Origin of the sequence: Bradyrhizobium sp. AUGA SZCCT0222 (genome assembly GCF_018130205.1) — a bacterium.
Taxonomy (GTDB): domain Bacteria; phylum Pseudomonadota; class Alphaproteobacteria; order Rhizobiales; family Xanthobacteraceae; genus Bradyrhizobium.
The window spans coordinates 111,737-227,079 of the sequence record NZ_JAFCLX010000004.1; the positions used below are offsets into that span (position 1 = coordinate 111,737).

86 protein-coding genes, 2 tRNA genes and 4 pseudogenes (2 of these 92 running past the window's edge) are annotated in these 115,343 nt (G+C 63.1%); 44 read left to right on the forward strand and 48 right to left on the reverse strand.

Annotated features, from left to right (window positions below; all coding sequences use genetic code 11):
* Positions 1-504 carry the final stretch of an N-acyl-D-amino-acid deacylase family protein gene (locus JQ629_RS04800; protein ID WP_212411538.1) on the forward strand. It extends 1,239 nt beyond the left edge of the window, so 504 of the gene's 1,743 nt are visible here — the last part of the coding sequence; the start codon falls outside the window, past its left edge; the stop codon is at positions 502-504.
* Between the two features lie 89 nt (positions 505-593).
* Here JQ629_RS04800 and JQ629_RS04805 read toward each other — a convergent pair whose 3' ends face one another.
* Positions 594-785, reverse strand: a complete 192-nt coding sequence (locus JQ629_RS04805) for a hypothetical protein (RefSeq protein ID WP_212411539.1) — start codon at positions 783-785, stop codon at positions 594-596.
* Between the two features lie 198 nt (positions 786-983).
* The gene (locus JQ629_RS04810; RefSeq protein ID WP_212411540.1) at positions 984-2,276 is read right to left on the reverse strand and encodes an enoyl ACP reductase FabMG family protein; all 1,293 of its coding nucleotides are present in this window, start codon (positions 2,274-2,276) and stop codon (positions 984-986) included.
* A 178-nt stretch (positions 2,277-2,454) separates the two neighbouring features.
* Here JQ629_RS04810 and JQ629_RS04815 point away from each other — a divergent pair, with 178 nt between their 5' ends.
* Positions 2,455-3,027, forward strand: a complete 573-nt coding sequence (locus JQ629_RS04815; RefSeq protein ID WP_212411541.1) for an outer membrane protein — start codon at positions 2,455-2,457, stop codon at positions 3,025-3,027.
* A 38-nt stretch (positions 3,028-3,065) separates the two neighbouring features.
* Here JQ629_RS04815 and JQ629_RS04820 read toward each other — a convergent pair whose 3' ends face one another.
* From JQ629_RS04820 to JQ629_RS04840, 5 genes are all read right to left on the reverse strand, one after another.
* Entirely contained in the window at positions 3,066-4,106 is a 1,041-nt protein-coding gene (locus JQ629_RS04820) for an N-acetylmuramoyl-L-alanine amidase family protein (RefSeq protein ID WP_249134824.1), read from the reverse strand.
* A 112-nt stretch (positions 4,107-4,218) separates the two neighbouring features.
* Entirely contained in the window at positions 4,219-5,328 is a 1,110-nt protein-coding gene (locus JQ629_RS04825) for a hypothetical protein (RefSeq protein WP_212411542.1), read from the reverse strand.
* Between the two features lie 19 nt (positions 5,329-5,347).
* A complete protein-coding gene (locus JQ629_RS04830) occupies positions 5,348-6,007 on the reverse strand; it encodes a glutathione S-transferase family protein (protein ID WP_212411543.1) in 660 nt (219 codons plus the stop codon).
* 4 nt (positions 6,008-6,011) lie between these two features.
* The gene (locus JQ629_RS04835; protein ID WP_212267323.1) at positions 6,012-7,283 is read right to left on the reverse strand and encodes an MFS transporter; all 1,272 of its coding nucleotides are present in this window, start codon (positions 7,281-7,283) and stop codon (positions 6,012-6,014) included.
* A 135-nt stretch (positions 7,284-7,418) separates the two neighbouring features.
* A complete protein-coding gene (locus tag JQ629_RS04840; RefSeq protein ID WP_212411545.1) occupies positions 7,419-7,556 on the reverse strand; it encodes a hypothetical protein in 138 nt (45 codons plus the stop codon).
* A gap of 41 nt (positions 7,557-7,597) precedes the next feature.
* Between JQ629_RS04840 and JQ629_RS04845 the strand changes: the two genes are divergently transcribed.
* The 4 genes and pseudogenes from JQ629_RS04845 (at position 7,598) to JQ629_RS04860 (ending at position 12,414) form a co-directional block, all read left to right on the forward strand.
* Positions 7,598-8,272: an ABC transporter ATP-binding protein gene (locus JQ629_RS04845; RefSeq protein ID WP_212390805.1), complete on the forward strand. Its 675-nt coding sequence runs from the start codon at positions 7,598-7,600 to the stop codon at positions 8,270-8,272.
* Positions 8,269-10,731: an ABC transporter permease gene (locus JQ629_RS04850; protein WP_212411547.1), complete on the forward strand. Its 2,463-nt coding sequence runs from the start codon at positions 8,269-8,271 to the stop codon at positions 10,729-10,731. Before JQ629_RS04845 ends, JQ629_RS04850 begins: the two co-directional genes overlap by 4 nt.
* A complete protein-coding gene (locus JQ629_RS04855) occupies positions 10,721-11,806 on the forward strand; it encodes a lipocalin-like domain-containing protein (protein WP_212411549.1) in 1,086 nt (361 codons plus the stop codon). Before JQ629_RS04850 ends, JQ629_RS04855 begins: the two co-directional genes overlap by 11 nt.
* Positions 11,807-12,023: 217 nt before the next feature.
* Positions 12,024-12,414, forward strand: a pseudogene (locus JQ629_RS04860) (MAPEG family protein).
* 163 nt (positions 12,415-12,577) lie between these two features.
* Here the strand turns inward: JQ629_RS04860 and JQ629_RS04865 are convergent.
* The 3 genes from JQ629_RS04865 to JQ629_RS04875 form a co-directional block, all read right to left on the reverse strand.
* Positions 12,578-13,768: an ABC transporter substrate-binding protein gene (locus JQ629_RS04865; RefSeq protein WP_212411552.1), complete on the reverse strand. Its 1,191-nt coding sequence runs from the start codon at positions 13,766-13,768 to the stop codon at positions 12,578-12,580.
* Positions 13,769-14,024: 256 nt separating this feature from the next.
* Positions 14,025-17,180, reverse strand: coding sequence for an efflux RND transporter permease subunit (locus tag JQ629_RS04870; RefSeq protein ID WP_212411554.1), 3,156 nt, complete (start codon positions 17,178-17,180; stop codon positions 14,025-14,027).
* Positions 17,177-18,400: an efflux RND transporter periplasmic adaptor subunit gene (locus JQ629_RS04875; protein ID WP_212411556.1), complete on the reverse strand. Its 1,224-nt coding sequence runs from the start codon at positions 18,398-18,400 to the stop codon at positions 17,177-17,179. Before JQ629_RS04875 ends, JQ629_RS04870 begins: the two co-directional genes overlap by 4 nt.
* Before the next feature lie 701 nt (positions 18,401-19,101).
* Here JQ629_RS04875 and JQ629_RS04880 point away from each other — a divergent pair.
* The 5 genes from JQ629_RS04880 to JQ629_RS04900 all read left to right on the forward strand — a co-directional run bounded on the left by JQ629_RS04880 (position 19,102) and on the right by JQ629_RS04900 (position 29,627).
* Complete coding sequence (locus tag JQ629_RS04880) at positions 19,102-27,396, forward strand: beta strand repeat-containing protein (RefSeq protein WP_212411558.1); 8,295 nt, start codon at positions 19,102-19,104, stop codon at positions 27,394-27,396.
* A 142-nt stretch (positions 27,397-27,538) separates the two neighbouring features.
* On the forward strand, positions 27,539-28,042 hold the full coding sequence (locus JQ629_RS04885) for a phage tail protein (protein ID WP_212411561.1): 504 nt from the start codon (positions 27,539-27,541) through the stop codon (positions 28,040-28,042).
* A gap of 12 nt (positions 28,043-28,054) precedes the next feature.
* Positions 28,055-28,561 carry a phage tail protein gene (locus tag JQ629_RS04890; protein ID WP_212411563.1) on the forward strand — a complete coding sequence of 169 codons (507 nt, stop codon included), beginning with the start codon at positions 28,055-28,057 and terminating at the stop codon, positions 28,559-28,561.
* Positions 28,562-28,570: 9 nt separating this feature from the next.
* Entirely contained in the window at positions 28,571-29,095 is a 525-nt protein-coding gene (locus JQ629_RS04895) for a phage tail protein (RefSeq protein ID WP_212411565.1), read from the forward strand.
* 10 nt (positions 29,096-29,105) lie between these two features.
* Positions 29,106-29,627 (forward strand): GNAT family N-acetyltransferase, encoded by a 522-nt coding sequence (locus JQ629_RS04900; protein WP_212411567.1) that lies wholly within the window; start codon positions 29,106-29,108, stop codon positions 29,625-29,627.
* A 93-nt stretch (positions 29,628-29,720) separates the two neighbouring features.
* Here the strand turns inward: JQ629_RS04900 and JQ629_RS04905 are convergent, their stop codons facing one another.
* Positions 29,721-30,023 carry a DUF6916 family protein gene (locus tag JQ629_RS04905; RefSeq protein WP_212411568.1) on the reverse strand — a complete coding sequence of 101 codons (303 nt, stop codon included), beginning with the start codon at positions 30,021-30,023 and terminating at the stop codon, positions 29,721-29,723.
* Positions 30,024-31,047: 1,024 nt separating this feature from the next.
* On the opposite strand from JQ629_RS04905, the gene JQ629_RS04910 reads away from it, so the two are divergent.
* From JQ629_RS04910 to JQ629_RS04940, 7 genes are all read left to right on the forward strand, one after another.
* Positions 31,048-32,202: an iron-containing alcohol dehydrogenase gene (locus JQ629_RS04910; RefSeq protein ID WP_212411569.1), complete on the forward strand. Its 1,155-nt coding sequence runs from the start codon at positions 31,048-31,050 to the stop codon at positions 32,200-32,202.
* Between the two features lie 74 nt (positions 32,203-32,276).
* Entirely contained in the window at positions 32,277-33,839 is a 1,563-nt protein-coding gene (locus tag JQ629_RS04915; RefSeq protein ID WP_212411570.1) for an AMP-binding protein, read from the forward strand.
* Positions 33,840-34,141: 302 nt separating this feature from the next.
* The gene (locus JQ629_RS04920) at positions 34,142-35,737 is read left to right on the forward strand and encodes an ABC transporter substrate-binding protein (protein WP_212411571.1); all 1,596 of its coding nucleotides are present in this window, start codon (positions 34,142-34,144) and stop codon (positions 35,735-35,737) included.
* A 39-nt stretch (positions 35,738-35,776) separates the two neighbouring features.
* Entirely contained in the window at positions 35,777-36,724 is a 948-nt protein-coding gene (locus JQ629_RS04925) for an ABC transporter permease (protein ID WP_192735579.1), read from the forward strand.
* A 203-nt stretch (positions 36,725-36,927) separates the two neighbouring features.
* On the forward strand, positions 36,928-37,821 hold the full coding sequence (locus JQ629_RS04930; protein WP_212269402.1) for an ABC transporter permease: 894 nt from the start codon (positions 36,928-36,930) through the stop codon (positions 37,819-37,821).
* Positions 37,821-38,834: an ABC transporter ATP-binding protein gene (locus JQ629_RS04935; RefSeq protein ID WP_212411572.1), complete on the forward strand. Its 1,014-nt coding sequence runs from the start codon at positions 37,821-37,823 to the stop codon at positions 38,832-38,834. The genes JQ629_RS04930 and JQ629_RS04935 overlap by 1 nt, the downstream gene beginning before the upstream one ends.
* On the forward strand, positions 38,831-39,823 hold the full coding sequence (locus tag JQ629_RS04940) for an ABC transporter ATP-binding protein (RefSeq protein WP_212411573.1): 993 nt from the start codon (positions 38,831-38,833) through the stop codon (positions 39,821-39,823). Before JQ629_RS04935 ends, JQ629_RS04940 begins: the two co-directional genes overlap by 4 nt.
* Positions 39,824-40,028: 205 nt before the next feature.
* Here the strand turns inward: JQ629_RS04940 and JQ629_RS04945 are convergent, their stop codons facing one another.
* From JQ629_RS04945 to JQ629_RS04975, 7 genes are all read right to left on the reverse strand, one after another.
* Entirely contained in the window at positions 40,029-41,990 is a 1,962-nt protein-coding gene (locus JQ629_RS04945) for an acetyl-CoA carboxylase biotin carboxylase subunit (RefSeq protein WP_212411681.1), read from the reverse strand.
* Positions 41,991-41,995: 5 nt separating this feature from the next.
* Positions 41,996-43,612: an acyl-CoA carboxylase subunit beta gene (locus JQ629_RS04950; RefSeq protein WP_212411575.1), complete on the reverse strand. Its 1,617-nt coding sequence runs from the start codon at positions 43,610-43,612 to the stop codon at positions 41,996-41,998.
* A gap of 99 nt (positions 43,613-43,711) precedes the next feature.
* Positions 43,712-44,578, reverse strand: a complete 867-nt coding sequence (locus JQ629_RS04955; protein ID WP_212411577.1) for a beta-keto acid cleavage family enzyme — start codon at positions 44,576-44,578, stop codon at positions 43,712-43,714.
* 121 nt (positions 44,579-44,699) lie between these two features.
* A complete protein-coding gene (locus JQ629_RS04960; protein ID WP_212411682.1) occupies positions 44,700-45,518 on the reverse strand; it encodes a helix-turn-helix domain-containing protein in 819 nt (272 codons plus the stop codon).
* 180 nt (positions 45,519-45,698) lie between these two features.
* The gene (locus tag JQ629_RS04965) at positions 45,699-46,355 is read right to left on the reverse strand and encodes a glutathione S-transferase family protein (RefSeq protein ID WP_212411579.1); all 657 of its coding nucleotides are present in this window, start codon (positions 46,353-46,355) and stop codon (positions 45,699-45,701) included.
* Positions 46,355-47,518 carry an acyl-CoA dehydrogenase family protein gene (locus JQ629_RS04970; protein ID WP_212411580.1) on the reverse strand — a complete coding sequence of 388 codons (1,164 nt, stop codon included), beginning with the start codon at positions 47,516-47,518 and terminating at the stop codon, positions 46,355-46,357. Before JQ629_RS04970 ends, JQ629_RS04965 begins: the two co-directional genes overlap by 1 nt.
* A 137-nt stretch (positions 47,519-47,655) precedes the next feature.
* Complete coding sequence (locus JQ629_RS04975) at positions 47,656-48,810, reverse strand: acyl-CoA dehydrogenase family protein (protein ID WP_212411581.1); 1,155 nt, start codon at positions 48,808-48,810, stop codon at positions 47,656-47,658.
* Positions 48,811-48,982: 172 nt separating this feature from the next.
* Between JQ629_RS04975 and JQ629_RS04980 the strand changes: the two genes are divergently transcribed.
* Positions 48,983-50,191 carry an ABC transporter substrate-binding protein gene (locus JQ629_RS04980; protein WP_212411582.1) on the forward strand — a complete coding sequence of 403 codons (1,209 nt, stop codon included), beginning with the start codon at positions 48,983-48,985 and terminating at the stop codon, positions 50,189-50,191.
* 87 nt (positions 50,192-50,278) lie between these two features.
* On the opposite strand, the gene JQ629_RS04985 is transcribed toward JQ629_RS04980, so the two are convergent.
* Positions 50,279-51,352, reverse strand: coding sequence for a sensor histidine kinase (locus tag JQ629_RS04985; protein WP_249134825.1), 1,074 nt, complete (start codon positions 51,350-51,352; stop codon positions 50,279-50,281).
* 186 nt (positions 51,353-51,538) lie between these two features.
* Between JQ629_RS04985 and JQ629_RS04990 the strand changes: the two genes are divergently transcribed.
* Together JQ629_RS04990 and JQ629_RS04995 are read left to right on the forward strand one after the other, a co-directional pair.
* On the forward strand, positions 51,539-51,913 hold the full coding sequence (locus JQ629_RS04990) for a response regulator (RefSeq protein ID WP_212411583.1): 375 nt from the start codon (positions 51,539-51,541) through the stop codon (positions 51,911-51,913).
* Positions 51,914-52,348: 435 nt separating this feature from the next.
* Positions 52,349-53,899, forward strand: a complete 1,551-nt coding sequence (locus tag JQ629_RS04995) for an acyl-CoA synthetase (protein WP_212411584.1) — start codon at positions 52,349-52,351, stop codon at positions 53,897-53,899.
* Between the two features lie 119 nt (positions 53,900-54,018).
* Here the strand turns inward: JQ629_RS04995 and JQ629_RS05000 are convergent, their stop codons facing one another.
* Entirely contained in the window at positions 54,019-54,228 is a 210-nt protein-coding gene (locus JQ629_RS05000; RefSeq protein ID WP_192735591.1) for a cold-shock protein, read from the reverse strand.
* Between the two features lie 175 nt (positions 54,229-54,403).
* Entirely contained in the window at positions 54,404-55,168 is a 765-nt protein-coding gene (locus tag JQ629_RS05005; protein ID WP_212411585.1) for a helix-turn-helix domain-containing protein, read from the reverse strand.
* A 245-nt stretch (positions 55,169-55,413) separates the two neighbouring features.
* Between JQ629_RS05005 and JQ629_RS05010 the strand changes: the two genes are divergently transcribed.
* The 3 genes from JQ629_RS05010 to JQ629_RS05020 all read left to right on the forward strand — a co-directional run bounded on the left by JQ629_RS05010 (position 55,414) and on the right by JQ629_RS05020 (position 60,831).
* On the forward strand, positions 55,414-57,627 hold the full coding sequence (locus JQ629_RS05010; RefSeq protein ID WP_249134835.1) for a marine proteobacterial sortase target protein: 2,214 nt from the start codon (positions 55,414-55,416) through the stop codon (positions 57,625-57,627).
* A 215-nt stretch (positions 57,628-57,842) separates the two neighbouring features.
* Positions 57,843-58,409, forward strand: a complete 567-nt coding sequence (locus JQ629_RS05015) for a class GN sortase (protein WP_212411588.1) — start codon at positions 57,843-57,845, stop codon at positions 58,407-58,409.
* 199 nt (positions 58,410-58,608) lie between these two features.
* Complete coding sequence (locus tag JQ629_RS05020; RefSeq protein ID WP_212411590.1) at positions 58,609-60,831, forward strand: acetate--CoA ligase family protein; 2,223 nt, start codon at positions 58,609-58,611, stop codon at positions 60,829-60,831.
* Between the two features lie 98 nt (positions 60,832-60,929).
* Here JQ629_RS05020 and JQ629_RS05025 read toward each other — a convergent pair whose 3' ends face one another.
* Positions 60,930-61,691, reverse strand: a complete 762-nt coding sequence (locus JQ629_RS05025) for a S1 family peptidase (protein WP_212411593.1) — start codon at positions 61,689-61,691, stop codon at positions 60,930-60,932.
* 114 nt (positions 61,692-61,805) lie between these two features.
* On the opposite strand from JQ629_RS05025, the gene JQ629_RS05030 reads away from it, so the two are divergent.
* From JQ629_RS05030 to recQ, 4 genes are all read left to right on the forward strand, one after another.
* Positions 61,806-62,438, forward strand: a complete 633-nt coding sequence (locus JQ629_RS05030) for an HAD-IA family hydrolase (protein ID WP_212411595.1) — start codon at positions 61,806-61,808, stop codon at positions 62,436-62,438.
* Between the two features lie 108 nt (positions 62,439-62,546).
* A complete protein-coding gene (locus JQ629_RS05035) occupies positions 62,547-63,497 on the forward strand; it encodes an AAA family ATPase (RefSeq protein ID WP_212269384.1) in 951 nt (316 codons plus the stop codon).
* Between the two features lie 5 nt (positions 63,498-63,502).
* Positions 63,503-64,876 carry a vWA domain-containing protein gene (locus JQ629_RS05040; RefSeq protein WP_212411597.1) on the forward strand — a complete coding sequence of 458 codons (1,374 nt, stop codon included), beginning with the start codon at positions 63,503-63,505 and terminating at the stop codon, positions 64,874-64,876.
* 82 nt (positions 64,877-64,958) lie between these two features.
* Positions 64,959-66,821, forward strand: coding sequence for a DNA helicase RecQ (gene recQ, locus JQ629_RS05045; protein ID WP_212411599.1), 1,863 nt, complete (start codon positions 64,959-64,961; stop codon positions 66,819-66,821).
* A 10-nt stretch (positions 66,822-66,831) separates the two neighbouring features.
* On the opposite strand, the gene JQ629_RS05050 is transcribed toward recQ, so the two are convergent.
* On the reverse strand, positions 66,832-67,845 hold the full coding sequence (locus tag JQ629_RS05050; RefSeq protein ID WP_212269381.1) for a 1-aminocyclopropane-1-carboxylate deaminase: 1,014 nt from the start codon (positions 67,843-67,845) through the stop codon (positions 66,832-66,834).
* 160 nt (positions 67,846-68,005) lie between these two features.
* Here JQ629_RS05050 and JQ629_RS05055 point away from each other — a divergent pair, with 160 nt between their 5' ends.
* Positions 68,006-68,470 carry an Lrp/AsnC family transcriptional regulator gene (locus JQ629_RS05055; protein WP_212411684.1) on the forward strand — a complete coding sequence of 155 codons (465 nt, stop codon included), beginning with the start codon at positions 68,006-68,008 and terminating at the stop codon, positions 68,468-68,470.
* Positions 68,471-68,482: 12 nt separating this feature from the next.
* On the opposite strand, the gene JQ629_RS05060 is transcribed toward JQ629_RS05055, so the two are convergent.
* From JQ629_RS05060 to JQ629_RS05070, 3 genes are all read right to left on the reverse strand, one after another.
* On the reverse strand, positions 68,483-69,748 hold the full coding sequence (locus JQ629_RS05060) for a S1C family serine protease (RefSeq protein WP_212411601.1): 1,266 nt from the start codon (positions 69,746-69,748) through the stop codon (positions 68,483-68,485).
* 178 nt (positions 69,749-69,926) lie between these two features.
* Positions 69,927-70,919, reverse strand: a complete 993-nt coding sequence (locus JQ629_RS05065) for a Bug family tripartite tricarboxylate transporter substrate binding protein (RefSeq protein WP_212411603.1) — start codon at positions 70,917-70,919, stop codon at positions 69,927-69,929.
* Between the two features lie 156 nt (positions 70,920-71,075).
* Positions 71,076-72,338 (reverse strand): MFS transporter, encoded by a 1,263-nt coding sequence (locus tag JQ629_RS05070; RefSeq protein WP_212411605.1) that lies wholly within the window; start codon positions 72,336-72,338, stop codon positions 71,076-71,078.
* Between the two features lie 189 nt (positions 72,339-72,527).
* Here JQ629_RS05070 and JQ629_RS05075 point away from each other — a divergent pair, with 189 nt between their 5' ends.
* Positions 72,528-73,550 (forward strand): MBL fold metallo-hydrolase, encoded by a 1,023-nt coding sequence (locus JQ629_RS05075; RefSeq protein WP_212411606.1) that lies wholly within the window; start codon positions 72,528-72,530, stop codon positions 73,548-73,550.
* A gap of 6 nt (positions 73,551-73,556) precedes the next feature.
* Entirely contained in the window at positions 73,557-74,945 is a 1,389-nt protein-coding gene (locus tag JQ629_RS05080) for an MFS transporter (RefSeq protein ID WP_212411607.1), read from the forward strand.
* A gap of 271 nt (positions 74,946-75,216) precedes the next feature.
* On the opposite strand, the gene JQ629_RS05085 is transcribed toward JQ629_RS05080, so the two are convergent.
* A tRNA-Ser gene (locus tag JQ629_RS05085) sits at positions 75,217-75,306 on the reverse strand.
* Between the two features lie 195 nt (positions 75,307-75,501).
* Between JQ629_RS05085 and JQ629_RS05090 the strand changes: the two genes are divergently transcribed.
* A complete protein-coding gene (locus JQ629_RS05090; protein ID WP_212268999.1) occupies positions 75,502-75,846 on the forward strand; it encodes a hypothetical protein in 345 nt (114 codons plus the stop codon).
* Between the two features lie 17 nt (positions 75,847-75,863).
* Here JQ629_RS05090 and JQ629_RS05095 read toward each other — a convergent pair whose 3' ends face one another.
* The 3 genes from JQ629_RS05095 to JQ629_RS05105 form a co-directional block, all read right to left on the reverse strand.
* Positions 75,864-77,324, reverse strand: a complete 1,461-nt coding sequence (locus JQ629_RS05095) for a trehalose-6-phosphate synthase (RefSeq protein WP_212392406.1) — start codon at positions 77,322-77,324, stop codon at positions 75,864-75,866.
* Between the two features lie 208 nt (positions 77,325-77,532).
* Complete coding sequence (gene otsB, locus JQ629_RS05100; RefSeq protein WP_212411608.1) at positions 77,533-78,369, reverse strand: trehalose-phosphatase; 837 nt, start codon at positions 78,367-78,369, stop codon at positions 77,533-77,535.
* Between the two features lie 6 nt (positions 78,370-78,375).
* Positions 78,376-79,869: an MFS transporter gene (locus JQ629_RS05105; protein ID WP_212411609.1), complete on the reverse strand. Its 1,494-nt coding sequence runs from the start codon at positions 79,867-79,869 to the stop codon at positions 78,376-78,378.
* Between the two features lie 496 nt (positions 79,870-80,365).
* Here JQ629_RS05105 and JQ629_RS05110 point away from each other — a divergent pair, with 496 nt between their 5' ends.
* Complete coding sequence (locus JQ629_RS05110) at positions 80,366-81,346, forward strand: IS110 family RNA-guided transposase (protein ID WP_212411610.1); 981 nt, start codon at positions 80,366-80,368, stop codon at positions 81,344-81,346.
* Positions 81,347-81,387: 41 nt separating this feature from the next.
* Here the strand turns inward: JQ629_RS05110 and JQ629_RS05115 are convergent, their stop codons facing one another.
* Entirely contained in the window at positions 81,388-82,401 is a 1,014-nt protein-coding gene (locus tag JQ629_RS05115; RefSeq protein WP_212411611.1) for a KpsF/GutQ family sugar-phosphate isomerase, read from the reverse strand.
* Between the two features lie 193 nt (positions 82,402-82,594).
* On the opposite strand from JQ629_RS05115, the gene JQ629_RS05120 reads away from it, so the two are divergent.
* Together JQ629_RS05120 and JQ629_RS05125 are read left to right on the forward strand one after the other, a co-directional pair.
* Positions 82,595-84,304, forward strand: a complete 1,710-nt coding sequence (locus JQ629_RS05120; RefSeq protein WP_212411685.1) for an outer membrane beta-barrel protein — start codon at positions 82,595-82,597, stop codon at positions 84,302-84,304.
* A gap of 250 nt (positions 84,305-84,554) precedes the next feature.
* Positions 84,555-84,788 carry a hypothetical protein gene (locus JQ629_RS05125; protein ID WP_212411612.1) on the forward strand — a complete coding sequence of 78 codons (234 nt, stop codon included), beginning with the start codon at positions 84,555-84,557 and terminating at the stop codon, positions 84,786-84,788.
* A gap of 98 nt (positions 84,789-84,886) precedes the next feature.
* Here the strand turns inward: JQ629_RS05125 and JQ629_RS05130 are convergent, their stop codons facing one another.
* Together JQ629_RS05130 and gltB are read right to left on the reverse strand one after the other, a co-directional pair.
* Complete coding sequence (locus tag JQ629_RS05130) at positions 84,887-86,344, reverse strand: glutamate synthase subunit beta (protein WP_212411613.1); 1,458 nt, start codon at positions 86,342-86,344, stop codon at positions 84,887-84,889.
* Positions 86,345-86,504: 160 nt separating this feature from the next.
* Positions 86,505-91,256, reverse strand: a complete 4,752-nt coding sequence (gltB, locus tag JQ629_RS05135; RefSeq protein ID WP_212411614.1) for a glutamate synthase large subunit — start codon at positions 91,254-91,256, stop codon at positions 86,505-86,507.
* A gap of 483 nt (positions 91,257-91,739) precedes the next feature.
* On the opposite strand from gltB, the gene JQ629_RS05140 reads away from it, so the two are divergent.
* Entirely contained in the window at positions 91,740-92,525 is a 786-nt protein-coding gene (locus JQ629_RS05140) for a hypothetical protein (protein WP_349631209.1), read from the forward strand.
* A gap of 140 nt (positions 92,526-92,665) precedes the next feature.
* Here the strand turns inward: JQ629_RS05140 and JQ629_RS05145 are convergent.
* Both JQ629_RS05145 and JQ629_RS05150 read right to left on the reverse strand, forming a co-directional pair.
* Positions 92,666-93,438, reverse strand: a pseudogene (locus tag JQ629_RS05145) (alpha/beta fold hydrolase).
* Between the two features lie 285 nt (positions 93,439-93,723).
* Positions 93,724-94,194 (reverse strand): Hsp20 family protein, encoded by a 471-nt coding sequence (locus JQ629_RS05150; RefSeq protein ID WP_212211474.1) that lies wholly within the window; start codon positions 94,192-94,194, stop codon positions 93,724-93,726.
* 246 nt (positions 94,195-94,440) lie between these two features.
* Here JQ629_RS05150 and JQ629_RS05155 point away from each other — a divergent pair, with 246 nt between their 5' ends.
* Together JQ629_RS05155 and JQ629_RS05160 are read left to right on the forward strand one after the other, a co-directional pair.
* Positions 94,441-95,388: an alpha/beta fold hydrolase gene (locus JQ629_RS05155; RefSeq protein WP_212411615.1), complete on the forward strand. Its 948-nt coding sequence runs from the start codon at positions 94,441-94,443 to the stop codon at positions 95,386-95,388.
* Positions 95,389-95,570: 182 nt separating this feature from the next.
* On the forward strand, positions 95,571-96,563 hold the full coding sequence (locus tag JQ629_RS05160) for an NAD-dependent epimerase/dehydratase family protein (RefSeq protein ID WP_212411616.1): 993 nt from the start codon (positions 95,571-95,573) through the stop codon (positions 96,561-96,563).
* Between the two features lie 41 nt (positions 96,564-96,604).
* On the opposite strand, the pseudogene JQ629_RS05165 reads toward JQ629_RS05160, so the two are convergent.
* Together JQ629_RS05165 and JQ629_RS05170 are read right to left on the reverse strand one after the other, a co-directional pair.
* Positions 96,605-97,225, reverse strand: a pseudogene (locus tag JQ629_RS05165) (di-heme-cytochrome C peroxidase); the annotation flags it as partial.
* Between the two features lie 201 nt (positions 97,226-97,426).
* Complete coding sequence (locus tag JQ629_RS05170; RefSeq protein WP_212411618.1) at positions 97,427-99,226, reverse strand: adenylate/guanylate cyclase domain-containing protein; 1,800 nt, start codon at positions 99,224-99,226, stop codon at positions 97,427-97,429.
* A 183-nt stretch (positions 99,227-99,409) separates the two neighbouring features.
* Between JQ629_RS05170 and JQ629_RS05175 the strand changes: the two genes are divergently transcribed.
* The gene (locus JQ629_RS05175; protein ID WP_212411687.1) at positions 99,410-100,045 is read left to right on the forward strand and encodes a LysE family translocator; all 636 of its coding nucleotides are present in this window, start codon (positions 99,410-99,412) and stop codon (positions 100,043-100,045) included.
* A gap of 103 nt (positions 100,046-100,148) precedes the next feature.
* Here JQ629_RS05175 and JQ629_RS05180 read toward each other — a convergent pair whose 3' ends face one another.
* Positions 100,149-100,901, reverse strand: coding sequence for a sulfite exporter TauE/SafE family protein (locus tag JQ629_RS05180; protein WP_212411619.1), 753 nt, complete (start codon positions 100,899-100,901; stop codon positions 100,149-100,151).
* Between the two features lie 92 nt (positions 100,902-100,993).
* Between JQ629_RS05180 and JQ629_RS05185 the strand changes: the two genes are divergently transcribed.
* The 3 genes and pseudogenes from JQ629_RS05185 (at position 100,994) to corA (ending at position 103,659) form a co-directional block, all read left to right on the forward strand.
* A complete protein-coding gene (locus JQ629_RS05185) occupies positions 100,994-101,887 on the forward strand; it encodes a LysR family transcriptional regulator (RefSeq protein ID WP_212411620.1) in 894 nt (297 codons plus the stop codon).
* A gap of 14 nt (positions 101,888-101,901) precedes the next feature.
* Positions 101,902-102,549: a glutathione S-transferase family protein gene (locus JQ629_RS05190; protein WP_212411622.1), complete on the forward strand. Its 648-nt coding sequence runs from the start codon at positions 101,902-101,904 to the stop codon at positions 102,547-102,549.
* 145 nt (positions 102,550-102,694) lie between these two features.
* A pseudogene (gene corA, locus JQ629_RS05195) lies at positions 102,695-103,659 on the forward strand (magnesium/cobalt transporter CorA).
* 78 nt (positions 103,660-103,737) lie between these two features.
* Here the strand turns inward: corA and JQ629_RS05200 are convergent.
* The 5 genes from JQ629_RS05200 to JQ629_RS05220 form a co-directional block, all read right to left on the reverse strand.
* The gene (locus tag JQ629_RS05200; RefSeq protein WP_212411624.1) at positions 103,738-105,441 is read right to left on the reverse strand and encodes a hypothetical protein; all 1,704 of its coding nucleotides are present in this window, start codon (positions 105,439-105,441) and stop codon (positions 103,738-103,740) included.
* 566 nt (positions 105,442-106,007) lie between these two features.
* Positions 106,008-106,976, reverse strand: coding sequence for a Bug family tripartite tricarboxylate transporter substrate binding protein (locus JQ629_RS05205; RefSeq protein ID WP_212411626.1), 969 nt, complete (start codon positions 106,974-106,976; stop codon positions 106,008-106,010).
* Between the two features lie 90 nt (positions 106,977-107,066).
* Complete coding sequence (locus tag JQ629_RS05210) at positions 107,067-107,594, reverse strand: isochorismatase family protein (RefSeq protein ID WP_212411628.1); 528 nt, start codon at positions 107,592-107,594, stop codon at positions 107,067-107,069.
* 169 nt (positions 107,595-107,763) lie between these two features.
* Positions 107,764-108,543, reverse strand: a complete 780-nt coding sequence (gene hisN / locus JQ629_RS05215; protein WP_212036523.1) for a histidinol-phosphatase — start codon at positions 108,541-108,543, stop codon at positions 107,764-107,766.
* Positions 108,544-109,083: 540 nt separating this feature from the next.
* Entirely contained in the window at positions 109,084-109,971 is an 888-nt protein-coding gene (locus JQ629_RS05220; protein ID WP_212411629.1) for an N-formylglutamate amidohydrolase, read from the reverse strand.
* A 340-nt stretch (positions 109,972-110,311) separates the two neighbouring features.
* On the opposite strand from JQ629_RS05220, the gene cpdR reads away from it, so the two are divergent.
* Both cpdR and JQ629_RS05230 read left to right on the forward strand, forming a co-directional pair.
* Positions 110,312-110,671, forward strand: coding sequence for a cell cycle two-component system response regulator CpdR (cpdR, locus tag JQ629_RS05225; RefSeq protein ID WP_079542506.1), 360 nt, complete (start codon positions 110,312-110,314; stop codon positions 110,669-110,671).
* Between the two features lie 194 nt (positions 110,672-110,865).
* Positions 110,866-110,940, forward strand: a tRNA-Val gene (locus JQ629_RS05230).
* Positions 110,941-111,089: 149 nt separating this feature from the next.
* On the opposite strand, the gene JQ629_RS05235 is transcribed toward JQ629_RS05230, so the two are convergent.
* The 5 genes from JQ629_RS05235 to JQ629_RS05255 form a co-directional block, all read right to left on the reverse strand.
* Positions 111,090-111,395, reverse strand: a complete 306-nt coding sequence (locus tag JQ629_RS05235) for an AzlD family protein (RefSeq protein WP_212411630.1) — start codon at positions 111,393-111,395, stop codon at positions 111,090-111,092.
* Positions 111,388-112,104: an AzlC family ABC transporter permease gene (locus JQ629_RS05240; protein WP_212270143.1), complete on the reverse strand. Its 717-nt coding sequence runs from the start codon at positions 112,102-112,104 to the stop codon at positions 111,388-111,390. The genes JQ629_RS05235 and JQ629_RS05240 overlap by 8 nt, the downstream gene beginning before the upstream one ends.
* A gap of 35 nt (positions 112,105-112,139) precedes the next feature.
* Entirely contained in the window at positions 112,140-113,069 is a 930-nt protein-coding gene (locus JQ629_RS05245; protein ID WP_212411631.1) for a glutathione S-transferase family protein, read from the reverse strand.
* Complete coding sequence (locus JQ629_RS05250) at positions 113,066-114,775, reverse strand: FAD-dependent oxidoreductase (RefSeq protein ID WP_212411632.1); 1,710 nt, start codon at positions 114,773-114,775, stop codon at positions 113,066-113,068. The genes JQ629_RS05245 and JQ629_RS05250 overlap by 4 nt, the downstream gene beginning before the upstream one ends.
* A gap of 223 nt (positions 114,776-114,998) precedes the next feature.
* A protein-coding gene (locus tag JQ629_RS05255; protein WP_212270140.1) for a GntR family transcriptional regulator crosses the window boundary here: on the reverse strand, positions 114,999-115,343 show its end. It continues 411 nt past the right edge of the window; the window shows 345 of its 756 coding nt (coding positions 412-756); its start codon lies off the right edge, out of view — the gene reads right to left on this strand; its stop codon occupies positions 114,999-115,001.

Sequence of the window (115,343 nt, forward strand, 5' to 3'; positions counted from 1 at the left end):
TATGTGCCGTTCCTCAATTATTCTGACGGCAATCTCGATGCGACCCGCGAGATGCTGCGCGATCCGCATTCGGTGCCGGGCCTTTCCGACGGCGGCGCGCATTGCGGCATCATCTGTGACGCCAGCTTCCCGACTTATCTGCTGACGCACTGGACCCGTGACCGCACCCGCGGCGAAAAGCTCTCGATCCCGTTCGTGGTCGCGGCCCAGTCGCGCAAGACCGCGCTCTCGGTCGGCCTCTACGATCGCGGCGTGATCGGACCTGGCTTCAAGGCCGACGTCAACGTGATCGACTACGACAAGCTGCATCTGCATCCGCCGAAGGTGCATTACGATCTGCCGGTCGGCGGCCGCCGGCTGATGCAGCAGGTCGACGGCTATGACGCCACCATCGTCTCCGGCGTGGTGACGCAGCGCGGCGGCAAGGCCACCGGCGCACGCCCCGGCAAACTGGTGCGCGGCGCGCAGGGTATCCAGCCGAAGTTTGGCGCGGCGGCGAGCTGACGCAGGTTCGGCTTAGCCGCAATCGAGGTCGATCGCGTTACCGCGCTTCGACACCCAACGCCGCAATGGCTCATGCCGATCGTCGCAGATCAGGCGCCACCAAACTTGGACGGATCATTGTAGCTCGGGGTCTGGTCCATGAGCACGGGCGGAAAGCGTGGGTCCACCGGCTGGACGGGACGGACAATGACCTGTCGTGGCTTGGCGTGATGCACCTTCTTTGCGGCGCTGGCAGAAGCACTAAAGGCGATCAAAACACCTAGGGCCAACACAAAACGCATCGCAAATATCCTTTAATCAGCCACCCCGTTTGATCAGCTACCCCGCTTCCCATGTGTAGGGCAGAACGCAGCGCCGCAATCTGTGACGGCATCAGGATCGCTCAAATCGGGGTGATCACAAGGCACAGGCGCACGCCCGGGCAAACCGCTGCGCGGGGGCGCAGGGGTGTCACAACCGAAGTTTGGCGCCGCGGCGCGTCAGGCCTTGGTCGCAGCCTCAGTCACGAACTGATGACCGACCCACCATACGGATTGGCGGGGATTCAATGCCTCATGCAGCATGGCGTATCCGCAGGCCTTGAACACGATTTCGCTCAGCGCCGCCGTGAGAAGCTTGCGGCCGTCCTTGTGCATGTCGATAATTGCTTTCGACGTGGCGTGCATCAATTCCATCTGCTCGGGGCCATTGTGCTGCGGCCATTGTTCGAACTTGGTCCAGCGCTGAATAATGTCTGACCGGAAATAATTGTCGGTGAGCTCGATCAGTGCCTCAAGGCTGTGTTCGGGTTTCAGCAGGTCGGCACACTCGGCCAGAAGCTTCCTGGTGACCGGATGATCGGGCGCCTCTTTCTTGAAGGCGGCGAGCAGCGGATAGAGCGCCACTTCAACACCCAGAAAGATCGAGCTTGAATTGGTCAGGATCTCCGGCGCATTGAAGACACTCGCTTTCACGCCCTGCTCGGTCGCGCGCCGCGCAATATTTTCGAGTTCGATTTTCGCAAAACCCTGCAGGTAGGGTGAGTAGCTCTGCCAGTGATACTCGCCGGCAATAAGGATCTCGGTGCCATGATAGCCGTAGGCCACGTAAGAAACCTGACCGCCGTTCTTGGCGACGCTGTCGCGCAGCCCGGCACTCAGTTCGATCAGATCCGAAAGGCTATTCGCACTCACATCCATAAAGCTCATTTCGCAGAGCCGGCCGAGGTCGCCTTCCCAAAACTCCTTGGAAGAGGTCGCGGTGCCTTTGAAGACCCGGTTCATGACAGGCATCATGATCTTCGCGCGCGGAACGCCGCCGGCCATGGTGTGAGCGATCAGGACCTTGGCGCCATCGGGAATTTGCTTTTGCAACTCGACCAGATATTGCTGCACGCGCACGCGAAAATTTTCGCGGCCGGCTTTGCGCGACTCTTCCACCTGCGCAAGATCAACCGTGGCCTTGTCCCACTCGCTGAGTTTTAAACCCTTGAGCTGGTCGCATGGGCTGAGACCCTTGCTCGATTTTGCCAGATCGAATCCGCATTCCAGGGGAACGTTGACCAGCGGCTGGTCTTTCTCGGCCAACTCTTCCGCTGTCAAAGGCCGCAACTGCTCATTTTCATCGCGGCGTCCGACCGTGCCATAAATGACAGTCATCCCGGCTTTTTTGGCTTCATCGATCAGGCCGTTGACGTAACCCCGGGCAAAGACCTCGCCGAAAATGACCAAAACGTCGTTTTTGCCGTAGCCTGAAACGGGGTTGACCTGACGAAGCGGCTCGAACTTTTGCACGCGGATATCCTTGGCTGGAGAGGTTCTTCGAATACTAACAAATTGACCGGTACCAAGTACATCGGTTCCATCCCGAACCCAAGTATGAACCCAAGTATCGATAGGCTATCGATACGCGCCGCGCTGGCGTTCCCCATGGCTGGAGGGTATGATTTGGGGAAGCTTGGCGATGGTACGGATGTCGATTTTTGCAGGCAGATTAGGTCTCGCGCTCGTCTTGGCGGCGCTCTGTCTGGGCGGGCGGACGGCCCACGCCCAGGCCGCCCCTGTGCCCTATTGGAGCCCGGGCTGGCCCATCGGCTTTGGTGGGACCCTGCCCTCCGACCAGGATTCCCCGACGCGCTACAATTTCCAGAACGGCATGTTCGTCAGCGGCACCAGCAGCCCCGCGGGTTTGAACTGGAACGGCATCAACCAGGCTGGAGCGTTCGGCAATTTCGGCTCGCTCCGTTACGAGGGTATGCAGACCGGCTACAATTTCGGAAGCGCGGGCGGCCTGCCCGTTTCGCTCTATGCCGGCTTCGAAACCTTGAAATATGATAGCGGCATCGGCGGCCCGTTCGCGCCGTTCGACAAGAAGTCCGGCACACTACCGGGCTATCGCGCGAATGCCGGCATCGAATTTCAGCCGGCGCCGAATCTCAGCCTGTCACTCGGGTTCGGCTACACCCAGCGATCGGGGAGTGTTGCCGTCGACAGCGAAATCAATTCGCTGCCCGGCGCTTCGATTATCCCCAGCGCTCCCCGCTGACTTTGACGCAGGGCTTTTCGGGCCGACCGTCGCCGCCATCAGAGCGGACCGAGGATACCCCATCGATGATCGCAATATTCCTTGATGGCCGCGGCGACACCGCTGCTGATGATGTCCCGGCGTTCGGCTGAGTCCATCTGGAGCTCTTCGTCCCGGTTGATGATCGAGCCCGCCTCCAGCAGCACGGCAGCCATCCTGGTCTTTTTCAGCACGATGAGCTTGTCATAGCTGTAGACACCGGTTTCCTTGTTCAGCAGCGGATGCTGGTAGCGGCCCATGATGGGCTGCGAATATTGCTCGGCATATTTCAGGCCCTGGGCCTTCATTTCCTTCGCCAGCAGTTCGGCGATCGAGAGGCTCGCCTTGTATTCCGGGTTGTTGCTGGAGACGAACACGGAATAGCCGCTGAAGCGGTCGCTGAAACGGCTTTTCCTGCCGCCGAATTCCCAGTCCTCGAGAAATTTCTTGGGCACGGAGTCATGGTGGATCGACAGGAACAGATTCGCGGGCAGATTGTTCGCCGCGGCGACGCGCTTGACCAGACTGGCCCTCGCCTTGCCTTCGGTCAGCAGCAACTTCGTCTCGGTAAAGCCTTCGGCCTTCAGCTTCTCTTCGATCCGCTGCGTCAGCCGCAGATTGTAGACGAACTCGGAAACGTTGCGGGCGCTGATCGCGCCTTCCGATTGGGCGGTATGCCCCACATCCAGAACGATCCGGAACTTTGACGGTTCGCAGGTTGTTGCGACCGTCTTCGAAACCGACGGCTTGGCCGCCGCCTTTGGGGCAACAGCCTTCGCCGTGCGGTGCTTGGGCGCGACGGCAGGCTTCGCTACCCTGGCTGGCTTTGAAGCGGCCGGCTTTGGCGCGGCGGCGCGCTTTGGCGATGGACTCTGCTTTGGCGCCTGACGCTTTGGCGATTGCGCCTGCTTTGACGTGCCCTTGAAGACGTCCGACAGCCAACCGGCATGGCTGACCTCGACCGGCAGAAGCAGCAAGGCGACCATCGCGGCGGCGATGGTGCGGCGGCGGGGCCAACCGCCAAAGCCTGACTGGTCGAATGTTTTCCTTACCGACGGCAATCCCCACTCTCCCCCAGAGTGACCTTCTATGCGCGCTTCATGACCGCATCGGACAGCATCGGCCGGGAGTATGAACCATGAGTTACCGGTTGCAAGGTTCCACCGGCCGGCTTCAAACCTTTTGCCCCGCCTTGATCTCCTTGAACCTGGCAAGCGCCTGTTCGAACTTGGCATTGAACAGCCACATCGCATCGAGGATTTCGCGCATGGTTGCAGACGTCCGCGCCCTGTCGGCCTGTCCAAAGGTGAAAACGCTGTTGTTCCGCAGGAATCTCATGATGACAGGATCGGAAATCCGGTAGTTGAGTAAATTGCCCGACTTGAGCGCGGATTTGGTCGGCGCGGGAATAATCTGGATCAGCTCGAACAGCTTCATCTGATCGATCGGATCCGGCAGCGTTTTCACGATTGCCGGCACCTGCGGAAAAACTTCCGCATGCGCGTTCATCAGGGCATCCCGCACCGAGGTCCAGTGGTTGAACCGGTGATCCATATTGCCGGCCCGCGCCCCCTCCTTGTCGTCGCGCTGGATCAGCGCAGGATCGAAAGCTGCGATCGACGGTTTTATCGCCGTCCACTTCCTGCGGCCGTTCAGATCTTCCGATGTGCCCGTTTGCAGGCTGCCCTTGTATTTGTTCGAGCGCGCATTACCGATGGTTTGATTGCCATTGGTCTCGGCAAAGAACAGCCCGAGGCTGATCCGGCCCGCCGCCTCGGCATTGACAGCATCGAGGCCTTTGGCGCGCGCGATCGCAGTTCCCAGATCGACGACGTCCTTGAACGGGGTATCTGATTTTTGCGCGTTGGCGGGCGGCGCCTGCATCACATCGAATAGCTTCCGGTACTCGTCTAGCAGCGGCTCGGTAGCCACGTTGAAATAGGCCGGCGGGATTTCGTATTTGTTGGGCCCACCGATTTTGGACGGCAGCGCGTCGGTGAGATCCTTGTAGGCGCTCAGCATTTTGTTGCGCGCCAGATAGAGCGCCTGTCCCGGCAGGTTCGGCAGCGGTTGCTTCGCATTGATCTGCGCGCGCCGCTGTACGAGGATCGCCTCGAAGTTCTTTACCGCATCATTGTACGCATTGAGCGCGTCCGATTGTGCCTTCGTGAGCGTACCCTGCGCCAGCGCGGTGCCTGTGAAACCGATGGCCATCGGCAGCGCGCACAACAGCGCGAGCGCAAGCGCTGCCATGGACGCGCCGCCAAAAATTCTGATCCCCATGGCCGTCTCCCAACGACCGCTATGCCGGCCGGTTCATCATCAACCGCAGATCCGATCCCAACGGCATCAGCTCATAAGGCGGCTTCCAGCCCGGCAGCGCCGCAAGGCGCCGGCGCCAGGCATCCAGCGCGGGATAATCCGCCGCGATGTCGAAGCCGGTCTCCTCCGGCGGATAATAGACATACCCGGCCAGCGAGAAATCCACGATGGTCGGGCGGTCGCCCAGCATGAAGGCGCGATCGGCGAGGTGTTTGTCGGCGATTGCAAAACTCGACTCGGTCCGCGCGCGCAGGAACGAAAGGATCGCCGGATGCACCGGCTCCGGCATGAACGATCTCTGAAACCGGTGCATCGCATGGTTGTTGGTGAATTTGTGATTATCGAACATGATCCAGCGCAAGGCCTCGTATCGCTCGTCGGCGGCGGGCGCGAAATGACCGGTGGTTTCCGCAAGCCAGACCAGGATCGCCCCCGATTGCGACATGAACTGCCCATCGACTTCGAGCACGGGCACCTCGCCCATCGCATTGGTGCCGGCGCGCCAGTTCGGATCGCGAGTCGCACCGCCGGCGAAATCGACCCCGACCGGCTCCCAGTCGAGGCCCGCGCAGTTCATGTACAGCGCCAGCTTGTAGGAATTTCCCGAGGCGCCGATGCAATGCAGCTTGTAGCGGGCCATTGGCTCACGCGAACTTCGGTTGTGCGGCCTGGGCCAGCAGCCGCGCCCGCTCGCTATTGGGCCACAGCAGCAGCAGGCCGAGCAGTCCCGACGACACCATCACGACCGCGTTGATGGTGAAGCCGGTCAGATAGCCGTCGAGCGGCGTTGCCGCGTGCTTGATGACGCTACCCATCACCAGCGGCGCGATAATGCCGGCCAGCGTGTAGATCGCGCCGTAGATCGCGATCACGGCGCCGCGCTGCTGCACCGGCGTGAACTCGCCGAGCATCGGCGGACAGACGACATAGATCGAGCCGCTCAACCCGGTACCGACCACGAGCAGTGCAACCATCATCCCGCCCGGCGCGGAATAGGGCATCATCGCGAGAATCAGGCCGCCGATGATCAGCGGCACCGATCCCAGCACGCCGCGCGCGCCGCGGGTGGTAAAGCCCCGCGTCAGCATCACCTGCGAAATCCAGCCTGTGAGCAGCACGATCACCGCGCCGAACACCCAGGGCAGCACCGAAACCCAACCCGCATCCTTTTGCGAGAAGCCGAGCCCCTGCACGATGAAGGGCGTGAACCAGGTGAGGCCGAGCGACAGCGCCCAATACGCCCCGAAGGTCGCGGCACAGCAGCCGATGAAGGTGCGCGAGGTCAGGAGCTGGAAATAGGGAACGCGCGGATCGTTGGCGGCCATCGTTACCGTCTGCACCAGCGGGCCTTCCTTGCCCATGATCAGCCACGCCACCACCCACATCAGGCCGACCACGCCGAGCGCGCCGAACGCATAGTGCCAGCTGTGATTGACGATGATCCAGTTCAGCGCGGGCACCGCGAGGATCACGCCGAAGGCGGAACCCTGCGACAGGATCGCGGTCGGCAGGGTGCGCTTCTCGTCCGGAAACCATTTGTAGATCGCATGCACCGCTACCGCGAACGCCGGGCCCTCGCCGGCGCCGAGAATGATGCGGCAGATCAAGAGCGTGGTGAAGCTGACGGTACCGACCATCGGGAATTGCGCCACCGACCAGATCACCGCCATCGCCAGCAGAACCCAGCGGGTCTGGACGCTATTTACGATGAAGCCGACGACGATCGCCGAGATCGAAAACAGCAGGAAGAACGAGGAGCCGAGTGTGCCGAACTGCTCCGCGTCGAGCTTCAACTCGGTCATGATCGGCACGCCGGCGAGGCCGACCACGATCTTGTCGGCAAAATTGACCAGCATGAACAGAAACAGCAGAAATGTGATTTTCCAGGCGCCCTTGGGCGTCACATGTTCGGTCATGGCTGCTACCCCAAGTTTATCGTTGCCGATTCAGTGACTTCGGTATGCGATGCTAGCCATGGCCTCCCCGGCAAGGCAACTGCGCATTTTGACCGGAAACGTGCCCGGCAACTTTGCGCCGCCTGATGCGCACCGTTACAACCGAATCACGATCCCGTCGCCCCTGATATTGAGGCCGTGATCTGATATCGCGGTCCTGATATGTTGCAGGGCATCACGCCAGGGGAATTTCATGGTCAATTCGATCCATCGCCGCATCGACATTTTGGCCACGCCGGCTTTCCCCACGCGCCGGAAGCTCGCGTGATCAGCGCATGAGCAACGGCGAATCAATCGTGCTCACCGTGAACGGCCTGACCAAGAGCTACCGCGCCGCCGGCGAGGAGGTCGCGGTGCTGCGCGGCGTCAACCTGTCCGTCGCGGCCGGCGAGAGCGTCGCGCTGACCGGCGAATCCGGCAGCGGCAAGAGCACGCTGTTGCACCTAATCGCCGGCCTCGATGCCGCCGATGGCGGCGCGATCAGGCTCGACAACGCGTTGGTCTCCGAACTCTCGGATGCCGGCCGCGCCGAACTGCGCCGCGATCGCCTCGGGCTGGTGTTCCAGCAATTCAACCTGATCCCGAGCCTGACCGTCGAGGACAATCTGGTGTTCCAGTCGCGCATCGCCGGACGCCACGATGATGCCTGGCATCACGAGCTGGTGGAGCGTCTGGGCCTTACGAATCTCCTCAAGCGCTATCCCGAGCAATTGTCCGGCGGTCAGCAGCAGCGGGTCGCGATCGGCCGCGCGCTGGCCACAAAGCCGCTGCTGCTGCTCGCGGACGAGCCAACCGGCAATCTCGATGAAGCCACCGCCGACGAAGTGCTGGCGCTGGCCCGCGATCTCGTGGCGCGCAGCGGCTGCGGCTTCCTGATGGTGACGCACAGCGCGCGGCTCGCCGCCACGCTCGACCGCCAGGTCAATCTGCACGCCGGGGTGATCGCGTGAAACGCGCGCTCTGGACGCTCGCCGTGCTCTTGAGCCATTGGCGGCGGCATCCGATGCAGCTCGCGACCTTGCTGATCGGCCTGATTTCGGCGACCGCGCTATGGAGCGGCGTGCAGGCGCTCAATCAGCAGGCGCGCACCTCCTATGACCGCGCCGCCGCCACATTCGGCGGCACGCGGACCGCGATGCTGGTTGGCCGCGACAGTCCAGCCTTCCCGCAACAACTCTTCGTCGACCTGCGCCGCGCCGGCTGGCCGGTATCGCCGGCGCTCGAAGGCCGCATCCAGATCGGCGGACGCTCGTTCCGCCTGCTCGGCATCGAGCCCGTGACCTTGCCGCGCGAGGTCGGCAGCGCGCCCGGGGTCGAAACCTCCAATCTGCAAGCCTTCATGACGCCGCCCGGGCAAATGCTGGTGGCGCCGGAAACGCTTTCCGATCTCAAGCTCACCGAGGGCGCCACAGCTGTCACCAATGGCGGCGTGACATTGCCGCCGCTGCGCGTGCAGACGCAGCTGGTGCCCGGCGTACTGGTCGTCGACATCGGCATCGCGCAGACGCTCTTGAAGATGCCGGATCAATTGTCCCGCCTGCTGATCGGCAAGGCCAAAGGCAAACACCCCTCGCTGGAAAATGTCGTCGGCGACAAACTGCGTCTGGTTGCACCGGATGCCGAAACCGATCTCGAACGGCTCACCGACAGTTTCCATCTCAACCTCACCGCATTCGGACTGCTGTCGTTCTTCGTCGGCCTGTTCATCGTCAATTCCGCCATCGGTCTTGCCTTCGAGCAGCGCCTGCCCACCTTGCGCACGCTGCGCGCCTGCGGCGTCTCGGCGCGGATGTTGAACAGCGTGATGGTGATCGAACTGGTGTCGCTGGCGCTGCTCGCAGGCCTGATCGGGCTCGTCTGCGGCTATCTGATCGCGGCGACATTGCTGCCCGACGTCGCCGCATCCCTGCGCGGGCTATACGGCGCGCAGATCCCGGGACAGTTGACGCTGAAGGGCGAATGGTGGCTCGCCGGCATCGCCATCAGCATTCTGGGCGCGCTCGCCGCCGCGGCGACCAGCCTGACCAAGGCGCTTCGTTTGCCGCTGCTCGCCACCGCGCAGCCCTATGCGTGGCAACAGGCGCAGCGCCGCTGGCTGATGTTCCAGAGCGCGGTGGCGCTCAGCGTATTCGCCGCTGCCGGCGCGTTCTTGCTGTTCGGCGACTCCCTGGTGTCGGGCTTTGCCGTGCTCGCGGCCCTGCTGCTGGGCGCGGCGCTGATCCTGCCGATGCTGCTGGAAGTCGTGCTCGCGTTCGGCCAGCGGCATGCGCGCGGCCCACTCAGCACCTGGTTCTGGGCCGACAGCCGCCAGCAGCTTTCGGGATTGTCGCTGGCGCTGATGGCGTTGCTGCTCGCGCTCGCGGTCAATGTCGGCGTCGGCACCATGGTCGGCAGCTTCAATCGCACGTTCCTGGTCTGGCTCGACGGAAGGCTGGCGGCGGATGTCTATATCAGCGCGTCCAGCAATGCCCAGGCGACCGAGATCAGGAATTGGCTGCGCGAACGGCCCGAGGTCGAAGCGATCCTGCCCGGCGGCCGCGCCGACACCCAATTGGCAGGGGCGCCGCTCGAAGTGCTGGGCCTGCCCGATCACACCACCTATCGCGACAGCTGGCCGCTATTAGAGTCGGCGCCGAACGCCTGGACCAGACTTCGTCCCGGCACGACCTGCCTCGTCAGCGAACAATTGGCGCGACGCCTGAAGCTTTCGATTGGCGATCGCATCGACATTCCGGCGCCGGGCGGCAACTGGACGCTGGAAATCGTCGGCATCTATGCCGACTACGGCAATCCGAAGAGCCAGATCGCGGTCAACTATGCCGCGCTGACGCGACGTTTTCCGGAGGTCCCGCTGACACGGATGGGTTTGCGCGTCGCACCCGGCCAGATTCCGGCGCTGATCACGGCTTTGCAGGAAAAATTCGGGCTCGACGATCGCAACGTCGCCGATCAGGCGACGATGAAGGCGGAATCGAAACGCATCTTCAACCGCACCTTCTCGGTGACTGCGGCGCTCAACGCCTTCACGCTCGGCGTCGCCGGCATCGCGCTACTCACCAGCCTGCTGACGCTGAGCAATTCGCGGCTGCCGCAGCTGGCCCCGTTATGGGCGATCGGCATTACCAGGCGCAGGCTGGCCGCGATCGAGCTTCTCAAGACGATGTCGGTCGCGTTGATCACGGCGCTGTTCGCGCTGCCGCTGGGCCTCCTGGTGGCATGGTGCCTGCTCGCGATCGTGAACGTAAAGGCCTTTGGCTGGCGGCTGCCGTTCCACGTCTTCCCGGCGCAATTGCTGTGGCTGGTCGGCGTCGCGATGGCGGCGGCCTTTTGTGCGGCAGCGCTTCCGGTCATGCGACTGGCGCGGATGCAGCCGGCCAGCCTGATCAGGATCTTTGCCAATGAGCGGTAGCGGCCTGACGTCCCGCCGCAGCTTTGTGAGCGGTATCCTTCTCGCCTCGTTCAACGGCAAGGCGCTGGCGCAGGGCTTTGCGGGCTTAGGCGAAAGCGCCAGTGGTTATGCCGCCGTCATCCCCGGCCGGGCATTTTCATTTCCCGCCGATCATGGCCCGCATCCGGAATTCCGGATCGAGTGGTGGTACGTGACCGCCAATCTCGCCGATGCCAATGGCACCGCCTATGGCGCGCAGTGGACCTTGTTCCGGCAGGCAACAAAGCCGGGGGCGCAACAGGAAGGCTGGGCCAATCAGCAGCTCTGGATGGGCCATGCCGCGGTGACGCGCGCCGACACCCATCGCACCAGCGAAACCTTTGCCCGCGGGGGCGTCGGCCAGGCCGGCGCTGACGCCCATCCATTTCTCGCCTGGATCGATTCCTGGGAAATGCGCGGGCTTGGCCCCATCGACGCGGCGAACATGGCGCCGCTCGAACTCAAGGCCTCAGGCGCCGATTTCAACTATGCGCTGCGCCTCGACGCCGACCGGCCGCTGGTGCTGCAGGGCGAGGCCGGCTACAGCCGCAAATCGCTGCGCGAACAGGCCTCCTACTACTACAGCCAGCCACACTTCTCGGCGAAAGGCAGCATCACCATCGACGACAAAACTGTCGATGTCACCGGACAGGCCTGGCTCGACCGCGAATGGAGCAGCCAGCCGCTGGCCTCCGACCAGAGCGGCTGGGACTGGCTGTCGCTGCATTTCAAGACCGGCGAAAAGCTGATGCTGTACCGGATGCGCCAGACCGACGGCCAGCATTACGGCTCGGGCAATTGGGTCGCCCGCGACGGCAATACTGAGCCGCTCGCTTCAGCAGATATCAGCTTCACGCCCCAGGCTTACACGGAGATAGCGAACCGCAAGATCCCGACCTCATGGCGCATCGCGATTCCCAAACTCGCTGTCACGATCGACTGTACGCCACTCAACCCGAAGAGCTGGATGGGAACGAATTTTCCGTATTGGGAAGGCCCGATCAGCTTTGGCGGCAGCCATAGCGGATTAGGCTATCTGGAGATGACGGGGTACTAGAGGCAATGACATCGGATTGAGCAGAGTACCCACAGCGTCTCTCGTCATCCTGAGGTGCGCGCTCTTGCGCGCCTCGAAGGATGAGTACGCCCGTGACCCATCCTTCGAGGCTCGCCCAGCGGTGCAAGTGCACCGCAAGGCTCGCACCTCAGGATGACGGCTGAGCTGACTGCCCAACCGTCATGCCTTAAAGCAGTGTTCAAAGGGACTTTCCGCAATGTATCACTTCACCGCTCTCGTCACCTGCCTTGCCATCCTGTTCTACTTCTTCACCTCGATTCAGGTCTCGAAAGCGCGCAGCGCGTTCGGCGTCAAGGTACCGGCCACTTCGGGCCATCCGGATTTCGAGCGCGTGTTTCGCGTGCAGATGAACACACTGGAATGGATGCCGATCTTCCTGCCGTCGCTGTGGCTGTTTGCGGCCTATATCAGCGACCCCTTCGCGGCAGGGCTGGGCCTGGTCTGGATCGCCGGCCGCCTCCTACATGTTCGGCTATTCGCAGGCCGCCGCCAAGCGCGGCCGCGGCTTTGGCATCCAGGCGTTAGCTGCGATCGTGCTCTGGGTCGGCGCGTCGGGCGCGATCGTGTGGCGCATCGTGCAGGGGTGAGTGTCACGCAACTCCCTCCCCACGTCGTCCCGGCGAACGCCGGGACCCATACGCCGTGCAGAAGTTTTAAGGCAAGCTGGCAAACACCTTCTGCAAATAATAGCCGCCGGTGGCTATGGGTCCCGGCTCAAGGCCGGGACGACGGTGCCGAGAGATCGTGCCCTCACTTCGTCAACGGGCAACCCGAATCCTTGGCGCTCGGAAACGCCTTGTCGCCGGGCACCACGGCGAGCTGCTTGTAATAGTCCCACGGCTTCTTCGACTCCGACGGCTTCTTGACCTCGAACAGATAGAGGTCATGCACCATGCGGCCGTTTTCGAGCACCTTGCCTTGCGCGAAGAGATCGTCGACCGGGAGCTCCTTCAGCTTCTTGGCGACGGCCTCGGTATCCTTGGTGCCGGCCGCCTTGACCGCTTTCAAATATTGCAGCGTCGCGGAGTAAGTGCCGGCCTGGATCATGTTCGGCATCCGGCCGGTGCGCTTGAAGAAGCGGTTGGCAAGGTCGCGGCTCCTGTCGTCGCGATCCCAGTAATAGCCTTCGGTCAGCACCAGACCTTGCGCCGCTTCCAGTCCGAGGCCGTGGACTTCGGCGAGCGTCAGCAGCAGGCCGGCGAGCTTCTGGCCGCCCCTGACGATGCCGAATTCGGCCGCCTGCTTGATCGAGTTGGTGGTGTCGAGACCGGCATTGGCGAGCCCGATGATTTTCGCCTTCGAACTTTGCGCCTGCAGCAGGAACGACGAAAAATCCGATGAGTTCAGGGGAATGCGGACCGCGCCCAGCACCTTGCCACCCTTTTCCTTGACGAGGTCGCCGGTGTCTTTTTCCAGCGCATGGCCGAAAGCGTAGTCGGCGGTCAGGAAGAACCAGCTGTCGCCGCCGGATTGCACCAGCGCGCCGCCGGTCCCGACAGCCAGCGCGTGGGTGTCATAGGCCCAATGGAACCCGTAGGGCTGGCAGGCGTCGCCGGTGAGGCGCGAGGTCGCCGCGCCGACGACAATGTCGATCTTCTTCATCTGCTTGGACAGATCATGGATCGCGAGCGCGACCGAGGAAGTCGTCAGCTCCGTGATCATGTCGACGTTCTCGACCTCATACCAGCGCCGCGCGATCGCAGTGCCGAGATCGGGCTTGTTCTGGTGATCCGCGGAGACGATCTCGATCTTGTGGCCGAGCACCTCGCCGCCGAAATCCTCGATCGCCATCTTGGCGGCCTCGAACGACCATTTGCCGCCGTAATCGGCATAGACCCCGGACTGATCGTTCAGGATGCCGATCTTGACGCCCTGCGCCGCCGCCGGTGCGGCGAGCAAAAGGCCGCTCAATGCTACGGCTATCAACAAACCCGCCTTCATAATTCTTGCTCCCAGCAGTTTCCGTTCAGGATAAATTCCGCCCGACAATATTTTATAACCCTGCCGCTGCCCATCTATTTCAGATCGGCCGATGGTATGGGGAGATCCGTCACCCTGAGGTGCGCGCTCTTGCGCGCCTCGAAGGGCGACGGCCCGTCTGTGGCCGATTCATCCTTCGAGACGCGCGCAAGAGCGCGCTCCTCCCGAGCGAACGCAAGTGCGTTCGTCCGGGGATGACGGGGATGGAGTCCGCGACTCAAGCCGCGGCGACATCCTTCGGCTTCTTCGGATCTGCCAGCCCACGAACGATCATGTAGAAGATCGGCGTGAAGATCAGGCCGAACACCGTAACGCCGATCATGCCGAAGAACACCGCAACCCCAACCGCCTGGCGCATTTCCGATCCCGAGCCGGACGAGATCACCAGCGGCAGCACACCGAGGATGAAGGCGAACGACGTCATCAGGATCGGCCGCAGCCGCAACCGGCAGGCTTCGATCACCGCCTCCAGCCGCGGCTTGCCTTCAAGCTCGATGTCGCGCGCGAACTCGACGATCAGGATCGCGTTTTTCGCCGCCAGCCCGACCAGCACCACGAAGCCGATCTGAGTCAGGATGTTGACGTCCTGCCCCATGATCCGCACGCCGATGGTGGCGGCGAGCAGGCACATCGGCACGATCAGGATTACCGCGAACGGCAGGCTCCAGCTGCCATATTGCGCCGCCAGCACCAGGAACACGAACAGCACGCAGATCGGGAACACGTAGAGACCCGCATTGCCGCCGGTGACCTGCTGATAGGACAGGTCGGTCCATTCGTAGGCGAAGCCGCTCGGCAGCGTCTCTTCCGCCAGCTTCTTCATGGTGTCGATGGCGGTCGCCGAACTGGTGCCCGGCAGCGTGTCGCCCTGCAGCTCCGACGCCGGATAGAGATTATAGCGCGCGACGCGGTCCGGCCCTGAGATGTCCTTGAAATCCACGACGCTGCCGAGCATCACCATGTCGCCGGCGGCGTTGCGGGTGCGCAGCCGCGCCAGATCGGAGGTTTCCTTCCGGAACGGCAGATCGGCCTGCGCCGTGACGTGATAGGTGCGGCCGAACAGGTTGAAGTCGTTGACGTAGATCGAGCCGAAATAGGACTGGATGGCCTCGGTGACGCTCGAAATCGGCACGCCGAGTTTCTGCGCCTTGACGCGGTCGATGTCGACGAACACCTGCGGCGTGTTGGCGGTGAACGGCGAAAACACCGAGGTCAGGCCGTGCGCCTTGCGCGCCGCGCCGACCAGCTCGTCGGTCGCAGCGGCAAGCATTTCCGGTCCGCGGCCCTGGCGATCCTGAACGCGCATGGCGAAACCACCGCCGGTGCCGATGCCCGGCACCGCGGGCGGCGGGATCACGATGATGAAGGCGTCTTCGATCGCAGCGAGCCGCTTTCGTAGATCGTTGGTGATGACAGTCGCGGTCAGTCCCTTCTTGATCCGATGTTCCGGGTCCTCGAACACCGGGAACAGGGCCGCGGCATTGCCCGCCTGCGTTCGGGTCGCGCCCGAGAAGCCGGCGAAGGCAGCTACCCTGATGATGCCCGGCGTATCGAGCGCGATCTTTTCGATCTCCCGGACCACTTCGGTGGTACGCGCCAGCGACGCCGCGCCCGGCAATTGCACGGATACGATGATGTAGCCGCGATCCTGCGCCGGAATGAAGCCTTGCGGCGTGGTGTAAAGCAGCCATCCGGCGCTGCCGATCAGCGCGGCATACAGCAGCAGCATGACGGCCGAATGCCGGATCACGAAATTGGCCGCGCTGGCGTAACCATGCGCCAGCCGGTCGAAGGTGCGATTGAACACCCCGGTGAAGGCGTCCCAGCCGCGCCCGATGAAATTCCAACTGGCCGGCGGCTTCTTTTCCGCGTGCGGCACCAGGATCAACGAGGCCAGCGCGGGCGACAGTGTCAGCGAGCAGAAACAGGAGATCGCGGTTGCCACCGCGATGGTGACGGCGAATTGCTGGAAGAACTGCCCGGAAATGCCGCCGAGGAACGCGGTCGGCACGAACACCGCGCACAGTACCAGCGCGATCGAGACCAGGGCTGCACCCACCTCTTCCATCGTCTTCAGCGCCGCGTCGCGCCGGCTCATGCCGTGTTCGAGATGCCGCTCGACGTTTTCGACCACGACGATCGCGTCATCGACCACGATGCCGACCGCGAGCACAAGCCCGAACAAGGTGAGGTTGTTGATCGAGAATCCCAGCGCCGCCATCACGGCGAAAGTGCCGACCAGCGACACCGGGATCGCGATGATGGGAATGATCGCCGGACGCCAGCCCTGCAGGAACACCAGCACCACGATGACGACGAGGATCATCGCCTCGTAGATCGTCTTGATCAGCTCGCTGACGGATTGCGCGATGAACTCGGTCGGATTGTAGCCGATATTGTAGTCGAGGCCCTTGGGAAAGTCGGCCTTCAGCTTCGTCATCGTATCGGAGATGTTCTTGGCGGTGGCGAGCGCATTCGAGCCGGGCCGCTGGGTCACCAGCAGTGCGACGGCCGATTTCCGCAGCAGGAAGCTGTTGGTCGTATAGGACAAGGCCCCCAGTTCGACCCTTGCCACGTCGCGCAATCGCACCGTGCGGCCGTCGGCGCCGGATCTGACGACGATGTCCTCGAATTGCTTGATATCCTTCAGCCGGCCGGTGAAGGTAAGATTGGGCTGGAAAGCCCGGTCGGCGATCGGCGGCTCCGCGATCTGCCCGCCCGTGATCTGCAGGTTTTGCGCACGGATCGCCGCCAGCACTTCGCCGGCGGTCATGCCGAGCGTGGCGATCCGGTCCGGATCGAGCCACAGCCGCATCGAGTAGTCGCGCGCGCCGAACATCTGGATGTCGCCGATGCCGTCGACGCGAAGCAACTGATCGCGCACCTGCAGCAGCGCATAGTTGCTGATATAGAGCTGGTCGAAGCTGTCGTCGGGCGACAGCATGAACACGACCATCAGGATGTCGGGGCTGTTCTTGCGCGTGACGACGCCGTTGCGCTGCACCTCTTCCGGCAACCTCGGCTGGGCGATGGCGACGCGGTTCTGGACCAGCACCTGGGCCTTGTCCAGATCAGTACCGAGCTTGAACGTCACCGTGATCGTCAACTGCCCGCTCGAGGTGGCCTGGCTGTAGAGATACAGCATGTCCTCGACGCCGTTGATCTCCTGCTCGATGGGGGCTGCGACCGTATCGGAGACGGTCTGCGCGGTGGCGCCGGGATATTGCGTGGTGACCACCACGGTCGGCGGCACCACTTGCGGATATTCCGACACCGGCAGCGTGGTGTAGGCGATCGCGCCGATAATCAGCAGCACGATCGACAGCACCATCGCCAGGATGGGCTGATTGATGGAGAGCCGGCCGAGGTTCATTTCTTGTCACCGGCAGGCGCTGGAGTGGGAGCGGGATTCGGCGTGACTTTCGCGCCGACGCGGGCGCGCTGCAGGCCGGCGACGATCACGCGATCTTCGGCCTTGAGGCCTTCGCGGATTACGCGCAGGCCTTCGTCGAGCGGGCCGAGGGTTACCGGCTTCGCCTCGACGGTGTTGTCGTCCTTGACGACGAAAACGATTTTTCGCGATTGATCGGTGGCGATCGCGGTATCCGGCAGCAGCAGCGCTTCATACGGCGCACTGCCGATCAGCCGCACGCGGCCGAACTGCCCGGGCAGGATCGACATGTCCTTGTTCGGAATCACGGCGCGGCTGCGCAACGTACCGGTCGAGACGTCGAGGCGGTTATCGATGAAATCCATCTTGCCGTCATGCGACGGCTTGGTCTCCCCGGTCAGCGTCACCTGCACCGGGTTCGGCGTATCGCGCGAACTCGGCCGCCGGCCCTCAAACCACAGGCGGTTGTTCCTCAAATAGGTCGTCTCGTCGACGTCGAAATAGATGTAGATCGGATCGAGCGAGACGATCGAGGTGAGCAGGGTCGAGGTGCCATCGCTGCCCTGCACCAGATTGCCGGGGGTCACGAGATGACGGCTGACGCGGCCCGCGATCGGCGCCATCACATGGGCGAATTCGATGTTGAGCCTGGCTGCCTTGAGCGCGCCTTCGGCCTGCATCTCGGCCGCACGTGCCGCCTGCAGGGTCTGCCGGCGCTGATCGACGATGGAATCGGAGACCGCCTGGGTCAGGTTCAGGGTCAAGGCGCGATCGAGTTCGCGCTTGGCAAGTTCGCCCTTGGCGCGCGCATCGGAAAGCTGGCCGTCGGCCTGGTCTGCGACCGCTTCAAAGGGGCGGGCATCGATTACATAGAGAAGATCGCCAGCCTTGACGAAGGCGCCGTCGCGGAACTCGACGCTGTTCACGAAGCCGCCTACGCGGGCGCGAACCTGGACTTCCTGGACCGCCTCGAACCGCCCGGTGAATTCGTCCCAATCCGTGACGGTGCGCTTCACCGGCTGCGCGACCGTGACCGGCGGCGCCGCGGCCGCGGCTGGCTGCGGGGGCTTGTCACCACATCCGGACAGCGCCAGCGCGGACACCAGGATCAGCGGCGAGAGGCTGCGAAGCGAAGGGAAGAAGACGTGACGGCCTTCCGGTTGAACCGGACAATCCCGTTTTTCAGTCGCGCTCAATTCCATCTGGTCGATCTCCCCTGGCACTTCCCGACATCTCGATCGATGGAGGCGGCTGCCGCTCCCCGGCGGAGGTCACAGATGTGACTGGTTCCCAGTCTGTTCAAGAAGGCGATGGGATCAAGCACAATCGTTATGCATGGCGGACGATCACGCCTTGCGCCGCCGCGGGTACCGGGCTGGCACGAATGGGTCAAAAGTGCTGGCCTGAAGGAAAATCGCCGGATTGCGCCATCGCGGCCACCGCGCCGAACATGACGAAAACGTGACATCACACAATTGTCGTCGCGGCGTCGCCCAAAGTTCCATTTAGGAGAAGCGGACGACCGGCAGCACCTCCGCGTCAACGTTACGGCCCACGCCCATATGGTTAATAATTCGAGAACGTTGACTCCAGGTTGTGCGCTCGGCTACGATCATGGTTGCTAAAGTCTTAATTTTTATCCGGCCGCATTTATTGAACATTGATTACCCCCTTTTCGTTGCGGCGTAAGTGAGTGAGGCATTTCGGAGTGACGAGCGAGATTTCTGTCGCTGGTAACAGGTCTCCCCGAATTGCGTTTGCAGTCCTCCGTTCATCGGGCGGACCGGGCTGCTGCAACACCGCGCACACCATCCATCAAAACATTCGACGTGCTCACGCATCGCGCTAGCCGCGCGATTGACTGCGTGACGCGGACAAGAAACTTGCGTTGGGAGTACGAATAATGGCGAACGAATTGCCCCCCGGTTCGATGCCGCCGCCCGCGACCGGCGGCACACCTCCCGGCGTGAACCCGCCGCCTCCGCCGCCCCCACCCGGCCCCGGCACGCCTCCCGGTGGCCCCGTCATTATCGTGGGCCCCGGACCAGCGCCGCCGACAGCCAATACGCCGCCCGCGACCGCGACCGACGTCAACGCCGCGGCCAACAATGTCGTCGAAGGTGCCGCCGTCAATACGCTGGTCGGCGTCACCGTCCGCTCGACGGACGCCGAAGGCCAGACCATTACCTACACGCTGGCGTCGGACAGTTCCGGCGGCGGCTTCAAGATCGACGCGGCCACCGGCGTGGTGACGGTCGCCGATCCCGCCAAGATCAATTTCGAGACCGCGGCGGGCCACGCCTACACCATCACGGTGAATTCGTTCGACGGTTTCTCCACCTCGTCGCAGAGCTTCACCATCAACGTGTCAGACATCGCGCCCTCGACCCCGGTCGACAGCAATGCCGGCGCCAACACCGTGGCGGAAGGCGCCGCCGCCAACACGCTGGTCGGCATCACCGCCTCCTCCACCGACATCAACGGACCAGGCGTCACCTACAGCCTGAGCAACAGCGCCAACGGCGCCTTCAAGATCGATGCGGCCACCGGTGTGGTGTCGGTCGCCGATCCCACCAAGATCGATTTCGAAAGCACCGCGCCCGGGCATGTCCTCAACATCACCGCGGTCGCCAGTGACGGCACGCTGTCGAGTTCGCAGAATTTTGCCATCAACGTGACTGACGTCGCGCTGGCGACGCCGGTCGACAATAACGGCGCCGCCAACAGCGTCGCGGAAGGCGCGGCCAATGGCTCGACCGTCGGCCTCACCGCGTTCGCTGTTGACCCGAACGGCCCGGCGACGACCTATTCGCTGATCGGCGACACGTCCGGCGGCGGCTTCACCATCAACGCCACGACCGGAATCGTCACCGTCGCCGACGGCACCAGGATCGATTTCGAAAGCGCGCCCGGCAACGCCTATTCCGTGACCGTGCAGGCGGCCAATGGCGTATCCACCACGACGCAGAGCTTCACCATCGGCGTGACGGATGTCGCGCCCGCGGCCCCGACCGACAGCGATGCCGCGGCCAACTCGGTGCTGGAGGGTGTCGCGAACGGCACCGCCGTCGGCATCACCGCCGCCTCGAGCGACATCAATGGCGGGCCCGTGACCTTTTCGCTCGTCGGCGATACGTCCGGCGGCGGCTTCACCATCGACGCCGCGACCGGCATCGTCACCGTCGCCGATTCGAGCAGAATCGACTTCGAGACCGCGGCCGGCAACGCCTATACCGTCACCGCGCAAGCCAGCGACGGCACCCTCACCAGTTCGCAGACCTTCACCATCGGCGTGACCAATATCGCACCATCGATCCCCGTCGACACCAATGCCGGCGCCAACTCGGTGATCGAAGGCGCGGCCAATGGTTCAACCGTCGGCATCACCGCTTCCGCGACAGATATCAATGGACCCGGCGTGCTCTGGAGCCTCGCCGACAGCGCCGGCGGCCGTTTCACCATCGATGCCACCACCGGCGTCGTCACCGTCGCCAACTCCAGCGCCATCGACTTTGAGAGCGCGCCGGGCAACCTCTATACAATCGTGGCGCGGGCCACCGACAGCGGCGGATTATTCAGCCAGCAGTCCTTCACCATCGCCGTCACCGACGCGGCGCCTTCGACGCCCGTCGACGGCAACGCAGCCGCCAACACGATCGCGGAAGGCGCGGCCAACGGCTCGACCGTCGGCGTCACCGCGTCTTCGACCGACGTCAACGGCCCGGGCGTGACTTACTCGCTGGTCGGCGACACCTCGGGCGGCGGCTTCACCATCAATACCGCGACCGGCGTCGTCACCGTCGCCGATGCCACCAGGATCGATTTCGAAACCTCGGGCGCCAGCTATACCGTCGTTGTGCAGGCCAGCGACGGCACGCTGGCCTCTTCGCAGGCCTTCGTCATCGCCGTATCGGACATCGCCCCCTCGACGCCCGTCGATAGCAATGCCGCGGCCAACCAGGTCGCCGTCGGCGCCGCGGCCGGCGCCACTGTCGGCGTCACCGCGTCTTCCACCGACGTCAACGGCCCGGCCGTCACCTATTCGCTGGTCAACGACACCTCAAACGGCGGCTTCACCATCAATGCCGCGACCGGTGTCGTCACCGTCGCCGATCCGAGCAAGATCCTGCTCGCCGATCCCAGCTACGACATCACCGTCGATTCCAGCGACGGCACGCTGCACAGCCAGCAAACGTTCACGGTCAATGTCGTCGTGGATATCGCGCCGACCGTCGCCGCCGGCGATACGCTCAATTACACCGAGAACGCGACCAGCATCGTCGACCCGACCATCACCATCACCGATCCCGACAACGCCACCATGGCCGGCGCCAGGGTCGCGATAACAGGCGGGTTTAACAACACCCAGGATGTGCTGAGCTTCACGCCCGTCGGCTTCATCACCGGCACCTATGACCCCGTCACCGGCGTGCTGACATTGACGGGCACCGATACGCAGGCCAATTACGAACTCGCGCTGGAGTCGGTCACCTACCAAAACACCAGCGACAATCCCACGACCGCGCCGCGCACCTTGAGCTACACCGTCAGTGACGGCACGCTCGACAGCGCTGCGGCGACCGCGACCATCAACGTCGCGGCGGTCAACGATGTGCCGGTTGTCACGCCGACCGGCGGCTCCACCGCCTATACCGAGAACGCGGCCGCCGTCGTCATCGACGGGGCGCTCACCGTCACCGATCCCGACAGCCAGATCGCGTCCGCCCAGGTCCGCCTCTCGGTCGGCTTCCAGAACGGCGACCAGCTCAACTTCACCGACCAGAACGGCATTACCGGCATCTACAATTCCGGTACCGGCGTGCTTGCGCTGAGCGGCACCGCCTCGGTCGCCGACTATCAGGCGGCGCTGCGCTCGATCACCTTCAACAGCACCAACGACGATCCCGGTGTCAGCAAGACCATCGAATTCAAGGTCAATGATACCGTCGTCGACAGCAACCTCGCGACCAGGACGCTGGCGATCACGCCGGTCAACGATGAGCCGACGCTGACGACATCAGGGCTCAACCCCGGCTTCACCGAAAACGGCGCGGCGGTCGACCTGTTCTCGACGCCCGTGGTCGCCTCGGCGATCGAGGCCGCCCAGAACCTCAACAGCCTCGTCGTCACCGTCAGCAACGTCGCCGGCACCGGCGCCAGCGAAAGCCTGACCATCGACGGCACCACCGTCGAACTCAACAATGGCAACTCGGAAACCACCGCGACCAACGGCATGACCGCCTCGGTGGCCCTCGCCGGCGGCACCGCGACGGTCACGATCTCGAAGGTCGGCGGCGTCTCCGCCGCGATCATGCAGTCCATCGTCGATGGTCTCGCCTACGGCAATATCAGCGAAGATCCGGGTGCGGCCACCCGCGTGGTCACCCTCACCTCGCTGAGCGACACCGGCCCGACCGGCGGCGCCAACGACAATACCGCAGCGCCCGGCATTGCATCGTCGGTTGCCGTCACCCCCGTCAACGACGCACCGGTGATCGACCTCGTCGCCGGCGGCGGCGTCGACAACACGGCCACGACAGCGACCTTCAGCGAAGGCGCCGGCCCGCCGTCCACGACCGTCTTCGTCATGCCGAACCTCGATCTAAACGACGTGGACAGCGGCAATCTGACCGGCGCCACCGTCACCGTCACCGATTTCGTCGGCGGGCAGGATGTGCTGACCGTTTCGGGCAGCACCAGCGGCTCGGTCGGCGGCGTCGGCTTTTCCGTCTCCGGCAACGTGATCACCTTCAGCGGCACCGCCTCGGTTGCCGCCTACGAGGCCGCCATCCAGGCGGTGCAGTACAACAATTCGAGCGAGAACCCGGCGCCGGGCACGCGGCATTTCAACGTCCAGGTCACCGACGGCGCCAACGCCAGCACGACCGCGACCGCGACGCTGAACGTCGCCGCGCAGGACGACGCGCCGGTCAACACCATTCCGACCGACGCCGCCGTACCGACCGCGTTCTCCAACACCGACACCGCGATCTCAGGCCTCTCGATCACCGACGTCGATGCCGGCGCTGGCCTCGTCACGACGCAGCTTTCGGTGACCAACGGCACCGTCGCTGTCACACTGGCAGGCGCGGCGACCATCAGCGGCGGCGCCAACGGCTCCGCGACGCTGACGCTGTCCGGAACGGTGGCCGACATCAACGCCACGCTGGCCAACAACGTCAATTTCCACAGCACCGACGGCTTCACCGGTCAGGCCAACCTCACCGTGGTGACCCATGACGGCGGCAACACCGGGGCCGGCGGCCCGCTGACCGACACCGACACCGTGCACATCGGCGTCGTGCCGCAGGTCTGGTTCATCGACAACACCAATTTCGCGGCCAACGGCGCCGGCGGCACCGGCACGGCAGCCGATCCGTTCCGCTCGATCTCCGACTTCAACGGCTCGGCAGGCCCGGGCGCCAACGATTACGTGGTGATCAAGACCGGCACCGGCACCTATACCGGCGACGGCATCAATCTGCAGAACGGCCAGCAGCTCTATGGCGCCGGCGAAACGCTCAGCTTCACCAATCCGGTGAACGGCAACGTCGTCCAGATCCTCGACGGCACCGGCACCCGGCCGACCATCAACGTCACCACGGGCGGCGACCAGGGCATCGACCTTGCCTCGGGCAACACCATTCACGGGGTGAACATCACCACCGCCGCCGGCACCACCGGTCTCGACGACGGCAACAACAGCGTCGGCACCCTCACCATCGACCACATGTCGATAACAGGCGCGGGCCAGGCGGTCGACATCGACCAGGGCGGCAACCTCAACGTCGCGCTTGAATCGGTCAGTTCGACCGGCGGCACCTTCGGCGTGCAACTGGCTGGCACCGGTGCTGCGTTGACCGGCTCGTTCAGCGCCACTGGTGGTGCGATCTCGGGATCGAGCAGTTCGGGCTTCCTCGTCGGCGACGGCGCCGGTGGCGCCAGCACCGGCGGCACGGCGGCGATCTCCTATGGCGGCACGATCAGCGCCGCGAACGCGGCTTCCGTCGTCAACATCCAGGACCATTCGACCGGCGCCGTTACGCTGTCCGGCAACCTGACCCACACCGGCGCCGGGGCCGGTATCGTCCTCGACGACAATTCGAGCAACTTCACCTTCTCCGGCGCGACCCTCAACCTCAATACCGGCAGCTCGACCGCCATCAACATCACCGACCAGACCAACAGCACCGTTCTCTTCAGCGGCGCCACGGTTAACATCGACACCACGACCGGCGCTGGCATCAACATCGGCGGCACCAACAACAACGGCAATTTCAACATCACCGGCGGCACTCTCACCATCGACGCCACCGGCGCCGGCAACGGTTTTGCTGCCACCGGCGGCGGCACGGTGAACATCACCGGTGCAAATAACCATATTGCGACCGTCGGCGGCACGGCGCTCAACATCACCAGCACCACAATCGGCGCCAGCAACGTGACGTTCCACGACATCTCCGCCAATGGCGGAACCAACGGCATCGTGCTGAACAACACCGGCAGCAGCGGCGGCCTGACCGTCACCGGCACGGGATCGACCGATGGGACCGGCGGCACCATTCAGAACACCACCGGACGCGGCGCGAGCTTCATCAACACCAGCAACGTCTCGCTGAGCAATATGAACCTGACCAACGCGGGAACGTCTGATCTCGACGCCGACAATTCAGGGCTGTCGACCGGCGACAACCTTGCAACCAACGCGGCGATTCACCTGCAGACCGTGACGAACGCCACCATTGACAACGTCAACATCAGCGGCGGCGCCGAGCAGGGTATCAACGGCAATACCGTTGCCAATTTCAACCTCAGCAACAGCTCGATCTCGAACGTCGGCAACGCGGCGGACGAAGACGGCATCCATTTCTTCAATATGTCGGGCACCAGCGCGATCACCAACACCACGATCACCGGCAGCTTCGACGACCATCTCAACCTGCAGACACAGTCGGGCAATCTCGACCTTACCATCAGCGGCGGCAGCGTGAGCGCGAGCACCCAAGGTAGCGGCTACCTGTTTGGCATTCGCGGAACGACGGTGGCCAACATCAACATCGACGGGGCCTCGTCCACCAACAACTTCAGCGGTGGCATTGTCGCGGATGCGTTCGATAGCTCGACGATGAATTTGCGCGTCAACAACAGCACGTCGAGCGGCAACAACGACCAGCTTTCGGTCAGCGCCGGAGACAGCAGCAGCGTTGACCTGGAGGCGACCGGCAACACGCTGAGCAGCGTCGCGGCGGGTGATTTCGTGGTTATCGGCCTGCTCGGGTCCGCGTTCGACACCGGCTACGTTTTCGACGCCCGCATCCACAACAATACGATCAGCGTCGCCGATGAACTGGCGGCCGACGGCGTCTTCGTCTTCAACGCCGGCGGCGGCGTGATTAACGCCGCGATCACCGACAATACGATCAACTATGCCGGAGGACAGCGCGCGATCATCGTCCAGCAAGGTCAGGACGGTGCCGCCACGACGCGGGCGACGATCACTGGAAACAACATCGATCTTCTGCTCAACGGGGGCAACAATGCCGACAATGCCATCGTTGGAACATCAGGCGTCGCGGACCCGTCGGGCGCCGGGTCGTTCCTCGATCTGAACATCGGCGGCGCCGGCGCGCTTGCCAACGACATTACCCATTCGCTGGGCGGCACGGTTGGTGCGGGCGGCGATATCCGCGTGAGGCAGCGCTTTGCCGACAACATCAACCTTGACGGCTATGCAGGAGGTTCAACCGACACCGCTGCCGTCATCGCCTATCTGAATTCTCGAAATAATGAGGTTGACACGGCGAGCGCCACCGTCGACGGCGGTTCGTACAGCGGAAATGCGTCGCCGGCCTTCATCTCGGTCTCCGTTTCGACGCCTTCGGTCCTCGAAGACGGCGGAACGAACCTTGTCTACACGCTTACCCGCAGTGGCAGCACGGCCTCGTCGCTAGTGGCCAACTTTGCCATCACCGGTACCGCGAGTGCGACATCCGATTACGCTGTCACCGGTGCCACCACTTTCACGGCCGGTACCGGACTCGGTACCGTCACCTTTGCAGCCGGCAGTGCGACGGCCGTCATTACAGTCAATCCCACCGCCGACGCCGACGCGACCGAATCCAACGAATCGGTCGTGCTGGACGTCGGAAACAGCGGTACGGCGAACGGCAGCTTTGCGCGGGGCGTCATAACCGACGACGCACCTCTCCTCGCCGCTGCGGGGGGCGTACAGTCTTCCACGCCCACGCCGGGCGAAACCCACCTGACGCAGGCGCAGTTGAATTCCGTCATTGCGGCAGCGATCGCGCAGTGGGCGCATGCCGGCGCCACGCCGGCGCAACTGGCGGCGCTGGCGGCGATCACCTTCACCGTCGCTGACCTCGCCGGCAACGCCGTCGGCCTGCACACCGGCGGCGACATCCTCATCGACGCCAATGCCGCGGGCCATGGCTGGTTCGTCGATTCGACGCCATCGGACAGTTTCGAGTTCACCCACGCGGAGAATGCCGGCGGCACCGACCTGTCCGCCGATCCGTCCAGCGCCGCGGCCGGCCATATCGATCTGCTCACCGCCGTCATGCACGAGATGGGCCACGAACTCGGGCTATCCGACCTGACTGCCGCAGCCGACGCCCACAATTTGATGTACAGCAACCTCGTCGACGGCGAACGGCGGCTACCCGACGCGATCGACGTCGCGCTGGCGCCGACCACGACCCTGACGCCGACCATTTCGCTCGGACCAGTGACAACCACGGCGTCAAGTGCGGCCGCCGCAAATGCCGGCAACGACACCATCGACGCCGGCCATGGCGGCGGCTTCCTGTTCGGCGGCGGCGGCGCGGACACTTTCGCGTTCGCCAATGTCGACGTCCACGCGGCGACGGCGCCGCCGGTCACGCATGTCGTGGATTACAGCTACGCCGAAGGCGACCGGTTCGACTTCTCCGCGCTGACCTCGCAATTCCACGCGAGCGGCTTCAGCGACGGGATGATCGTGCGCGCGGTCGAGGATGGCAGCGGCCAGTTCGCGACGCTGCAGGTCAACGCGAACGACCCCTACGGTCCGCCGGCCGCGGCCAACTGGGTGAGCGTCGCGCAGATCGACGGCGCGCATTCCGGCGATGCCCTGAACGTGCTGATCGACAGCCATTCGGGCGTTCATCTCACCCAACTCCATGTCGGCTTGCTGACCTGACCCTTGTCCGGTTCTGATCGAATCAGAACCGGGCTCCGGTTTTTGTTTTTCCGCTCAGCAAATAATCCTGCGCAGATTTGTCTCGACTAAACGGTTTAACCTGTCGTATCGTAAAACGTCAGGTTGAATGTCCGGAGGATGCATGGCCGAGCCGTTTCTGTCGGAAATCAGGATGATGTCGTTCGGTTTCGCACCGCAGGGCTGGGCGCTGTGCAACGGACAGACCCTGCCGATCAACCAGAATCAGGCACTGTTCTCGCTGCTCGGCACCACCTATGGCGGCAATGGGCAGACCACCTTCCAGTTGCCCAATCTGCAGGGACGGGTGCCGAACCACACCGGCGGCATTGGCCATTTTCTCGGCCAGATCGGCGGCGAGCAGTCGCATACATTATCGATCGCTGAGTTGCCTTCACATACGCATTTTGCTCAGGCAAGTGGAAATGCCGGCAATTCGCAAGACGGTGCGAACAATGTGCTCGGTGTCGTTCCGGGCCGCCTCTATGCGGACCTGCCAGGCCAAACGACACTAAGTCCTACGACCATATCCACCGTTGGTGGTTCTCAGGCGCATACCAATATGCAGCCGTTCCTGACCGTCAGCTTCTGTATCGCCCTTCAGGGCATCTTTCCTTCGCAGAACTGAGGAAACGCACCCATGGCACAGCCCTATGTTGGCGAAATCCGCATGTTCGCCGGCAACTTCGCGCCGGCCGGCTGGTTTCTCTGCGACGGACAACTGATCTCGATCGCGGAGAACGAAGTCCTGTTTCAGTTGATCGGCACCACCTATGGCGGCGACGGCCAAAGCACTTTTGCGTTGCCCGATCTGCGTGGCCGGCTTCCGCTGCATCAGGGCGGAGGTTTTACGTTGGGCCAGCCCGGCGGCGTGGAGAGCGTCACGTTGACGGTGCAGCAGATGGCGGCGCACACACACCCAATGATCGCGTCCACCAGCCTGGGCCAGGATCCCAATCCGTCGGGCAAGATTGTGGCACAGATCGGCGGTGGGGCGTTGCCGTACATACAGGACGTAACGGACACCAACCTCAATGCGCAAGCCGTGACCACCGTAGGCGGCAGCCTGCCTCACGAGAATATGCAGCCCTATCTCTGCGTCAACTTCATCATTTCACAATTCGGGATCTTCCCGCCCCCGAGCTAAGAGGACGCCATGGCCGATCCGTTCGTCGCCGAAATCCGCATCTTCCCGTTCAATTTCGCGCCCAGGGGCTGGGCCTTTTGCGACGGACAAACCCTGCCGATCTCGCAGAATACCGCGCTGTTCTCGCTGCTCGGCACCACCTATGGCGGCAATGGCGCGAGCAACTTCAACCTGCCGGACATGCAGGGCAACGCGCCGATGCACCCCGGACAGGGCCCCGGCCTGTCGGATCGCTTTCTCGGCGAAACGGGCGGCGTCGAGACGGTAGTGTTGCTGCAAAGCGAAATTCCTGCCCACCCGCATTCGATGCGAGACCACGACATCGATGCGGGTGAACTCAATGCTCCTGCAGCTAACCGATCGCTCGCGAAGTCAAGCAACGCAACGATCTACACGGGCGCCGCTAATCTGGTGACGATGGCCCCTCAGGCCCTGACGATCGCCGGCAATAGCGCGCCGCACAACAACATGATGCCGTATCTCACCTTGAAATTCTGCATCGCGATGCAGGGCGTGTTCCCGCCGCGGGGATGAGCGATCTGCCATGCAGGCGTCGGCGGTCGTTCCGTTCGGCTGGGCGCGTGCCGCGGAAGCGGGATGCCGGTTTCGCCGCGCGGCCGATGTCGATTTGCCGTTTCTCGGCCGCGTCTACGCCTCGACGCGATCGGACGAACTCTCGATCGCGCCCTGGAGCGACGCCGAGAAGGCTGACTTCCTGGACCGGCAATTCCGCGCGCAGCACGCGCATTACCAGAAATACTATCCGAACGCCGACTGGCTGGTGATCGAACACCTCTGCCATGACATCGGCCGCCTCTACATCGAGCGCTGGCCCACGCAACATCGCATCATCGACATCGCTTTCCTCCCCGAACATCGCGGCAAGGGACTTGGCGAAGCCCTGCTGCGCGACCTCCTGGACGAAGCCGCCGCTGTGGCTAAGGATGCGTCGATCCATGTCGAGAAACTTAACCCGGCGATGCGGCTTTACCGGCGTCTCGGTTTTGTGACCGAGGAAGACAAGGGCGTTTACGATTTGATGCGGTGGAAGGCGGGGGCGTCCTGAAACTCGTCATGCCCGGCCTTGTGCCGGGCATCCACGTCTTGCGGCCAAAAGAAAGGCGTGGATGGCCGGGTCAAGCCCGGCCATGACGGGGGCTCACGCAAATATCGCCTGATACCCGCTGCCGCCTTGCAGCGGTCCGATCGGCACCAGAAATATTTCCATCACCCCAAGCTCCGGATGCCTCACCGGATAGATCGCCTGCGGCAGCGACGTGCCGCTGGGGGCAGTGAACAGCAGCGAGAACGCCCCGCCTTCCCTCCCGCTCGCGCCAGTCGGATCGGCCTTCACCAGCTTCAGCGGCAGCACGCCGCCGGTCGTCTCCATCTCGAAGTCAGCATCGAGATGGGCTGCGAAATCGTCGAGCTTGAGCGTCGCAAGGTCCGGCGATGAAGCCATCAACTATCCCCTTCGGTTGTGCCAAGCCTCTAACATATCGCGGCACGATGCGCCCGGATTTTTGTGCTCAGCTTGATTTGGACGCCGTCCCGCCTTGTGCCGTCGTCCCGGCGAAGGCCGGGACCCATAACCACAGGATTGGGTTTTGGGCACCATCGTCGAAGAGCGTCTTTTCACAACACCCGCCGCGGCGTATGGGTCCCGGCCTTCGCCGGGACGACATAGAAACTGCGACAAAACAACACGACGGGCAAATCATTCCGATTTACGGAAATCATGTCAAGTCCTAAATTTCCGAAAATCAAAAATATTTCTCTTTCCTTCCACCCCAAATCACCTGCACATCAATAGCCATCCCGTCCCACTCAGAGGGGCGTCGGCCGTCGTCATGACGAGGGACGGGGATGCGGTGGACGTTGACGTTGCGATTGACGGTCGCGGCTGAAGCGTACGGCGAAAGCGTGTGGTCCTGGCGCCCGTAACGGCGTCAAGTCCTGCGGGAGCTAACACTTCCGAGGGACGACGGTGGCAATAGAGACCGTCTCACCGGGGAGAGCGCGTTATAAGCCGTAAAGCCACTGCGCAGGGAATGTCGGATGCTCTCCGCTGCCCTGTATGCTCGTGTGCAGCTTTCTTTGCACTATTCGCACACGAGACCGCGGGTGCAGCGCGCATCCGGCATTCCCTGCGCCCTCTGGATTGGGGGGCGGATGAATTCGAACAACCCGGGCGAAACCTGCCGCGGGAATGCGAAGGTGTATCCGCGTGTCGTCCCGGCGAAGGCCGGGACCCATAACCCCAGGGAGTAGTTTTGCGAATGGTCTCTCGTACCTGAGCTTCAACGAGAGATCACGCGGTATGGGTCCCGGCCTTCGCCGGGACGACGCATGGAGGGACCTTCGCCGGGACGACTGGTGGAGAGGCGCCCCCGCCCACCCCTCCGCATCATCTTCGGGCATGACGTCCGGAATTTCCTCCGCTAACCTCCCTGCCAACAAGACCAAAATGTCCGGGGAGGACAAGCGTGCATAGAGGGCGTGTGGTATTCGGCGCCATGGATGAGGTCGTGTTCGGGCGGCCGGCATCCGAGGTGATCGTCGAGCAGATGGAACGGCTCGGCGCGGTCAGGGCGTTCCTGATGGTCAGCGGCACGCTCAACCGCGAGACCGACGTGATCAGGAACATCCGCGACATGCTGGGGCCGCGTTGCGTCGGAACCTTCGACGCGATGCCCGCCCATACGCCGCGGGCGGCTGTGATAGCGGCGACCGAACAGGCTCGTGTCGCCAAGGCGGACCTCATCGTCACCATCGGCGGCGGCTCGATCACCGACGGCGCCAAGGCGGTGCAGCTTTGCCTCGCCAATGACATTACGACCGTCGAAGACATCGACAAAATAAGGGCCGTTGCCGGCGCGCCGCCGCCGATGAACCCGCCATTGGTGCGGCAGATCAGCGTGCCGACGACGATCGCCGGCGGCGAGTTCACCGCGAACGCCGGCGTTACCAACGAGCGCACCAAGGTCAAGGAAGCGCTGCGCCATCGGCTGGTGATGCCGTGCGCCGTGATCCTCGACCCCGCGATCGGCCTGCACACGCCGGAATGGCTGTGGCTGTCGACCGGCATCCGCGCCGTCGACCATTGCGTCGAGGGCATTTGTGCGCGCGAGGCGCATCCCTATGCCGACGCCCAGGCGCTGAAGGGGCTTGCGCTGCTGGCGCAGGCGCTGCCGCGGGTGAAGGCCGATGGCGCCGATCTCGACGCGCGGATGGATTGCCAGATCGGCACTTGGCTTTCGACCGGGCCGCTGGCCGCGGGCGTGCCGATGGGCGCCAGCCACGGCATCGGCTACGTGCTCGGCGCCGAGTTCGGCGTGCCGCACGGCCACACCTCCTGCGTGATGCTCCCCTTCGTCATGCGCTGGAACAAGCCTGTGAATGCCGAGCGCCAGGCGCTGGTATCAGCCGCGATGGGGCATCCGGGCAAGGATGCCGGCGACGTGCTCGACGATTTCATTCGCGGCCTCGGCATGCCGCGCAGCCTGCGCGAGGTCAAAGTCGGGCCTGAGCATTTCGACCGCATCGCACAGCAGGCGATGGCGACGCCGTGGGTGCCCCGCAACCCGCGCAAGATCGAGGGACCTGCACAGGTGCGCGAGATTCTCGAACTGGCTGCCTAGAGCATGATCCGGAAAAGTGGGCACCGGTTTTCCGAGAAGATCATGCTCAAAACAAAGGGATAGACGGAACGTAAATGTACACCGGCAAGCATGTAAAACTTCGTCCGCTGCAGCCCGCCTTCATCATGGCCGGCACCGGCGAGACCGTCACCTATCGCGAACTCGACGCGCGCTCCAACCGGCTGGCGCATCTGTTCCGTCAACGCGGCCTGAAGCGGCTCGACCATTATTCGGTCTTCATGGAGAACAACAGCCGCTATCTCGAAGCCTGCGGCGCCGGCGAACGCTCGGGCCTCTATTACACCTGCGTGAACTCGTACCTCACCGCGAGCGAACTCGCCTACATCCTGACCAACAGCCAGTCGCGCATCCTGATCACCTCTCGGGAAAAACTCGATGTCGCGCGCGAGGCGTTGCAGGAATGCCCGCACGTGGAGCTTTGCATCGTCGCCGATGGCCAAGGAGAAAGTTGGCCCGAAAGCGATCGCATCGTTGGCCTGCAAGCAGTGACGGCGGATATGCCGCACACGCCGATAGCAGATGAATGCGTTGGCACCGCGATGCTGTATTCCTCCGGCACCACCGGCCGGCCGAAGGGTATTCTGCGCCCGCTACCGGAACTGCCGGCCGATCAGCAATTGCCGCTGTTCGATTTCCTGGTGAAGATCTGGCAGTACCGCGAGGGCATGATCTATCTGTCGCCAGCGCCGCTCTACCATTCGGCGCCGCAGGCCGCCGTCAACCTCACGATCAAGATGGGCGGCACCGCCATCATCATGGAACGGTTCGATCCCGAGCATTATCTCTCGCTGATCCCGAAATGGGGCATCACGCACACCCAGCTGGTGCCGACGATGTTCTCGCGGATGCTGAAGCTGCCGGAGGACGTGCGCACGCGATACGACCTTTCCTCGCTCGAGATCGCGATCCATGCCGCCGCGCCCTGCCCGGCGGCGGTCAAGGACGACATCATCAAATGGTGGGGCCCGATCATCCACGAATATTACGGCGCCACCGAAGGGCTCGGCTTTACCTCCTGCAACAGCGAGGAGTGGCTGGCCCATCGCGGCACCGTGGGCCGGGTGCTGCTCGGCGATCTGCATATTCTCGACGATAACATGCAGGCCGTTCCCGTCGGCACGCCGGGCACGGTGTGGTTCAAGACCGCCACCCCGTTCGAATATTTCGGCGATCCGGCCAAGACCAAGGAAGCCCGCTCGGCGGACGGCAGCATGAGCACGGTGGGCGATGTCGGCTATGTCGACAATGACGGCTATCTCTATCTCACCGACCGCGCGACGTTCATGATCATCTCCGGCGGCGTCAACATCTACCCGCAGGAATGCGAGAATCTGCTGATCACGCATCCCAAGATCGCCGATGCCGCAGTGTTCGGCGTGCCCAATCCGGATCTGGGCGAGGAAGTGAAGGCGGTGGTGCAGCCGATGCCCGGCGTTTCGCCAGGAGCGGATCTCGCGGAGGAATTGATCGCGTTCTGCAGCCAGTCGCTGTCGCGCCAGAAAGTGCCGCGCTCGATCGATTTCGAGAAGGAACTGCCGCGGCTGCCCACCGGCAAACTCTACAAGCGCCTGTTGCGCGACCGCTATTGGGGCAACAAGACCTCGCGGATCGTGTGAGGAGCCCAGGATTGGCAAACGCGCGACCGCGTTGATACGAAATATGCCGGAACGTGACGGCGTGAGCGCTCGGGTGAGGCATTATGGCGCGATCATCTTGTGTGCGTCGCAACGACGGCGCCAATTGCTCAGCCATATCCGTGCAAACGGCCGCGAAAGTCAGGCCGGTTCCGCCATACGGAGTTTCATTCGTCCGAATTGCCAACCTCCGCACGGCCCTGGCCGGTTGCCCGGCAGGATGGTCATGCTATCGTCGGCGGTAATCGGCCATTTGAGACCGAACATTCTCGGGAGGGGACACCATGCGGAGCGTGCGAACGCTTGCCGTCGCGGCGTTGTTATTGCTGCCGGCCTACCATGTTGCATCGGCGGGCGAGCCCAAGCAGGGCGGCATCCTCAAGGTCTATCACCGCGACAGCCCGGCCAGCGCCTCGATCCACGAGGAGGCGACCTATTCGGTCAACATTCCCTTCATGCCTGTTTTCAACAACCTCGTGATCTACAAGCAGGACGTCCCGCAGAACTCCATGGAGTCGATCGTCCCGGACCTCGCGGAGAGCTGGGCCTGGAGCGACGACAAGAAGAAGCTCACCTTCAAGCTGCGGCAGGGCGTCAAATGGCACGACGGCAAGCCGTTCACCTCCGCCGACGTCAAATGCACCTTCGACATGCTGATGGGCAAGTCGCAGCAGAAGTTCCGCAAGAACCCGCGCAAGTCCTGGTATGACGAGGTCGTCGACGTCACCACGTCAGGCGATTTCGAGGCGTCGTTCAATCTGAAGCGGCCACAGCCCGCGCTGCTGGCGCTGCTCGCCTCCGGCTATACACCGGTCTATCCATGCCACGTCTCGCCCGGCGACATGCGCACCAAGCCGACCGGCACCGGTCCGTTCAAGTTCGTCGAGTTCAAGGCCAACGAATCGATCAAGCTGACGCGCAACCCCGATTACTGGAAGAAGGGCCTGCCGTATCTCGACGGCATGGAATTCACCATCATCACCAACCGGTCGACGGCCATTCTCGGCTTTATTTCCGGACAGTTCGACATGACCTTCCCCACCGAAGTGTCGATCCCGCTGCTCAAGGACGTCAAGAAGCAGTCGCCGAACGCCGTGTGCGTCGTGGAGCCGATCAACGTCTCGACCAATATCATCGTCAACTCGTCCTCGCCGCCGTTTGACAGCCTGGATATCCGCCGCGCGATGGCGCTGGCGATCGACCGCAAGGCGTTCATATCGATCCTGTTCGAAGGACAGGCGGATATCGGCGGCACCATGCTTCCCGCGCCGGGCGGGTTGTGGGCGATGCCGAAGGAGATGCTGGAGACGATCCCGGGCTACGGCCCCGACATCAACGCCAATCGGGAAGAAGCGCGCAAGCTGATGCAGAAGGCGGGCTTTGGGCCGGACAAGCGGCTCGCGGTCAAGGTCGCAACGCGCAACATTCCGATCTATCGCGACCCCGCCATCATCCTGATCGATCAGCTCAAGAGCATCTATATCGACGGCGAGCTTGACGTGGTCGAGACGGCGAACTGGTTCTCGAAAGTCGCGCGCAAGGATTATGCGCTCGGCCTCAATCTGACCGGCAATGCCGTCGACGATCCCGACCAGTCGTTCTACGAGAACTATTCCTGCGGCTCGGAGCGCAACTACACCAACTACTGCAACAAGGACATCGAAAAGCTGTTCGGCGAGCAGTCCCAGGAAACCGACGTCGCCAAGCGCAAGAAGATCGTCTGGGAAATCGACAAGAAGCTGCAGGAGGACGTCGCCCGCCCAATCATCTACCACGGCCGCTCGGGTTCCTGCTGGCAGCCCTACGTCAAGGGCATCACCATCATGGTGAACAGCTCCTATAACGGCTATCGTTACGAGGATGTATGGATGGACAAGTAACGTCCGCCATTACGTCGGCCGGCCAGGGAGAATAGCCAGGTGTTTGCTTATATCGTGCGACGCCTCGCCTTGATGTTCGTGACCCTGATCGGGATCTCGATCATCATCTTCGTGCTGCTGCGCGTCGTTCCCGGCAATATCGTCGACATCCTGTTCGACGCGGCCGGCTTCGTCGATCCCGCCGACAAGGCCAATCTGGAAAAGGAACTCGGCCTCAGCGACCCGATCGTGGTGCAGTATTTCCGCTGGATCGGCGGGTTGCTGCATGGCGATCTCGGCTATTCCTATGTCTCGGAAAAACCGGCTCTGCAGGAGATCCTGCCGCGAATTCCGATCACCGCAAAGCTGGCGGGGCTGGCGCTGCTGTTCTCCGCATCGATCGGCATTCCCCTCGGCGTCATCAGCGCCGTTCACCAGGGCACAAGGCTCGATTATGCCTTGCGTATCGTCAGCCTGAGCGGGCTGTCGCTGCCCTCGTTCTGGCTCGGACTGTTGATCCTGATGGCGTCGGTTTCCATGTTCGGAACCATGCCGATCTTCAATCCCAATCCGAAGACCTGGACCGAAGCGATCGCCATCTACTGCGTGCCGGCGATGGCGGTCGGCTTTCGCAGCGCCGCGCTGACGATGCGCATCACACGCTCCTCGATGCTCGAAATCCTGCGCCAGGATTTCATCCGCACCGCGCGCGCCAAAGGCGCCTCGGAAAATTCGGTCAATTATCGCCACGCGCTGAAAAACGCCATCCTGCCCGTCATCACCGTGATCGGCATCGAGGCCGCTTTCCTGATCGGCGGGCTGATCGTCACCGAAACCGTGTTCAATATCCCGGGCATCGCCCGCTTCCTGGTCGAGGCGCTGCGCTGGCGCGACTACCCGATCGTGCAGAACCTCGTGATGCTGATCGCGGTCGTCGTGGTGTTTGCCAACTTCACCGTCGACCTGCTGTATGCCGCGATCGATCCGCGCATCCGCTACGGGGATTAGGGCATGATGACTTTGAGCAAAATCGGTGCCGGCGTTCGTCTTACCTCGCCCCGCTTGCGGGGAGAGGTCGGATTGCGAAGCAATCCGGGTGAGGGGGTACAGGTCCATCGATTGACACCGGCGCTTGCGGATAGAGCCCCTCACCCCAACCCTCTCCCCGCAAGAGCGGGGAGAGGGAGCACGAACAGTTAGGAGTTATCCGTTTGGCCGTGGTCAATTACGATAGCGAACTGAAGCGCGCCGGCGCCCATTCGACGCATGGCTGGCGTCGGCTGACGTTTCTCGCGCAACGCTACATGCTCGGCACCATCGGCCTTTTCATCATGGTGATGTTCGTCTGGGTGGCGATATCGGCCGATCTGATCTGCCGCTTCAGTCCGCTCAGCGTCGATTCCACGCACCGGCTGGCGGCGCCGGACGCCGTGCATTGGCTGGGTACCGATTCATTCGGTCGCGATGTCTGGAGCCGGATCGTCCATGGTGCCCGGATTTCGCTGGCCGTCGGCATCGGCGCCACGGTGCTGGGCTCGACGCTCGGCGTCATCGTCGGCCTCGTTTCCGGCTATCTCTCGGGCTGGGTCGATTTGCTGTTCCAGCGCGTGACCGACATTTTGCAGGCCCTGCCGCTGCTGGTGCTGGCACTGGTCATGACGGCGGCCCTGGGGCCGTCGCTGCCGAACGTCATCATCGCGATCGCGATCCCGCTGATTCCAACGGTGGCCCGCGTGATCCGCGCCAACACGCTGGCTTTGCGCGAACTTCCGTTCGTCGAGGCCGCCAAGTCGATCGGCATGAGCGAAACGCGCATCGCTATACGCCACGTGCTGCCGAACACGCTGGCGCCGCTGATCGTGCTGGCCACCGCGCAGCTCGGCTCCACCATTCTCACCGAAGCCTCGCTGTCGTTCCTCGGCCTCGGCATTCCCGAGCCCTATCCGTCATGGGGCCGCATGCTGTCGGAATCGGCGGCGGAATATGTCCGCACCGCACCCTGGCTGGTGATCTTCCCCGGCGTCGCGATCAGCCTTGCGGTGTTCGGCACCAATCTGTTCGGCGACGCGCTGCGCGACATCCTCGACCCGAGGCAGCGCGGCTGATGACGCTGGCACGGGCGGATGAGACGGTTCTCGATGTGAAGAACCTGCAGACGGTGTTCTTCACCAATTCGGGCCTGTTCCGGGCAGTCGATGACGTATCGTTTCACGTCCGCCGCGGCGAGACGCTGGCGATCGTCGGCGAATCCGGCTGCGGCAAGAGCGTCAGCGCGCTGTCGATCATGCGGCTGGTGCCGGACCCGCCGGGGCGAATCGTCGGCGGCTCGGTGACGCTCGAAGGCACCGACCTGCTCGGCATCGGCGAAGCGGACATGCGCAAGATCCGTGGCAACCGGATGTCGATGATCTTCCAGGAACCGATGACCTCGCTCAATCCGGTGATGCGGATCGGCGACCAGATCACCGAGGTGGTGCGGCTGCACCAGGACATGACGGCGAAGGAAGCGTGGGCGAAAGCCGTCGAAATGCTGCGCCTCGTCCGGATTCCCGAGCCGGAGCGGCGCGCGCATGAATATCCGCATCAGCTTTCCGGCGGCATGCGCCAGCGCGCGATGATCGCGATGGCGTTGGCGTGCCGCCCGGCCCTGTTGATCGCGGACGAGCCGACCACCGCGCTCGATGTCACGATCCAGGCACAAATCCTGGCGCTGATCGTCGACCTGCAAAAGACCCTCGGCACCGGCCTGATCCTGATCACCCATGATCTCGGCGTGGTGGCGCAGACCGCACAGCGCGTCATCGTGATGTATGCGGGCAAGAAGGTCGAGGAAGCCACCGTCGAGGCGCTGTTCGAGAATCCACGGCATCCCTACACCCGCGGCCTGATGGCCTCGATGCCGGCGGTGATTTCGCTCGGCGCGAAAGAGGACGTCAGGCTGAACGAAATTCCCGGCATGGTGCCATCGCTGACCAATTTGCCGCCGGGCTGCGCCTTTGCGCCGCGCTGTCCGTTCGCGATCGACCGCTGCCGCGTCGAATATCCGCCGCTACTGGATTTCGGCGACAATCATTTTGCGGCGTGCTGGCGCGCCGCGGAAATGGTGGCCGCGCCATGAGCGACGCGACGCCCCTCTTGGAGGTTACCGACCTCGTCAAGCATTACCCGGTGCGCGGCGGCATCCTGCGCCGGCGCATCGGCACCGTGCATTCGGTCGACGGCGTCAGCTTCTCGGTCGGCAAGGGCGAGACGCTGGGACTGGTCGGAGAATCCGGCTGCGGCAAGTCGACGGTCGCGCGCAGCGTGCTGCGGCTGGTGGAACCGACCAGCGGCGCGATCAAGCTCAACGGCACTGACATCACCAACCTCAGCAAGACGGATCTGCGGCCGCATCGGCGCTCGATGCAGATCGTGTTCCAGGATCCGTTCGCTTCACTCAATCCGCGCATGACCGCCGGCGAGATCGTCGGCGAACCGCTCGGCGTCCACGGCCTTGCCACCGGACGCGCGCAGCAGGAACGGGTCGCCGAACTGTTCGCCCAGGTCGGCCTGCGCGCGGACCAGATGAAGAACTATCCGCATCAGTTCTCCGGCGGACAGCGGCAGCGCATCTGCATCGCGCGAGCGTTATCATTGGGGCCAAGCTTGATCGTCTGCGACGAGCCGGTATCCGCGCTCGACGTCTCGATCCAGGCGCAGGTGATCAATCTGTTGATCGACCTGCAGCGCAAGAACAATTTTTCATATCTGTTCATCGCCCATGATCTCGCCGTGGTCGCCCATATCAGCCACCGCGTCGCCGTGATGTATCTCGGGCGCATTGTCGAGATCGCCGACAAGACTGAGCTGTTCGCCAACCCGCGCCACCCCTATACGCAGGCGCTTTTGGCTTCGGTGCCCGTCGCCAACCCGAAGGCGAAGAAGCTCGCGCCCATGATCGACGGCGACGTCCCAAGCCCGATCAACCCGCCGTCGGGCTGCGCCTTCCACACCCGCTGCCGCTACGTGATGGACCGCTGCAAGGTCGAACGGCCGTCGCTGCTTGATGCCGGCGCGCGGCATCAGGTCGCGTGTTGGCTCAATGAGGGCACCGGGCGGGCGGAGTGACATCCATCGTCGTCCCGGCGAACGCGGGTGGAGTAAACTCTATCGTCGTCCCGATTTCCATTGTCGTCCCGGCGAAGGCCGGGACCCATAACCCCGGTCATCTGTTGTTGGAAGAAGCCGTCGACCATTGTGCTCAACAATAACCGCCGCGGCGTATGGGTCCCGGATCGCGCTTCGCTTGTCCGGGACGACATATGGTTTGCTGCTATACCGCCGCCTCGATCTCGACCACGATCTTCCCCGTCGTCACCTGCTCACCCTCGGCGACATCGATCGCCGCGACCTTTCCCGCAACACCCGCCGTATGCACGTGCTCCATCTTCATCGCTTCCAGCGTCATGACTGGCTGGCCGGCCGAGACCTGCTCGCCCGGCTTGACCAGCACGGCGACGACGCGGCCATTCATCGCCGCGCGCACCTTGCCGTCGCCGCCGCTGGCCGCGGCCGACACCGGTGCCGCCAGCGTCAGGTCGCGAACCGCAATCGTGGTGCCGCGGTGCAGGAAATAGAGCCGATCCCGGTCGCGCAGGAATTTGACGGACTCCGCAAGACCGTCGCGGCTGAAGCGGATGGTGTCGCCGTCGACGGCATGAACTTCGATCCGGTAGAGCGTGTTGTTGAGCCCGCGATAGCTGCCGTCACGCTCGCGCACGATCTCGATCTCATGGACCGCGCCGCCGATCTCGACGCGAACAGGAACCGGGAACGTCGCCGCCAGCGAGCGTCCGGGCTTCCACTTCGGTGTCGAAGGATCGGTGACATAAAGCAGCAACGCCGCAAGCTCGGCTTCCGAAGCTGCATCCTTGCGCGGCGCCAGCAATTCATCGCGGTGGCTGCCGATGAAGGAGGTGGTCGCCTCACCCGCGGCAAAAACGGGATGGCGCAGGCATGAAATCAGAAAGCCCTGATTGGTGGTGACACCGAATGCAGCTACCTGCTCCAGACCGACGATCAGCTTGCCCCGCGCCTCATCGCGGGTGGCGCCACGGCTGATGATCTTGGCGATCATCGAATCATAGAACGGCGGAATCTCGGAACCCGATTGCAGCGCATGTTCGACCCGGATACCGTCAGGCATCTGCCACAACGCCATCGTGCCGGATTGCGGCATGAAATCGTGGCCTGCGTCTTCCGAACACAGCCGCACCTCGATGGCATGGCCGGAGAATTTGATGTCTTCCTGCACCAACCCGAGCGCTTCGCCGCTGGCGACGCGCAGTTGCAGTTCGACGAGATCGAGGCCCGTGATCGCCTCGGTGACGGGATGCTCGACCTGCAGCCGCGTGTTCATTTCCATGAAGTAGAATTCGCCGCTGCTATCGAGCAGGAATTCCAGCGTGCCGGCGCCCTCATAACCGATCGCCTTGACGGCTGACACCGCAACCGCGCCCATCCGCGCCCGCAGCCTCGGCGACACCGCCGGCGACGGCGCCTCCTCGATCAGCTTCTGGTGCCGCCGCTGCACCGAGCAATCGCGCTCGCCGAGATGGACGGCGTTACGGTAACGATCGCCGAACACCTGGATTTCGATATGGCGGGGACTAACGATGGCGCGTTCCAAAATGACCGTGGGGTCGCCGAACGCACCCTGCGCCTCCGATCGCGCACTGCGCAGCGCATCCGGAAACGTCGCGGCATCCGCGACCAGCCGCATACCGCGCCCGCCGCCACCCGCGACCGCCTTGATCATCACGGGAAAGCCGATCTTCCTGGCTTCCGCCACCATCACAGCGTCGCTCTGGTCGGCGCCCTGATAGCCGGGCACGCAGGGTACGCCGGCCTTTTCCATGATCTCCTTGGCGCCGGCCTTGTTGCCCATCGCCCGGATCGCCTCCGGCGACGGTCCGATGAAGACCAGCCCCGCATCGCGGCAGGCCTGCGCGAAATCTTCGTTCTCGGCGAGGAAGCCGTAGCCGGGATGGACCGCCGTGGCGCCGCTGGCCTTGGCCGCTGCAATGATCGCCTCGATCCGCAAATAGGATTGTGCCGGCAGCGCCTCGCCGATCCGCACCGCCTGGTCGGCTTCGCGGACATGCAGCGCGTCGCGGTCGGCATCGGAATAGACCGCGACCACGCCACAGCCGAGACGGCGCGCGGTGCGCATGATGCGCAGCGCGATCTCGCCGCGGTTGGCGATCAATATCTTGAAGAACGGCGTCGACTTCATCATCGTCATGGCCGCGCGACCGAGAATTGCATGGGCTGCGGCGTCCGTGCCTCGGCCTCGCGGCAGATTGCCAGCACCTCGGATAGTACGCTGCGGGTATCGCGCGGATCGATCACGCCGTCATCGAGCACACGTGCCGAGGTCGAGAACACGTCCATCTGGCCGTCGAACACGCCTGTTATCTGCGCCTTCATCGCGTCAAGCTTTTCCTTCTCGATCGGTTTGCCGCGACGCGCGGCGGCAGCTTCCGTCACGATCGCCATTGTCTCCGCCGCCTGCTCACCGCCCATCACGGCGGTCTTGGCGTTGGGCCAGGAGAAGCAGAAGCGCGGATGGAAGCCGCGCCCGCACATGCCGTAATTGCCGGCGCCGAACGATGCGCCGCAATAGATGGTGATCTGCGGCACGGTCGCCGAGGTCACCGCCTGGATCATCTTGGAGCCGTGCTTGATCATGCCGGCTTCCTCATAGGCCTTGCCGACCATGTAGCCGGTCGTGTTGTTCATATACAAAAGCGGCGTGCGCGACTGGCAGCAGGCCTGGATGAAATGCGTCGCCTTGTTGGCGCCGGGCACATCGAGCGGACCGTTGTTGGTGATGATACCGATCGCCTGTCCCTCGATGCGGGCGTGGCCGCAGATGGTGGCGGGGCCGTAATTGCTGCCGAACTCGGTAAAATCGGAATCGTCGATAAAGCGCGCGATGGCCTGCCGCATGTCGACCGGACGCTTGTGATCCATCGGCATGATGCCAAGCAGTTCCTCCGCGTCATAGCGCGGAGGCCGATACGAGGTTTCAGCAGGTATTGGCCGGTCCCACTGCATATTGGTCATGATGTCGCGCGCGATCCGCAGCGCGTCACGGTCGTCCTCGGCGAGATAATCGCCGAGGCCGGAGATCGAGGTGTGCATCTCGGCCCCACCGAGCTCTTCCTCGGTCGCGATCTCGCCCGTCGCGGCCTTGAGCAGCGGCGGTCCGGCGAGGAAGGCGCGGGTGCGGCCGCGCACCATCACGATGTAGTCGGAGAGCCCGGTCTGGTAGGCGCCGCCTGCGGTCGACGAACCGTGCGTCACCGTGACAACAGGCAAGCCCGCCGCCGACAGTCTGGCCAGGTTGCGAAAGATATTGCCGCCGCGAATAAAATCCTCGACGCGGTAGCGCAGCAGGTTTGCGCCGGCGCTTTCAACCAGTTGCACGTAGGGCAGCTTGTTCTCCAGCGCCAGTTCCTGCACGCGCAAGGTCTTGTCGAGGCCGTAAGGCTGCAACGCGCCGGCGTCGATGCCGGAATCATTGGCGCTGATCATGCAACGGATGCCGGAGACGAACCCGATGCCGGCGATCGCCCCGCCGCCCGGGATGCTCTTGTCGGCATCCGGCACGTCGAACATGTAGCCCGCCAGCGTCATCAATTCGATGAAGGGCGATCCGGGATCGAGCACCAGCGCGACGCGCTCGCGCGGCAATAATTGGCCGCGCTTGTGAAAGCGGTCCTTGGCAGCAGCGGAGGCGGCGCGCGTCCGCTCCTCAAGTCCGCGCATCCGCGCGATCAGCGCCAGCATGCCGTCGCGGTTGGCCTTGTAGCCGGCGCTGCTTGGGGCGATGGTCGAGTCGATGATGGCCATTATTTCTCCTACTCGTCATTGCGAGGAGCGAAGCGACGAAGCAATCCATACTTTCTTTGACGCGCTATGGATTGCTTCGCTTCGCTCGCAATGACGGCACTAATGCCTCGTCCCAAATATCTGCCTTGCCTCGGCGGGGCTGGCGATCTCTCTGCCAGCACGGCGGGCGCAGGCGGCGATGGCTTCGATCAATTGGCCATTGGAGGTCACCTTGGTGCCGTCGGCGAGATAGAACGTATCTTCCAGACCAGTGCGCAAGTGACCGCCGAGGTCGGCGCAGCGCTGGTGCAGCGGCCAGATTTCGGCGCGGCCGATCGCGGTGACCTGCCAGTGCGCTTCGGGCAATTTGAGCTTGAGCAGGATCGGCAGCAGATCCGGATCCGCCGGCATGCCGGATGCAACGCCCATCACGAAATTATACTCCAGCGGCCCTGAATACATGCCAGTCTGCCGGTACATGCCGACGCAGCGCACGATGCCGACATCAAAACATTCGAACTCCGGAATCGTGCCCGCCACCTTCATCACGTCGAGATAATCCTGCACCTTCTCGACCGCGTTATCGAACATCATCGGCGGCCAGGCCCAGGTGTTGTCGGATTTCACCTTGAGGTAATTCAGCGAGCCGGCATTGCAGGCCGCGATTTCGGGTTTTGTCTCGCGCACGCAATCGAGCGCGCCGCTATAATTGGGACCCGAGGTGCCGGTGGTGTGGTTGATGATGACGCCGGGGCAGGCCTCGCGCACCGCCTGCTGAATCTCTTTGCTGACGCTGACTTCCCAGGACGGCAGATGGCCCTTGCCCGGTTCCTGCTGGCGCAGATGGATATGCATGATGCTGGCGCCGGCGTTGAAGGCGGCCTTGGCCTCGCGCGCCATCTGTTCGGGCGTGACAGGTACGTTGTGCTGTTTCGGGTCGGTCAGCACGCCGTTCAGCGCGCAGGTAATGACGGCCTTGTCGCTCATGAATCAGCCTTTGGATCAGCCTTCGGAAATGGGCGGAAATCGCCCTTGTTTTGCGCATGATCTTTTCGAAAAACCGCTTCACACTTTTCCGGATCATGCGCTGGCGATCATGCGGCCCGCATCAGCCCGCTTCTTGCGTCCACCCGCTATTGGCGCCGCCGGTGCGATTGCTACGGTAGATTGCCAGATCGCGCGAGCCGGAAAAGATCGCGCGCGGCTTCAAGCCGTAGAAGCGGCGGATCGAGTGGCTGAAATGCGTGGAGTCGGGATAGCCGATGTCCTGCGCGAGATGCGCAAGGTTGATGTCCTGGTTGGCGAAATGTAAGAGGTGCCGTGCCCGCTTCCAGGCGCGGAACGAGCGGAACGAGATTCCGGTCTCTTCCTTGAACAAATGCAGGAAGCGCGACGGCGAGAGGCCTGCTTCCGCGGCGCAGCTTGCGGCTGTCACCGGTTCGCCGCAGAATCGTCCGATCTGCAGTATCGCGCGCGCCACACGTGGATCGAGCACGCGTTGCGGGAGAGCTTCGCCAAGGCACAGAAAGTCGAATTCGGTGCTGGAGAAATCCTCGCCCGCATGATGCTCGCGCAAGGCGAGATAGGCGGCGCGGATGCGGTCGGCAAAGGCTTTGCCTTCAGGCCCCGACAACCGCGCGGCGAGGTCCTCGAGCACGCCGGGACAAACGCTTTCCGGCTCGATCACGACGCTCAGCACCGAACGATAGTCGCTGGCGATGGTATGCCCAGTGTTCGGCAGCACAGCGAACATTTCGGCATGGCTGTTCCGGCCATCGGCTGTAAGCCGCAACCCGCCTTCGATCGCGACATAGATGTTGAACGCACCCGAGCAGCGTTCCCGCGGCCGACCGAGCAGGCCCGCGTAGAACACGCGTTCCGGAGTGATCAGCATCAGATGGCCCGATTTGCGGCCCATGTCGTCCAAGGCGTCGTCCATGGTGCATCCTCCTCGCGCGGCTCTTGGGCCACTGCGATAGGGGCAACCATAGCGGAAAATGGGGGGCTGTCACCGACAGAACCGCTGTCATTCCGGGATGGTCCGAAGGACCAGACCCGGAATCTCGAGATTCCGGGTTCGCTTCGCGCCCCGGAATGACGGGGAGCGTCAGCCCCGCACCCGCGGCGCCACGTTCTGCTCGACGCCGGCCTTTTGCTCGGCGGCCACCGCCCGCTTATAACCGTCACGCGCCTGCAACCGGGCCCAATAGGCCGCGACATTGGGCCCGAAATCCTTGGCCAGGCCGATATTTCCGGCCAGCCGCAACGCATAGCCGTTGGCGATATCGGCGGCGGTAAAGCGGTCGGCGCACAGCGTTTCCGCCGTTGCGGTGGCGGCTTCCACGGCCCGCAGCCGGCCGAGGAACCATTTGGCATAGTCCCCCGCAACCTGCGGATTGCGGCGCTCCTCGGGCTCGAGCTGGCTGTATCTCAGCACCAGCGTTTGCGGAAAGGTCAGCGTGGCGTCGGAAAAATACATCCAGTTCAGGAACGCGCCATAGGCGGGCTCGTCGGGCCCGACGATCAGCGGCGTCGGGCCGTATCTGGTGCCGATGTAGTGGCAGATGCCCGACGATTCCGTCATTTTGGTCTCGCCATCGACCATGAAGGGAATGGTGCCGAGCGGATTGATCGCGAGGTATTCCTTGGCGAACACCCGCGGCGGAAACGGCAGCATCTTGAGCTCATAGGGCAGCCCGAGCTCTTCCAGCATCCAGAGCGGACGGAACGAACGTGCCCCGTCGCAGTGATATAGCGTGATCATCAGGCGTTCCCTTTGGTTCCCGGCAGCGTGCCCATCATCTTGCACAATACCGTCAGCATCACCTCATCGGCGCCGCCGCCGATCGAGGTCAGGCGGCTGTCGCGATAGGCGCGGCTGACGTGTGTCTCGTTCATAAAACCCATGCCGCCCCAGAATTGCAAACAGGCATCGGTGAGTTCGCGGCCGAGGCGGCCAGCCTTGAGTTTTGCCATTGTCGCGAGCCGCGTGACGTCCTCGCCCGCGATCAGCGCCTCGGCGGCGCGGTAGATCAGCGCGCGAAGCAGCTCGACTTCGGTCTGCATCTCCGCGAGCTTGAAATGGACCACCTGGTTGTCGAGGATGGTCTTGCCGAACGCTTTTCGGTTGCGCGTGTATTCGATGGTCTCGGCGATAATATATTCATGCGCCTTCAGGCACGCCGCGGCGCCCCACAGCCGCTCCTCCTGGAACTGCACCATCTGATACGTAAAACCCATGCCCTCCTCGCCGATGCGATTGCGCTTCGGCACCCGGACATTGTCGAAGAAAATCTGCGCGGTGTCGGAGGAGCGCATGCCCATCTTGTCGAGTTTTCGCGCGACCTCGACGCCCTTGGTTTTCATCGGCACGCAGATCAGAGACTTGTTGCGATGCACCTGCCCGTCGCTGGTATTGGCGAGCAGGCAGATCCAGTCCGCCTTTACGCCATTGGTGATCCACATCTTGCCGCCATTGATGACGTAATCATCGCCATCTGAGCGGGCATTGGTCTTGATCGAGGCGACGTCGGAGCCGGCGCCCGGCTCCGACACGCCGATGCAGGCCACCGCATCGCCCGCGATCGCGGGCGCCAGAAATTCGCGGCGCACTTCATCGGAGCCGAACCGCGCCAGCGCCGGGGTGGCCATGTCAGTCTGCACCCCGATCGCCATCGGCACGCCGCCGCAATGGATGGCGCCGAGTTCTTCGGCCATCATCAGCGCGTAACTGTAATCGAGCCCCTGCCCGCCGAATTCGACGGGCTTGTTGAGGCCGAGAAAGCCGAGATCGCCGAGCTTCTTGAACAGCGCGTGCGAGGGAAACTGTTCCGCCTTCTCCCATTCGTCGACGAACGGGTTGATCTCGGCGGCGATGAACTTTTGCAAGGCCCGGCGTGGTTCGTCGTGGTCGGTGGTAAAAAGCATGATTCAGTCTATCCTCGTCGTCATTCCGGGATGCGCCCACTTGGGCGCAGGCCCGGAATCCATAACCACGATCGTGAGTATGGATTCCGGGCTCGTGCTTCGCACGCCCCGGAATGACGCAAAATTGGTGGACATCCTCACAGCCCCATCTGCCTGCTTGCCAGATCCTTCATGATCTCCTCCGTCCCGCCGCCGATCGCGTTGACCTTTACCTCGCGGTAGATGCGCTCGACCTTGATGCCGCGCATGAAGCCGGCGCCGCCGAAAATCTGCACGGCTTCGCTGGCGCAGAACGCCATGGTCTGCGTGGCCTGGTTCTTCATCATGCAGATTTCGGCAACCGGGCTTTCGCCCTGGCCAAGCCGCCATGCCAGCATCTCCAGCATCGCCTGCGAGGCCGCGACCTTCTGCGCCATGTCGACCAGCTTGTGACGGATCACCTGGTGCTGCGCGATCGGTTTACCAAAGGTCTGGCGCTCCTTGGCGTAAGCGATCGCGTCCTCGACGCAGACGCGCGCGTAAGCCGTGCAGCTCGCCGCCATGCCCATCCGCTCGCTGTTGAAATTGTGCATGATCAGCTTGAAGCCCTGGCCTTCCTCGCCGAGCAGGTTTTCGACCGGAACACGGCATTCGTCGAAATGCAGCGTTGCGGTATCCGACGCCCACCAGCCCATCTTCTTGAGTTTGGTGCGCGAAAGCCCCGGCGTATCGCCCTCGATCAGGAGCAGGCTGACGCCGCCGGCGCCCTCGCCGCCGGTGCGCACGGCGACCGTGAGATAATCGGCGCGCATGCCCGAGGTGATGAATGTCTTCTCGCCGCTGACGACATAATGATCGCCGTCACGGCGCGCCTTGGTGCGGAGATTGGCGACATCGGAGCCGCCGCTCGGTTCGGTGATCGCCAATGCAGATATCTTCTGGCCCGACAGCACCTCGGGGAGCACCCGCGCCTTGATCTCGGGGCGGGCGGCGCGCGCGATCGGCGGCGAGCCGATGGTGTGGCTCATCAGGCTGGAGCTGACACCGCCGGCGCCGGCACGCGCGAGTTCCTGCGAGGCCACGATTTTCATGAACTGGTCGGCAGCGACGCCGCCATATTCCTCGGGGAAACCGAGCCCCAGCAAGCCGATCTCGGCGGCCTTGGCGTACAGCGCGCGCGGAAACTCGCCGGCTTCGTCCCATTCATGGGCATAGGGCTCGATCTCGCGCGTCACAAAGCGCCGCATCACGTCGCGAAACGCTTCGTGATCCGCGTTGTAAAACGGGCTGTTCGCCTTTGTCCGCTCCAGCATGCTGTCCTCCCGACGGAATCACGATGCCCTGAATCGGCCGGCCTAAACTTGCGTTGAGCGGCTGACGGGCCCCTCGCCAGCAACTCAACGCAAGACCGGTTCCCCGGCCATGCCCTAACCTTCTGCAAAAAAGCAATAACACAAAATCGGCAAAACGCCGGGGAGATGAAGCATGATCCGATGGAGCCAATCTGTCCCGGCCATTTTCCTCGCGCTGTCCCTCGCCGCTTCGTCAGCTGCCTTCGCGCAACAGCCCGGCATCACGCCTACCGAAATAAAGTTCGGCAACATCATGCCGTATAGCGGCCCGGCCTCGGCGCTCAGCGTCGTCGGCAAGGCCTTTGCCGGCTATTTCGACTTGATCAACGAAAAGGGCGGCGTCAACGGACGCAAGCTAAACATGGTCTCGCTTGACGACGGCTTCTCGCCGCCGAAGACGGTCGAGGCGACGCGGCGGCTTGTCGAAAGCGACAACGTCGCCTTCATGTTCGGCACCATGGGCACCGCGCCGAGCTCGGCGACCGCGAAATACCTCAACAGCGCCAAGGTGCCGCATCTGTTCCTGATCTCGTCCGCGTCGAAGTGGAACGATCCGGTCAACCAGCCCTGGCTGATGGCGCTGCCCTGGGCGCCGAATTATGTCGAGGAAGCCGGCATCGACGTGCGCTATGCGCGCGCCAAAAATCCCAATGCACGCTTTGCGATCCTTTACCAGAACGACGACGCCGGGAAGGATTACCTGCGCGGCGTGAAAGAGGCGCTTGGGGCCGACGCCGACAAGGCGATCGCGCTGGCATCGAGCTTCGAAGTCGCCGATCCCAGTGTGGATTCGCAGATCCTGACGCTCGCCAATACCAAGGCCGACGTTTTCCTGATCTACAGCGTGACGCCGCGTGCCTGCGCGCAGGCGATCCGCAAGGCCTATGAGACCGGCTGGCGGCCGATGCGCTTCATCTCCTCGGGCTGCGCCAACAAGGAAACCGTGATGGTGCCGGCGGGCTTAGAGGCCGCGAGCGGCATCATGTCGATCGGATCGCTGAAGCCCTATTCGGCCGACTCCAAAGATCCTGACCTGGTCGCCTACCGCGAATTCATGAAGGCGCGGGTACCGAACGTCGATCCGGCGAATTTCGCCGCCGGCTATGGCTACATGGTCGCCCAGGCGCTGGTGGTGGTGCTGGAGCAGTGCAAGAACGATCTGAGCCGCGAGAACATCATGGCGCAGGCCGCCAACCTCAGGGATGTGCAACTCCCGCTGCTGATGCCGGGCGTCAAGCTCAACACCTCACCGAAAGACTATCGGCCCATCAAGGACGGCTACATGGTCGAGTTTCGCGACGGCCAGTTCAACGTGATCAGCGAACTGCTGCGGGGTTCGTGAGTTCGAGACGCGGACCAAATGTGCGGCGACCCGAACGGCGACAGCCGTCAGATCTCCTGGAGGGTAACGGGCCGGGGCCGAACGCCTCTACCTTGTCAGGCGGTCTTTGATCATGTGAAGCGTGACGATGACGCCCTCCGCACTCCAATCGCACGAAATCGAGCCGCCAAGCTGGATCGTCATGCTGCGATTGAGCAGCTTGCTTCCATACCCGCTTTCACCAGTCGGCGCCGCGACCGGCGGGCCACCGCGCTCCGTCCATACGACGACCACTTCCGTATCGTGGGTGGCGCAGGATATATCCAGCGTACCGGTCGGGGAGGATAACGCGCCATACTTGAGTGAATTGGTGGCTAGTTCATGGATAACGAGCGCTAGCGTTGTAGCTGCTTGCTCGCCGACGCCCATGCGGGGAACTGAGACGCGGACGCGACCGCTAAATGCTCCCAGATCATCATAAGGCGCCAGCAGTACTGTCAAAAGGTCCCCCAAGAGCGCAGCTTTTCCACCCTGCCCCGGAAGCGGACGGACAAGATCATGGGCGCGGCCTAGCGCCGCCAGCCGAAGCGTAAGTTCCTTCGCCATGTCGGCAGTCGTCTTGGCGGACCGCGAGGTGATGGCTGTGAGACCGGATGCAATCGCTAACAGGTTCTTCACCCGGTGGCTCATTTCGCCTGCCAGCAACTCATGGCCTTCCTCGGCTTGCTTGCGTCCCGTCACGTCGATGAAAATTCCGTGCATGATGCGACCAACAATGCCCGCATCATTTCCCTGGCCGCGGGCCGAAACCCACCTGACCTCCTCGCCAACCATGATGCGGAAATCAATTTCATACGGACCGATGATCGCACGCGTGGCGGCAAACGCAGCTTTTACGCGATCGCGGTCGGCCGGATGAATATGTGACGACAGATCATCGAACGACACGTATTCATTCAACGGCACGCCCCAAAGATCGAACGCTCGCTCATCCATCGTAAATCGATTGGTGTCGACGTTCCACGACCAGAGCGCGACCCCCGCCGCCGAAATAGCCAGACGCAGCTGTTCCGCATCCCAAACTGGCGGGCCCGCCTTCTCTGCCGGGTCTGCGGAAAGCTTCGGGACAGGCACCGATTCTGCGACGCCAACACCTTGCGCTTCCATGTTTTTGCTCAGCATTGGTGAACCTTATCTGGCGCAGTCGATTAGATCAGCAACAACGCCAGGCAGAAACATGCCGTCAGAAACCTTGGATGGAGACCTGCGAATTGCAGCTATGGATACCAACTCCATGGGCCCTGAAAGGTTCAAGTCGGTTCCAAGGGCTTGCGACGCCAATACTCAGTTAGTTGAAGAGATTGACCGATGATTTCAGTAGCGAAACGAGCGGTCATCCTTGTTGTTGAAGATGACGTGTTGATCCGGATGGACGCGGCTGAAATGATTGCGGCAGGCGAGTTCGATGTGATCGAAGCAGCGAATGCGGATGAAGCCATTGATATTCTCGAAACCCGGTTAGACATCACGGTCGTCTTTACCGACATTCAAATGCCCGGCAGCATGGACGGTCTAAGACTGGCTGCCGCGGTCAGGGATCGCTGGCCTCCGATCAAGATCGTTGCCACTTCCGGCCAGGTCACAATCGGTCGTGACGATCTGCCCGACGGCGGGTGCTTTTTGCCGAAGCCCTACAGCCCTGCTCAAATCCTGAAAACACTTCGTGGATTGACGGCGCCCTGACTCGGCGCCGACGCGGAGAGAGCTAAGGGCGTCATCCCGCTTGGTTGTCCAATGCATCATGAGTCCCCGCCGGTGCCCACGTTGGCCGTGCTCTGATTTTCAGAATTCTTGGGCATTCCCTGCACCCTCTGTTTGGAGGGTTAAGGAAATTCGATAGCAAGCCTCGGTCGCTTCGCGACGCGACATCGCGAAGGTGTGTCTTCCGTGATTGCGAGCGAAGCGAAGCAATCCGTTCTTCCTTTGCGCGGCGAGATGGATTGCTTCGTCGCTACGCTCCTCGCAATGACGGTGGATGGAGCCCGTCGCCCGCCCGAATCGCCCCCACCCCAGCCACTCCACGCAAGACAACATCCCCCTATGACCGCTCATCTGCTAAACAGAATGCCATCAAGCAAAACCAGCGGCGCAAGAACCGCGCGACGTCAGGAGGAAACCTTGCCCGTCCGCTATTATGACTGGATCGCCCATTTCGGCCGCCGGACGCCGGATAAAATCGCGGCGATCGACCTCGCCAGCCAGCGCCGGCTTTCCTATGCGGAGTTTGATGCGCGAATCTCGCTGCTCGCCAACCATCTGCGCGACAAACTCAAGATCGCGCGCGGCGACCGGGTCGCGGTGCTGGCGCTGAACACGACCGATACGCTGGAGGTGCAGTTCGCCTGCTTCCGGATCGGCGCCGTGTTCCTGCCGCTCAACACCCGCCTCACCGTTCCCGAGCTGCAGTTCATTGTCGGCGATGCCTCGCCAAAAGTCATGATCCACGACACCGATCTTGCCGAGGTCGCGCTGTCGGTCGCCAAACTCTGCAACGTTTCATCGGCACTGCTGCTCGGTCCTGGTGGCTCCTATGAGGCGGCGATCGCGGCGTCAAAACCACTCGATCGCGCGGAGATGGTCACGCTCGATGACATCTCGACCATCATGTACACCTCGGGCACCACGGGCCAGCCGAAGGGTGCGATCATCACCCACGGCATGACGTTCTGGAATTGCGTCAATCTCGGCGGTCCCGCGTACATCTCGCCGTCGTCGGTGCTGCTCACGGTGCTGCCGCTGTTCCACACCGGCGGGCTGAATTGCTACACCAATCCTGTGCTGCACGCCGGCGGCACCGTGCTGATCATGCGCGCGTTCGATCCTGCGCTCGCGCTGCAATTGATCAGCGATCCCTCCCAAGGCATCAACCAGTTCTTCGGCGTACCTGCGATCTACCAGTTCATGTCGCAGCATCCGTCGTTTGCTGCAGCCGATTTCAGCCGGCTCGTGATCGGCGGTGTCGGCGGCGCGCCGATGCCGGTGCCGCTGTTGAAAATATGGGAAGCCCGCGGCGTCGCCCTGCAGCAGGGTTACGGCATGACCGAGACCAGGCCCGCGGTGCTGACGCTCGACAAGGAGGATGCCGCGCGCAAGGCCGGCTCCTCCGGCAAGCCGGTGCTGCATACGGAAGTCCGGATCGTTCGTCCTGATGGGTCGGACGCCGATGTCGGCGAGCTCGGTGAACTCTGGGTCAAGGGACCGAACGTCACGCCGGGCTACTGGAACAGGCCGGACGCCAACCAATCATCCTTCACCGACGGCTGGCTGCATACCGGCGACGCCACGCGCGTCGACGAAGAGGGTTTCTACTACATCGTCGATCGCTGGAAGGACATGTACATCTCCGGCGGCGAGAACGTCTATCCGGCCGAGGTCGAGAGCGTGCTGCATCAACTCAACGCCATTGCCGAAGCCGCCGTGATCGGCATCCCGAACGAGCAATGGGGCGAAGTCGGCATGGCGATCGTCGCGATCAAGCCGGGCCATACGCTCTCAGCCGACGAGATCCACGCGCATTGCCAGGCCAATCTGGCGCGGTTCAAATGCCCGCGGCTGATCGAGTTCGTCGAGGCCCTGCCGCGCAATGCGACGGGAAAGATTCACAAGCCGACGCTGCGAAAGAATTTCAGCGCGCTGAAGCCGACCGACAAAGAGTCGCTTGCTTCGTAGCCATGCGCGCACAAACGGAAAACGAAAAGCCCGCCGGTTCATCACCGGCGGGCTCTTGTCTCAGAGGCTGATTAAAGGATCCCAGTACATCCGTGGTAATCCGTAATCAGCAACCTTTGTTAGTCGACGCGAAGGTTCTCAGCGCTGGTCTTGCCGCGCATCGGGTCCTTCTTCGCTTCGAACGAAATCTTCTGACCTTCGTTGAGCGAGCTCAGGCCTGCGCGTTCGACAGCCGAGATGTGAACGAACACGTCCGTTCCGCCATCGTCGGGCTGAATGAAGCCAAAACCCTTGGTCGCGTTAAACCACTTAACTGTTCCGGTAGCCATGTAACTATCTCCAAGATGCGCAAATGCGCTTTGCTCACACGACCTCCGCGTGAGCTTGATCCGATTTCAACGATGTCTTGGGGATGGGCCGGTGTCGGCGTAGTCAACAAGGCAAACGACAATTCGAATAGACCGGATATAGGCGACGATTGCGGCAAATACAAGGGCGCAACAGTTAACCGGGTAAAAACATGGCAAACGGCTCGTCGATCGTCCGCCGCAGACGCTCGCGATACAGCGCATAATTGACATTATCGGACGAAATGCGCCCAAAACTCGGGTTTGCGACCATCTTGATCGGCACATAGGCGATCGGAGCAGCAATCGGCGTCAGCATGGAACCGCGCCCCGCCAGCAGCGTGGTGATGATGCCGTACATTTCACCGGATATCGCCACGCGCGCCACCGTGATCAGGCGATGCTGACCGTTCCGGTTGGTGACGAGATAGATGTGGCCGGACTGGTTCGGCACCGCGACTTCGCCGAATTGGGTGTACAGGGCATCCTGCCGCTCGCCTTCGTGGAATACGAGCGATGAGGCCGCATCGCTCCAGACAATCTCGGTGAGGTAGGCGAAGATCGCGTCCTTGTCGCCGAACGACGGCCGTATCGTGACATAAGCGCCTTCGATCCACGCCACCGCGCGGCGCGAATAGGCGCCCAACCCATCCGGCGCGATGTCGCCATTAACCGGTGCGGCCGGCGCCGGCGCGTCAGGGGTCTTGCGCAGGGCTACGCCGAGCGCCTGTTCGAGCCGCACCGTGGTCGCGAGCGTGAACGGACGGCGGCCCCCGAGCACCTTCTCCAGCGTCGAAAGACTGAGTTTTGCAAGCTCGGCCAGCGACTGGCGGGAGATGCGGCGGCGGGCGATCTCTTCCCGAATGGTATCGGCGATCTGCCGGCTTTGTTCGGCGGAAAGCTGCTTGTCCGGCGTCGGCATCGTCACCCCTGTTCGGCCTGTTTGGGCAGTCTACCAGACGCACAATCCATCACAAACCCGCACAAAGCCGCTCCTGCCGTGGCGCACGGCGCTGGCGTCGGGCTGAACAATGCCGATCATTCCGCTCGCGCCAGTCAGCGCGTTACCGGAGATTCCTTCCCACGACGAACACGTCGCACGGAGTGAAGGAAATGACGATTTGCGGTGAAATCCAGCCCGACAGGCGATCGCGCCTGTCGCGCAAAATGCGCGTAATACTGTTCTTCGCCTTTGAAGGCGCCGCCGCACTCCTGATCGGATTTGCGGCCTTATTTTTGAGTTTGCCGGCCTGGTCCGCCGAGCGCACGCAGACCGCCTTCCTGAAGCCGGGCGACGCCCGCTCCGGTTCGCTGCTGCTGAAGACCGAGGACGGCTACGCCGATGCCTCGCGGCTTGGCATCGATGTCGACATCACCGTGTCCGGCCCCACCGTCCGCGCCCGTGTCACGCAGGTTTTCCGCAACCCGACACAAGACTGGGTCGAGGCGGTTTACGTCTATCCGCTGCCATCCGGCGGCGCCGTCGATACGCTGAAGATGGTGGTCGGCGACCGCGTCATCGTCGGGGACATCAAGGAGCGGCAACAGGCCCGCATCATCTATGAGCAGGCGGCACGCAACGGACAGAAGGCCGCGCTGACCGAACAGCAGCGGCCGAACATCTTCACCAACTCGGTCGCCAATATCGGCCCCGGCGAAACCGTGCTGGTGCAGATCGAGTATCAGGAGCAGGTCGCACAGAGCGGCAATGAATTCTCGCTGCGGCTGCCGATGGTGATCGGGCCGCGCTATAATCCCGCACCTGTCGTGCAGAGCGTCGACTTCCGGCCCGGCGGCGGCTGGGGCGCCAACAAATCCGATCCTGTTCCGGACCGCGACCGCATCTCTCCGCACGTGCTCGACCCCGCGACCAACGCGCCGGTCAATCCGACCAGCATCACGGTGCGGCTGCAGGCCGGCTTCCCGCTCGGCGAGATCAAGAGCCATCATCACACCATCAAGACCGAAAGCCCCGACGGCAGCACGCGCATCATCAAACTCGTCGAAGGCGCGGTGCCGGCGGATCGCGATTTCGAGCTGACCTGGAAGCCTGCCGCGGAGAAAGCGCCATCGGTCGGCCTGTTCCGCGAACATGTCGGCGGCAATGATTATCTGCTCGCCTTCGTGACACCGCCTTCGGTCGAGCAGAACGACAAGAAGCCTCTGCCGCGCGAGGTGATCTTCGTGATCGACAATTCCGGCTCGATGGGCGGCGTCTCGATCATCCAGGCCAAGGCCAGCCTCACTTACGCGCTCGGCCGCCTGCAGCCCACCGACCGCTTCAACGTGATCCGCTTCGATCACACCATGGAGATGCTGTTCCCGGCCTCGGTGCCGGCTGACCGCGAGCGTGTCGGTCAGGCCACTTCGTTCGTCGGCGCGCTGCAAGCCAATGGCGGCACCGAAATGGTGCCGGCGATGCGCGCCGCACTCAGCGACACGACCCCCGGCGGCGATACCAACTATGTCCGTCAGGTGGTGTTCCTGACCGACGGCGCGATCGGCAATGAGCAGCAATTGTTCGAGACCATCAACGCGCTGCGCGGCCGCTCGCGCATCTTCATGGTTGGAATCGGCTCCGCGCCAAACACCCATCTGATGACGCGTGCCGCCGAACTCGGCCGCGGCGCCTTCACCCATATCGGCTCGGTGGAGCAGGTCGAGGAGCGCATGCGCGGGCTGTTTTCCAAGCTGGAGAATCCCGCGGTGACCAATCTCACCGCCAAATTCTCCGACGCCACCGCCGACATCACGCCATCGGCGATCCCGGACCTCTACCGCGATGAGCCGCTGATCCTCGCCGCCAGGCTCGACAAGCTCGCCGGCTCGGTCGAGATCAAGGGCCGGATCGGCGACCGTCCGTGGGTGGTGACGCTTCCGCTGGCGAATGCGGCCGAGGGCAAGGGCCTGTCGAAACTATGGGCGCGGCGCAAGATTGCCGATGCCGAGGTTGCGCGCACCACGCGGCAGGAGAGCCCGGAGGATGCCGACAAGACCATCCTCGCGCTCGCACTCGATCATCAACTGGTGACACGGCTGACCAGTCTCGTCGCGGTCGACAAGACACCGAGCCGTCCCGAAGGCGAACCGCTGAAGGTCTCGGAACTACCGATCAACCTGCCGGCCGGTTGGGATTTCGCAAAGGTGTTCGGTGAACGCCCGCTTCTGCCGGTCGCGCCGACGGAACGTCGCGCCGAGGCCGGCGAGGCCAGGGCTCAGGTTGCGGCATTGAAACGCGCGGCCCCCGCCGTCACCGCAGCGCCAGTCCAACTCCCGAAGACGGCGACCGACGCCGAGCTGAAAATGATCCTGGGTGTGATCTTCCTCATATTCAGTCTTGTCCTGTTCGCGTTCAATCGGCGCCAGGCGTTGATCCCCTGACGCCCCCTTGACGGAGGAGGCCCCCCAAGCTCCTCCCGAATGCGCGCGCGGCCCTCCGTCCCCCAGGGTCGCGCGCGCGACTTTTTTCCAAAACAAGCATCGTCGTTCCGGGGCGATGCGAAGCATCGAACCCGGAACCTCGAGATTCCGGGTCTGGTCCTTCGGACCATCCCGGAATGACGGAGGACTTCTCTTCTACAGAATGAAGAATCCAAATGCGCCGCATCCTCCCTCTCCTGCTCGCCGTCACCGGCCTCATCCTGTTCGGCCAGGGCGGCTACATCCACGCCAAGGCGTTGTTCGCGCAAATCCTGCTCGAGCGCGCCTTCACCGAAACCATCGCCACCGGCCGCGAGACAAAACCGTGGTCATGGGCGGATACCTGGCCGGTGGCCCGCATCGAGGTGAGGCGGATCCGTGCCAGCACCATCGCGCTGGCCGGCAGCAGCGGCCAGGCGCTCGCGTTTGGGCCGGGTCATCTCGAGAACACGCCCGATGCGGGCGAACGCGGTGTGGCCGTCTACTCTGCGCACCGAGATACGCACTTCCGCTTCCTGCAAAATGTCGCCATCGGAGACGAGATCGACGTCACGCGCCGCGACGGCAAGAAATTCCGATATCGCGCGGATTCGACCTCGATCGTTCGTTTCGACGCTTCGGGCATCGATCCGTTGCGCGACGGATATGGACTGGTGCTGTCGACCTGCTGGCCGTTCGAGGCGTTGACGCCGGGGCCGGATCGCTATCTCCTGCACGCCACCATGATCGGGCCTGTTCCCTGAGTTCATCCGCCCGTCAATCCCGCGGCGACGATGAATACTCCGCCTGCCGGGATATCGTGCGCTGCGCGAAGGGCGCTATCGGGTCAACGCGTGTTGCCACCCTCCTCAAGTCTCAATAAAAAGAATGAAAACGCATGGCCGAAGCGATCGCACGAGATCGCCGTTTGCCAAAGGAAACAACAAGGTAAGGGCACACTCCATGGAAGCTCGGGTAGTCAACGCGTCGCATTCGGCCGAAACCTGGTCGCCCTCGACCGACGCCAGCGACATCGTCAAGAGCATCCATGCGATGCTGCACCCGCGCAACATCGTGCTGGTCGGCGCGACCGACAAGCCCGGAAACTACGCCGAGCGCATCTGGAACAATCTGGTCAAGTACCAATACAAGGGCAACCTGTTCCCTGTTAACGCCAAGCGCGAAACGATCTGGGGCGTGCCCTGCTACAAGGATTTCGCCAGCCTGCCGGAGAAACCCGACCACGTGCTGGTGCTGGTGCCGGCCCGTTTCGCGGTGCAGGTGATCCGCGACGCCGCAACCGCCGGCGCCCGCTCCGCCACCATCGTCACCTCGGGTTTCAGCGAGTTGCAGGACGCCGAAAGCCAGCGGCTGGCGGTCGAATTGAAAGAGGCGGTGCGTGAAACCGGCCTTGCCGTCACCGGCCCAAATTGCCTCGGCAATCTGAGCGCGGGCGAAAACCTGTTCACCAATATCGATGACCGCATCGTGACCATGGAAGCCGGTCCCGTCGCGATCGCCGGGCAATCCGGCGCGATCGTGATGGCGATCCGCCAGGCGCTGGAAGATCGCGGCGTCGGCGTCGGCTACATGGTCACGACCGGCAACGAGACCGGGCTGGAGACGCCGGACCTGATGGCGTATTTCGCGGCCGATCCTTCGATCCGCGTGATCGTCGTCTATCTCGAAGGGGTACGAAACACCAAGGTGTTCCGCGAGGCCTGCAAGGCCGCGCGCGCCGCCGGCAAGCCGGTGATCGCGCTCAAGCTCGGCGCCTCCGAGGGCGGCCGTGCGGCTGCGATGGCGCATACCGGCGCGCTTGCCGGCTCGATCCAAACCTTCGACGCGATCTCGACCCGCGAAGGCGTGATCCGCGTTCGCGGCCTCGACGAACTGATCGAGACCACCGAATGTTTCGTGCATGCCGAACCGCCAAAGAGCAATCGCCTCGCCGCGGTGTCGCTGTCGGGCGGCAAGCGCGGCCTGCTGATCGACGCGTTCGATTCAGCCGGGCTCAACTTCGCGCCGCTGAGCGCGGACGCGACCGAGAAACTCGCAAAGATGCTCGGACCGGGCAGCATCGTCGGCAATCCGCTCGACGCCGGATTTGCCGCCGTGGTCGATCCCTCCGTCTACATGCAGTCGATCAAGATCATGATCGACGATCCCGACACCGATATCGTGATCATCGACGCCGAACTGCCGAAGGCGCCGCATGAACTGCGCGAGCGCAATCTGCGCATCGTCAACGACATGGCGGGCGCCGCCAGCAAGCCCGTGGTCTACATCAGCGCGATGTCGATCGGCTTTACCGAGTTCACCAAGGGCCTGCGCAAGTCGCTGCCGAACATCGCGGTCATGCAGGGCCTTGACCGCGCGGTGGGCGCGATCAAGTCGCTGATCGAATATGCGAGCTTGCGCAAAGTGGTACCGGAGATCGCGTCGAGTTCGAAGGCTTCCGCCCGGGCGGTGCTGGAGAAGACGCTAAAGAGCGCCAACGGCGCCGCGGCGCTCGACGAAGTCGCCTCGAAAAAACTGCTGAAGGCCTACGGCATTCCGGTCTCAAAGGAAGAAATCGCGCAGACCGCGGCGGACGCGGTGAAGATCGCCAAGAAGATCGGCTTCCCCGTGGTCGCCAAGGTGGTCAGCGCCGAGATCCTGCACAAGTCGGACATCGGCGGTGTGGTCCTGAACATCAACAATGCCGCCGAGGTGAAGAAGGCGTTCAACGACATCACCGCGCGGGTCAGGAAGCTGAAGAACAAGCCGAAGCTCGAAGGCATTCTGATCGCGCAGCAGGTCAAGTCGGACCTCGAACTCGTGGTCGGCGCCTCGCTCGATGCGGAGATGGGCCCTGTGGTGCTGTTCGGCACCGGCGGCGTCGATATCGAACTGATGAAGGACGTCGCGCTTGCCGGCGCGCCGCTCGATGCCGACGAGGCGAAGCAGCTGATCGGCAAGACCAAGGCCGGCGTCAAGATGAAAGGCTATCGCGGCAAGCCCGCGTTGCACGAAGCTTCCGCGGTGAAGGCGCTGGTCGGGCTATCCAATCTGATGGCGGACGCGGGAACCCGCATTGCGTCGATCGACGTCAATCCGTTCCTGATCAACAGCAAAGTCGGCGTCGCCGTCGACGGCCTGATCGTGCTCAACAACGCCGCCGCCAACAAGGCGGCGGGGCATTAGTCACTTGTCATGCGCGGGCTTGACCCGCGCATCCATCTAAAAATGATTCATGCAAAGAATGATGGATTGCCGGGTCAAGCCCGGCAATGACGGCCGGATCACAACCCCGCGCCCCATTGCCGCGCAGTCTGCACCAGCCAGTCGCGGTAGAGCGTCAGCGGCGTGACGCCGGTGAGCCCGCCGCAACCGGCCGAGCTATTGGGTCCCGTCGACCAGCTCACGACACCGATGATGGCCGGACCTGATGGCTGGTCCTCGAACACCGGACCGCCAGAGTCTCCCGTGCAGGCGCCGAGCCCGTCGCGCGTGCCCTGGCTCACGGGATCAACCAGCCGAATCTGCAGCGTCCCCGGCTTGCCGGTTGCGACCAATCCGGCGGCGCGAATGGTGCCGCCGCTCTTGCCATCGCCACGCATCGTGACGCCAATGCCGGCGATCGTAAAACGGCTGCCGACAAGAATTGGAATATTGGGCATGCCGAGCGTCGATGGCGTCTTGCCTTTGACGGGTGAACCCAATTGCAGCAGCGCCACATCGGCCGTCGCCCTATGCGCCAGCATCGCCTGCATCTTGAAGCCGGGATGAATGGCGACGCTCTTGACGTCCTGCAACGACGGCTGCTTGTCAGCGCCATATTCGACGATCTTGTAATCGGCACCGGGCTGCACGCAGTGTGCCGCGGTCAGCACGATTTTGGGCGCGATCACCGCGCCGGTGCAGAAATTGCCGCGGGAACCGACAATGGTGACGACCGAACGACCGACGCCGTCGGCGGATGGCGCGCCACCTCCCACGATGGCGTAAGCGGGCGCGACCACTAGCAGCGCAAGACTGGCAATTATTCGAGCGAGCACTTTCATGGCCGCATGCAATACCCCGCCCAACCGACATCGCCAAGCCGCGGATCGGACTGGCCCCGAAGGGCATTCCGTGTTAGCCGCTCCCCCGTCGCGTATTGATATGGCGGGGAAATAATGGTCGAGGCGGTGATCTGGGATTTCGGCGGGGTGCTGACCACTTCGCCGTTCGAGGCATTCTCGCGGTTCGAGACCGAACGCGGGTTGCCCGCCGACATCATCCGGCGCACCAACGCCGCCAATCATCTGGAAAACGCCTGGGCGAAATTCGAGCGCGCCGAAGTCGACATCGAAGCCTTCGATGCGCTGTTCGCCACGGAATCGACGGCGCTGGGCGCCGAGGTCCGCGGCAGGGATGTGTTGCCTCTGCTCTCGGGCGATCTGCGCCCCGAAATGGTCGAGGCGCTCAAACGCGTGAAGGCCAAATTCAAGACCGGCTGCATCACCAACAATCTTCCGGCCAACGCGATCGGGAGCCGCAGCGGCCGGTCGCTCTATGTCGCCGAGGTCATGGTGCTGTTCGATCATGTCATCGAGTCCGCCAAGATCGGCCTGCGCAAGCCCGACCCGCGCATCTACCAGATGATGATCGATACGCTGCAGGTCGATCCCAAAAACTGCGTCTATCTCGACGATCTCGGCGTCAACCTGAAGCCGGCGCGGCAGATGGGCATGACCACGATCAAGGTGCTCAATGCGGCGCAGGCGATCACGGAGCTGGAGGCCGCGACCGGGCTCACATTGCGCTAGGCGGAATTAGCCGAATTTGCCGCCGCCGTATGACCAAACGAGGCTTGTTCTTTGCCGGGAACGCAGGCAGAACACTCTGAAATCCCGTGAATTTCGGAGTTGAAACCCGTGGCTGAAAAAGGGCCGACCGCCTCGATCGAGGCAGTGGAAAGCGGCCTCGCCGCGCAGGGCTATATTGCGAGCCGGCAGATCGCGACCGCGGTCTATCTATCGCAACAAATAGAAAAACCCATCCTGGTCGAAGGTCCCGCCGGCGTCGGCAAGACCGAGCTTGCGAAGGCAATCGCGGCGTGGCGCGGTCTGAAGATGATCCGCCTGCAATGCTACGAGGGCCTGGACGAAGCCAAGGCGCTCTATGAGTGGAAATACGCCAAGCAGCTTCTGTACACGCAGATCCTGAAGGACAAGCTCGGTGAAGTGCTCGGCGGCGCCGAAACGCTGCATGACGCGCTGGCGCAATTGCATGATTTCGGCGACGTGTTCTTCTCCAAGGAATTCGTCGAACCGCGGCCGCTGCTGCAGGCGCTGGAACAGCCGGCCGGCTGCGTGCTCTTGATCGACGAAATCGACAAATCGGATGCTGAGTTCGAATCGCTGCTGCTGGAAATCCTCAGCGACTTCCAGGTCACGATTCCGGAACTTGGCACTGTTACCGCGGTCGCCGCGCCGACCGTGATCCTGACCTCGAACAGCGAACGCGATCTCGGCGACGCGCTGAAGCGGCGCTGCCTCCATTTGCACATCGGCTTCCCCGAACAGAAGCTGGAGGAGCGCATCGTCGAAAGCCGGGTGCCCGGCATCTCGCAGACGCTGCGCAAGCAGATGGTCGGCTTCATCCACGAGGTTCGCTCGCTCGACCTGAAGAAACTGCCGTCGGTGAGCGAGACGATCGATTGGGCACGGGTGCTGGTGCTGCTGCAGGCGCCCGAACTCGGCAGCGAGATCGTCAAGGATACGCTCAACGTGCTGCTGAAGTACGAGGCGGATATCGAGGCCACACTGCCCCAGGTATCCACCTTCATCGCCAAGACATCGCGGCAGAGCGTCGTCTTCGGATAAAGCGGATGAGAGAAAACCTGCATCGCTTCTTTCGTGCGGCGCGGGGCGCAGGCGTCAGGCTCTCGCCGGCCGAAAGCATCGATGCGATGCGCGCGGTTTCCAAGGTCGGCTTCAGCGACCGCACCGTGCTGCGCGACACGTTCCTGCTGACACTCGCGAAAACCCAAGACGAGAAGAAGGCGCTCGGCGACTGTTTTGATCTGTTCTTCGATCAGCCCGAACCGTCGCAGCCGCCCGAAGACAGCGAGACGGACAAATCGGACACGCCGGAGTCCGGTGCGGCATCCGATACGCCAGGCGACGCCGACGGCGGCGACCAGGCGCAGGATCTCGGCCAGCTCGCGCAGATGCTGCTGTCGCAGGACCGCAACGCGATGGCGGCTGCCATCGCCAACGCTTCGAATGCCGCATATCTGTCCGACATCCGCTACTTCACGCAGCGCGGCATCTTCTCGGGCCGCATTCTCGACCAGATGGGCATCCAGCGCCTGCGCGACGACCTCGACGCGCTGACGGCGACCAACCCCGCACTCGCGGAACGGCTGCAGGCAGCACTCGACGGCTTGCGCGACACCGTGCGCGAGACCGTCTCGCAGGCGCTGATGCTGTACGGCCGCGAGGAAGCCGAGAACCTGCGCAACGAGATTTTGCGCAACGCGCCGCTGTCCCGGATCGAGCCGCGTCAGGTCGAGCAGATGCGGCTTCTGATCCGCCAGATCGCTCGCCGCCTGCGCGAGCGTTACAGCAAGCCGCGCAAGCGCCAGCGTCGCGGCCATCTCGACGTGCGCCGGACCATCCGGCGCAACGCCGCCTGGGGCGGCGTGCCGTTCCTCACCGCATGGAAACGACGCCACCGCGACAAGCCAAAAATCATCGCACTCTGCGACGTCTCGGGTTCGGTGGCGCGGGTGTCCGATTTCTTCCTGCTGCTGATCCACAGCCTGCACGAAGTGGTCTCGGACGTCCGCTCGTTCGCCTTTTCCGGACACCTGATCGAGGTCAGCGACATCCTGGAATCCAAATCGCCGGAAGAGGCGATGGCCGAGATCATGTCCAAGGTCGGCTTCGGTTCATCGGATTACGGCAATTCCTTTGCCGATTTCGAGCATGAATGGATGAACGCTATCACGCCGCAGACCACGGTGATCATCCTCGGCGACGCCCGCAGCAACAATCTCGATCCTCGCGCGGATATCCTTCGCCGTATCGGCGAGCGATCGAAGCGGCTGGTGTGGCTTAACCCCGAAGGGCGCATGGCCTGGGGCTGGGGCGACTCGGAAATGCCGCGTTATTTGACCTTCTGCACTGTGGTGCGGCAATGTGCGACCGCGCAACAGCTGGAACGCGCGGTGTCGGATATCGTGGCGAGCTATCAGTAGTTCCACCCCAAGGCGCCTGAATCCTGTATTGTTCGTCTCGCGCACCCCGATTCCCGCCTGTTGACCCCGTTTTGAAGCCGATATGGAAGCAGCCCTTAACCGCAAGCCGGACAAAGCCCCTGACGCGCTGTCCGTGCTGAATTCCGTGTTCGGCCTGCCTGCCTTTCGGGGCGAGCAGGAAAAGATCGTCCGTCACGTCACTGATGGCGGCAACTGCCTGGTGCTGATGCCGACCGGCGGCGGCAAGTCGCTGTGTTACCAGCTGCCGTCATTGCTGCGCGAAGGCTGCGGCATTGTGGTGTCGCCGCTGATCGCATTGATGCGCGACCAGGTCGCCGGCCTGCTCGAGGCCGGCGTCAGGGCAGCGGTGCTGAATTCGACGCTGACGTATGAGGAAGCCAACGCCGTGGAACAGCGGCTGTTGGGCGGCGATCTCGACGTGCTTTATGTCGCGCCAGAGCGGCTGCTGACGCCGCGCTGCCTCGGTTTGCTTGCCCGCGCCAAGATCGCGCTGTTTGCAATCGACGAGGCGCATTGCGTATCGCAATGGGGGCACGACTTCCGCCCCGAGTATATCGGCCTATCCGTCATATCAGAGCGTTTCCCCGACGTGCCGCGTATCGCCCTGACCGCCACCGCCGATGACCTGACGCGCCAGGAGATCGCCGAGCGGCTCAAACTTACCGATGCGCCGCGCTTTGTCGCAAGCTTCGACCGCCCGAATATCCGCTATGAGATCGTCGACAAGCAGAACGCGCCCGCCCAGCTCAAGGCTTTCATCAGCGAGCGACATGCCGGCGACGCCGGCATCGTCTATTGCCTGTCGCGCGCCAAGGTCGAGGATACCGCCGCGGCATTGAACAAGGCCGGCGTGCCGGCGCTGCCGTATCACGCCGGCCTCGACGCCGGTCTGCGTTCCCGCAACCAGGATCGCTTCATCAACGAAGACGGCGTCGTGATCGTCGCCACCATCGCGTTCGGCATGGGCATCGACAAGCCCGACGTGCGCTTCGTGGCGCATCTCGACCTGCCGAAGAGCATCGAGGCGTATTATCAGGAGACCGGGCGCGCGGGCCGCGACGGCAAGCCCTCCAGCGCCTGGATGGCCTATGGCCTGTCCGATATCGTGCAGCAGCGCCGCATGATCGACGAATCCACCGGCTCGGACGCGTTCAAGCGCGTGTCGGTCGGCAAGCTCGATGCGCTGGTCGGCCTCGCCGAGACCGCGGGCTGCCGGCGCAGCCGCCTGCTCGGCTATTTCGGCGAAGCGGTCAGCGCCGGCAATTGCGGCAATTGCGACAATTGTCTTTCACCGCCACAGCTTCTCGACGGCAAGGTGATCGCGCAGAAAATATTGTCCTGCGCCTATCGCACGGGACAGCGCTTCGGCGCCATGCACCTGATTGATGTGCTGGTCGGCCGCATGACCGAGCGCGTCACGCAATTCGGCCATGACAAGATTTCCGTGTTTGGCATCGGCGCCGAACTCAACGAGAAGCAATGGCGCGCCGCGATCCGGCAAGTCGTCGCCATGGGCCACCTCCACGCCGACAGCGAAGCCTTTGGCGCGCTGAAGCTGACAGAAAGCGCGCGCGGCGTCCTGAAAGGCGAGACCGCGGTGATGCTGCGTGAGGCGCCGGAAGGCACCCGCGTTCGCGCGAGCCGTACCAAATCACGGCGCGGAGATCTGGCGCCACGGTCTACCGGAGAAGGTGCGCCCGCCGATGCCGGCCTGCAGGCCGCGCTGCGCGCCTGGCGCTCCGAGATTGCGCGCAAACGCGGCGTGCCGGCCTATGTCGTGCTGCACGATTCGACCATCGACGGCATCGCCGCCTCCCGCCCCGCGACGCTCAACCAGCTCCGCAACATCCCCGGGATCGGCGACAAGAAGCTCGAGCATTACGGCGATGAGTTGATCGCGCTGGTGAAGGACGCCGAGCGCTGAGCACTCCGCACTAGCCATTGCGGAACGTGTAGGCGTACCCGTTGATCGCGGGCGCGCCGCCGAGATGGGCGTACAGCACCTTCGATCCCTTGGGAAAATAGCCCTTGTTCACGAGATCGATCATGCCCTGCATGGATTTTCCCTCGTAGACCGGGTCGGTGATCATGCCTTCGAGTCGCGCGCAAAGCCGGATTGCTTCCTTGGTCTCTTCCGAGGGAACGCCATAGGCGGGATAGGCGTAGTCTTCGATCAGCACAACGTCGTCCTCGACGATCTCCTTGCCCAGTTCAACCAGGGAAGCCGTGTTGCGAGCGATGTCGAGCACCTGGGCCTTGGTCTGATCGGGCGTGAACGAGGCGTCGATGCCGATCACCTTGCGCGCGCGGCCGTCCTTGGCAAATCCGACCAGCATGCCGGCATGGGTCGAGCCGGTGACGGTGCAGACCACGATGTAATCAAAGGCGAAGCCGAGTTCCTTTTCCTGGGCGCGGACTTCTTCGGCGAAACCGACATAGCCGAGCCCACCATATTTGTGCACGGACGCACCGGCCGGGATCGCATATGGCTTGCCGCCCTTCGCCTTCACGTCTGCGATCGCCTCTTCCCAGCTCTGGCGAATGCCGATGTCAAAACCTTCATCCACCAGCTGGACGTCGGCGCCCATCACGCGGCTGAGCAGGATGTTGCCGACGCGGTCGTAGACGGCGTCTTCATGCGGCACCCAGCTTTCCTGCACCAGGCGGCATTTCATACCTATCTTGGCGGCGACTGCGGCGACCATGCGGGTATGATTGGATTGCACGCCGCCGATCGAAACCAGCGTATCGGCGTTGGAAGCGATCGCGTCGGGCACGATGTATTCGAGCTTGCGCAGCTTGTTGCCGCCGAACGCGAGCCCCGAATTGCAGTCCTCGCGCTTGGCGTAGAGTTCGACCTTGCCGCCGAGATGCTGCGTCAACCGCTCCAGCTTCTCGATATGGGTTGGCCCGAAGGTCAGCGGATAGCGTTCGAATTTTTCCAGCATGCGTCATCCCCGTTGATGTCTGATCTTGCGGGAACGCCTATCATCAGACGACGGAAAGGTGCTCTCTAAGTTGTTTCCGAATTTTGAGAGATTGGTTGCCAGAATCGCCACAGATGGTATTTTTCGTCCATTAATTGCCGGTTTTATGAGAGATTCTTCCGTGAGCACCCAACTGGACCGCATCGACCTCAAGATGTTGCGTTTGTTGCAGAATAACGGGCGGCTCAGCAATGCCGAGCTGGCCGAAGCGGTCGGGGTCAGCCCGGCTACCTGTCATCGCCGCACCCAGCGCCTCCTCGACGACGGATTTGTCAGCGCGGTCCGCGCCATGGTGGCGCCGCGCAAGGTCGGCAAGGGCGCGCTGGTCATGGTTGGCGTCGTGCTGGACCGCTCCACGCCGGAAAGTTTTGCGTCGTTCGAGCGGGCGATCGCGAAACTGAAGTTCGTTCTCGACTGCCACCTGGTGGCCGGCGATTTCGATTACTTTCTCAAGATCCGCGTCGGGGACATGGAAGATTTCAACCGCATCCATGGCGAGCAGCTGATCGCGCTGCCCGGCGTGCGCCAGACGCGAACCTTTTTCGTCATGAAGGAAGTCGTCGACAACGCGCCGCTTGATTTTTGAAAGCGCGCGGGATCACTCGCTTGATTTTTTCGCGCTCGCGCTCTGTTCGGTCGCCGTGCAGGAAATCAGCAGCGTGAACGCCCTTGCGTTGCGCGCGATGTCGGACGTCTTCAGCTCGGCCTTTGCCTCGACGGCGGTTTGGTAGGGCACGACGCTGTTGTCCAGAAAGTCCCGCAGCGCGCCAGTCTTGATCGCGAAATTGATGTTCTCGGGGATGTTGCCGGTGGCCCTGGCAACTTTCAACGCATTGAGTTTTGCCGCCACCATCCCGGCGATCGTGCCGCTGGTGTCCAGCAGCGGCCCGCCGCTGTTGCCGGGCTGAACCGCCGCGCTGATCTGCAGGAAGCGGGTATCGTTCATGATGCCGCTCAGGGAACTTACAATCCCGGTGGTGACCGTGAAATCGGAGGACAACAGGCCGTGGAACGGATAGCCGATGGCAACGACGGTGTCGCCCGAATGGATCGCCTTGCCCCGAATTGTCGCCACTTCCTTGAAGGCGCTCGGCGCCTGCAGCAGTGCGAGATCGTTGGTTTCGTCGCTCGAAACGAGACGCAGCTTGAGCGGAGCCTCGCCGGTCAAATTTCCGAGGATGTCGCCAACGCAGCCATTGATCACGTGCTGATTGGTGACAACGTGCCCGGAGGCGCTGACGACGAAGCCGGTACCCGTTTGGTTGACAGACCTGCCCTTCGGCGGCGCTGCGTTCGGTTGTGCCGGCCCGGCCGCCGCGACTTGCTTCGGGGCGACCGCGAACTCGCCGGCGGCAGCAACGCCGCCTTTCTTGACGGTAGCCACGCAATTGGCGAGCGCGGGCAACAATTGCGCGGTCTGATCGAGCTTGAACTGGAAAAGCTGCCCTTGCGTAAAGGCCGTCATCGTCTTGGCCTTGCGGAATTGCGCAATGAGCGCCGAGTTATCCGGCATCGGCACCTGGAGCAGTTTGCCGGAGAGCGGAACGCCATGGACATTGAACGGCGTCTGACCATCAAACGTCAGGACAATCGGAAATGCCTGTCCGTTCGCAAACGCCCATCCATCGTGGGCAAACCCCAGACTCCATCCCGCTTTATTGTCGATCGTGACGGCAAAATAGATGCCGCTGGCGTATTGCGCCCCCGCAGCGCAATGCGTGAAAGCGCCGCTCTGGTCGTGGGTATAGGCTCCGCCCTTCCAGTTACCGACATTGATCGTGCCATAGGGGCCGCGGGCATCCGAGGTTGAAAGCGTCGCAATCAGGCAGAACGCGGCAACAATTGCTTTGATTGCAAATTTCATTTCAATCCACTCAAATGAGCGTCCATCATAAGAGGCGTTGAAATCAAACCGCAAGCACCAGCGCCGCGTCACCGCGACCGGCGCGCGAAGTGAAGCCCAAAGCCCCGCAAGTTCCTATTTTGTTCTTTCAACTCCCGCGTGTCAATCCGGAAATTGGCCGCCTACAAGGCACAGGGCCCTACTTCGCTTCGCTCGCCTTGACGCCAGAGCTTTCAACGAGCTTTGCAACCCGTGGCAGGTCGGCGGCGAACAGGCGCGCATGCGCCTCGGGCGTCAACTCGTTCTCAGGGAATGGCAGGGTGCCGAGCTGCGTCAGCTTCTCTAGCAGGACCGGATCAGCGAGCGCCTTGCGGAGCGCCGCATTCAGCGCGCCGACGGTTTCCTTGGGCGTGCCCTTGGCCACATAGAGGCCATGCCACATCGTGTAGCTGACCTCGGGCATGCCGAGCTCGGCGGTGGTCGGCACGTCTTTCAACTGTTCAAGCCGCTTTGGCGACGTAATGGCGATGCCGTGCAGCGTTCCGGCTTGAATCTGCGGCAGCGCGTTGGTCACCTGATCCCACAGCAGATCGATCTGCCCCGCCAGGAGATCGCCGATCGCCGGCGCCGATCCGCGATAAGCCACGACGGTCGGTTTGAAGCCGAGCACATTGCCCATCATCACTGCGCACAAATGACTGTTGGTGCCGATGCCACCATGCGCGAAGTTCGCCTTGTCGCCCTGCGCCTTGATCCACGCCACGTAATCCTTGGGTCCCGCGCCGGGAATAGACTTGCGGCCGATCAGGACCATCGGTGCGTTGTTGACGAGGCCGACCGCCTCGAATGCGGTTGCCGTGTCGTAGCGCAGATTGATGAACAGGCTGGGCGCCGCCAGCAGCGCGACGTGATTGATCAGGATGGTGGAGCCGTCAGGCGCCGATCTGGCAACACGGTCGTTGGCCAGCGTGCTGCCGCCGCCGACCACGTTCTCGATGATGACGCTCTGGCCGAGTGTGCCCGACATCCGCTCGCCGATGAGACGTGCCACGGTATCGGTGCCGCCGCCTGCCGCATAAGGCACCACCAGCGTGATAGTCTTGGAGGGCGATTGCGCTTGGGCCTGCGTCACAAGCGCGCCAAGCAGGAGGCCAAAGCCCGTAAGCGCGCTTCTAAAATGCCGATTGATCACGACGGCGTCCCTCCCTGGTTTTTCTTGTCATGCCGCATGTTTGCGGTCGTGCACGCGTCCGCGAAATCGCACTGCAGCAACGCAGGCGGTATCGCGTGAGCTCAGATCATGCTGATTGTGCGTCAGCAAATCAAATACAAAGCGATGCGGGAATTCCTAGTGCGCCGGGCTCAATGCCGGACGCTGATAGCGAAGCCATATGACGGCGGCGGCGGCGGCCAGCATCAGCAGCACCGAAAACCAGTTGAGCGGATGCCAGCCCCAGCGATCCTGCAGAAACCCAGCCATGAAGCTCGACGTCGCGGTCGTGCTGAAAACCAGGAGATCGTTGAGCGCCTGGGTCTTGCCGCGCTCGCTCGGGCGGTAGCAGGTCGTCACGACAGTAGTGGCGCCGACGAACAGGAAATTCCAGCCGACGCCGTTGACGGTGAGCGCGATCCGGAAATTCCATTCGCTCAGCCCGGCGAGCGCGGCGGCAACGCCGGCCAGCATCAGCATGACGCCCCAGGCCATCACAGTCGTGGCGCCGTACCGGTTGATCAGATTGCCGGTGAAGAACGACGGCACGAACATGCCGAGCACATGCATGAAGATGACCCAGTGGGCTTCCGCATGCGGAAACCCGCAGCCGACGATGGCTAGCGGCGACGCGCTCATGATGAAGGACATCGTGCCGAACGCAAGCATGCCGGCGATGACAGACGCGATGAAGCGCGGCTGGCTGGCAATCACCCACAACGGACGCGGAGGCGCTGCGACCTCGGCTGCACCCGAGGCAGCAGTCGAAGCAGCGACGGAGGGGAAGGTGATGAAGGACATCACAGCAAAGACGATCACGTGCAGGCAGAGGATGGCTGCATACGTCGCAAGATACAGCGGCATCACCAGATCATGCGTCACGCGCACGAGGCTGGGGCCGATCACCGCAGCGGCGACGCCGCCGGCCGTGACCCACGAAATCGCCTTGGCACGGTAATGGATCGGCACCAATTCCGCCGCGGCAAACCGGTACATCTGCAGGCAGGCTACCGCGTAGCCGAGGATGAGACCGCCGGCACACATGACGGCAAAGTTCGCGGTGTATAGGCCGGTGCACATGATGATGGCGCCGGCCATGCCGAACAGCGAGCCGACGCGAAAGCCGATGCTGCGGCCGACCCGCTGCATCAAGAGCGCCGCCGGGAATACCCAGATCATGACGCCGAGGTGCTGCATCGTGACCGGCAGGTTGGCGAGCTCGGGATGGTGATAGAAGGTGATGACGGACAGCCCCGTCGCCGCAAACATCATGGTGTTGCAGGACTGGCCGACCGCCTGGCAACAGGCCAGCAGCAGGAGATTGCGACGTGCGCGCCGGTCGAGGTCCTGCGCCGGGTCGGCTTCCGGCTTGAGCCCTGATTGGGGGTTCAGTGCGTCCATTATTGTTTCTTGCCCAACTGACCTCGGGGGCGCCGCGCGTGACTGCCCGTCACCTTCTCTAGGAAAAACGACTTCTTCTCAAGGGCCGGGTGGAAGATTTTGCTGCCTGCAGCCGCATGGGAGGCATGAAAATCCCTTCGGCGTTGCTGCCCCCGCGAAATCGCGTAAGCTCCGTGGCAGGGGAAACGAATGTCCGATGATCTGAAATTCACGGTCCAGCGCCCGCCGGCCTATGGCGAATTGACCGATGTGCTGCCCGGATTGTTCTGGGTGCGGCTGCCGATGCCGACTGTCCCCAATCACGTCAATTGCTGGCTGCTCGACAACGGTCCGGGATGGACGCTGGTCGATTGCGGGCTGAACACCGACGACACGTTTGAAATCTGGGACAAGCTCTGGCGCGGGCTGTTGCGCGCCCGTCCGTTGCAGAACCTCACCTTCACGCATGCCCATCTCGATCATTTCGGCCTCGCCGGATATCTGGTGAAGGAAATGAAATGCGCGGTGCGCATGCCGCTCGCCGAATGGCTCAGCGGCTGGAAGATGTGGCATGAGCGCGAAGAGGGTCCGGACGAGCATTTTGCCGCCTTCATGACGCGGAACGGTGCCTCCGACGAGGACGCCGCCAGGATCATCCAGGCGCAGCGCCCATCGAAATATCCTGGCCTGCGGCCGCCGCGCGAATTCATTCGCATCCGGGACGGCGATGTGATCGCCATGGGGCAGCGCGAGTGGCTGACGATCACGGCGGGCGGCCATTCGCCCGAACATGCGATGTTCTATTGCGAGAGCGACAAGCTCCTGATCGCCGGCGACCAGATCCTGTCGCACATGGCGCCGTCGGTGATCGTGCCATCGGCGCAGCCGGAAGCCAACCCGATGAAGGAGTACCTGGAAGCGCTGACGCGGCTCGAGGCGCTGTCACCGGATACGCTGGTGCTGCCGTCGCACGGCCTGCCGTTTCGCGGACTGCATGCCCGGCTCGCCCAGCTGCGCGAACATCACCAGGCGCGGCTCGACGACGTGGCATCCGTCGTGTCAGGCAAGACGAATGCGTTCGCGATTGCGCAGGAAGTGTTTCCGCGGGTGCTGTACGCCAATCCGCGCCAGGCTTTTGGCGAGTCGCTTGCGCATCTGAACATGCTGGCTTCGATTGGCAGATTGACGCGCGATGTCGATGCTAATGGTGCGATCAGCTTCGCACCGGCGTAACACAACGTGCCATCAGCAACCGAGCCGAATCCTTCCAAACCATCAGCCGGCCTGCTCCACTCGAAGGGGTGGCAGATCGCGATGATCGGGCTGGGCACGGCGACGGCGCAGCTCGACACGTCAGTCAATATTGCCTTCCCTGCCATCACCCGCGGCTTCGAACTTTCGATCGGCGACATCCAGTGGGTGGTGATCTGCTACGTCTTGACCTACGCCAGCCTGCTGTTGGCGCTCGGGCGCATCGGCGACACCATCGGCCACGCGGTCGTCTACCGGGCCGGCCTGATCTGCAGCGCGGTGGCGTTGCTTCTGGTCAGCTGTGCGCCCAGCTACGGCGCGATGCTGGTGTTTCGCTGCCTGCAGGGGATCGGCGCGGCACTGGTGATGAGCTGCGGCGTGGCACTGGTGACGTCGCTCTACGGCGAGGAGCGACGCAGCCGGGCGCTCGGTATTTACACGATGATGATGGCATTGGGCTGGATGCTCGGTCCCCTGCTCGGCGGCGCTTTGACGGCGATCTGGGATTGGCCGGCGGTGTTCTGGTTCCGAATTCCGATCGCGATCGCGGCACTGCTGCTGCTCCGCGGCCTGCCCGCGGCCCCGCCGCGCCTGACAAGCGAACGCTTTGACATCCTGAGTGGCATCGCATTGGCGCTGGGCCTGGTGACCATGCTGATGGCGATCAACCGCGTCAGAGAGTTTTCCGCCGTCTGGCTCGGATTGCTATCCGTCATGGCGTTTGCAGGCTTTGCCTTCCGCCAATCCCGCGCGGCGCGACCGATCATCGCGATGGAAGTTCTGAAGCTGCCGGGCTTTGCGCTGCTCAACTTTGTCAGCGTGCTGGCCAATCTCGCAGCCTTTTCGGTCTGGCTGCTGGTGCCCTATTATCTGGCGCGCGTACCGGGCTATACGCTGACGGAGGGCGGCGCCATCCTGGCCGCGGGAGCGGCCGGCGCTGCACTGGCAGCGCCGATCGGCGGTCGCCTCACCGGGCGGCTATTCTCATCGGAGCGGCTGGCCATCGCAGGTGCCGCCATCATTGGCGCCGGGCTTCTGCTGCTGGGCGCATGGACGGCGCAGACCCCGACAGCGCTGCGGGTGACAGGGCTGATCGTGCAGGGTATCGGCCTCGGCCTGTTCCAGCTCGCCTATTCGGACATCGTGACTGCAACACTTCCGCTGACGGAGCGCGGCGTCGCGGGCAGCCTTGCGCTGCTGACGCGAACGCTGGGCACCGTGACCGCGGCGTCGGTTTTCTTTCTGGTGTTCGAAATCCTGCAAGCGACGCATGGCTTCTTTGAAGCCTTCCAGCAGACGTTTCAGCTGGCAGCGGTACTGGCATTTGTCGCGGCGGGGCTGTTGATGCTTGCACCGCGCAAGATCGGCAAGGCGTAGACACGCTCAATCCGGCGACACCAGCAGCCACGCCAAATAGCCGTAGTAGCCGACCGCGCCCAGCGCGATTGCGATCGCAAGGCCGGCGATGATATCGGTCGTGGCAGACTTCGACGCCCTCATCCGCCAATAAGACGAATGCTCCGGCGTTGGTTCCTCGGCATTGCCGGCGCATCGGAAGAATCAGCCCGCCGCTGCTCCGCAGCTATGGCGCGGCACCCACTGTCGCTTGCGCTCATCGGCGGGCATGCCGCGCCGAAGCGAAGGCGAATGGCGGAGAGAGTGGGATTCGAACCCACGGTACGGTTTCCCGCACACACGCTTTCCAAGCGTGCGCCTTAAGCCACTCGGCCATCTCTCCGGAGGCCTTCTCTTGAAGGGGCAGGACACATTTTGCAAGGGACCGCGGGCACGCGCGCTGAAATTTCCCCAATTGTTTGAATTTATTGGATAATTTGTCACTTATGTCCGCTGGGGCAACCGCTTCGCGCTGGGCCTTGAACCGGAATCAGGTTATGGCCGACGACCATGGGGGCAACCATGGGCGGAGAACGGCATGATGATCACGCGAGCGCTTTCATTCGCCACCCTGATAGCGGCGCTCGTCGCAGGCGCCGCGGTCCCCGCCATGGCGCAATCCTGCACCCGCCAGGGCGTCGATGTGAGTTGCGACGACGGAAGGCGCGGCATCCTTTCGGGCGAAGCGATCATCTGGGCCGACGGCACGCGCTCGAGCCTGGCCTCGCCGCATCCGAGCGTCATCATCGGCAACAAATCGTCCGTCATCGTCGGAAAAGGCGTGTTCGTCGGCAAGGGCAACGGCGTGGTGCCGATGGAGAATCCGAGCGATCCGCGCCGGGCACGCTGTCCGGTGCTGGATGGCGTCTCCTATTGCTACTGAGCTGTTCGTGGAAGTCTCTAATGATACCGCGCGCCGTTATTGACGGAGCGTAGCGGCAACCGGGTCGGCGTATCAGCCGTGACAGGTTCCAAAGGGCCACTATCGAGCTGGCTTTCCTGCAGCGCGTCGATGAAATCGGCAAACCATTGCTGGATCGTGCCGCCGCGCAGCTTTTCCATCATCGCCTCCCAGCGCATCCGCCGTTCGGTCAGCGGCATCGAAAGCGCCGTTGAGATGGTGCGGGCCATGCCGTCGATATCGTGCGGGTTCACCAGCAAGGCGGTGTCGAGTTCGTTGGCGGCGCCGGCGAATTTCGACAGCACCAGCACGCCGGGGTCGGCGGGATTTTGGGCGGCGACATATTCCTTGGCGACGAGATTCATGCCGTCCTGCAGCGGCGTCACCACGCCGACCTGCGCGGTGCGGTAAAGCCCCGCGAGCACAGCCTGGCCAAAGCCCTTGTTGAGATAGCGGATCGGCGTCCAGTCGACTTCACCGTGGACACCGTTGACGTCGCTGACGAGTCTCGCGACATCGCTCTGCAGATTGCCATAGGCTTCGATTGCGCCGCGCGACGGGGTCGCGATCTGCAGCAGCGACACGGTGCGCAAGAGCTGCGGATGCAACGCCCACATCCGGTCGAACGCCTTGATGCGGTTGATCAGCCCCTTGGAATAATCCAGCCGGTCGACGCCAATCGCGAGCTTCTCGCCATTCAGGCTGCGCCGCAGCCGCGACACATCCGGATGGGTCGTGGCCTTGGCGGCCTGCTGGGCGAATTTCTGCGGATCGATGCCGATCGGAAATACCGCGGCGCGCGTCCGGCCATGGCGCGAGACGACGACGCCGTCCTGCACGGCGAGCCCGAGATCTGACTGCGCATAAGCCAGGAAATTCTCGCAATCCTCTTCGGTCTGGAAACCGATGAGATCATAGGCCAGCATCGCCTCGATCAGATCGCGATGGTGCGGCACGCCTGATATCACCGAGCGCGTCGGCCACGGCGTATGCAGGAAAAATCCGATCGGCTGTGTCACGCCGAGATCACGCAGCTCGGCGCCGAGCGCGAGAAAATGATAGTCCTGAACCCAGAACGCGGAGTCCGGCTTTTTGAAGCGCAGCAATGCGCGCGCCATGAAGGCGTTCACTTCGCGATAGCTGACGTAATCGTCCTGGGAGGCGCGAATCAGATCGGCGCGGGAATGCAGCGCCGGCCACAGCGCCGAATTCGCAAAGCCCTCGTAATATCCGCCGTAATGCGCCGCCGGCAGATCGAGCATGGCAAGCGCGCCCGCGCCCAATGCTTCAATTTCGGCGAAAGGTTCCTTCAGGTTCCCGTCACGGACGCGACCGCTGGAACCGACCCAAATCGCCCCGGACTTTTCGACAACCGGCAATAAGGCCGCCGCGAGGCCACCGGTCATGGGTTCATTGGGCTTTCCGCGCGCAACGCGGTTCGAGACGACGACGAGGTTCACAGGTCCCCTCCTGTTGCTGCACTCGCGAATTAACAACCATTCATCAATATGGTTCCTGGCCAACCTTTCAACGAATTGAAACCAAATTCGGGCTGGCGCGGACGGAACTCACCTGAACTCACGAAAAAGAAAATTTTTCGCGAGATGATGGTGATGCGTCAGGGAACTGTGTTCTAAAACCGGCGCCATTTGCAAAATCGTGCGCGGATCATGGCAACGCCGCGTCTCTTTCGTCGTCGAGCAGGTGCGCTAGAAACTCTCTAACATCGCTCGGCGAATCGAAATGTCCCTGCACGCCTTGCGCGCGGCGACCGACAGAGAATGCGAGACCATCGTAATCAGGCATGATGCCGAACACCGTTTCGTCGGTGACGTCGTCGCCGATGAAGAGCGGACGGCGGCCCTTGAACGGTTCGCGCGTCATCAGCTCGCGCACGCCGGTCGCCTTGGTGAAACCGGAATGCTTGATCTCGCAGACGCATTTGCCCGGCAGTATCTCGATCGGCGCATTCGGCAAATCGGCGCGGATCAGCGACACCGCTGCATAGATCGCCTTCTCCGCATGCGGCGCCAGGCGATAATGCAACGCCAGTGAATAGCCCTTGTCTTCCAGCAGTATTCCCGGGCTGAGCTTGGCAATCGCCGCCAGACGGCGCTTCAATTCCCTGTCCATCGGCGGCGCATGGGAATCGACCGATTCGTTGTCGGGATCGATGCGCATTTCCGCGCCATGGCCGCCGACGGCCGGGAATTGATCCGGTGCGAAAATCAAGTCGATATCGTTGAGCGAGCGGCCGCTGACGAGCGCCAGCGCACCGTTGGTGCGAGCCAACAGCCGGTTCAGCGTCTTCGACAGCCCCGACGGCACCCAGACCTCGCGCGGCGTCGGCATCAATTCGAGCAGCGTGCCATCGATGTCGAGCAGAATCGCGGTTTCGCTCAAATGCGGTACCAGCGAGCGCGGCACCGGAACGGTTTCCGGCGCACCTTCCTCCTCGCCAACGATCTCATCTTCCAATGGCATTTCCAACAGATCCTCGTTCATCTCATCCTACTCCACAAAGGCTAGCGGTCGTGCAACAGTTTCGAGCGACTTGCGCTCGGCGGCGACGGCGTATCGCCACGCCACGGCTGCCGCAACGACCATCAATGCCGACCCCAACAGGTAGCCGGCGAAAACACTGGTGCGCGATCCCGTATCGATCAATGCACCAAACAAAGCAGGCCCAATTACGCCGCCAATTCCGGTGCCGATCGCATAAAACAGCGCGATCGCCAGTGCGCGCACCTCCAGCGGGAACGTCTCGCTGACGGTGAGATACGCCGCACTCGCCGCGGGCGAGGCAAAGAAGAAGATCACCATCCAGGCGATCGTCTGGGTCTGCGCGGTCAGGGCCCCGATCGAGAACAGATAGCCCGACAGCGCCAGCAGTACACCCGACACGCCATAGGTCAGCGTGATCATCTTGCGGCGGCCCAGCGTGTCGAACAGCCGGCCCAGCAGCAGCGGACCGAGAAAGTTACCCGCCGCGAACGGGAGGATATACCAGCCGACATGATTGGCCGGAATGCCGAAGAAATCGGTCAGGATCAGCGCGAAGGTGAAGAAGATCGCGTTGTAGAAGAACGCCTGCGCGACCATCAGCACGAGGCCAACCATCGAACGCTGGCGATAGACCGTCAACAGGGTGTGCGCGACTTCGCGCAGCGGCGTATGGCTGCGCATACGCAATCTGATCTTCGGCAAGACATCCTTCGTCTCATCCCGTACCTGCCCCGCCGACTTCTCGATTGCATCCACGATCGCGTGCGCCTCATCGGGACGGCCATGGATCATCAGCCAGCGCGGGCTTTCCGGAATCCACATCCGCATCACGAACACGACAAGGCCGAGGACGGCGCCGGTCATATAGGCGAGGCGCCAGCCCATATCGGGGCCGATCCACGCCGGATCGAGCAGCACGATCGCGCAGACCGCGCCGAGCGCAGCTCCGAGCCAGAAGCTGCCGTTGATGACGAGATCGGTCCAGCCGCGATAGCGCGCCGGCACCAGTTCCTGGATCGTCGAATTGATCGCGGTGTATTCGCCGCCGATCCCGGCACCGGTCAGGAATCTAAAGAGCGCATAACTTCCCACGCTCCATGAAAACGCGGTTGCCGCGGTCGCCGTGAGATAGACCGCGAGCGTGATGAAGAACAGTTTCTTGCGGCCGATCCGGTCGGTCAGCCAGCCAAAGCCGAGCGCACCGAGCACGGCGCCGGCGAGATAGGCGCTATTGGCCAGTCCGACATCGAAATTCGAAAACCGAAGCGTCGGGCTTTCCTTCAACGCACCGGACAAGGCGCCGGCCAGCGTGACTTCCAGCCCATCCAGAATCCAGGTGATCCCGAGCGCCAGCACGACGCGGGTATGAAATCCGCTCCAGCTGAGATCATCGAGCCGCGCCGGAATGGAAGTTTCGATGACGCGATCATTATCCTGCCGCACGGCTGCGGCGGCGGGATCATTCGCTGCCGAACGTTTCCCTGTCAGCTGCACACCCATGGGAATTGAACCAATGAAAAAACACCCGGAACGCCCCAGCCCCAAGGTTCTTTGGCCCGAATTAAGGCAGACGTGATGCCCGCCACGGGGAGACAACGTCCGCGTGGTGTCATGGTTCCCGCATTGCGGCAGGGGAGCCGTGCGGATTTAGCGCCGTGGTTCCCCCACGTCATTGCGCTTCTCAGCTCTCTCCACACGTCGTCCCGGCGAACGCCGGGACCCATACTCCGCGGCGTTCATTGTTTTAAGAAGGTATCTGACGCCAGCGCTCTCACGGATAGGCCGCGGCGTATGGGTCGTAAGTCTCGGTGCCTCGATTAAGATGGGGCGATCGAGGCGGGCGTTGCGGGGTTTATGGGAGGTCGTTGGCGGCCGTCGGGATCTCGCACCCCGCCTCGTTTAATTGAAGGGCCGGACACCCGGACGGTAGCAAGTGCTGGCCGCACGTTTGACGATCCAGGCACCGGCCCTGCCTCGTGAACAAGGCAGGAGCAGCATGACACTCTCTCATTTATTGGACAATACATTCGTCGGCATCGATGTCGGTGGTGCGGGCCTGGACGTGGCATGGCATCGGGGCGATAGCGCCCATTACGCAAATCGCCCCGATGCCATTGCCACGTTGGTCGAGCGGTTGCGGGCCGGGCCTCCCTTGACGCGCATCGTGCTGGAACCGACTGGCGGTTATGAGAAGCCGCTGGTGAAGGCGTTGCGTCAGGCGCAGCTGCCGGTTGAGATCATTCATACGACACGCTTCAAGGCCTATCGCCAGTTGGTAGGGGTCAAAGCCAAGTCCGACACCTCGGATGCCCGATTGCTCGCATCCTATGCTGCCGCTCCTGACGAGGTGCGCGGCCGCAAGGCCGGTCACGTCGAGTTGCCGGAAGATGCGATCCGCGAGGCGCTGTCGGAACTCGCGAGCCGCCGGGATCAGCTCAAGCATATGATCCATGCCGAGACCTGCAGGCTCGGCACGGTGCGGATGATCGAACTCCGCCAGGCGATCGAGAACCATCTTGAGACCCTTAAAGCCGAGGACAAGCAGGTCCATCGGATGATGCTGGCCTTGGTTCGTCAGCGTCTCGATTTGCAGCGTGATCAGCGCCTGCTTAAAACCATCAAGGGCATCGGCCCGAAGTCTGCGCTGGCGTTCCTTGCTTCTGTTCCCGAACTCGGCAGGATCGACAACAAGGCAGCGACGGCGCTCATCGGTGTTGCTCCCTTCGTCCGCAACAGCGGTACCATGAACGCACCGGCGCGAATCCACGGCGGGCGAGCAGCCGTGCGCAGTATCCTCTACATGGCTGCCGTCACTGCCAGCAGGCACAATCCGGTGCTGCGCCCCTTCTACGAACGCCTCATCGCCAAAGGAAAACCACCCAAAGTCGCCCTCATCGCCGTGCTTCGACGCCTCGTCGTCTTCGCAAATGCCGTAATCAGGTCCGGCCAGCCTTGGAAAGGTGCTACAGCCTCTTGACAGCTAACACGGTAGATCCCGGCCTTCGCCGGGACGACCAATCAGGCCACGCCCGCGCGCAGCAAATCATGCAGATGCACGATGCCGACCGGCTTGCTGGCATCGGTCACGATCAGCGCGGTGATCTTCGAGGAATTGAGGATCTCCAGCACCTCGCCTGCGAGCAGGTCGCGGCCGATGGTCTTCGGATTCTTCGTCATCACCTCGTCGACGGTGGCGGTCATCAGATCGGGCCGCATGTGGCGGCGCAGATCGCCGTCGGTGACGATGCCGACAATGTGGCCACGGGCATCAGTGATACCAACGCAGCCAAAGCCCTTCGACGACATCTCGACCAGCGCATCCGACATTTTGGTGCCGAGCGGCTTCAGCGGCACGGCGTCGCCTGAATGCATGAGGTCGCGGGTGTATTTCAACAGCGCGCCCAGCTTGCCGCCGGGATGCAGCACGCTGAAATCGACCGAGGTGAAGCCGCGGCCCTCCAACAGCGCGATCGCCAGCGCGTCGCCGAGCGCCAGCATCATCAGCGAGGAGGTGGTCGGCGCCAGATTGTGCGGGCAGGCCTCGCGCGCTTTCGGCAAGGTCAGCGCGACGTCGGCGGCCTTGCTCAGCGTCGATTCCCGGTCCGCGGTCATCGCGATCAGGGGAATGCTGAACCGGGTGGCGTAGGTGATGAGATTCTTCATCTCCGGCTGCTCGCCGGACCATGACAGCGCCAGGATGACGTCGTCGGCGGTGATCATGCCGAGATCGCCGTGGCTGGCCTCCGCGGCATGGACGAAGAATGCCGGCGTGCCGGTGGAGGCAAAGGTCGCCGCGATCTTGCGGCCGATATGGCCCGACTTGCCGAGCCCGGTCACGATCAGCCGCCCCTTGGCGTCGCCGATGCGATCGACGGCCGCCGCGAACGGCGCGCGGAGGTCGGACTGCAGCGCCGCCGTGATGGCGGCGATGCCGCCGGCCTCAACATCGAGCGTGCGCAGGGCCGACTCGATGGCGGCGTTGGCATGATCGGTGCCGGATGATTTTGCCATCAGCGGTTTCGGCTTGGCCATGTCTCAAGTCCAGGGAGGAGGGGCAAAGCCCCCGGACCCCTCCTTAGCATGGCCCAACCGGCGATGCGACGCGGGCCGCCGGCTCTCAACGGGTCATTAACCATAATTGTTTTAACTCCATTAACGACGTTTTCCCCGCGCGCTCGGAGTACGTCGAATAAGTAGCTGACGTTGTTGGAGTATTTTCATCGTGATGGCAGGTCCAGTAAGGGGCCAAAGCAGGCGCGCGACAGCTTTCCGCGCGGTATTGCCATGCCTTGCGCTGATCGTCCTGACCGGCACCATTGCGCAGGCCCAGACCGTCACGCCTGACCTGTTCAGCCCGACCCGCAGCAGCCAGCTGACGCCGGTGGATTCGCCGCTGCGCCGGACCAATGCCGAGGCCAACGACAAGACCAGCGACGACGCCAACGACGCCCGGGTTCGCGACAAGGAGAAGCCCGCGCCGTCGCGCATCGGGGCGATCCCGCGCTATGGCCTGCCTGCCGCCAGCGGCGCCTCCAGCTCCGGTTACGACTCGCTCAACCGCAAGCTTCAGAAGCCGAAATATTATCCGGGACAGGTCCGGCCGAAGCCGCCGCCGGGACCGGGCAGTCGGCCGCCGCTGCTGTCGAACACGCCGCTGCGGCTTTCGATTCCGCCGTCGCAGACCGCGAACAAGGCCCCGATCCCGCCTGCGATGGCCGGCACCGTGGTGGGCCAACCCGCGCGCAAGCGCCTGAAGATCGACGACGACCCGTTCGGCGCGGTCGGCGATTACGCCGGCAGCTTCCTGATCAAATCGGCGCTCGAACTGCGGGGTGGCTACGACACCAATCCCGCCCGAATCGCCGTGCCGCGAGGCTCGCCATTTTATGTAGTCGCGCCCGAATTCCTCGCCGTCTCCGACTGGGAGCGCCACGCGCTGGTGGCCGATCTGAAGGGCTCTTTCACCGGCTACACCAATACGTTCCCGCCGGTGGACGGTGTGGTGTCGTCGGCGCCGACCAATGTCGATCGTCCGAATTTCAACGGCCATGTCGATGGCCGTCTCGATGTCTCGCGCGATACGCGACTGCTCGGGCAAGCCCGGCTACTCGTCGCCACCGACAATCCGGGCAGCCCCAACATTCAAGCGGGCCTCGCCAGGTATCCCGTCTACGCGACGTTCGGAGGGACTTTTGGTGTCGATCAGAACTTCAACCGGCTGCAGCTTTCCGCCGGCGCAGCCGTCGACCGCACCGTCTATCAGAATTCACAGCTGACCGACGGCACATCGACCACCAATGACGACCGCAACTACAATCAGTTCGGCGGTCTCGGGCGTGTCAGCTACGATCTGATGCCGGGCCTGAAACCATTCGGTGAAATCGAAGGTAACGTTCGCTCGCACGATCTGCTGGTGGATCGCAACGGCTATCAGCGCAATTCCAACGGCGGATCGGTGCGGGCCGGCACCACCTTCGAATTCTCACGGATATTGACGGGCGAGCTCGCGGTTGGCTGGGCGGCGCGTACCTACGAGGATCCGCGGTTGCTGCCGCTGCAAGGGCTGCTAACGTCGGCTTCGCTGGTCTGGGTCGCCACGCCGCTGACAACGGCGAAATTTTTTGCCACCACGACGATCAATGAGACCACGGTGCCCGGCGTCTCCGGTGTACTGACGCGTACCTACACCGCGGAGGTCGATCACGATTTTCGACGCTGGCTGACCGGCATCGGCAAATTCACGTGGGGCACGCAGACCTACCAGGGCGATCAGCGCTTCGATCGCTTCTATTCACTTTCCGGCGACCTGATTTACAAGATGAACCGCAATCTGTGGATCACCGGCACACTGCGTCGAGACTGGCTGGATTCCAATCAGCCCGGCAACAGCACCGCCGCCACCATTGTTATGCTCGGCGTGCGCCTGCAGCACTGAAGTTCATCGCCTCGCTTGTGTGCTTAAGGCAAGGGGAGTGAATTGTGACACACCGCTAACGGTTGTGTGACGGTGTCACACCCACTATTGCTTGACCGCGGACCAAAGCGGCCCCAATCTGGTGGTCCTTACAGAAGGAGTTTCAATGGCCCAGGGCAAAACTGCCTCTCGCAGCATTTTATCACGTACTTTGGCTACGATTATTCTCGTTGGCATCTATTGTTTCAGCATCGTCGGTGTGACGGCGCTGATGGTTGGAGGATCGACGACGGCGGCGTACGCGCAGCGCGGTGGTCGTGGCGGCGGAGGCCGTGGTGGCGGCGGTCGCGGCGGCGGACGCGGCCGGGGCGGTGGTCGTGGTGTTGGCCGCGGCGGCGGTTATTACCGCGGTGGCGGACGCGGCTATGGTCGCGGCTACGGTTATGGCGGCGGCTACTACGCGCCTTCCTGCTACTGGGCTGGTCCCGTGCGGATCTGTCCGTAAGTCCAGCGTTCCGCAGGACTGATATCTACAAGAATGGTGCAGTGCGCTCCGGCGCCCTGCACCATTTTTGTTTTGCCGTTCAATTGCGACCGCCCCGCTTACCGCGGCAGCGTGGTCGATCCCATCAGATACTGGTCGATGGCGCGGGCGCAGAGGCGGCCCTCGCGGATCGCCCACACCACCAGCGACTGGCCGCGGCGCATGTCGCCGGCGGAGAACACGTTCGGCACTGACGTCTGGTAGTCGGTCAGGTTGGCGCGAACGTTGCCGCGCTGGTCGAGATCGACGCCGAGCGTCTTCAGCATGCCGTCATGGACCGGATGCACGAAGCCCATCGCCAGCAGCACCAGCTGCGCGTCGAGTTCGAATTCGGTGCCGGCGATCGGCTGGAATTTTTCGTTGACCTGCACGCAATGCAGCTTCTGCACCTTGCCGTCGACGCCGGAGAATTTCTGCGTCAGCACCGCGAATTCGCGGCGGGCGCCTTCGGCCTGGCTCGATGACGTTCGCATCTTCAACGGCCAGTTCGGCCAGGTCAGGCCCTTGTTTTCGTGCTCGGGCGGCGCCGGCATGATTTCGAGCTGGGTCACGGACTTCGCGCCCTGCCGGAACGACGTGCCGATGCAGTCCGAACCGGTGTCGCCGCCGCCGATCACGACGACATGCTTGCCATCAGCGAGGATGTCCGCGGCCGCCCCGAGCGGCTCGGAGGAGACGCGGCGGTTTTGTTGCGGCAGGAAATCCATCGCGAAGTGGATGCCGTCGAGGTCGCGGCCGGGGATCGGCAGATCGCGGCCGGCTTCGGCGCCGCCGGTCAGGGCCACCGCGTCGTATTGCCGGTGCAATTCGCGCGGATCGATCGCGCCCGGCGAAGCTCCGCCGACATTGACACCGTAGTGGAAGGTGACGCCCTCGGCTTCCATCTGCGCCACGCGGCGGTCGATGACGTGCTTTTCCATCTTGAAATCGGGAATGCCGTAGCGGAGCAGGCCGCCGGCCTTGGCGAATTTCTCGTAGACATGGACGTCATGGCCGGCGCGCGCGAGCTGCTGCGCGGCGGCAAGGCCCGCAGGCCCGGAACCGACGATCGCGACCTTCTTGCCGGTCCTGCTGGGGGCGATTTCCGGCTTCAGCCAGCCATTGTCCCAGGCGCGGTCGACGATCGCGCATTCGATGGTCTTGATGGTGACCGGGTTGTCGTCGATGTTGAGCGTGCAGGACGCCTCGCACGGCGCCGGGCAGATGCGGCCGGTGAACTCCGGGAAATTGTTAGTGGAGTGCAGATTGCGCGAGGCTTCTTCCCAATTGTCCTGATAGACGAGGTCGTTGAAATCAGGGATCTGGTTGTTGACCGGGCAGCCCGGCGTACCCGGCTGAACCGAGCCGGTGCCGTGGCAATAGGGAATGCCGCAATTCATGCAGCGCGCGGCCTGGTCGCGGGTGTCTTTCTCGCTCAGCGGAATGACGAATTCGCGATAGTGCTGCAAGCGGTCGGCTACGGGCGCATATTTGCGGTCGTGCCGGTCGATTTCCAGAAAACCTGTGATCTTGCCCATTAAACCCAACGTTCCTGCAACTTAAGCTTCGTCGTCTTCGTCGTGCTCGTCATCCCCAGGGTGCGCGCTCTTGCGCGCCTCGAAGGATGAATTGTCGTCCCAGCCGTCCTTCGAGGCCCGAGCTTCGCTCGGGCACCTCAGGACGACGGCGTCGCCCAGTCTACGCCCCGATCGCGATTTTCGGCTCGGCGTCGGCGTTCGCCTTCAATTCCTTCAGCGCGCGGCGGTATTCCACCGGCATCACCTTACGGAATTTCGGCAGCCAGGTCTTCCAGTCGGCGAGGATCTCTTCGGCCCGCTTCGAACCGGTCAGCTTGGCGTGGCGCGTGATCAGGACGTGCAGCCGCTCGACGTCGGAGTCGAGCAGGTTCTGGAACACGTCGACCCTGCCATGCGCTTCGAGATCGCCGGTGTGGTGATAGGTGTTCTGGTTGATCATTTCTTCCGAGAGCACCGGTTCAAGCTCGACCATCGCCATGTTGCACAGCTTGGCGAAATCGCCGGCCTCGTCCAGCACATAGGCGATGCCGCCGGACATGCCGGCCGCGAAGTTGCGCCCGGTCTTGCCCAGCACCACGACGATGCCGCCGGTCATGTATTCGCAGCAATGGTCGCCGGCGCCTTCGACGACCGCGACCGCGCCGGAGTTGCGCACCGCGAAGCGCTCGCCGGCGATGCCGCGGAAATAGCATTCACCCTCGATCGCGCCGTACATCACGGTGTTGCCGACGATGATGGACTCTTCCGGCACGATGCCGGAATTGCGCGGCGGCTTGACGATGATGCGACCGCCCGACAGGCCCTTGCCGACATAGTCGTTGCCTTCGCCTTCGAGCTCGAAGGTGACGCCGCGCGTCAGCCAGGCGCCGAACGCCTGGCCCGCGGTGCCCTTGAGGCTGACCTGGATGGTGTCGAGCGGCAGGCCGGCATGACCGTAGATCTTGGCCAGCGTGCCCGACAGCATCGCACCGGCCGAGCGGTCGGTGTTGTTGATCTCCTCGTCGATCTTCACCGGCGCGCCCCGGTCGATCGCGGCCTGCGCCTTTTCGATCAGGCGGCGGTCGAGAACGGCTTCCAGATGATGGTCCTGCCTCTCGGCGTGATAGATCTTCTGGCCGGGCTGTTCCTTCTGGCGCACGAACAGTTTTGAGAAGTCGAGGCCCTTGGCCTTCCAGTGCGCCACCAGCGTCGACTGGTCGAGCATCTGGGTCTGGCCGACCATCTCGTTGAAGGTGCGGTAGCCGAGCTGGGCCATGATCTCGCGGACTTCCTCGGCGACGAAGAAGAAGTAGTTGATGACGTGCTCGGGCTGGCCGGTGAAGCGCTTGCGCAGCACCGGATCCTGCGTCGCGACGCCGACCGGGCAGGTGTTGAGATGACACTTGCGCATCATGATGCAGCCGGCCGCGATCAAGGGCGCGGTGGCAAAGCCGAATTCGTCGGCGCCGAGCAGCGCGCCGATCACGACGTCACGTCCGGTGCGGAAGCCGCCGTCGACCTGGACCACGATGCGGCTGCGCAGCCGCTCGCGCACCAGCGTCTGGTGGGTTTCGGCAAGGCCGATTTCCCACGGAGAGCCTGCGTGCTTGATCGAGGTCAGCGGCGATGCGCCGGTGCCGCCCTCAAAACCTGCGATCGTCACATGGTCGGCGCGTGCCTTGGCGACGCCCGCGGCCACGGTGCCGACGCCGATTTCGGAGACCAGCTTGACCGAGACCTGACCGTCCGGATTGACGTTCTTGAGGTCGTAGATCAGCTGCGCCAGATCCTCGATCGAATAGATGTCGTGGTGCGGCGGCGGCGAGATCAGGCCGACCCCCGGCGTCGAATGCCGGACGCGCGCGATCACGGCGTCGACCTTGTGGCCGGGCAACTGGCCGCCTTCGCCGGGCTTGGCGCCCTGCGCCATCTTGATCTGCATCATGTCGGAGTTGACGAGGTACTCCGTCGTCACGCCGAACCGGCCGGAGGCGACCTGCTTGATCGCAGAACGCATCGAATCGCCGTTCGGCATCGGCTTGAAGCGATCAGCCTCTTCGCCGCCTTCGCCGGTGTTGGACTTGCCGCCGATCCGGTTCATCGCGATCGCCAATGTCGTGTGCGCCTCGCGCGAGATCGAGCCGAAGCTCATCGCGCCGGTGGCGAAGCGCTTGACGATGTCCTTGGCGGGCTCGACCTGGTCGAGCTTGATCGGCTTGCGCTTCTCGTCCTCAGCGGACTTGATCCGGAACAGGCCGCGCAGCGTCAATAGCCGCTCGGATTGCTCGTTGAGGATTTTGGCGAACGCCTTGTAGCGCTCCAGTGAATTGCCGCGCGCGGCATGCTGCAGCATCGAGACCGATTCAGCGGTCCAGGCGTGGTCCTCGCCGCGGGTGCGGTAGGCATATTCGCCGCCGACATCGAGCGCGGTCTTGTAGACCTGCGCGTCGCCGAACGCGTCGCTGTGACGGCGGCAGGTCTCCTCGGCGATTTCGGCAAGACCCACGCCTTCGACCCGGGTGTGGGTGCCGGCGAAATACTTGGCGATAAATTCTGCCTTCAGGCCGACGGCGTCGAAAATCTGCGCGCCGCAATAGGACTGGTAGGTCGAGATGCCCATCTTGGACATCACCTTGAGCAGGCCCTTGCCGATCGACTTGATGTAGCGCTTGACGATCTCGTAATCGTCGAGCGAGCCGGGCAGGCGGTCCTTCATCGCGATGATGGTCTCGAACGCCAGATACGGGTTGATCGCTTCGGCGCCGTAGCCGGCGAGGCACGCAAAGTGATGCACTTCGCGCGGTTCACCGGATTCGACCACGAGGCCGACCGAGGTGCGCAGGCCGGTGCGGATCAGATGATGATGCACGGCGGCGCAGGCCAGCAGCGAGGGGATTGGAATCCGGTCCGAGCCCGCCATGCGGTCGGACAGGATGATGATGTTGACGCCTTCGCGCACCGCGCCTTCGGCGCGCGCGCAGAGTTCGTCGAGCACCTGTTCGAGGCCCGCCGCGCCGAAGCCGGCATGGAACGTCGTGTCGAGCGTGCGCGACTTGAAATGGCTGTCGGCAACGCTGGAAATCGAGCGGATCTTTTCCAGATCCGCGTCGGTCAGGATCGGCTGGCGCACTTCGAGACGCTTGGTCGAAGCGAGGCCCTGCAGGTCGAACAGGTTCGGCCGCGGCCCGATGATCGAGACCAGGCTCATCACCAGTTCTTCGCGGATCGGATCGATCGGCGGGTTGGTGACCTGCGCGAAGTTCTGCTTGAAGTAGGTGAACAGCGGCTTCGGCCGGTCCGACAGCGCCGAGATCGGCGTGTCGTTGCCCATCGAGCCCGCGGCCTCTTCGCCGGTCGAAGCCATCGGCGTCATCAGGATGGTGACGTCTTCCTGCGAATAGCCGAACGCCTGCTGCCGGTCGAGCAGCGGCAGGTTGGAGCGCATGCCCTTGCTCGAGGCGTCGGGCAATTCCTCGAGCTGGATCTGGGTGCGATGCAGCCAGTCGCTGTAGGGATGGCTCTTGGCCAGATCAGCCTTGATCTCGTCGTCGGGAATGAGGCGGCCCTGTTCGAGGTCGACCAGCAGCATCTTGCCGGGCTGCAGCCGCCACTTGGTGATGATCTGGTCCTCGGGGATCTTGAGCACGCCCATTTCGGACGCCATCACGATGCGATCGTCCTTGGTAACGAGATAGCGCGCCGGCCGCAGGCCGTTGCGGTCCAGCGTTGCGCCGATCTGGCGGCCGTCGGTGAAGGCGATCGCGGCCGGGCCGTCCCACGGCTCCATCATCGCGGCGTGATATTCGTAGAAGGCGCGGCGCGTCTCATCCATCAGGGGATTGCCGGCCCACGCTTCCGGAATCATCATCATCACGGCGTGCGGCAGCGAGTAGCCGCCCTGCACCAGGAATTCGAGCGCGTTGTCGAAACAGGCGGTGTCGGACTGGCCCTCATAAGAAATCGGCCACAGCCTGGAGATGTCCTTGCCGTACAGTTCCGAATGCACCGAGGCCTGCCGCGCCGCCATCCAGTTGACGTTGCCGCGCAGCGTGTTGATTTCGCCGTTATGGGCGATCATCCGGTAGGGATGCGCCAGCGACCAGGCCGGGAAGGTGTTGGTCGAGAAGCGCTGATGCACCAGCGCCAGCGCGCTCTCGAAATCCGGCTCGTGCAGATCGGGATAATACTTGCCGAGCTGGTCGGCGAGGAACATGCCCTTGTAGATCACGGTCCGGCACGACATCGAGACCGGGTAATAGCCGGCAAGGCCGCGATCGCGGCGCTGATAGATCGCCTGCGAGATCGACTTGCGCAGGATATAGAGCCGGCGCTCGAAATCATCCTCGGTCTTGGTCGCGCCGTTGCGGCCGATGAACACCTGCATGCAGGACGGCTCGGTCGGCTTGACGGTTTCGCCGAGCGAGGAATTGTCGGTCGGCACGTCGCGCCAGCCGAGCAGCTTCAGGCCTTCGTCCTTGATCTGGTCGGCGATGATGCTCTGGATTACTTTGCGCCACGCGGTCTCCTTCGGCAGGAACAGCGCGCCGATGGCGTACTCGCCGGGCTTCGGCAGCTTGAACCCGATCTCGGCCGCCTTGCGCGTGAAGAACGCGTGCGGGATCTGCACGAGGATGCCGGCGCCGTCGCCGGCGCGCGGGTCGGCGCCGACAGCGCCGCGGTGCTCGAGGTTGCAGAGAATGTTGATCGCGTCGTCGACGATCTGATGCGACTTCCGGCCCTTGATGTTGGCGATGAAGCCGACGCCGCAGGAATCTTTTTCGAGGCTCGGATCGTAGAGGCCTTCAGCCGGCGGACGCCAGCTCCACTCGCGCTGAGGCTCGGTATGATACGCGGCGTCGTCCGGTTTCGAGATAGCGGTCGCCGACAGCGTTTCTGTCACGATGTTTTCGCGCTCGAATTCCGACCCGCTCATCTTAGTCCTCTCAATCAGGTCAAGGGCCTTAACTGCACCGGCGCACCTTGGGCGCTTGCGGCACCCACCGGGCCACCGCTCGTCCGCCGCGAGCCGAAATTTCCTAAATTCAGGTTTGGGCGTTCAACGTCCCTGAGGAACGGCCTTGCCTGTACTTGCCTGGAGCTCGAAGCCGCCAGCTTTCGTTGCAATCCCCGTGCCGGGAATGCCCACAATTGAGACAGTGATGCTGTCCTAACTCCCGACCATGCCAAATTTTTCTCTATCACACAAGCGCGTGAAAGTCCCTGCCTGCATGACTGATCCGTGCCTGTAGCCGTCGAAACACACTGCCCCGGCTTGCCGAAACATACTGCCCCGGATTTGGGGCAAACGCGCCGCGATCCGGCCCAAGGACCGCCGAATTTCACAATGAAGTTCGGTTCCGGGACGGCCGGGCAAGAGAGCGAACACGCTCCAGGCAGGGGCTAACAGGAGCAATGGATGATGAAGTTCTTCACAGGATGGGTTTTTGCGGCGGGGACGGTTCTCGCCACAACGGCCGCCCAGGCGCAGGTACCGGCGCCTTACGAGGCCGGACGCTCGCCCTATTATTCGGTATCCGACATTGGCGACCCCTATTATGCGCCGCCCCGTTATGCGTCGCCGCCGGCCTATCCCGGGCCGCGCTACGGCTACGGGCAGGGGCCGATGCTGCTGCCGCCGACCGAGGTCTACACGGTGGTGCGCGAGAGCGGATTTTCGCCGCTCGGCATCCCGCAGCAACGCGGCTTCGTTTACACGATTTCGGTGATCGACCGCGGCGGCGACGACGGCCGCCTGATCATCGACGCCCGCACCGGCCGGATCATCCGCTTCATACCGGCGCACCGGATGGGCGATAATTTCAACGACGATCTGACCATGAATTACGGCCCGCCCGGATCGCTGCCGCCGACCCATGCCAGGGGCGCGCCGCGGCCGCCGAAGCCGGCGCCGCAGGTCGCGAGCCACACTGTGCCGGTGCCGAAGCCGAGCCCGCTCACCGCCAAGCAGGCTATCGCCGAACCGGCCGCCAAAGCCGTGGCGGCCAGGCCGGCCACCGCCGAGCCTGCGGCCAAACCCGCAGCCGCGGCGGAACCGGTGCAGCAATCGGCGGCAGCTCAGCCTAAATCGGCTGAAGCGCAAACAACGCCGGCCGCGGCCGTGACGACAGGAGCGGTCCAGGCCAAGCCGGTACCGCAGATCGCCCCGACCCAGGAGATGCCCAACGTGCAGGGGCTGGAGTAAAGAAGCTGTCATTCCGGGGCGAGGCGAAGCCTCGAGCCCGGAATCCATAACCACGATCGGGAGTATGGATTCCGGGCCTGCGCCAAGAGGCGCACCCCGGAATGACGAAGGAGTCGGGGGAGCGAGAACAGCCCCAGCACCTATTCCTTATGACCCGCTGCCGCGAGGATCAGGTCGGCGATCTCCTTCGGATGCGACACCAGCGACAGGTGACCCGCGTCCAGTTCGACCGTGGTCGCGTTCATGCGCTTGGCCAGGAACCGCTCGAGGTCGGGATTTTGGTCTGGTCCTGCTTGGAGACCGCATACCATGACGGCTTGGAGTGCCAGGCGGCCACGGTGGTGCGTCCCCCAAACAGGGAAACGGCGGTCGGCTCCTGCACCGCGTAGAGCACCTCGGCCTTTTTCGGCGCCACGCCGTTGGCGAAATATTTCAGGAACGAATCCTCCGATAATTTGGTGAAGCCGTCATGTTCCCGGATCCCGGCGCGCACCGGCCCGGCCGGGAATTTTCCGGAGAGCGCGACAAAATCCTCGCCCGCATCGGGGCCGCGCGCGGCGACATAGACCAGCGCCGATACTTTCGGATCCGTTCCGGTCTCGCTGATCACGGTGCCGCCCCACGAATGCGCGACCAGCACGGTCGGCCCGTCCTGCAGTGCCAGCGCGCGGCGGGTCGCGGCGACGGAATCGGCAAGCGACGTCAGCGGATTCTGTACGGCGGTGACCTTCAGCCCCGCGGCCTGCAGATAGGGGATGACTTCCGACCAGCTCGAGCCGTCCGCCCACGCCCCGTGCACCAGCACGACATTGCGCGCCACCGGCGCCGCCGCCTCGGCCTGCGCCGGGAGTGTGCCAAGCGATCCCGCAAATGCCGTGACCGCGAGCGCCGTTACCAGTTGAACCATCTTCATCGAACCTGCTCCGTGATTTTTTCAGCGTGATGCGCTGCCCATGATTGGAGTTTCGATACGCGGGGCGTGACGTTACGGCGTTCACGGCAGTGTGAAATCACGAACATCGCGCACAAAAAAACGCCCCGGTTTCCCGGGGCGTTCTCGCGTTCAGCCAATATCTGCTGAAAGCCTGATCGCGCTCATAGCGTTTTCGAGCGAAGTGGACACCGGTTCGCGTGAAGAAAACGCGTCAAAACGAGAATCTAGAGCTTCGGTTCTGATCCGATCAGAACCGAAAATGCTCTAGGCCGCGACCGCCGAGCTGTCGACGACCCGCGGGGTCTGGGAGCCGTTGCTGATCGGAATGCTGCGCGGCTTCTTGGCCTCGGGAATCTCGCGGACGAGATCGACGTGGAGCAGACCGTGCTCGAGCGAGGCGTTCTTGACCTGCACGAAATCGGCAAGCTGGAAGGCGCGTTCGAAGGCGCGCGCCGCGATGCCGCGGTATAGCACTTCGGATTTGTCCTGGCCGTTCTCGTTGGCTGACTTCTCACCCTTGATCGTCAGCGTGTTTTCCTTGGCGACGATCGAAAGCTCGCCTTGCGAGAAGCCGGAGACCGCAACGCTGATGCGGTAGGCGTTCTCACCGGTGCGCTCGATGTTGTAGGGGGGATAACCGGGGCTGCCGTCTGACGCTGCCTGGTCGAGCAGGGAGAAGAAGCGGTCGAAGCCGACGGTGGAACGATAAAACGGGGCGAGATCGTAGGTACGCATAGGGTAGTCCTCCATTGAGCGACTGTTGCAGTTAACCCGCCCGCCATCGGGCCGGGCTTTCGTCCATGTGCAGCCTCAGATTTCGACTCCGAAACACCGGGGTATTCGGTTCCGAAACACTGGTAGCGGCCTGCACAGAAGTGATATGGGAGAGGCTGAACATCGTTCAAGAGGGGCCAAACCAGGTCCCTTTTTTGATACCCCGCCTTGATTTCCAGCCCGTTTCACCTAGCCGGTTCCCTGTCCATGACGCTCGTCTCGATCCCTGCCAATCCGGTTCCGGAGGATGTCGTCAGCGGCACCATCAAGACGCCTGACGGCGCCGAACTGCGCTTTGCGCGCTGGGCACCGCCGGCGGGCCGCAAGGGTACCGTCTGCGTCTTCACCGGCCGCAGCGAGCAGATCGAGAAATATTTCGAGACGGTGCGCGACCTGCGCGATCGCGGCTTTGCCGTGGCGATGATCGACTGGCGCGGCCAGGGTCATTCCTCGCGGCGCTTGCGCGATCCACGCAAGGGTTATGTCCGCGATTTCTCCGATTTCGAAATCGACGTCGAAACCTTCGTGCAGCAGGTGGTGCTGCCCGATTGCCCGCCGCCATATTTCGCGCTGGCGCATTCGATGGGCGGTGCCGTGATGCTGCGCGTCGCGCATGCGGGAAAACGCTGGTTCGACCGCATGGTGCTGTCGGCGCCGATGATCGATCTGCCGGGAAGCCGGACCTCGTTTGCGGCGCGCGCAATGTTGCGGGTGCTGCGGCTCGCAGGTCAGGGCGGCCGTTACGTGCCTGGAGGCAGCGACGCGCTGACCGGCACCGAATCCTTCATCAACAATCCCTTCACCAGCGATCCCGTGCGCTTTGCGCGCAACGCCGCGATCCTGGAAGAAGACCCGACGCTGGGCATCGGCTCGCCGACGGTGGCCTGGGCCGACACGGCGTTTCGCGCGATGCACGGTTTTCGCGCGTCGAACTACCCTTCCGAAATCCGCCAGCCGATCCTGATGCTGGCCGCCAGCAGCGACACCATCGTCTCGACCGCGGCAATCGAGGAATTCGCCTATCATTTGCGCGCCGGCTCGCATTTGGTGATTGCCGGGTCCAAGCACGAGATCCTGCAGGAGCAGGACCGCTACCGCTCGCAATTCTGGGCCGCGTTCGACGCCTTCGTACCGGGCACGCCGCTGTTCAAGTGATCAAATCCGAATAGACGCGAGTTTGAAAGGTTCTCGATAGCGATGGCATCGAGGATGACCAAATCGGCTCGGTCGAAAGTGCGGTCCCAACTACCAGGTGTGGTAGGCTCAAGTCCCGATTACGTCTCCGTTAAGTCGCGCCGGAGGAATGTGATCGCGTTGGCGATAGGGGAGGCAGCTTCATGCGTCTGTTGATTCTGGGCGGGAGCCAGTTTCTTGGGCGCGCGATTGCGGCTCATGCTTGCGCTGCCGGACATGACGTGACGTGCGCCGCACGGGGGCTTGCGGGTCCGATTGCGCCCGGCGCGAAATTTGTTGCCGTCGACCGCGACGTTTCAAATGGTCTCGAGCCGCTTGCCCGCCAGGAGTTCGATGCTGTCGTGGATGTATCACGTCATCCGGGCCAGGTGCGCCGCGCGGTCGCCGCACTCAAGCAGCAGACCGGGCACTGGACCTTCGTCTCGACAGTAAGCGTTTATGCGGACAATCGCACTCCCGGGCAGCGGGCGGACACCGCCCCACTGCGGGCACCCACCGCCCCGGAGGTCGAGTATAGTAGTGAAGAAATCTATGGTGCTGCGAAAGTCGCATGCGAGCAGGCCGTAGGCGAAAGCGCCTTCATTTGTCGGGCGGGTCTTATTGTCGGGCCGGAGGATCCGACGGGTCGGTTCACTTATTGGCCAGCGCGGCTTGCCCGCGGAGGCGAAGTGCTTGCGCCCGGGAGCCCGGAGGATACCGTTCAGTTCATCGACGTGCGCGACCTTGCCCAATGGATCGTTCATGCCGCGCAAGCCCGCCTGACTGGTGTCTATGACGGAATTGGGCCAACGCGCCCCCGCGGCGAACTGCTGGCCGAGTGCGCGGCGGCACTGGGTTCATCCTGTACGTTTACATGGGTAAATCGTGCCTTCCTGGAGCAGCACGACGTCAGACGTTGGGCGGGCCCTCGATCACTCCCTTTGTGGCTCCCTTTGCCGGACTTTGCCGGCTTTGCTACGCGCGACACGACACCGGCGCGTCATGCCGGCCTCACCTTGCGGCCTCTTTCGGAGACCGCGCGTGACACGCTTGACTGGCTGCGCACCACCAACGGCACAGTCGTCGGCCTAACCGCCGATGAAGAAAGGGAAGTGCTTGCCGCATGGCATGCGAGGGGCCAGCATCCTGGCAACTGACGACGACGTGATCAATTCTATGACTGCACGGCCTGGCCGGCTGGCGCCGGCAGCCGGTCGGTGATGCGCTTGGGCAGCTTGAGTTCGACGAACAAGGTGCGGACGTCGGCGACGCTGAGGTAGCGCGCCTCGCCGTCGCCCTTGCCGAGAATGTCGAGCAGGACCGGCCATTCGCCCTTCATCATGATCGGATAGGTCCAGCGCGCCTTATCGCCGTCGCGCTTCAGGTTGTCCGCCATGAAGGTCTCGATCTGCTTGGCGTTCAGCCCGGGCTCGGTGCCGCCATCGGGATTACGGTATTCCTGGCCGAAGCTCGCGAAGCGTTCGATCTGCTCCAGATTGACCTGTCCATTCACTTCGAGGATGCGAGAGCCGGCGCCATGCTTGTCGAGCGGGCCGTTGCGCAATTCATCGAGAATCGCGCCTGATGTCACGCTCCTCAAGGGGTGGCCGTTTGCGATCATCGCAATTCCGTAGGTGAGCACCTTCGCCCGGATCAAGCCCATTCCCGTTTTGCCGCTCGCCAGCCCGATGTCTTCGGTCAGCGTGCCGAGCGGCACGATGTGGCCGTCAACATAGCCGTTCGCGACCAGCGCGCGCAGGAACGGGCAGGGATTATTCGGAGAGACGGCGATCTGCGTGGCCGGTGCTTGGTCTGGCATGGATCCAATCCTGAAAAGGCAGCGAATATGAAAAAGACAATCGGCGTCAGTCTGAAGGGGAATGGATTCGAAAAGGGAATCCGCCGGTCGTGTACTACTTCAGGGTGCAAACGATTTTCGCCGGATTCGAAGCCGTGTCAACCAGAGGCCGAAGACGTGGCCGGCCGGGATGACAATTCGACGCAAAGGTGCGCGGCCTCTTCAGGTATCGGCGGCAAGCTTCGGCGCGGACTCGACGAGCGTCAATCTGGTGGAGGGGACGCCGGCCTTCAGCAGGCCGTCACGGTAATGGGCGATGTCGTCAGGCCGTTTCCAATGGAAATTGCTCAAATGGCGTTCGACGGTAAAGGTCGGATAATTGTGCAGCAGCACCTCGGTGGCGTTGGCTGCTTCCTCGGCGCGCCCGAGCTGGGCGAGCGAGGCCGCCCGGATCGCGAGCGCCTGAAGATGATTGGGATTGAGATACAGCTGTTCGCGCGCCCAGGACAGCGAGGCGTCATATTGCCCGATAAGGTAATGGCTGAACGCATTCACGCCCGCCCATTGATATCGGGGGTCGGAATTGCCGCGCTGCGCGGCCATTGAAATCAGTTCGATGGCCTTCCGATGTTCGCCCGCGTAAAAATAACAAAAGCCAAGAACGCCGCGGGCGCCCATGTCGTAGGGGTTCAGCCCGACCGCCCGGTTCGCGGCATCCATGGAAACCTCGTGATGTCCTTCCAGGGCGTGCAGATAAGCGACGATCTGGAAGGCAAAGGACGAGCGCGGATCGAGCCTGACGCTGCTCTCGGCGAGATCCATCGCCGTGGTCCACAATTCGCGCGTGCTCTTGATCCATCCGAACTGGATGCTCTGCATCATGATGGTGGCAAGATAGGCGCGGGCGATCGACAGCGTCGGATCGAGTGCGATCGCCTCCCTGAACAGGCCGATCGAGGTTTCGAAATCGGCCTTGGTCTGCAGGTAATAATAGGAAAGCCCTTTGAGGAAGCGGTCCCATGCGGTCAGGTCGTTCGACGACGGCCGGGGAGGGGCGGAAGCCTCGGCCCGGTAGATCTCGGCCGCGATCGCCGCCGACAGGCTGGTGGTGATCTCGTCCTGCATCGCGAACAGGTCGCCCATGTCACGGTCGTAGCGGCCGGTCCATAATTGCTCGCCGTTCTCGGGCGCGATCAGCTCGGCGGTGACGCGGATCTTGCTGGCGGCGCGGCGCACCGAGCCCTGGATCAGGTAACTCGCGTCGATCTCGCGGGCGATCAGGCGGGTGCTCAGGTTCTTGCCCTTGAAGGAGAACGTCGAATTGCGGCTCAGCACCCGGTAGAACGATTGCAGCGACAATGCGTGGATCAGGTCCTCGGTGAGGCCGTCGGAGAAATACTCGTCGGCGCTCTCGCTCAAATTGGCAAACGGCAGCACGCCGACGATCGCGGTCCGGTATTGCGCAGGCAGGTTCGCGGGATCCCTCGCCTCGCGGCTGCGGTGGTCCGCGCCTTCAGGCTCCCAGGTCCAGACGCTGACCGGCTCCTCGATGTTCTTGAAGCGATGCGGACCGGCATCGACCAGGGGAACGCTGAGACGCTTGCCGGCCTCGCCATAGGCCTTGCCCGACACCGCCACGCCGCCCGGGGCGGCCACCGATTCGAGCCGGACGGCGATGTTCACGTCGTCGCCGAACACCTCGTCCTCGTCGGCCATCACGTCACCCATATGGATGCCCATACGGAATTGCATCACGCGGTCGGTGGGCAAATGATGGTTTCGTTCGGCCATCATCATCTGCATCGCGACCGCGGCCTCGATGGCGCCGACGATGCTGGGAAACTCCAGCAGGAAGCCATCGCCGGTGTTCTTCACCAGACGGCCGCCATGATTGAGGATGATCGGGTAGATCGCGGTCCGGTGAGCCTTGAAAGTGGCGTGCGTACCCGCCTCGTCGGCTCCCATCATGCGGGAATAGCCGGCGACATCAGCGCAAACGATGGCGGCTAGCCGTCTTTCCATGTATCCCTAAAACTCCCGCGCTTGCATACCACTATGTGGTCGGCCAAGCGATTCCAATGATTATTAAATACGCTGTATCTGGCGGAAGGCCGATTCAGAAGTGATAGTAACGCAATCCAATTGCGATTGGCATGCGCTGGATCATGGATTGTCACGAGGGAACTGGTCAAAATCATGGGCGAACTGCTCGGCATAAACGAACTCTGGTTGTTCATCCTCTCGGGGGTGCTGCTCAACGTCACGCCGGGGCCTGATACCGCCTACATCATCGGCCGCAGCATCCAGTTGGGGTGGCGCGGCGGGGCGGCGGCTGCGCTCGGCATCAGCTGCGGCTGCCTGGTTCACGTGTTTGGCGCCGCGATCGGGCTGTCGGCGCTGCTGCTGACGTCGGCGGCCGCCTTCACCGTCCTGAAGCTGGTTGGCGCGGCCTACCTGGTGTTCACCGGCATCCAGATGCTGCTGTCGCGCCAGAGTCCGGTCACCGACATAGCCGTGCAGGACGATGCCACCCCGCTACGCCGGGTGTTCTGGCAGGGGGCCTTGACCAACGCGCTCAATCCCAAGGTGGCGCTGTTCTTCCTGGCGTTCCTGCCGCAATTCGTGGCCGCTGATTCGCCGCACAAGACGGCGGCCTTCCTGGCCCTCGGCCTGATCTTCATCTTCAACGGCACGCTGTGGTGCCTCGGTGTAGCGGCGTTCGCGTCGAAGGCCGCCGCCCGCATCCGGCACTCCGGGCGCGTGATCGCCTGGATCAACCGCGTGCTCGGCGGGATGTTCGTCTATCTCGGGTTTCGCGTGGCGATGCTGCAGACCCGCTGATCTGCCGCATTTGGGTGAGGCGTCTTTCAAGCCAGTTCGCGTCAGGAAAACGCGTCAAAGCAAAGGACCTGGAATCTGGTTCTGATCCAGCCAGAACCGGGTTCTAGCCATGAATTTTCAGAAACCCGCCGACGGCGAGATAGAGCCCGAGGAAAATCATCGCGATCAGGAACCAGCGGCGGAACACGTCCGGCTGCATCCGCGTGCGCACCGCCTGGCCGATGAACATGCCGGCAAACGACGCCGCCATCGCCACCGCGCCCGGCAGCGCGGTTGCGGCCGTCAGCAGACCCGCCGCGGTGATGTTGAAGGCGAGCGCTACGGTAGCGACCGTGAAGAACACGCCGAGCGCCTGCACCAGCTCGTCCTTCTGCATGCCGATCGCCTGCATGAACGGCATTGACGGGATGACCTGAACGCCGGTCGCGGCCGAGATCACGCCGGTGACAAGGCCGACGATGCCGCCGATCCACTTCTCGTCGCGGTGCGCGACCTTGAAGCTGAATTTGCACAGGCCCACGATGGCATAGATCACCAGCAGCACGCCGAGGATGACGGTGCCATAGGCCGCATAGGGCCCGGTCAAGAGCCCGCCATTGAGCCAGATGCCGATCACGGTGCCGACCATCAGCGGCCACAGCCGCCGCATGATGTCGCGCAAGTAAGGGCCGCCGAAGGTCTGCCAGATATTGGTGACGATCGCCGGAACGATCACAATCGCGATCGCCTGTCCGGGCGCCATCGTCAGCGCGAGCAGGCCCATCGACACCGTCGGCAAGCCGAGCCCGATGACGCCCTTGATGAAACCGGCGAGCAGGAACGCGGCCGCGATGAGAAGGAGCATGGAATCGATCATGCGGCCACATTGACCGATCGTGCTATCAGGCACAATCTGGAGATTACGGAGACAGCATTCGGCCAGGCCGAAGGCAGATATCGGAATTCGTGATGCGCTTCGATCTGGTCGATCTACAGCTCTTCATCGCCGTGGCCGAGACGCGCAGCATCACCAACGGCGCGAACCGCGTGCATCTGGCGCTGGCCTCGGCCAGCGCGCGCATCAAGGGCCTGGAAGCCGCGCTTGGCGTTTCACTGCTGCAGCGCGGCCGCCGCGGCGTCGAACTGACGCCGGCCGGCGAAAGCCTGCTCGATCATGCCCGCATCATCATGCACAATGTGGACGCGATGCGCGGCGATCTCGCCGCATTCTCGCGCGGCGTCAAGGCCACTGTCCGCTTCCTGGCCAACACCTCCGGCCTGTCCGAATATCTGCCGAAGGCGCTGGCCGCGTTCCTCAGCCAGCACCCGCATATCTCGATCGACGTCGAGGAGCGCGAAAGCGCCGACATCGCCCGCGCCATCGCCAGCGGCGCTGCCGATCTCGGGCTCGCCGCCGAACATGCGCTGCCCGACAGCATCGAGCGGATCCCCTACAGCGAAGACCGGCTGGTGCTGGTCACCGCGCGCCAGGACGAACTGTCGAACCGGCGGCAGGTCGATTTTCGCGAGGTGGTGGAGCGGGATTTCGTCGGCCTGATCACCTCGAGCGCGCTGCATGCCCATGTCACCGGCCACGCCGCGCGGCTCGGCGCGCGCTTGCGGTTCCGCGCCCGGCTCAACAATTTCGATGCGATCGGGCAGATGGTATCTGCCGGCATCGGCGTTGCCGTGATGCCTGAAGTGGCGGCCAGGCGCTGCGCGCGGTCGATGAAGATCAACGTCGTCAGGATCAGGGATCCCTGGGCCAACCGCAGGCTTGCGATCTGCGCCCGCAGTTTCCAGTCGCTGCCGAAGCCGGCGCAGCAATTGGTAGAACATTTGCGCAAGATGGCGCCGAAGTAATTTGGAGAAAGCAAATGCTCAAGGTCTGGGGACGCCGAAGTTCGTTCAACGTCCAGAAAGTCATGTGGCTGATCGGCGAACTCGATCTTGCCCATGAGCATATCGACGCCGGCGGTTCGGCCGGCGGGCTCGATGCGCCGGCATTTCTGGCGATGAATCCGCACGGCCGCATTCCCGTGATCCGGGATGGCGACGCCGTGGTGTGGGAATCGCATGCGATTCTCCGGTATCTGGCCGCGCGCCACGGCGCTGGTCGATTCTGGTCAGATGATCCCGTCGTCCGTGCCGCCGTCGACGGCTGGATGGATTGGTCACAAACCGCGCTGCAACCGGATTTCCTCACCGGGGTGTTTTGGGGGTTCTACCGGACGCCGGCGGACAAGCGGAACTGGCCGGCGATCAACGCGGCGCTGGCGCGATGCGCCAGGGATTTCGAAAAACTCGACCGGTTGCTGGAGGGACGAAGCTTCCTGCTCGGCGAGACCTTGTCGCTCGCGGACATCACGGCCGGGACGTCGCTCTATCGTTACTTCGAACTGGAAATCGACCGCCCGCCATTGCCGCAAGTCGAGCGCTGGTACCGTACGCTGCAAGCGCGCGACGCGTACCGGACCCACATCATGATTCCGTTCGGCGAATTGTTCGGGCGGCTGGATTATTGATGGGCTGTATTCATAAATTTAAAGCTCGGCCCGCAAGCCAAATCCGAGGGCGTGATGCAGGCGCTGCAATGCTGCCACAAGAATTATCCGGGCAATTTATGTGGTAGGGTGTGCACCCGCTCATCATGTTCGGAGGAAGCTCGTTGTGAGCGTTGTGGCAGCCCACCTGTACCGTCATGGCAAGAATGTCAAAGCCGTTTCGCTGGACGAGCCCATCGATTGCAAGGGCAAGTCCGAGTTTGTCTGGATCGGGCTATTCGAGCCTTCGAAACGAGAGCTTGAGCAACTCGAGAAGAACTACGGGCTTCATCCGCTCGCGATCGAGGATGCGTTCAAGGCAAACCAACTGCCGAAAGTCGACGTCTACGGCGACCAGCTGTTTGTCATGACGCGCACGGCTCATCTTGAGCAGGATCACATCGCCCATGGCGAAACAGCGATTTTTGTCGGAAAGAATTTTATCATTACAGTTCGGCATGGCTCGGCTCGGGCGCACAGCGAACTGCGCGCCCAACTCGAAGCGGCTCCCAGCTTGCTGGACCATGGTCCGGATTATGTCTTGCACGCCATCCTCGACTTTATCGTTGATGGATACCTGCCGGTGATCGAGACGATCGAGGAACACGTTCTCAAGATGGAGCAGAGCGCGCTCGACAGCTTCCTCAGTCGCGCAGACGTCAAACGGCTCTTTGGGCTCCGCCAGGAACTGATCCGCTTTCAGCGAATTATCGGCCCCATGATGGGGTCTGCGGCCGGCTCGTACACATTGATACACCGTGTCTTGACGCTAACGCCCGTCCCTATTTCCAGGACGTCCTGGACCACGTGCGGCGCGTCGAAGCGATGGTGAACTCGTTGCGAGACGTGCTGACTTCGGTTTTCGAAGTGAGCAATCTATTGGAGCAGCAGCGTCAGAGCGCGATTACGCGGCAGTTGGCCGCGTGGGCCGCGATCTTGGCCGTGCCCACCGCGATCGCCGGGATCTACGGCATGAATTTCGAAAACATGCCCGAGTTGAAAACGCAATACGGCTACTTTGTCGTCGTCGGCGTTATCGCCCTGCTTTGCGCGGTGCTTTATGTGCGTTTCAAACGCGCTCGATGGCTCTGATACGAGTTCGTGGCTCGCCGAGTCGGTGGCAATTGATCTGCGGCGCCCAACCTGGCGTAGCGAACCTGGCAACCGTCATCACTTCCTGCGCCAGATATCCAGCAGTGCTTCGGCCTTGGTTCGCAGCGGCAACCGTTCGTTGGTCAGCGCATCGAGGAAACCCGCAATGCGCTGCGACTTTGCAAGCGTATAGAGCGTGAGCGCGGCGAAAGCGGCTGCCGTTACGGCTACGTAAATTGCCTTTGCCGCGAGATGATGGTCGGTTGCGGCGATCAGGCTGCTCATGCCGAGGAAGCCGGTCGTGGTGGTGCCGATCAGGCCGATCATGGTCACGACGGTCAGCCTGAGGAAGATGTTCGACTGGCGACGCAGCAGATCGCTGTCGAGATAGGCGCCCATATCCTTCAGCTCTTCCCTGATATCGACGTACAGGCGATCGGTGCCGAGGTGTTTGACCAGGGCGTGGAACACCTCTCGCGTCTGCACGTGCTCCGATACATCGTGAAACCAGTAGCGGTGGGTGAAGCGAAGGAATATTTCGAGCAGGCCCCTGATCTCGGCGCGGAATCGTCGCACGGTTTCCTGCTGCTCGATATTAAGGCGCGTGACAGCGTGCACCAGGCGGTCGGACATCATCAGCAAGGCCGCCTTGTGCATGTGAGCGATCAGCGCCAGCAGAAAGAACTGATGACGGAACTGGCCAAGAACGCCGCGCTCCGCATCCATGAATACGGGCCTCGCGGCGTCGCCGACGATCAGGAACGCGTGATCGCAACACATCACGCGTGTGCGCAGCCGGGCGTCGGATTGCGTTTCGTCATAGTACCTGTCGTAGCAATGGTTTTCTTCGAAGCTCGCCAGATATTTCTCGGAATAGGGCAGCGCATGCCGGTCGCCGGGCGCGTTCGCGTACGCCAGCCGGGCGAAGTCTGCCCGCGTCAGCTGCTCCGGATGTTCGACGGCGAGATAAGCCATCAAAGGCATGCGATAATATTCGAGGTGGCGGAACCGCAGCGCGCCCGCCTGATCGGAGTGATGCGCCGCCATCGGGTTGAGCAGATATTGCCAGTGCGCCGCGAGCGGCGGCGCCCGCTCGCGGCACACCGATGCCAGATACTGCTTTCTGTCCTCGTAGTCCGACACCGCGAGCACGCGCCCGTCTGCCGCCAGCCATTCCACCTTGCGGGGGCAGTTGATGCCGTCTCCCTCTGCGGTCCAGCCCGCAGGATAGGCGCGGCCGAACCGGTGCAAGGTGTCCTGCACCACGTCGAGTGGCAGGTCGGAGCCGGACACTTCGACGGCGAGAATGACAAGGTCGACGTCATAGAAAAAGTAAAGATCGACATGCCGGACATCGAACACAACAGGTGCGACCCGGTCGGGGAAAAGGATCCGCACCGCTGCCACGTCGGTCCGGCGATAAGCCTTTATCGGGGATTCACCGTAGGCGGCCATGGAGCGGCGTTTTGCGCCTTCGCCGTAGAGAAGACGCTGCACATAGGGCAGGAATGTCACGAATTCGCGATAGTGCCGTTCCTGGAAGGCGTCGGGATCGGCGCAGAATTCATCATCCACTTCCTTCCAAACCCCGCCGGCCCCCTTCTCGAGGAGCTCCCAGTGATGATGGATTTGCGAGCCTTCCTTCAGCGGCAGCAGTTGAAGCGGCCAGAGCAGGATCTGGTGGAACGTGCGCACCAGCGGTGTGGATTCGAGCGTGGATTCGATCGGGTCCGATGCCAGGCGCGCCTTGGAGTCCAGCCCGCCGATCGTTTGCGACACCATGGCACGTCCTCGACATTCGGGTTGGAGGCCTCAATGCTGAACCATACCGCAAAAGCACCGGCATTGTCCGCGTTGCTGTCCCACGCTGCAAGCGCGACGCCAATTCCGCATTGCAGCGGGAATGACGCCATGACCAATGGACGACATTCTCGAAAGGAGTAGGCTAGCGAGCGTCTCATGCCTTTCTCAGGAGGTCAGACCATGACACGGCACCTTTTCTTTGCGATCACGCTCATAGGCACCGGAATGCTCCTCAATGCACAGGCTGAAGCACTGACAGCCTCGCGATGTGAGGATCGAGCCGCAAATTGCGTTGGCAGATGTGCCAACCCCACCGGTGGGGGCGGTGACTGGCGAGGGCATCAGAACAAATGCATGCTCTACTGCGACCGGCAGGTGAGCAGCTGTCTGATCCGCGCGCGATACTAGCCGCTACGCCCCGTGTTGGCGGAGGCACCAGGAGGATTTCGTTGCGGCGTCATTTTTGGCCCTCCCGCGCGGAAGCGAAAGGGGCCGCAAGGCGTGAGCACAGTGCCGTTCTTGAAGAGAATTGCGCTTGGAGAGAATTACTTCGCCGTCTCGAGGCCCGCGTCCTTGATCACCTTCGACCACTTCTTGATTTCAGAGTCGATGAAGCCGCGGAAATGCTCCGGGGTATCGCCGGCCACGGTGAGGCCCTGATCGGCGAGTTTTGCCTTGACGCTCGCGTCGGCCATCGCCTCGTTGGCGATGCGGTTCAGCTCAGTGACGATCTTCTCCGGTGTGCCGCCCGGCGCGATCATGCCGTACCAGTTCTCGATCAACAGATCCGGCATGCCGACTTCCGCCGTGGTCGGCACGTCGGGCGCGGTCGGTGCGCGGGTGGGGGAGCCCAGTGCAATTGGCTTCAGGGAGCCCGCCTTGATATGCGGCAGGATCACCGGCAGGTCGAGGAACGTCATCTGCACCTGCTGGCCGAGCAGGTCGTTGATGGCCGGCGCCGCGCCGCGATAGGGCACGTGCACGATGTCGAGTTTTGCGGTCAGCTTGAACAGCTCGCCCGCCAGATGCGGCAGGCCGCCGACGCCGGCGGAGGCAAAATTGAGCTTGCCGGGCTGCGCCTTGGCGAGGGCAATGAGTTCGGCCATGTTGTTGGCGGGAACGTTGCTGGCCACGACCAGCATTTCCGGCACGGTCACGACAAGAGTGACCGGTGCGAGGTCCTTGCGCACGTCGTAGGGCATTTTTTCCAGCGAGGGGTTGATGACGAGCGAACTCGCGCTGGTGATGCCGATGGTGTAGCCGTCGGGCGCGGCCTTCGCGACCGCATCGGTGCCCAGCACCCCGGCCTGTCCGCTGCGATTTTCGATCACGATCGGCTGCCGGGCCAGTTCCGACATGCGCTGGCCGACCACGCGGGCGATGATGTCGTTCGGCCCGCCGGCGGGGAACGGCACGATCAGTTTGATTGGTTTGATCGGAAAATCCTGTGCCGTGCCCGCGGCCGGCCATAGCAGCAGCGACAATCCGGCCGCCAGCGCCCCCCAAATCCTCATGCAAGCCCTCCCTGCGCAGATGTCTAAAGCGTCTGTCGCGTTGCGTGCTTATAGCAGATTTTTGTCCGGCGGGTTACGTTATCGCTGCGGTCAAGGCACGAGTTCGTCGGTGGCCGCGAGGCGGACGGGCTTTTGGGAAATGAGATTGCACCAGACCCAATGATGATGCCGCATGACGCTGACCGCATCGAGGTGGGGGCGGTTGCTCAAGGTGTGGGCATCGGTCACCACGACGACGTTGTGCTGGTTGGAGACGGCGGATCGGACGGTGGCATCGACGCACAGATCGGTGGCCCACCCCGTCACCAGCACGCGGTCCGGCGCGATCCTGCCGAGGCGGGCCTGCAACTCGGCCCCGGCGAAGGGGTCGTTCATGCTCTTCTGAACGACGCCATCGGCGGGATCCCTGATGAGTTCGGGAAGCAGCGCCCAGCCCGGCGATTGCGGTTCGAAATCGTCGCCGGCGTCGCCGCAGTGCTGAATGAAGATGACCATGCCGGACTGCGCGCGCACGCTGGCGGCGAGCCGGTTGATACGGTCGATGACCCCTGGCAGATCGTGCTTGGGATCGCCGCTCCGCAGCCCGACCTGCATGTCCACGATCAGCAGTGCGTCCATGCGGTTACCTCCGTCCGTGTACCGGTCATCCCCGGACGAACGTACTTGCGTTCGCTCGGGAGGTGCGAGCGAAGCGAGCCTCGAAGGATGCATCGGCCACAGGCGGGGCCGTCGTCCTTCGAGTGACGGGAGATAGTTCGAGTTAGCCTCTCAACCTAACTCAAATGCGCTAGCTGTTGAGTAGTTTCATCGCCGCTTCATGCACGCGGGCGTCGCCGGCGGCGATGATGCGGCCGCCGCTGTGGGCGGGCTTGCCGTCCCAGGTGGTAACGATGCCGCCGGCGCCGGTGATGATCGGGATCAGGGCCGCGATGTCATAGGGCTTCAGCTCGGTCTCGACCACGAGGTCGAGATGACCGGCCGCCAGCATGCAGTAGGAATAACAATCGCCGCCATAGCGCGTCAGCTTCACCGCCTCTTCGACCCGGCCGAAGGCGGCCCGGTCGGCGGCGTTCATCAACAGCGGGCTTGTCGTGTAGGAGGTCGCGTCCGCCAGCGAGGCGCAGCGCCGCACGGAAAGCTTCCGTTCGCCCGAGGGGCCGGAATAATGGGCCGAGCCGCTGTCGCCGGAAAAACGCTCGCCGATATAGGGCTGGTGCATCATCCCGAACACCGGCGTGCCCCGGTGCATCAGCGCGATCAGCGTGCCCCAGATCGGAAAACCCGCGATGAAGGATTTGGTGCCGTCGATGGGATCGAGCACCCAGACATATTCGGCGTTTTCCTGCTCGTTGCCGAATTCCTCGCCGACGATGCCGTGCTGGGGAAAGTTGCCCTTGATCAGCCGGCGCATGACAGCCTCGGCGGCGCGGTCGGCCTCGGTGACGGGATCGAAATCCTTGGCGCTCTTGTTGTCGATCGAAAGCGAGGTCCGAAAGAACGGCAGAATGGTTTCGCCGGAGGCGGTTGCAAGGCGGCCGATAAAGGCTGTGAAATCGATGACCGTCACGGCAGTTCCTTGAAAGGGCGGAGGGGTGTTCAAGCGTTCGCGTTCTTGCCTAGCTCAATCCTGCGATGGGCGCACGATTAACGGAATGTTATTCCCATCTCATCCGACTCAGGGCCCCCTTTGGGGTTTCGAATCGGCTTCGTTTAGGCATGCATTTTTGGTGACACGGCTATTCACAACATCGAGATTTGTGAATTGTGGCCGCTCCGTAACACCGGGTTCCCACGGAAATTTCTCCGTAAGACATTGAATATAAAAAGAAAAATAGTATTTAACTGACCTGTTGCATAACGGCCATCCTCGCCGGGATTACGCTGGGAAAGTTTCGAAAGGACTTGCGTTTTGTGCAGCGCGGCCGCATATTGTTGCGGTGCGGTAGGGCCTCGCCCTATCGCTGCCCTCCTTGGGCGTTTCCTCCCTAGACTTGGGCCGCTTGTTCATTCAAGCGGCCCTTTTTTCTTTTTGGAGTTGGTTTCTTACTCCGTGATTTGTGGAGTCATTCCGGGTTCGCTTCGCGCCCCGGAATGACGGAGCGATGGATTACTCCGCCGCGGCCTGGAACGGGCCAAGATCGCCGAGCGGCACCTTGGCCAGCGCGTCGGCCAGAACAGAGAAATCGGCCGCCACCTGCGCAAAGCGCGGTGAGCGCTCGCGGCGGCGTTCATCCATATAGATCGCGCGGTTGAGTTCGAGCTGCACGGTGTGCAATCCGCTTGCCGGGTTGCCGTAATGCTCGGTGATGAATCCGCCGGCATAAGGCTTGTTGCGGCCGATCGAATAGCCGAGCCCGCTCATGACGTCCTCGACGACGTCGGGCAGCAGTGCGGCGCAGCTGGTGCCGTAGCGGTCGCCGATCACGATATCGGGCCGCCGCGGCTCGTCGCGCGACACGCCGATCGACGGCATCGAGTGGCAATCCACCAGGATCACGGTGCCGAACGCCTGATGCGCCTTGTTGATCAGCCGCCGCAATGCGCGGTGGTAGGGCTTGTAGAGCGCCTCGATCCGGCCCAGCGCCTCATCGACATTGAGCCGCTCGCGGTAAATCTCCTGCCCGTCGCCGACCACGCGCGGGATGGTGCCGAGGCCGCCGGCGACCCGCATCGAGCGGGTATTGGCAAAGCTCGGCAGCCGGCCGGTGAACATGCGCGGATCGAGCTCATAGGGCTCGCGGTTCACGTCGACATAGGAGCGCGGAAAATTGACCCGCACCGTCGGAAAACCGCGATCGCTCAAATCGACGATCAGTTCGTCCATGAACGAATCCTCGGAGCGGCGCAATGCTGCCAGATCGATCCGGGAGGCGTTGAGGAATTCCAGCGGATAGACCGAGCCGGAATGCGGGGAATTGAAGATGATCGGCGCCCGCCAGCTGGCCGGCTCCACGATCTCGAACGGAGGCGACAGTTCGCCATCAAACTGGGTCATCGTCGGGCGCCGTCCCTTGGATCCGTGCTTTCCAGGCAGTCGATCAAGACAATCGATCAGGCCTCGCGATAGAGCAACCGATTCTGCCGGAAAACCAGAGATTTTATGAGAACGCATTGTCGGTAATCACAATCATTCTGCCAAGTGAAAAAAGCCGCAATGGTGCTGGAACACATCTCAAATGCGGAAAACGCCTGCCTTGATTGATCTCTGGCGCGTTCCGGTACAGAAATAGCGCCGCTCTACGTGAGCTGCACACTGCTGCCTTTCACCCGATCTTTACCGTCTGTCGGGCTTAGTGTGCGGACTGACCCTCCAAGCCGGATTCGACGACAGCGCCATGCACAAAATCCTCCTCGCCGAAGACGACAACGACATGCGCCGCTTCCTGGTCAAGGCGCTGGAAAACGCCGGATTTCAGGTCTCGCCCCATGATAACGGCCTGTCCGCCTATCAGCGGCTGCGCGAGGAGCCGTTCGAGATGCTGCTGACCGATATCGTGATGCCCGAAATGGACGGCATCGAACTGGCGCGCCGCGCCTCGGAACTCGACCCTGATATCAAGATCATGTTCATCACCGGCTTCGCGGCCGTTGCGCTGAATTCCGATTCGGAAGCCCCGAAAAACGCCAAGGTGCTGTCCAAACCGGTCCATCTTCGCGAATTGGTCAGCGAAGTGAACAAGATGCTGGCGGCCTGATTCGGACTATTCAAAAGCGTTTTCGAGCGAAGTGGGTACCGGTTCGCGTGAAGAAAACGCGTCAAAACAAGAAGTTTTAGCCCGAAATCACACCGGAAATTACCCAGAAGCGTCCTTGCGGGGGCGCTTTGGAGCCGATATACGGACCGCACCCAATACGATCAAAGCTGGAGCGGGATGGTCATCCCAATCTAGGGCGCGTAGCTCAGCGGGAGAGCACTACCTTGACATGGTAGGGGTCACAGGTTCGATCCCTGTCGCGCCCACCACGCTTCGCCCTGACGGGCTACGCGTGGCGCAGCCACGCGGAGACCTTCAGGTCGAAGCGTGTCCGGCGAAGCTTGAACGCAGTGAAAGCGAAGACGGACTGTCTCCGGTTCGGACTCACCGACGCCCTGCCGCCTCCACCACCAACCCCTCACATCCCCAGATTCTTCACCACCGCCGCCACAGCCGCGCCCACCAGCATGGCGCTGAGCGCGCTGCGGGTGACGGCGGCCACGATTGCGGCCGCCGCGACGGCCATCCAGATCCGCGGTGCCGCGGCCAGCGTTGTCGGGACGACGATCGCAATCAGAACCGATACCGCCATGTATTTGAGGAAGGCCTCGATGCGCGGCGTGATTTTGACGTAAGACATGATCCAGACGCCGCCGACCCGCGTCGCCATGGTGATCAATGTGAGCAGCAGGACGGCGGCAACCGCCGCAACCGTATCAACCATGGCGCCAGGTTCCGACGATCCCGCCGGCCAGGGCGCCCGCGATGATGTGCCAGCCCGGCGGCAGAACATAGGTCCCGATCACGGCGACCGCCGCCGCCGCAAGCCACGGATACAGGTCTTTGGCCCCCTTCCATTGGCCGACGACGACGGCCGCGAAATACGTCACCATGACCGCATCGAAGCCGAAGCGCGTCAGATCGCCGAGAAATGAACCCGCAAGGGCGCCGACCGCGGTGCTTGCGATCCATATCAGCCACATCGCGATGCCGCTGCCGAACAGAATGCCGGCGTCGACTTCTCCCCGCTCGCGGGCGGACATGGCGTACGCAAAGCTGCCGTCGCTGAGCCCGATCAGCGCCGCCAGCCGCCCCTTGATCGGGATCTGCAGCAGCCACGGCGCGAGCGCCGCGCCGAGGAGAATGTGCCGCGCGTTGACGGCGAGCACCGTGAGCGCGAGGGTCGCCAGCGGCAACGGCGCATACCACAGATCAAGCAGCGCGAATTGCGAGGCGCCCGCATAGATCGCGATGCTCATCAGGATGCTGACTTCCGGCGCGATGCCCTTCGCGGAAGCGGCGACGCCAAACGCGATTCCGAACGGGATGATGAACACGGCGATAGGTGCGATTTCAACGCAGCCACGCCACACGCCTTTCGCGGTGAAGCGTGGAATTTGTGCCCGGTCGGTTACCGTCGTTTGCTCCGCCATGCGGCTATTTGAAAGCGAAGCGTTGGTTTGGTCAATCACGCATCCGATACGACATACCCGAGCCGTGGAAAGTGAACGACGACCTCGCCGAGATCAGGATCGCGCCTGCGGATGGCGATGTGGTGTACGGAGAGCGAGACGATTTCCCCCTCGATCGGCGTCTTGACCGGCTCATCGGCCGAAACCTTCACGACGTCACCGATCCTCCAGCGTTCGCAATCGCGCGTCGCCTCCGGCGCGCGGGCCTCGGGTGTGGCTTTCGCCGCAATGGTGAGCGCGTCTTGCCCTAAGAGTTCGGTGCGGGTGCCGTGGCCGAGGATGCGGACCTGCTGCTCCCAGTCGCGCAGCCGCGGAAATTCGGCCAGCAGTTCGTCGGCGAGTTCAGGCAGGTTCGAGCGAACGTACCAGATGTTCATGTAGCAGCCGGCATCGGCGAGGCTGAATTCGCCGAGCAGGAACTTCCCGCCATGCGCGAGCTGCGCCTCGATCAGCGCTGCCTGGCTACGAAACTGGTCGCGATGATGCGGCAATGCTGCCGCCATCGCCTTCACGTCGAACGGCGCGCCGCGCAATTTGGTCCGGTCGTCGATGAAATCCTGCGGGACCTTGTCGCCCAGCGAACCGAACACCAGGAACACGGCGCTGCCAAAGAAGATCCGATCGGTCCACAAGCCGGTCATGTCAGGCACGCCGCCATTGCCGCCCGGAAACAGGGTCGGCTCGGGAAAGCGCTTCTCGATCTCGCGCTGGATGATCCGGGTGTCGCAGAAAATGTCGGCGCCGATCTGCATGACCGGCGTGCGGCGATAGCCGCCGGTCAGCGGCACAAGGTTTGGCTTCGGCATGATGCGCGGGATCAGCACCGACTGCCAGGCGATCTGCTTGAAGCCGAAGATCGCGCGGATCTTCTCCGAGAAGGGCGAGGCCTCGAAATGGTGCAAAATCGGCAACCGAGAATCCGTCATGCCGCTTGCCCCGCGATGTGCCGTCCCGCGATATACCCGAACGTCAGCGCCGGTCCCAGCGTGATGCCGGCGCCGGGATAGTTGCCGCCCATGATGCTCGCCATGTCGTTGCCGACGGCATAGAGGCCCGCGATCGGCTGGCCGTCGGCATCGAGGGCTTGCGCATTGGCGTCGGTCCGGATGCCGGCATAGGTACCGAGATCGCCGATCACCATCTTGATCGCATAGAACGGCCCATCCTTGATCGGCGCGATGCAGGGGTTGGGGCCGTGCAGCGCATCGCCCTGGTAGCGGTTATAGGCGCGCGAGCCTTTTCCGAATGCCGGGTCCTGTCCGTCGGCGGCGCTCTTGTTGAACTGCGCGACCGTCGCCTCGAGTCCCTTGGCATCGATGCCGGCCTGCGCCGCGAGCTCGGCCAATGTCGCGCCGCGCTTGAGATAGCCGGTGCGCAAGTGATGGCCGAGCGGCATCGGAAACGGCGGCACGCAGCCGAGGCCGTATTTGCGCAAGGCGCGGTGATCGCACAGCAGGAACGCCGCGATCTCCTCGCCGGGTTTTGCGACCTTCATCATGGCCTGCACAAAATCGTGGTAGGAATTGCCTTCATTGGCAAAGCGGATGCCTTCACGCGTCACCGCGATCACGCCGGGTTTGGCGCGGTCGATGAAATGCGGCATCACGCCCTTGCTGCCGTCCTTGCGCGTGGTGATCGAGACCGGCACCCAGGCCGCGGCGTTGGGCAGCGAATCCTCGGCGCGGCCGCCCGCGGATTCCGCCAGCCGCAAGCCGTCGCCTGTATTGCCGATCGGACCGGGCGAATAATGCTCGTTGCCGGTCGGCGCGTGCGGGAACATCGCCTTGCGCCTCGCCACATCATGCGGAAAGCCGCCGCAGGCGAGGATGACGCCGCGCTTTGCATGAATGCGAATCTTGCGCCCGTCGCGCTCGACGATGGCGCCACGCACCGCGCCGCTGTCGCTGATCAGTTCGCGCACCGGTGACGATAGCCATAATGGGATCTTCAGGTCGAACGCCGATTTGGCGAGGCGTCCGGCCAGCGCATTGCCGTTGGTGAGGTTCATGCCGCGGCCGTGGCGGATCACGTCGACCAGATGCTTCGACAGCCGCTTGGCGACAAACAGCGCCGAGGTCAGCGATTTCGTGGCGCGCATGAAGTGGACGATCTCCTTGCCGGAGCCCAGCATCATGCCGAACACGGTGAGTTCGGGCAGGGGGGCGCCGATATCCTTGAGGTGCTCGCCGAGTTCACGGCCATTGAACGGCCGCGTCACCATCGAGCGGCCGCCCTGCGTGCCGCCGGGCGCCTCGGCGTGATAATCCGGAAAGGTCAACGGCATGTCGAAACGCACCGCGGTCTTGCTGGTGAAGAAATCCACCGCTTCGGGACCGGAGGTCAGAAACGCATCGACCCGTGCGGCATCGAAGGAGTTGCCGGCTTCATGCCGCAGATAGGTCCGCGCCTGATCTGGACTCTCGACGATGCCCCAGTTGCGCGCCAGCGAGGTGCCGGGAATCCACAGCCAGCCGCCGGAACGCGCGGTGGTGCCGCCAAAGCGCAGCTCCTTCTCGACGACCAGTACCTTGAGCCCCTGATGTCCCGCAGTGACCGCCGCCGACAGGCCGGCACAGCCCGAGCCCACCACCAGCACGTCGCATTGATACGTTTCTTGTTCGTTGCCCGCCACGCGATCTCCCCGTGTTCTGTTTTTTGACAGCTAAGCAAGTTTCGGCGCCGCTGTCTTCACCTCGCCCCGCTTGCGGGGAGAGGTCGACGCGCATAGCGCGGCGGGTGAGGGGGTACAGGTCTATCGACAGACCATCGTGGTGGAGAGAGCCCCTCACCCCAACCCTCTAAGAGCGAGCTTCGCTCGTCTTGACCCCGTGAAGAACGGGGAGAGGGAGGAGAGCCTACACCTTTGGCCGCAGCGAGCGCTGCATGTCCATGGTGTAGGTGTAGCGTCCCTCCGGATGCGTGGTGACGGTGACCTCGAACAGTTCCTCGCGCAGGCCGTAGTAACGGCGCACCATCGTCAGCGCGGGTGAACCGGGCTTGACCCCGAGCGCCTTTGCCAGTTTCGCCGGCATGCCGCGCGCGAACACTTCCAGTTGCGCGTATTCGATGGTCTCGCCGAACATCTTTGCGATCTGCTCATGCACCGGGCTGCGGCCATGATCGCGCCGCTTCACGACGCCGGCGAATTTTCGCAGCACATAGATTTCCACCCATCCCAGCGGATCCGCGAATTCATCGGA

Coding starts and splice junctions, on each gene's coding strand:
- JQ629_RS05025 (WP_212411593.1), bottom strand. CDS start 61,691: ATGAAAGTGCTCGCTCGAATAATTGCCAGTCTTGCGCTGCTAGTGGTC.
- JQ629_RS04885 (WP_212411561.1), top strand. CDS start 27,539: ATGGCCGAGCCGTTTCTGTCGGAAATCAGGATGATGTCGTTCGGTTTC.
- JQ629_RS04935 (WP_212411572.1), top strand. CDS start 37,821: ATGACGCTGGCACGGGCGGATGAGACGGTTCTCGATGTGAAGAACCTG.
- JQ629_RS05140 (WP_349631209.1), top strand. CDS start 91,740: ATGATGAAGTTCTTCACAGGATGGGTTTTTGCGGCGGGGACGGTTCTC.
- JQ629_RS04815 (WP_212411541.1), top strand. CDS start 2,455: ATGTCGATTTTTGCAGGCAGATTAGGTCTCGCGCTCGTCTTGGCGGCG.
- JQ629_RS04805 (WP_212411539.1), bottom strand. CDS start 785: ATGCGTTTTGTGTTGGCCCTAGGTGTTTTGATCGCCTTTAGTGCTTCT.
- JQ629_RS04865 (WP_212411552.1), bottom strand. CDS start 13,768: ATGAAGGCGGGTTTGTTGATAGCCGTAGCATTGAGCGGCCTTTTGCTC.
- JQ629_RS04825 (WP_212411542.1), bottom strand. CDS start 5,328: ATGGGGATCAGAATTTTTGGCGGCGCGTCCATGGCAGCGCTTGCGCTC.
- JQ629_RS05000 (WP_192735591.1), bottom strand. CDS start 54,228: ATGGCTACCGGAACAGTTAAGTGGTTTAACGCGACCAAGGGTTTTGGC.
- JQ629_RS04950 (WP_212411575.1), bottom strand. CDS start 43,612: ATGGCCATCATCGACTCGACCATCGCCCCAAGCAGCGCCGGCTACAAG.
- JQ629_RS04970 (WP_212411580.1), bottom strand. CDS start 47,518: ATGCTTTTTACCACCGACCACGACGAACCACGCCGGGCCTTGCAAAAG.
- cpdR (WP_079542506.1), top strand. CDS start 110,312: ATGCACAAAATCCTCCTCGCCGAAGACGACAACGACATGCGCCGCTTC.
- JQ629_RS04965 (WP_212411579.1), bottom strand. CDS start 46,355: ATGATCACGCTATATCACTGCGACGGGGCACGTTCGTTCCGTCCGCTC.
- JQ629_RS05185 (WP_212411620.1), top strand. CDS start 100,994: ATGCGCTTCGATCTGGTCGATCTACAGCTCTTCATCGCCGTGGCCGAG.
- JQ629_RS04980 (WP_212411582.1), top strand. CDS start 48,983: ATGATCCGATGGAGCCAATCTGTCCCGGCCATTTTCCTCGCGCTGTCC.
- JQ629_RS04990 (WP_212411583.1), top strand. CDS start 51,539: ATGATTTCAGTAGCGAAACGAGCGGTCATCCTTGTTGTTGAAGATGAC.
- JQ629_RS05210 (WP_212411628.1), bottom strand. CDS start 107,594: ATGGACGCACTGCTGATCGTGGACATGCAGGTCGGGCTGCGGAGCGGC.
- JQ629_RS05015 (WP_212411588.1), top strand. CDS start 57,843: ATGCGCCGCATCCTCCCTCTCCTGCTCGCCGTCACCGGCCTCATCCTG.
- JQ629_RS04955 (WP_212411577.1), bottom strand. CDS start 44,578: ATGAGCGACAAGGCCGTCATTACCTGCGCGCTGAACGGCGTGCTGACC.
- JQ629_RS05070 (WP_212411605.1), bottom strand. CDS start 72,338: ATGGACGCACTGAACCCCCAATCAGGGCTCAAGCCGGAAGCCGACCCG.
- JQ629_RS05030 (WP_212411595.1), top strand. CDS start 61,806: ATGGTCGAGGCGGTGATCTGGGATTTCGGCGGGGTGCTGACCACTTCG.
- JQ629_RS05130 (WP_212411613.1), bottom strand. CDS start 86,344: ATGGGCAAGATCACAGGTTTTCTGGAAATCGACCGGCACGACCGCAAA.
- JQ629_RS05220 (WP_212411629.1), bottom strand. CDS start 109,971: ATGACCCAGTTTGATGGCGAACTGTCGCCTCCGTTCGAGATCGTGGAG.
- JQ629_RS05060 (WP_212411601.1), bottom strand. CDS start 69,748: ATGAAATTTGCAATCAAAGCAATTGTTGCCGCGTTCTGCCTGATTGCG.
- JQ629_RS05190 (WP_212411622.1), top strand. CDS start 101,902: ATGCTCAAGGTCTGGGGACGCCGAAGTTCGTTCAACGTCCAGAAAGTC.
- JQ629_RS05160 (WP_212411616.1), top strand. CDS start 95,571: ATGCGTCTGTTGATTCTGGGCGGGAGCCAGTTTCTTGGGCGCGCGATT.
- JQ629_RS05090 (WP_212268999.1), top strand. CDS start 75,502: ATGATGATCACGCGAGCGCTTTCATTCGCCACCCTGATAGCGGCGCTC.
- recQ (WP_212411599.1), top strand. CDS start 64,959: ATGGAAGCAGCCCTTAACCGCAAGCCGGACAAAGCCCCTGACGCGCTG.
- JQ629_RS05040 (WP_212411597.1), top strand. CDS start 63,503: ATGAGAGAAAACCTGCATCGCTTCTTTCGTGCGGCGCGGGGCGCAGGC.
- JQ629_RS05235 (WP_212411630.1), bottom strand. CDS start 111,395: ATGGTTGATACGGTTGCGGCGGTTGCCGCCGTCCTGCTGCTCACATTG.
- JQ629_RS05110 (WP_212411610.1), top strand. CDS start 80,366: ATGACACTCTCTCATTTATTGGACAATACATTCGTCGGCATCGATGTC.
- JQ629_RS04900 (WP_212411567.1), top strand. CDS start 29,106: ATGCAGGCGTCGGCGGTCGTTCCGTTCGGCTGGGCGCGTGCCGCGGAA.
- JQ629_RS05170 (WP_212411618.1), bottom strand. CDS start 99,226: ATGGAAAGACGGCTAGCCGCCATCGTTTGCGCTGATGTCGCCGGCTAT.
- JQ629_RS05010 (WP_249134835.1), top strand. CDS start 55,414: ATGCGCGTAATACTGTTCTTCGCCTTTGAAGGCGCCGCCGCACTCCTG.
- JQ629_RS04905 (WP_212411568.1), bottom strand. CDS start 30,023: ATGGCTTCATCGCCGGACCTTGCGACGCTCAAGCTCGACGATTTCGCA.
- JQ629_RS04845 (WP_212390805.1), top strand. CDS start 7,598: ATGAGCAACGGCGAATCAATCGTGCTCACCGTGAACGGCCTGACCAAG.
- JQ629_RS05050 (WP_212269381.1), bottom strand. CDS start 67,845: ATGCTGGAAAAATTCGAACGCTATCCGCTGACCTTCGGGCCAACCCAT.
- JQ629_RS05105 (WP_212411609.1), bottom strand. CDS start 79,869: ATGGGTGTGCAGCTGACAGGGAAACGTTCGGCAGCGAATGATCCCGCC.
- JQ629_RS04915 (WP_212411570.1), top strand. CDS start 32,277: ATGTACACCGGCAAGCATGTAAAACTTCGTCCGCTGCAGCCCGCCTTC.
- JQ629_RS05005 (WP_212411585.1), bottom strand. CDS start 55,168: ATGCCGACGCCGGACAAGCAGCTTTCCGCCGAACAAAGCCGGCAGATC.
- JQ629_RS04985 (WP_249134825.1), bottom strand. CDS start 51,352: ATGCTGAGCAAAAACATGGAAGCGCAAGGTGTTGGCGTCGCAGAATCG.
- JQ629_RS04875 (WP_212411556.1), bottom strand. CDS start 18,400: ATGGAATTGAGCGCGACTGAAAAACGGGATTGTCCGGTTCAACCGGAA.
- JQ629_RS05180 (WP_212411619.1), bottom strand. CDS start 100,901: ATGATCGATTCCATGCTCCTTCTCATCGCGGCCGCGTTCCTGCTCGCC.
- gltB (WP_212411614.1), bottom strand. CDS start 91,256: ATGAGCGGGTCGGAATTCGAGCGCGAAAACATCGTGACAGAAACGCTG.
- JQ629_RS04855 (WP_212411549.1), top strand. CDS start 10,721: ATGAGCGGTAGCGGCCTGACGTCCCGCCGCAGCTTTGTGAGCGGTATC.
- JQ629_RS05240 (WP_212270143.1), bottom strand. CDS start 112,104: ATGGCGGAGCAAACGACGGTAACCGACCGGGCACAAATTCCACGCTTC.
- JQ629_RS05020 (WP_212411590.1), top strand. CDS start 58,609: ATGGAAGCTCGGGTAGTCAACGCGTCGCATTCGGCCGAAACCTGGTCG.
- JQ629_RS04880 (WP_212411558.1), top strand. CDS start 19,102: ATGGCGAACGAATTGCCCCCCGGTTCGATGCCGCCGCCCGCGACCGGC.
- JQ629_RS05115 (WP_212411611.1), bottom strand. CDS start 82,401: ATGGCCAAGCCGAAACCGCTGATGGCAAAATCATCCGGCACCGATCAT.
- JQ629_RS04895 (WP_212411565.1), top strand. CDS start 28,571: ATGGCCGATCCGTTCGTCGCCGAAATCCGCATCTTCCCGTTCAATTTC.
- JQ629_RS05245 (WP_212411631.1), bottom strand. CDS start 113,069: ATGACGGATTCTCGGTTGCCGATTTTGCACCATTTCGAGGCCTCGCCC.
- JQ629_RS05125 (WP_212411612.1), top strand. CDS start 84,555: ATGGTTGGAGGATCGACGACGGCGGCGTACGCGCAGCGCGGTGGTCGT.
- JQ629_RS04920 (WP_212411571.1), top strand. CDS start 34,142: ATGCGGAGCGTGCGAACGCTTGCCGTCGCGGCGTTGTTATTGCTGCCG.
- JQ629_RS05155 (WP_212411615.1), top strand. CDS start 94,441: ATGACGCTCGTCTCGATCCCTGCCAATCCGGTTCCGGAGGATGTCGTC.
- JQ629_RS05075 (WP_212411606.1), top strand. CDS start 72,528: ATGTCCGATGATCTGAAATTCACGGTCCAGCGCCCGCCGGCCTATGGC.
- JQ629_RS04835 (WP_212267323.1), bottom strand. CDS start 7,283: ATGACCGAACATGTGACGCCCAAGGGCGCCTGGAAAATCACATTTCTG.
- JQ629_RS04830 (WP_212411543.1), bottom strand. CDS start 6,007: ATGGCCCGCTACAAGCTGCATTGCATCGGCGCCTCGGGAAATTCCTAC.
- JQ629_RS05120 (WP_212411685.1), top strand. CDS start 82,595: ATGGCAGGTCCAGTAAGGGGCCAAAGCAGGCGCGCGACAGCTTTCCGC.
- JQ629_RS04940 (WP_212411573.1), top strand. CDS start 38,831: ATGAGCGACGCGACGCCCCTCTTGGAGGTTACCGACCTCGTCAAGCAT.
- JQ629_RS04945 (WP_212411681.1), bottom strand. CDS start 41,990: ATGAAGTCGACGCCGTTCTTCAAGATATTGATCGCCAACCGCGGCGAG.
- JQ629_RS05150 (WP_212211474.1), bottom strand. CDS start 94,194: ATGCGTACCTACGATCTCGCCCCGTTTTATCGTTCCACCGTCGGCTTC.
- otsB (WP_212411608.1), bottom strand. CDS start 78,369: ATGAACGAGGATCTGTTGGAAATGCCATTGGAAGATGAGATCGTTGGC.
- JQ629_RS04975 (WP_212411581.1), bottom strand. CDS start 48,810: ATGCTGGAGCGGACAAAGGCGAACAGCCCGTTTTACAACGCGGATCAC.
- JQ629_RS04870 (WP_212411554.1), bottom strand. CDS start 17,180: ATGAACCTCGGCCGGCTCTCCATCAATCAGCCCATCCTGGCGATGGTG.
- JQ629_RS04890 (WP_212411563.1), top strand. CDS start 28,055: ATGGCACAGCCCTATGTTGGCGAAATCCGCATGTTCGCCGGCAACTTC.
- JQ629_RS05200 (WP_212411624.1), bottom strand. CDS start 105,441: ATGGTGTCGCAAACGATCGGCGGGCTGGACTCCAAGGCGCGCCTGGCA.
- JQ629_RS05205 (WP_212411626.1), bottom strand. CDS start 106,976: ATGAGGATTTGGGGGGCGCTGGCGGCCGGATTGTCGCTGCTGCTATGG.